Source organism: Kribbella italica (genome assembly GCF_014205135.1).
GTDB lineage: Bacteria > Actinomycetota > Actinomycetes > Propionibacteriales > Kribbellaceae > Kribbella > Kribbella italica.
Genome location: NZ_JACHMY010000001.1, coordinates 167,761 through 277,682, shown reverse-complemented (window position 1 = coordinate 277,682; position 109,922 = coordinate 167,761). Strand labels below are relative to the sequence as shown.

110 protein-coding genes and 2 tRNA genes (1 of these 112 running past the window's edge) are annotated in these 109,922 nt (G+C 69.3%); 36 read left to right on the top strand and 76 right to left on the bottom strand.

The features are described from left to right. Nucleotides 1–975: 975 nt before the first annotated feature. Genes rodA through mreB form a run of 5 tightly spaced genes read right to left on the bottom strand, consistent with a single transcriptional unit; the run spans nt 976 to nt 6,684 of the window. Nucleotides 976–2,142, bottom strand: coding sequence for a rod shape-determining protein RodA (gene rodA / locus HDA39_RS01535; RefSeq protein WP_184793446.1), 1,167 nt, complete (start codon nt 2,140–2,142; stop codon nt 976–978). Beyond that, nucleotides 2,139–4,193, bottom strand: a complete 2,055-nt coding sequence (gene mrdA / locus HDA39_RS01530) for a penicillin-binding protein 2 (protein ID WP_184793445.1) — start codon at nt 4,191–4,193, stop codon at nt 2,139–2,141. Before mrdA ends, rodA begins: the two co-directional genes overlap by 4 nt. Then, nucleotides 4,190–4,723, bottom strand: a complete 534-nt coding sequence (mreD, locus tag HDA39_RS01525) for a rod shape-determining protein MreD (RefSeq protein ID WP_184793444.1) — start codon at nt 4,721–4,723, stop codon at nt 4,190–4,192. Before mreD ends, mrdA begins: the two co-directional genes overlap by 4 nt. A 1-nt stretch (nt 4,724) precedes the next feature. Further along, nucleotides 4,725–5,645: a rod shape-determining protein MreC gene (mreC, locus tag HDA39_RS01520; protein ID WP_184793443.1), complete on the bottom strand. Its 921-nt coding sequence runs from the start codon at nt 5,643–5,645 to the stop codon at nt 4,725–4,727. Nucleotides 5,646–5,655: 10 nt separating this feature from the next. Next, nucleotides 5,656–6,684: a rod shape-determining protein gene (mreB, locus tag HDA39_RS01515; RefSeq protein ID WP_273481446.1), complete on the bottom strand. Its 1,029-nt coding sequence runs from the start codon at nt 6,682–6,684 to the stop codon at nt 5,656–5,658. A gap of 443 nt (nt 6,685–7,127) precedes the next feature. On the opposite strand from mreB, the gene HDA39_RS01510 reads away from it, so the two are divergent. From HDA39_RS01510 to HDA39_RS01500, 3 genes are all read left to right on the top strand, one after another. Beyond that, nucleotides 7,128–9,836, top strand: a complete 2,709-nt coding sequence (locus tag HDA39_RS01510) for an AfsR/SARP family transcriptional regulator (RefSeq protein ID WP_184793442.1) — start codon at nt 7,128–7,130, stop codon at nt 9,834–9,836. A 99-nt stretch (nt 9,837–9,935) separates the two neighbouring features. After that, nucleotides 9,936–11,351, top strand: coding sequence for an MBOAT family O-acyltransferase (locus HDA39_RS01505; protein WP_184793441.1), 1,416 nt, complete (start codon nt 9,936–9,938; stop codon nt 11,349–11,351). Nucleotides 11,352–11,364: 13 nt separating this feature from the next. Then, nucleotides 11,365–12,453: an alginate O-acetyltransferase AlgX-related protein gene (locus HDA39_RS01500; RefSeq protein ID WP_184793440.1), complete on the top strand. Its 1,089-nt coding sequence runs from the start codon at nt 11,365–11,367 to the stop codon at nt 12,451–12,453. A gap of 94 nt (nt 12,454–12,547) precedes the next feature. On the opposite strand, the gene ndk is transcribed toward HDA39_RS01500, so the two are convergent. Genes ndk through HDA39_RS01485 form a run of 3 tightly spaced genes read right to left on the bottom strand, consistent with a single transcriptional unit; the run spans nt 12,548 to nt 14,700 of the window. After that, nucleotides 12,548–12,958, bottom strand: a complete 411-nt coding sequence (gene ndk / locus HDA39_RS01495; protein WP_184793439.1) for a nucleoside-diphosphate kinase — start codon at nt 12,956–12,958, stop codon at nt 12,548–12,550. A 51-nt stretch (nt 12,959–13,009) separates the two neighbouring features. Next, nucleotides 13,010–13,345, bottom strand: a complete 336-nt coding sequence (locus tag HDA39_RS01490) for a DUF4233 domain-containing protein (protein ID WP_184793438.1) — start codon at nt 13,343–13,345, stop codon at nt 13,010–13,012. Continuing rightward, the gene (locus tag HDA39_RS01485; protein ID WP_184793437.1) at nt 13,342–14,700 is read right to left on the bottom strand and encodes a bifunctional folylpolyglutamate synthase/dihydrofolate synthase; all 1,359 of its coding nucleotides are present in this window, start codon (nt 14,698–14,700) and stop codon (nt 13,342–13,344) included. Before HDA39_RS01485 ends, HDA39_RS01490 begins: the two co-directional genes overlap by 4 nt. A 70-nt stretch (nt 14,701–14,770) precedes the next feature. Here HDA39_RS01485 and valS point away from each other — a divergent pair, with 70 nt between their 5' ends. Next, the gene (gene valS, locus HDA39_RS01480; RefSeq protein WP_184793436.1) at nt 14,771–17,314 is read left to right on the top strand and encodes a valine--tRNA ligase; all 2,544 of its coding nucleotides are present in this window, start codon (nt 14,771–14,773) and stop codon (nt 17,312–17,314) included. 87 nt (nt 17,315–17,401) lie between these two features. Here valS and HDA39_RS01475 read toward each other — a convergent pair whose 3' ends face one another. Next, on the bottom strand, nt 17,402–17,965 hold the full coding sequence (locus HDA39_RS01475) for a hypothetical protein (RefSeq protein ID WP_184793435.1): 564 nt from the start codon (nt 17,963–17,965) through the stop codon (nt 17,402–17,404). Between the two features lie 770 nt (nt 17,966–18,735). Between HDA39_RS01475 and HDA39_RS01470 the strand changes: the two genes are divergently transcribed. After that, nucleotides 18,736–19,488: a hypothetical protein gene (locus tag HDA39_RS01470; protein ID WP_184793434.1), complete on the top strand. Its 753-nt coding sequence runs from the start codon at nt 18,736–18,738 to the stop codon at nt 19,486–19,488. A gap of 524 nt (nt 19,489–20,012) precedes the next feature. Further along, on the top strand, nt 20,013–20,513 hold the full coding sequence (locus HDA39_RS01465) for a hypothetical protein (protein ID WP_337925590.1): 501 nt from the start codon (nt 20,013–20,015) through the stop codon (nt 20,511–20,513). A gap of 61 nt (nt 20,514–20,574) precedes the next feature. Here HDA39_RS01465 and HDA39_RS01460 read toward each other — a convergent pair whose 3' ends face one another. The 5 genes from HDA39_RS01460 to HDA39_RS01440 form a co-directional block, all read right to left on the bottom strand. Beyond that, on the bottom strand, nt 20,575–22,293 hold the full coding sequence (locus HDA39_RS01460) for an alpha/beta fold hydrolase (RefSeq protein ID WP_184793433.1): 1,719 nt from the start codon (nt 22,291–22,293) through the stop codon (nt 20,575–20,577). A gap of 103 nt (nt 22,294–22,396) precedes the next feature. Continuing rightward, complete coding sequence (locus HDA39_RS01455) at nt 22,397–23,947, bottom strand: alpha/beta fold hydrolase (RefSeq protein ID WP_184793432.1); 1,551 nt, start codon at nt 23,945–23,947, stop codon at nt 22,397–22,399. A 138-nt stretch (nt 23,948–24,085) separates the two neighbouring features. Continuing rightward, complete coding sequence (clpX, locus tag HDA39_RS01450; RefSeq protein ID WP_184793431.1) at nt 24,086–25,381, bottom strand: ATP-dependent Clp protease ATP-binding subunit ClpX; 1,296 nt, start codon at nt 25,379–25,381, stop codon at nt 24,086–24,088. 270 nt (nt 25,382–25,651) lie between these two features. Then, on the bottom strand, nt 25,652–26,263 hold the full coding sequence (locus tag HDA39_RS01445) for an ATP-dependent Clp protease proteolytic subunit (RefSeq protein WP_184793430.1): 612 nt from the start codon (nt 26,261–26,263) through the stop codon (nt 25,652–25,654). 28 nt (nt 26,264–26,291) lie between these two features. Next, nucleotides 26,292–26,915: an ATP-dependent Clp protease proteolytic subunit gene (locus tag HDA39_RS01440; protein WP_184793429.1), complete on the bottom strand. Its 624-nt coding sequence runs from the start codon at nt 26,913–26,915 to the stop codon at nt 26,292–26,294. 119 nt (nt 26,916–27,034) lie between these two features. Here HDA39_RS01440 and HDA39_RS01435 point away from each other — a divergent pair, with 119 nt between their 5' ends. Further along, on the top strand, nt 27,035–27,502 hold the full coding sequence (locus HDA39_RS01435) for a GNAT family N-acetyltransferase (RefSeq protein ID WP_184793428.1): 468 nt from the start codon (nt 27,035–27,037) through the stop codon (nt 27,500–27,502). A gap of 87 nt (nt 27,503–27,589) precedes the next feature. Here the strand turns inward: HDA39_RS01435 and tig are convergent, their stop codons facing one another. Both tig and HDA39_RS01425 read right to left on the bottom strand, forming a co-directional pair. Then, a complete protein-coding gene (gene tig, locus HDA39_RS01430) occupies nt 27,590–28,990 on the bottom strand; it encodes a trigger factor (RefSeq protein ID WP_184793427.1) in 1,401 nt (466 codons plus the stop codon). 75 nt (nt 28,991–29,065) lie between these two features. Further along, nucleotides 29,066–29,138: transfer RNA gene (locus HDA39_RS01425), tRNA-Pro, on the bottom strand. A gap of 156 nt (nt 29,139–29,294) precedes the next feature. On the opposite strand from HDA39_RS01425, the gene HDA39_RS01420 reads away from it, so the two are divergent. After that, nucleotides 29,295–29,365: transfer RNA gene (locus HDA39_RS01420), tRNA-Gly, on the top strand. A 94-nt stretch (nt 29,366–29,459) separates the two neighbouring features. Here HDA39_RS01420 and HDA39_RS01415 read toward each other — a convergent pair. Genes HDA39_RS01415 through HDA39_RS01370 form a run of 10 tightly spaced genes read right to left on the bottom strand, consistent with a single transcriptional unit; the run spans nt 29,460 to nt 36,213 of the window. Beyond that, nucleotides 29,460–30,641, bottom strand: coding sequence for a tyrosine-type recombinase/integrase (locus HDA39_RS01415; RefSeq protein ID WP_184793426.1), 1,182 nt, complete (start codon nt 30,639–30,641; stop codon nt 29,460–29,462). Then, nucleotides 30,641–30,838 carry an excisionase family DNA-binding protein gene (locus tag HDA39_RS01410; RefSeq protein WP_202892834.1) on the bottom strand — a complete coding sequence of 66 codons (198 nt, stop codon included), beginning with the start codon at nt 30,836–30,838 and terminating at the stop codon, nt 30,641–30,643. The genes HDA39_RS01415 and HDA39_RS01410 overlap by 1 nt, the downstream gene beginning before the upstream one ends. Next, nucleotides 30,823–32,568: a replication initiator gene (locus HDA39_RS01405; RefSeq protein WP_184793425.1), complete on the bottom strand. Its 1,746-nt coding sequence runs from the start codon at nt 32,566–32,568 to the stop codon at nt 30,823–30,825. Before HDA39_RS01405 ends, HDA39_RS01410 begins: the two co-directional genes overlap by 16 nt. Nucleotides 32,569–32,582: 14 nt before the next feature. Continuing rightward, a complete protein-coding gene (locus HDA39_RS01400; protein WP_184793424.1) occupies nt 32,583–32,780 on the bottom strand; it encodes a hypothetical protein in 198 nt (65 codons plus the stop codon). Then, the gene (locus HDA39_RS01395) at nt 32,780–33,241 is read right to left on the bottom strand and encodes a WhiB family transcriptional regulator (protein ID WP_184793423.1); all 462 of its coding nucleotides are present in this window, start codon (nt 33,239–33,241) and stop codon (nt 32,780–32,782) included. Before HDA39_RS01395 ends, HDA39_RS01400 begins: the two co-directional genes overlap by 1 nt. Beyond that, nucleotides 33,238–34,683: an FtsK/SpoIIIE domain-containing protein gene (locus HDA39_RS01390; RefSeq protein WP_184793422.1), complete on the bottom strand. Its 1,446-nt coding sequence runs from the start codon at nt 34,681–34,683 to the stop codon at nt 33,238–33,240. The genes HDA39_RS01395 and HDA39_RS01390 overlap by 4 nt, the downstream gene beginning before the upstream one ends. Nucleotides 34,684–34,685: 2 nt before the next feature. Then, a complete protein-coding gene (locus HDA39_RS01385) occupies nt 34,686–34,961 on the bottom strand; it encodes a hypothetical protein (protein ID WP_184793421.1) in 276 nt (91 codons plus the stop codon). A 6-nt stretch (nt 34,962–34,967) separates the two neighbouring features. Then, nucleotides 34,968–35,240: a hypothetical protein gene (locus HDA39_RS01380; RefSeq protein ID WP_184793420.1), complete on the bottom strand. Its 273-nt coding sequence runs from the start codon at nt 35,238–35,240 to the stop codon at nt 34,968–34,970. Next, nucleotides 35,240–35,743 (bottom strand): hypothetical protein, encoded by a 504-nt coding sequence (locus HDA39_RS01375; RefSeq protein ID WP_184793419.1) that lies wholly within the window; start codon nt 35,741–35,743, stop codon nt 35,240–35,242. Before HDA39_RS01375 ends, HDA39_RS01380 begins: the two co-directional genes overlap by 1 nt. A 23-nt stretch (nt 35,744–35,766) precedes the next feature. Then, the gene (locus HDA39_RS01370; protein WP_184793418.1) at nt 35,767–36,213 is read right to left on the bottom strand and encodes a plasmid replication, integration and excision activator; all 447 of its coding nucleotides are present in this window, start codon (nt 36,211–36,213) and stop codon (nt 35,767–35,769) included. 130 nt (nt 36,214–36,343) lie between these two features. Here HDA39_RS01370 and HDA39_RS01365 point away from each other — a divergent pair, with 130 nt between their 5' ends. The 3 genes from HDA39_RS01365 (at nt 36,344) to cutA (ending at nt 38,132) form a co-directional block, all read left to right on the top strand. Further along, a complete protein-coding gene (locus HDA39_RS01365) occupies nt 36,344–37,138 on the top strand; it encodes a GntR family transcriptional regulator (RefSeq protein ID WP_184793417.1) in 795 nt (264 codons plus the stop codon). Continuing rightward, nucleotides 37,135–37,707 (top strand): GNAT family N-acetyltransferase, encoded by a 573-nt coding sequence (locus HDA39_RS01360; RefSeq protein WP_238355952.1) that lies wholly within the window; start codon nt 37,135–37,137, stop codon nt 37,705–37,707. The genes HDA39_RS01365 and HDA39_RS01360 overlap by 4 nt, the downstream gene beginning before the upstream one ends. Before the next feature lie 101 nt (nt 37,708–37,808). Continuing rightward, entirely contained in the window at nt 37,809–38,132 is a 324-nt protein-coding gene (gene cutA, locus HDA39_RS01355; RefSeq protein ID WP_184793416.1) for a divalent-cation tolerance protein CutA, read from the top strand. On the opposite strand, the gene HDA39_RS01350 is transcribed toward cutA, so the two are convergent. The 6 genes from HDA39_RS01350 to HDA39_RS01325 all read right to left on the bottom strand — a co-directional run bounded on the left by HDA39_RS01350 (nt 38,129) and on the right by HDA39_RS01325 (nt 43,297). Then, nucleotides 38,129–39,310 (bottom strand): helix-turn-helix transcriptional regulator, encoded by a 1,182-nt coding sequence (locus HDA39_RS01350; protein ID WP_184793415.1) that lies wholly within the window; start codon nt 39,308–39,310, stop codon nt 38,129–38,131. The genes cutA and HDA39_RS01350 overlap by 4 nt on opposite strands. A gap of 917 nt (nt 39,311–40,227) precedes the next feature. After that, nucleotides 40,228–40,617: a VOC family protein gene (locus HDA39_RS01345; RefSeq protein ID WP_184793414.1), complete on the bottom strand. Its 390-nt coding sequence runs from the start codon at nt 40,615–40,617 to the stop codon at nt 40,228–40,230. 346 nt (nt 40,618–40,963) lie between these two features. Beyond that, nucleotides 40,964–41,503 (bottom strand): hypothetical protein, encoded by a 540-nt coding sequence (locus tag HDA39_RS01340; RefSeq protein ID WP_184793413.1) that lies wholly within the window; start codon nt 41,501–41,503, stop codon nt 40,964–40,966. Nucleotides 41,504–41,691: 188 nt separating this feature from the next. Continuing rightward, nucleotides 41,692–42,033, bottom strand: a complete 342-nt coding sequence (locus tag HDA39_RS01335; RefSeq protein WP_184793412.1) for a hypothetical protein — start codon at nt 42,031–42,033, stop codon at nt 41,692–41,694. Nucleotides 42,034–42,209: 176 nt separating this feature from the next. Further along, complete coding sequence (locus HDA39_RS01330) at nt 42,210–42,626, bottom strand: nuclear transport factor 2 family protein (RefSeq protein ID WP_184793411.1); 417 nt, start codon at nt 42,624–42,626, stop codon at nt 42,210–42,212. 143 nt (nt 42,627–42,769) lie between these two features. Beyond that, on the bottom strand, nt 42,770–43,297 hold the full coding sequence (locus HDA39_RS01325) for an NUDIX hydrolase (protein ID WP_184793410.1): 528 nt from the start codon (nt 43,295–43,297) through the stop codon (nt 42,770–42,772). A 346-nt stretch (nt 43,298–43,643) separates the two neighbouring features. On the opposite strand from HDA39_RS01325, the gene HDA39_RS01320 reads away from it, so the two are divergent. The 3 genes from HDA39_RS01320 to HDA39_RS01310 all read left to right on the top strand — a co-directional run bounded on the left by HDA39_RS01320 (nt 43,644) and on the right by HDA39_RS01310 (nt 50,111). Then, nucleotides 43,644–46,238, top strand: a complete 2,595-nt coding sequence (locus HDA39_RS01320) for a hypothetical protein (RefSeq protein WP_184793409.1) — start codon at nt 43,644–43,646, stop codon at nt 46,236–46,238. 319 nt (nt 46,239–46,557) lie between these two features. Beyond that, nucleotides 46,558–48,222, top strand: a complete 1,665-nt coding sequence (locus HDA39_RS01315; RefSeq protein WP_184793408.1) for an ABC transporter ATP-binding protein — start codon at nt 46,558–46,560, stop codon at nt 48,220–48,222. Then, the gene (locus tag HDA39_RS01310) at nt 48,219–50,111 is read left to right on the top strand and encodes an ABC transporter ATP-binding protein (protein ID WP_184793407.1); all 1,893 of its coding nucleotides are present in this window, start codon (nt 48,219–48,221) and stop codon (nt 50,109–50,111) included. Before HDA39_RS01315 ends, HDA39_RS01310 begins: the two co-directional genes overlap by 4 nt. An 89-nt stretch (nt 50,112–50,200) precedes the next feature. Here the strand turns inward: HDA39_RS01310 and HDA39_RS01305 are convergent, their stop codons facing one another. Next, the gene (locus HDA39_RS01305) at nt 50,201–51,130 is read right to left on the bottom strand and encodes a quinone oxidoreductase family protein (protein WP_184793406.1); all 930 of its coding nucleotides are present in this window, start codon (nt 51,128–51,130) and stop codon (nt 50,201–50,203) included. Then, nucleotides 51,127–52,329 carry a Gfo/Idh/MocA family protein gene (locus HDA39_RS42050; RefSeq protein WP_337925589.1) on the bottom strand — a complete coding sequence of 401 codons (1,203 nt, stop codon included), beginning with the start codon at nt 52,327–52,329 and terminating at the stop codon, nt 51,127–51,129. Before HDA39_RS42050 ends, HDA39_RS01305 begins: the two co-directional genes overlap by 4 nt. 51 nt (nt 52,330–52,380) lie before the next feature. On the opposite strand from HDA39_RS42050, the gene HDA39_RS01295 reads away from it, so the two are divergent. Next, the gene (locus tag HDA39_RS01295; RefSeq protein WP_184793405.1) at nt 52,381–53,301 is read left to right on the top strand and encodes a LysR family transcriptional regulator; all 921 of its coding nucleotides are present in this window, start codon (nt 52,381–52,383) and stop codon (nt 53,299–53,301) included. Nucleotides 53,302–53,448: 147 nt separating this feature from the next. Then, nucleotides 53,449–54,624, top strand: a complete 1,176-nt coding sequence (locus HDA39_RS01290; protein ID WP_184793404.1) for an AAA family ATPase — start codon at nt 53,449–53,451, stop codon at nt 54,622–54,624. Here the strand turns inward: HDA39_RS01290 and HDA39_RS01285 are convergent. Beyond that, complete coding sequence (locus HDA39_RS01285; protein ID WP_184793403.1) at nt 54,569–55,459, bottom strand: DMT family protein; 891 nt, start codon at nt 55,457–55,459, stop codon at nt 54,569–54,571. The genes HDA39_RS01290 and HDA39_RS01285 overlap by 56 nt on opposite strands. 3 nt (nt 55,460–55,462) lie before the next feature. After that, nucleotides 55,463–56,191, bottom strand: a complete 729-nt coding sequence (locus tag HDA39_RS01280; RefSeq protein ID WP_184793402.1) for a CDP-alcohol phosphatidyltransferase family protein — start codon at nt 56,189–56,191, stop codon at nt 55,463–55,465. Between the two features lie 115 nt (nt 56,192–56,306). Here HDA39_RS01280 and HDA39_RS01275 point away from each other — a divergent pair, with 115 nt between their 5' ends. Further along, nucleotides 56,307–56,834, top strand: coding sequence for a DUF6609 family protein (locus HDA39_RS01275; RefSeq protein ID WP_184793401.1), 528 nt, complete (start codon nt 56,307–56,309; stop codon nt 56,832–56,834). Here the strand turns inward: HDA39_RS01275 and HDA39_RS01270 are convergent. Both HDA39_RS01270 and HDA39_RS01265 read right to left on the bottom strand, forming a co-directional pair. After that, complete coding sequence (locus HDA39_RS01270) at nt 56,831–57,268, bottom strand: nitroreductase family deazaflavin-dependent oxidoreductase (protein WP_184793400.1); 438 nt, start codon at nt 57,266–57,268, stop codon at nt 56,831–56,833. The two genes, HDA39_RS01275 and HDA39_RS01270, sit on opposite strands and share 4 nt — an antisense overlap. 27 nt (nt 57,269–57,295) lie before the next feature. After that, complete coding sequence (locus HDA39_RS01265; RefSeq protein WP_184793399.1) at nt 57,296–57,481, bottom strand: hypothetical protein; 186 nt, start codon at nt 57,479–57,481, stop codon at nt 57,296–57,298. Between the two features lie 80 nt (nt 57,482–57,561). Between HDA39_RS01265 and HDA39_RS01260 the strand changes: the two genes are divergently transcribed. Further along, nucleotides 57,562–58,005: a MarR family transcriptional regulator gene (locus tag HDA39_RS01260; protein WP_184793398.1), complete on the top strand. Its 444-nt coding sequence runs from the start codon at nt 57,562–57,564 to the stop codon at nt 58,003–58,005. On the opposite strand, the gene HDA39_RS01255 is transcribed toward HDA39_RS01260, so the two are convergent. From HDA39_RS01255 to HDA39_RS01230, 6 genes are all read right to left on the bottom strand, one after another. Continuing rightward, complete coding sequence (locus HDA39_RS01255) at nt 58,002–58,460, bottom strand: hypothetical protein (RefSeq protein ID WP_337925588.1); 459 nt, start codon at nt 58,458–58,460, stop codon at nt 58,002–58,004. The two genes, HDA39_RS01260 and HDA39_RS01255, sit on opposite strands and share 4 nt — an antisense overlap. Nucleotides 58,461–58,471: 11 nt before the next feature. Beyond that, nucleotides 58,472–59,677 carry a PP2C family protein-serine/threonine phosphatase gene (locus tag HDA39_RS01250; protein WP_184793397.1) on the bottom strand — a complete coding sequence of 402 codons (1,206 nt, stop codon included), beginning with the start codon at nt 59,675–59,677 and terminating at the stop codon, nt 58,472–58,474. 48 nt (nt 59,678–59,725) lie between these two features. Then, the gene (locus HDA39_RS01245) at nt 59,726–60,601 is read right to left on the bottom strand and encodes an Fpg/Nei family DNA glycosylase (protein WP_184793396.1); all 876 of its coding nucleotides are present in this window, start codon (nt 60,599–60,601) and stop codon (nt 59,726–59,728) included. 153 nt (nt 60,602–60,754) lie between these two features. Then, nucleotides 60,755–61,231 (bottom strand): ribose-5-phosphate isomerase, encoded by a 477-nt coding sequence (locus HDA39_RS01240; RefSeq protein WP_184793395.1) that lies wholly within the window; start codon nt 61,229–61,231, stop codon nt 60,755–60,757. A gap of 19 nt (nt 61,232–61,250) precedes the next feature. Continuing rightward, nucleotides 61,251–62,045: a serine hydrolase gene (locus HDA39_RS01235; protein WP_337925587.1), complete on the bottom strand. Its 795-nt coding sequence runs from the start codon at nt 62,043–62,045 to the stop codon at nt 61,251–61,253. 95 nt (nt 62,046–62,140) lie between these two features. Beyond that, entirely contained in the window at nt 62,141–62,743 is a 603-nt protein-coding gene (locus tag HDA39_RS01230; RefSeq protein ID WP_184793394.1) for a mycothiol-dependent nitroreductase Rv2466c family protein, read from the bottom strand. 87 nt (nt 62,744–62,830) lie between these two features. Here HDA39_RS01230 and pepN point away from each other — a divergent pair, with 87 nt between their 5' ends. Beyond that, nucleotides 62,831–65,404 (top strand): aminopeptidase N, encoded by a 2,574-nt coding sequence (pepN, locus tag HDA39_RS01225; protein WP_184793393.1) that lies wholly within the window; start codon nt 62,831–62,833, stop codon nt 65,402–65,404. A gap of 82 nt (nt 65,405–65,486) precedes the next feature. Next, nucleotides 65,487–66,017, top strand: a complete 531-nt coding sequence (locus HDA39_RS01220) for a hypothetical protein (protein WP_337925586.1) — start codon at nt 65,487–65,489, stop codon at nt 66,015–66,017. Here the strand turns inward: HDA39_RS01220 and HDA39_RS01215 are convergent. Continuing rightward, complete coding sequence (locus HDA39_RS01215) at nt 66,014–67,153, bottom strand: serine hydrolase domain-containing protein (protein WP_337925585.1); 1,140 nt, start codon at nt 67,151–67,153, stop codon at nt 66,014–66,016. The genes HDA39_RS01220 and HDA39_RS01215 overlap by 4 nt on opposite strands. A gap of 276 nt (nt 67,154–67,429) precedes the next feature. On the opposite strand from HDA39_RS01215, the gene HDA39_RS01210 reads away from it, so the two are divergent. Further along, nucleotides 67,430–68,485, top strand: coding sequence for a hypothetical protein (locus HDA39_RS01210; protein ID WP_184793391.1), 1,056 nt, complete (start codon nt 67,430–67,432; stop codon nt 68,483–68,485). Here HDA39_RS01210 and HDA39_RS01205 read toward each other — a convergent pair. The 6 genes from HDA39_RS01205 to malQ form a co-directional block, all read right to left on the bottom strand. Continuing rightward, on the bottom strand, nt 68,482–69,057 hold the full coding sequence (locus HDA39_RS01205; protein ID WP_337925584.1) for a GNAT family N-acetyltransferase: 576 nt from the start codon (nt 69,055–69,057) through the stop codon (nt 68,482–68,484). The two genes, HDA39_RS01210 and HDA39_RS01205, sit on opposite strands and share 4 nt — an antisense overlap. A gap of 40 nt (nt 69,058–69,097) precedes the next feature. After that, nucleotides 69,098–69,496, bottom strand: a complete 399-nt coding sequence (locus tag HDA39_RS01200; protein WP_337925583.1) for a DUF5130 family protein — start codon at nt 69,494–69,496, stop codon at nt 69,098–69,100. Beyond that, on the bottom strand, nt 69,483–69,764 hold the full coding sequence (gene ctaJ, locus HDA39_RS01195; protein WP_184793388.1) for an aa3-type cytochrome oxidase subunit CtaJ: 282 nt from the start codon (nt 69,762–69,764) through the stop codon (nt 69,483–69,485). The genes HDA39_RS01200 and ctaJ overlap by 14 nt, the downstream gene beginning before the upstream one ends. Nucleotides 69,765–69,847: 83 nt before the next feature. Beyond that, nucleotides 69,848–70,351, bottom strand: coding sequence for a hypothetical protein (locus HDA39_RS01190; protein ID WP_184793387.1), 504 nt, complete (start codon nt 70,349–70,351; stop codon nt 69,848–69,850). An 80-nt stretch (nt 70,352–70,431) separates the two neighbouring features. Next, entirely contained in the window at nt 70,432–71,025 is a 594-nt protein-coding gene (locus HDA39_RS01185; RefSeq protein ID WP_184793386.1) for a lytic polysaccharide monooxygenase auxiliary activity family 9 protein, read from the bottom strand. Between the two features lie 103 nt (nt 71,026–71,128). After that, nucleotides 71,129–73,243 carry a 4-alpha-glucanotransferase gene (gene malQ / locus HDA39_RS01180; protein ID WP_184793385.1) on the bottom strand — a complete coding sequence of 705 codons (2,115 nt, stop codon included), beginning with the start codon at nt 73,241–73,243 and terminating at the stop codon, nt 71,129–71,131. 160 nt (nt 73,244–73,403) lie between these two features. On the opposite strand from malQ, the gene HDA39_RS01175 reads away from it, so the two are divergent. Beyond that, nucleotides 73,404–74,876, top strand: a complete 1,473-nt coding sequence (locus tag HDA39_RS01175; protein ID WP_184793384.1) for a glycerophosphodiester phosphodiesterase — start codon at nt 73,404–73,406, stop codon at nt 74,874–74,876. On the opposite strand, the gene HDA39_RS01170 is transcribed toward HDA39_RS01175, so the two are convergent. Next, nucleotides 74,863–75,804 carry an FAD-dependent oxidoreductase gene (locus HDA39_RS01170; protein ID WP_184793383.1) on the bottom strand — a complete coding sequence of 314 codons (942 nt, stop codon included), beginning with the start codon at nt 75,802–75,804 and terminating at the stop codon, nt 74,863–74,865. The two genes, HDA39_RS01175 and HDA39_RS01170, sit on opposite strands and share 14 nt — an antisense overlap. Next, the gene (locus tag HDA39_RS01165; RefSeq protein ID WP_184793382.1) at nt 75,801–76,787 is read right to left on the bottom strand and encodes a DUF2157 domain-containing protein; all 987 of its coding nucleotides are present in this window, start codon (nt 76,785–76,787) and stop codon (nt 75,801–75,803) included. The genes HDA39_RS01170 and HDA39_RS01165 overlap by 4 nt, the downstream gene beginning before the upstream one ends. Nucleotides 76,788–76,854: 67 nt before the next feature. Between HDA39_RS01165 and HDA39_RS01160 the strand changes: the two genes are divergently transcribed. Further along, nucleotides 76,855–77,673, top strand: a complete 819-nt coding sequence (locus HDA39_RS01160) for a mechanosensitive ion channel family protein (RefSeq protein ID WP_238355951.1) — start codon at nt 76,855–76,857, stop codon at nt 77,671–77,673. Between the two features lie 62 nt (nt 77,674–77,735). On the opposite strand, the gene HDA39_RS01155 is transcribed toward HDA39_RS01160, so the two are convergent. From HDA39_RS01155 to HDA39_RS01140, 4 genes are read right to left on the bottom strand one after another with little or no spacing between them, the layout of a single operon-like run. Further along, nucleotides 77,736–78,164, bottom strand: a complete 429-nt coding sequence (locus HDA39_RS01155) for an OsmC family protein (RefSeq protein ID WP_184793381.1) — start codon at nt 78,162–78,164, stop codon at nt 77,736–77,738. Between the two features lie 27 nt (nt 78,165–78,191). Further along, nucleotides 78,192–78,611, bottom strand: coding sequence for a globin (locus HDA39_RS01150; RefSeq protein WP_184793380.1), 420 nt, complete (start codon nt 78,609–78,611; stop codon nt 78,192–78,194). A 13-nt stretch (nt 78,612–78,624) separates the two neighbouring features. After that, complete coding sequence (locus tag HDA39_RS01145; protein WP_184793379.1) at nt 78,625–79,041, bottom strand: acyl-CoA thioesterase; 417 nt, start codon at nt 79,039–79,041, stop codon at nt 78,625–78,627. Next, a complete protein-coding gene (locus HDA39_RS01140; RefSeq protein WP_337925582.1) occupies nt 79,038–79,463 on the bottom strand; it encodes an acyl-CoA thioesterase in 426 nt (141 codons plus the stop codon). The genes HDA39_RS01145 and HDA39_RS01140 overlap by 4 nt, the downstream gene beginning before the upstream one ends. Before the next feature lie 89 nt (nt 79,464–79,552). Between HDA39_RS01140 and HDA39_RS01135 the strand changes: the two genes are divergently transcribed. Both HDA39_RS01135 and HDA39_RS01130 read left to right on the top strand, forming a co-directional pair. Next, nucleotides 79,553–80,311, top strand: coding sequence for an SDR family oxidoreductase (locus HDA39_RS01135; protein ID WP_184793378.1), 759 nt, complete (start codon nt 79,553–79,555; stop codon nt 80,309–80,311). 9 nt (nt 80,312–80,320) lie between these two features. After that, the gene (locus HDA39_RS01130; protein WP_184793377.1) at nt 80,321–80,776 is read left to right on the top strand and encodes a MaoC family dehydratase; all 456 of its coding nucleotides are present in this window, start codon (nt 80,321–80,323) and stop codon (nt 80,774–80,776) included. Here the strand turns inward: HDA39_RS01130 and HDA39_RS01125 are convergent, their stop codons facing one another. Together HDA39_RS01125 and HDA39_RS01120 are read right to left on the bottom strand one after the other, a co-directional pair. Then, entirely contained in the window at nt 80,777–81,664 is an 888-nt protein-coding gene (locus HDA39_RS01125; protein ID WP_184793376.1) for a GNAT family N-acetyltransferase, read from the bottom strand. It lies immediately after the preceding gene. Nucleotides 81,665–81,781: 117 nt separating this feature from the next. Next, on the bottom strand, nt 81,782–82,675 hold the full coding sequence (locus tag HDA39_RS01120; RefSeq protein WP_184793375.1) for a GNAT family N-acetyltransferase: 894 nt from the start codon (nt 82,673–82,675) through the stop codon (nt 81,782–81,784). Between the two features lie 106 nt (nt 82,676–82,781). On the opposite strand from HDA39_RS01120, the gene HDA39_RS01115 reads away from it, so the two are divergent. From HDA39_RS01115 to HDA39_RS01095, 5 genes are read left to right on the top strand one after another with little or no spacing between them, the layout of a single operon-like run. Next, nucleotides 82,782–83,681, top strand: coding sequence for an ATP-binding cassette domain-containing protein (locus tag HDA39_RS01115; protein ID WP_184793374.1), 900 nt, complete (start codon nt 82,782–82,784; stop codon nt 83,679–83,681). Then, entirely contained in the window at nt 83,674–84,564 is an 891-nt protein-coding gene (locus tag HDA39_RS01110; protein WP_184793373.1) for an ABC transporter permease, read from the top strand. Before HDA39_RS01115 ends, HDA39_RS01110 begins: the two co-directional genes overlap by 8 nt. After that, a complete protein-coding gene (locus HDA39_RS01105; RefSeq protein WP_184793372.1) occupies nt 84,561–85,475 on the top strand; it encodes an ATP-binding cassette domain-containing protein in 915 nt (304 codons plus the stop codon). Before HDA39_RS01110 ends, HDA39_RS01105 begins: the two co-directional genes overlap by 4 nt. Next, a complete protein-coding gene (locus HDA39_RS01100) occupies nt 85,475–86,194 on the top strand; it encodes an ABC transporter permease (protein WP_184793371.1) in 720 nt (239 codons plus the stop codon). Before HDA39_RS01105 ends, HDA39_RS01100 begins: the two co-directional genes overlap by 1 nt. A 27-nt stretch (nt 86,195–86,221) precedes the next feature. After that, entirely contained in the window at nt 86,222–86,758 is a 537-nt protein-coding gene (locus HDA39_RS01095; RefSeq protein WP_184793370.1) for a hypothetical protein, read from the top strand. Nucleotides 86,759–87,492: 734 nt separating this feature from the next. Here the strand turns inward: HDA39_RS01095 and HDA39_RS01090 are convergent. The 3 genes from HDA39_RS01090 to HDA39_RS01080 form a co-directional block, all read right to left on the bottom strand. After that, nucleotides 87,493–88,248 (bottom strand): SDR family oxidoreductase, encoded by a 756-nt coding sequence (locus tag HDA39_RS01090; protein WP_184793369.1) that lies wholly within the window; start codon nt 88,246–88,248, stop codon nt 87,493–87,495. Nucleotides 88,249–88,593: 345 nt separating this feature from the next. Then, a complete protein-coding gene (locus HDA39_RS01085; RefSeq protein WP_184793368.1) occupies nt 88,594–89,814 on the bottom strand; it encodes an acetyl-CoA C-acetyltransferase in 1,221 nt (406 codons plus the stop codon). A 12-nt stretch (nt 89,815–89,826) separates the two neighbouring features. After that, nucleotides 89,827–90,972, bottom strand: a complete 1,146-nt coding sequence (locus HDA39_RS01080) for an acyl-CoA dehydrogenase family protein (RefSeq protein ID WP_184793367.1) — start codon at nt 90,970–90,972, stop codon at nt 89,827–89,829. 84 nt (nt 90,973–91,056) lie between these two features. Between HDA39_RS01080 and HDA39_RS01075 the strand changes: the two genes are divergently transcribed. After that, nucleotides 91,057–91,656 carry a TetR-type transcription factor C-terminal domain-containing protein gene (locus tag HDA39_RS01075; protein ID WP_184793366.1) on the top strand — a complete coding sequence of 200 codons (600 nt, stop codon included), beginning with the start codon at nt 91,057–91,059 and terminating at the stop codon, nt 91,654–91,656. Between the two features lie 58 nt (nt 91,657–91,714). Here the strand turns inward: HDA39_RS01075 and HDA39_RS01070 are convergent, their stop codons facing one another. Beyond that, on the bottom strand, nt 91,715–92,284 hold the full coding sequence (locus tag HDA39_RS01070; RefSeq protein WP_184793365.1) for a YceI family protein: 570 nt from the start codon (nt 92,282–92,284) through the stop codon (nt 91,715–91,717). A gap of 98 nt (nt 92,285–92,382) precedes the next feature. Between HDA39_RS01070 and HDA39_RS01065 the strand changes: the two genes are divergently transcribed. Further along, complete coding sequence (locus tag HDA39_RS01065) at nt 92,383–92,841, top strand: MarR family winged helix-turn-helix transcriptional regulator (protein WP_184805377.1); 459 nt, start codon at nt 92,383–92,385, stop codon at nt 92,839–92,841. 428 nt (nt 92,842–93,269) lie between these two features. Here HDA39_RS01065 and HDA39_RS01060 read toward each other — a convergent pair whose 3' ends face one another. Both HDA39_RS01060 and HDA39_RS01055 read right to left on the bottom strand, forming a co-directional pair. Beyond that, nucleotides 93,270–93,596, bottom strand: a complete 327-nt coding sequence (locus tag HDA39_RS01060) for a peptidoglycan-binding domain-containing protein (RefSeq protein WP_184793364.1) — start codon at nt 93,594–93,596, stop codon at nt 93,270–93,272. Between the two features lie 248 nt (nt 93,597–93,844). Then, the gene (locus HDA39_RS01055; RefSeq protein ID WP_184805375.1) at nt 93,845–94,240 is read right to left on the bottom strand and encodes a Rid family hydrolase; all 396 of its coding nucleotides are present in this window, start codon (nt 94,238–94,240) and stop codon (nt 93,845–93,847) included. Nucleotides 94,241–94,337: 97 nt separating this feature from the next. Between HDA39_RS01055 and HDA39_RS01050 the strand changes: the two genes are divergently transcribed. Beyond that, nucleotides 94,338–95,306 (top strand): HTH domain-containing protein, encoded by a 969-nt coding sequence (locus HDA39_RS01050; protein WP_184793363.1) that lies wholly within the window; start codon nt 94,338–94,340, stop codon nt 95,304–95,306. On the opposite strand, the gene HDA39_RS01045 is transcribed toward HDA39_RS01050, so the two are convergent. Continuing rightward, nucleotides 95,307–95,594 (bottom strand): helix-turn-helix transcriptional regulator, encoded by a 288-nt coding sequence (locus tag HDA39_RS01045; RefSeq protein ID WP_184793362.1) that lies wholly within the window; start codon nt 95,592–95,594, stop codon nt 95,307–95,309. It lies immediately after the preceding gene. Between the two features lie 65 nt (nt 95,595–95,659). Here HDA39_RS01045 and map point away from each other — a divergent pair, with 65 nt between their 5' ends. Beyond that, nucleotides 95,660–96,430: a type I methionyl aminopeptidase gene (gene map / locus HDA39_RS01040; protein WP_184793361.1), complete on the top strand. Its 771-nt coding sequence runs from the start codon at nt 95,660–95,662 to the stop codon at nt 96,428–96,430. Here the strand turns inward: map and HDA39_RS01035 are convergent. From HDA39_RS01035 to HDA39_RS01025, 3 genes are read right to left on the bottom strand one after another with little or no spacing between them, the layout of a single operon-like run. Continuing rightward, nucleotides 96,427–97,053 carry a dihydrofolate reductase family protein gene (locus HDA39_RS01035; protein ID WP_184793360.1) on the bottom strand — a complete coding sequence of 209 codons (627 nt, stop codon included), beginning with the start codon at nt 97,051–97,053 and terminating at the stop codon, nt 96,427–96,429. The two genes, map and HDA39_RS01035, sit on opposite strands and share 4 nt — an antisense overlap. Continuing rightward, nucleotides 97,050–97,526 carry an SRPBCC domain-containing protein gene (locus HDA39_RS01030; protein ID WP_184793359.1) on the bottom strand — a complete coding sequence of 159 codons (477 nt, stop codon included), beginning with the start codon at nt 97,524–97,526 and terminating at the stop codon, nt 97,050–97,052. The genes HDA39_RS01035 and HDA39_RS01030 overlap by 4 nt, the downstream gene beginning before the upstream one ends. Further along, entirely contained in the window at nt 97,523–97,861 is a 339-nt protein-coding gene (locus HDA39_RS01025; RefSeq protein ID WP_184793358.1) for an ArsR/SmtB family transcription factor, read from the bottom strand. Before HDA39_RS01025 ends, HDA39_RS01030 begins: the two co-directional genes overlap by 4 nt. Before the next feature lie 197 nt (nt 97,862–98,058). Here HDA39_RS01025 and HDA39_RS01020 point away from each other — a divergent pair, with 197 nt between their 5' ends. Continuing rightward, the gene (locus HDA39_RS01020) at nt 98,059–99,060 is read left to right on the top strand and encodes a GlxA family transcriptional regulator (protein ID WP_184793357.1); all 1,002 of its coding nucleotides are present in this window, start codon (nt 98,059–98,061) and stop codon (nt 99,058–99,060) included. Nucleotides 99,061–99,581: 521 nt separating this feature from the next. Here HDA39_RS01020 and ettA read toward each other — a convergent pair. From ettA to HDA39_RS01000, 4 genes are read right to left on the bottom strand one after another with little or no spacing between them, the layout of a single operon-like run. Beyond that, complete coding sequence (gene ettA / locus HDA39_RS01015) at nt 99,582–101,264, bottom strand: energy-dependent translational throttle protein EttA (protein ID WP_184793356.1); 1,683 nt, start codon at nt 101,262–101,264, stop codon at nt 99,582–99,584. 52 nt (nt 101,265–101,316) lie between these two features. After that, the gene (locus tag HDA39_RS01010) at nt 101,317–102,030 is read right to left on the bottom strand and encodes a hypothetical protein (RefSeq protein WP_184793355.1); all 714 of its coding nucleotides are present in this window, start codon (nt 102,028–102,030) and stop codon (nt 101,317–101,319) included. A gap of 32 nt (nt 102,031–102,062) precedes the next feature. Next, a complete protein-coding gene (locus tag HDA39_RS01005) occupies nt 102,063–102,836 on the bottom strand; it encodes a DinB family protein (protein ID WP_184793354.1) in 774 nt (257 codons plus the stop codon). A gap of 40 nt (nt 102,837–102,876) precedes the next feature. Further along, nucleotides 102,877–103,320: a single-stranded DNA-binding protein gene (locus HDA39_RS01000; RefSeq protein WP_184793353.1), complete on the bottom strand. Its 444-nt coding sequence runs from the start codon at nt 103,318–103,320 to the stop codon at nt 102,877–102,879. A 172-nt stretch (nt 103,321–103,492) separates the two neighbouring features. Between HDA39_RS01000 and HDA39_RS00995 the strand changes: the two genes are divergently transcribed. Further along, nucleotides 103,493–104,113, top strand: coding sequence for an SRPBCC family protein (locus tag HDA39_RS00995; protein WP_184793352.1), 621 nt, complete (start codon nt 103,493–103,495; stop codon nt 104,111–104,113). A gap of 73 nt (nt 104,114–104,186) precedes the next feature. Here the strand turns inward: HDA39_RS00995 and HDA39_RS00990 are convergent, their stop codons facing one another. The 3 genes from HDA39_RS00990 to HDA39_RS00980 all read right to left on the bottom strand — a co-directional run. Then, complete coding sequence (locus tag HDA39_RS00990) at nt 104,187–105,866, bottom strand: GTPase (protein WP_184793351.1); 1,680 nt, start codon at nt 105,864–105,866, stop codon at nt 104,187–104,189. Then, nucleotides 105,863–108,658, bottom strand: a complete 2,796-nt coding sequence (locus HDA39_RS00985) for an AAA family ATPase (RefSeq protein WP_184793350.1) — start codon at nt 108,656–108,658, stop codon at nt 105,863–105,865. Before HDA39_RS00985 ends, HDA39_RS00990 begins: the two co-directional genes overlap by 4 nt. A 174-nt stretch (nt 108,659–108,832) precedes the next feature. Then, nucleotides 108,833–109,922: the 3' portion of a PrsW family intramembrane metalloprotease gene (locus HDA39_RS00980; protein ID WP_184793349.1), read on the bottom strand. 602 nt of this gene lie beyond the right edge of the window; the window shows 1,090 of its 1,692 coding nt (coding positions 603–1,692); its start codon lies off the right edge, out of view — the gene reads right to left on this strand; its stop codon occupies nt 108,833–108,835.

Here is a 109,922-nt window from a genome sequence, read left to right as displayed (position 1 = left end):
GCCCGCGATCCGCTCCGGGTCGAGTTCGTTCTCCGTCGATGGCCACCAGTACACCCCCGGCCCACCCGACCGGGCACGCATGAGCGGACGTCCAGCCGCACCGGGGCGAACCTCCAGCACTCACCAACCACCGTCGCCGCCGAAGATGCTGCCGATTTCACGCTCAGCCCGAAGACCCGATGCCCCGCAAATGCCGCTTGATGAGTGGTCGAAGTACGCCGTCACGGGACTTCAGCACGTACCGGTCTGCAGACCAACCAGAGCTGACGCCACGGCAGGGCCAAACCTGAAGCTCAGCCGACCTGGGACGCAGGCCGAGGCCTCGGTGTCGGGGGCTGCCACTGCCCGGCGCCTAGCCCCAGACCTGTGGCCACGGCCCCCAGCCGAGCTGCCATCCCCGGACGACTGGGGACGGCGTCCTCCGGTAGGACATCGCCACGCCGTACACCCCGGGCCGCGTGGCGACGAACTTCCCCCAACCACTCACCCTTCACCAACGTCGCCGACCCCACCACTCGGCACAGACCGACGTGCACCACTGACCAACCACCGTCGATCCAACGAAAGCCTGATTGGTTCACGCTCAGTTCGAAGCCCCGACGAGCAAGATCTGACGCTTGATCAGTGGCAGACGTCGATGCCCGCCACGAGATCGGCTGGGGTTGTGGGTCGACCTAGCAGCTAGAAGCCAAGGACTGACCGGCCGAGGACTGGGGTCGTCCGGCGGCCGACCGGCGCAGGAGTTGGCCGCGGGAGCTGAGGACGCTGGAATGCCGGCGGGCAGTGAGGACGCTGGAATGCCGGCGGGCAGATCGCCGGTGGCTGAGGCCGCTGCGCGGAACGCGTGGAGGTGAGCGGCCGCGAGCTAGATGCCTAGACCGGTGTGTTGGAAGGCTGGCGGCCGACAGTTGGCCATCCTGCAAGTTGCTTCGCACGCCCCGTTCCCGGCACACCGTCGTCCGGGGGCCGGGTGGGTTAGATCTCGTGGGTGCGGAGGTGGATGTTCTGGAGGAGGCCTATGGCTAGGAGGCCGGCGAACATCGAACTGCCGCCGTAGGAGACGAACGGCAGGGGCAGGCCGGTGACGGGCATGATGCCCAGGGTCATGCCGATGTTTTCGAAGGCCTGGAAGGCGAACCAGCAGACGATGCCGGTGGCTACCAGGCGGTCGAAGGCGTCGCGGGCGTTGATGGCGATGCGGAGGCCTCGCCAGAGGATGAGGGCGAAGAGGGCGATGATGGCGCCGGCGCCGATCAGGCCGAGTTCTTCGCCAGCGACGGTGAAGACGAAGTCGGTGTGTTGTTCGGGGACGAAGGCGTTCTGGGTCTGGGAGCCGTGGAAGAGGCCTTGGCCGAAGACGCCGCCGTTGCCGATCGCGATGCGGGCCTGGTTGACGTTGTAGCCGATGCCTTGGGGGTCCTGGGACGGGTCCGCGAAGGCGGTGAAGCGGGCCAGCTGGTATTCCTTGAGGACGTTGAACTGGATGGCCAGGGTCGCGATCAGGACCGCGGCGGTGACGAGGCCCAGCATCCAGCGCTTGGGGACGCCGGAGACGGCGATGATGCCGAAAACGATCGAGCCGAGCACCATCACCGTGCCGAGGTCGGGCTGGAGCATCACCAGGAGGACGGGGATCGCGGCGACCGCGATGGCCTGGGCGATGTCGATGGTGCGGGCGTTCTCGCGGTGGTTGGTCTCGCCCTTCTCGGCGATCAGCAGCGCCATGCCGACGATGACCGCGAGCTTGGCGAACTCGCTGGGCTGGACCGACATCCAGGGCAGTTCGATCCACGAGCGCGAGCCGTTGATCACCGCACCGACGCCGGGCACGAGCACGAGGATCAGGCCGAGCAGCGACGCGGCGTACAGCAGAGGCGCGAGGATGCGGAGGCGGCGGTGGTCGGTGACCGCGGCGCCGACCGCGAGGACGGCGCCGATCGCGAAGTTCAGCGCGTGCCGGAACAGGTACGCCTGCGGGTGTCCGTCGGTCAACGACGTCCGCTGGTACGTCGCCGACCAGACGAGCAGCCCACCGAGAAAGGCGAGCGCGAGTACGCCGAGCACCAGCACCCAGTCGGCCTGCCAGAGCGCGGACCGCCGGTCCACGCGCGACCGGACCGGTCGCATCGTCAGCAGGCTCATGGCGTCTTCTTCATCGCAGGCGGCGCGGCCGGCTTGATGTTGTAGAGCGTCTCGTAGACGTGCCGGACCGCCGTACCGGAGGCGCCGGAGCCCGTACCGGCCTGGCTGATCATCATCACCACGGCGTACCGGTCCGTGTACGACGCGAGCCACGACGTCGTCTGCTTGCCGTAGACCTCGGCCGTACCAGTCTTGGCGCGGACCGGGATCTGGTCGAGCGGGAACCCGTTGAACTTCCAGGCCGCCGTCCCGGACCGCACGGTCTCCTTCAGCGACTTGTCGATGTACCGCAGGTCGGCGGCCGGCACCGGCAGCCGGGCGGCGATCGTGCTCGGGACGGCCTTGGCCTTGCCGTTCGGGCCGATCACCTTCTGCGCGACCCGCGGCTCCCAGAGGATGCCGCCGTTCGACAGCGCCGAGTAGACGGTCGCGAGCTGGATCGGGGTCAGCGTGGTGTCGCCCTGCCCGATCGCGAAGTTGACCGCGTCACCGGCGCGGTAGCGGTACCCGTCGGCGCAGAACTCGCGGGAGAACTGCTTGAGGAACGACGACGTCCCGGCGGGAGGTGAGTCCGCGAGCTTGCAGTAGTAGTCCTTCTGCGCGTCGTAGTACGACTTCTTCCACTTGCGGTCCGCGATCCGGCCGGACGCCTCACCAGGCAGGTCGATCCCGGTCGCCTTGCCGAGGCCGAACTTCTTCGCCATCTCGACCAGCGGGTCGAGCGCGTTGAGGTCGCCGGAGTTGCCGCCCTCCTTGAGCCACAGGGCATAGGCGATCCGGTAGAAGAAGGTGTCGCAGGACAGCGCGAGCGCCTGGTCGAACCCGATCATCCCGTACGACGCGGACTCGTAGTTCTTGAACCGGCGGTTGCCCACCTCGAAGAACGACGAGCAGTCCAGCCGGGTCTTCTGGCTGTACCCCGCGCCCAGCGCGGCCGCGGTCGTGATCGGCTTGAACGTCGACCCCGGCGCGAGCTGACCCTGCAGCGCCCGCGACAGCAGCGGCGTCCCGGACTGCGGCGAGTACAGCGCGTCGAGCTCGCGCTGCGAGATCCCGCCGACCCAGACGCCCGGGTCGTACGACGGATAGCTGGCCATCCCGACGATGTGACCGGTCTTGGTGTCCATCACCACGGCGGCGCCCGAGTCGGCGACGTAGTTCCGCTTGGTGATCTTGTCGTACTGCTTGCGCGCGGTCATGATCGCGCCGCGCAACTCCTTCTCGACCGAGGCCTGGACGCGAGCGTCGATGCTCGTCACCAGCGTCGAGCCGGGCACGGGCGCGGTCTGCTTCACCGTGCCGGTCGTGTACCCGACGGCGTCGACGCTGACCGTCTTCAGCCCGGGTGCCCCACGCAGCATGGCGTCGTACGTGCGCTCGACGCCGGCGCGGCCGACCAGGTCGGACCGGTGCGGCACCGGGTCCTGCCCGGCGGCGTCGATCTTGTCGAGCTCCTCGGTGGTGATCGGCGACAGGTACCCGAGGATGTGCGCCGCGTTCACCCCGTACGGCGAGGGGTAGGCGCGCAGCGCGGCCGTCTCGGCCGCGACGCCCGGGAAGTCCTCGCGGCGTTCCATCACCTCGATCGCGACCTGCTCGCTGACGTCCTTGGCCACCGGGATCGGCTGGTACGGCGAACCGTTCCAGCAGGCGGGCGGCTTCGAGGCCCCGGGCTCGCCGCAGAGTTTGATCCGGGCGGTCAGGTCGGCCTGCTTCTGGCCGAGCACCTTCGCGAGCCGGCCGAGCACGCTCTCCTGCTGCTTCTCGGTCAGCTTCGCCAGCACCGACCGGTCGACCGAGATCACCAGCGAGACCCGGTTGCCGACCAGGGTCCGGCCGGCGGCGTCGACGATCGTGCCGCGCGGCGCCGGGGTGAGCACGTCGCGGGTGCGGTTGTTGTCGGCGGCGTTCGCGTAGCTGTCGCCGACCATGACCTGCAGGTACCACAGGCGGCCGAACAGCGTGCAGAACAAGGAGAACACCAGGACGCCGATCACGAACAGGCGCATCCGGGCCTTGAGCGGCGCCGGGTTGAAGCTGTCGAAACTCATGGCATGACCCGTCGGCGTTCGCGGGCCGGCAGCACGCGGCGCATCACCCACAACACGATGGGGATCACCACGATCGCGCCGACCACGTCGTACCCCGCGGCGATACCGAGGCGGACGCCGAACTCGCTCCAGTCGACGGCCGGGTCGTGCAGCAGCGAGCCGGTCGCGGAGTACAGCAGCAGGGACAGCGCGGCGCCGAGCACGACCGTCCCGGCGACGCCGATCGGGCCGACGGGGCCGGCCGAGGTCTCGCGGCGGATCAGGCCGGCGACGTACCCACTGACGGCGAGGGCGAGCGCCCAGCGGCCGGCGGTGTGGTCGGCGGGCGGGACGACGTCGAGCATCAGGCCGCCGGCGAATCCGGTGATCGCTCCCCACTCGGGCCCGCGGGCCAGCGCGAGACCGACCACGACGATCATCACCAGGTCGCAGGTGACGCCGGCGACGGCGATGTGCGGCAGCAACGAGGTCTGCACGGTGACGGCGATCATCAGGAACAGCGCGGCGACCGCGATCCGGAGCGGAATCATGTCAGCGCCCCTGCTCGGGCGTCATCGTGCCGCGCGGCGGCCGGGCCGGCGGACCGGTGACCACGCCGACGGTGTCGATCCGGGTCGGGTCGACGAACGGCTTCACGGTCGCGGTCGATCCGAGGGTGCCCTGGTTCGGCGTGACCGTGGTGACGGTGCCGATCGGGACGCCCGGCACGTACGGCGCGTTGCCCTTCGAACCCCAGGTGACGATCCGGTCGCCGACCTTCGGCCGGGCCCGCAGGTCGACCAGCTTGTAGTCCATCGTGCCGGACGTCTCGCCCCGGCCGGACAGGAAGCCCAGCGCGAGCGTCGAGTTCAGCCGGCCGCCGACGGTCGAGTTCCGGTCGCCGATGAGCAGCACCGTGGCGGTCGCGTCGGTCGCCCGCACGACGCGGCCCACCAGCCCGTCCCCGTTCAGTACTGTCATGTCCGGCCGCACTCCGTCCGCCGTTCCGGCATCGATGGTCACTGTGTGGTTGAAGCTCTGCGCACTGCCGATCCCGATCACCCTGGCCGGCGTCACCGTGAACTTCGGGGCCACCTTCAGCAGGCGGTCCAGCTCGGCGGCGCGGTTGCGGGTGTAGTCGGTGGTGCGCAGCTCCTCGGTGAGTTTCTCGTTCTCCGCTTGGAGTTTCTCGTTCTCTGCTTTCAAGGTATCCACTTCGGCGAACCGGTCGCGGAGGTTGTCCACAGGCTGCCGGGCCGACGTCGCGCCGGACTCCAGCGGACCGAAGACCGCCGCGGCGGCGTGCCGCAGCGGATCGACCGGCGAACCGGCCGAGCGGCGCGCGTCGAGCACGATCAGGGTCAGCGAGGCCAGGATCACCAGCACCAGCACGGTCCGGCGACGGCGGATCTCGCGGGGCAGTCCGGCGGCGCGGACCAGGCCTCTCGCGGGGGTGCCGAGGTCTTTGAGCATGGGTCCAGGATCAGCGGCGGTTGTCGGTGACGAGGATGCGGTTCAGGGTCTCGATGTTGTCCACGCACTTGCCGGCGCCGAGCACGACGGCGTCCAGCGGGTTCTCCGCGACGTGGATCGGGATGCCGGTCTCGTGCCGCAGCCGCTCGTCCATGCCCTTGAGCAGCGCACCGCCGCCGGTCAGCACGATGCCGCGGTCGACGATGTCGCCGGCCAGCTCGGGCGGGGTCTTGTCCAGGGTCGCCTTGACCGCGTCGACGATCGCGGTGATCGGCTCCTCGATCGCCTGCCGGATGCTGGCCGAGGAGACCTTCACCGTGCGCGGCAGGCCGGAGACCATGTCCCGGCCGCGGATCTCGGAGTCCGGGCCGTCGGCTGTCGGGAAAGCCGAGCCGATGGTCATCTTGATCTGCTCGGAGGTGGCCTCGCCGAGCATCAGCGAGTACTCCTTCTTGCAGTAGTTCACGACCGCCTTGTCGATGGCGTCGCCGGCCACCCGGATCGACTGCGACGTGACGATGCCGCCGAACGAGATGACCGCGACCTCCGTCGTGCCACCGCCGATGTCGACCACCATGTTGCCGGTGGCGTCGCGGACCTCGAGGTTCGAGCCGAGCGCGGCGGCCATCGGCTCCTCGATGATGTACACCTTGCGAGCGCCGGCCATGTACCCGGCGTCGCGGACGGCGCGCTGCTCGACCGCGGTGATCCCGGACGGCACGCAGACCACGATCCGCGGCTTGGCGAAGTACCGGCGGCGGTGGACCCGCTGGATGAAGTAGCGCAGCATCTGCTCGGCGGCGTCGAAGTCGGCGATCACGCCGTCCTTGAGCGGCCGGATCGCGGTGATGTTGCCCGGCGTCCGGCCGATCATCTTCTTCGCCTCGTGCCCGAACGCGACCGCCTCGCGGGGTTCGTCGGTCCGGGTGGCGACCACGGACGGCTCGTTCAGCACGACGCCACGGCCCCGCACGTACACCAGGGTGTTCGCCGTACCGAGGTCGACCGCCATGTCCCGGCCGAGCATGCTGTTCGCCATGCAGGCCCCCTCCCGCCGATCAGGTCCCGGGTTCTCAGGCTAAGCGCGGACCAAGCGCCACCCAGGGACCGACACGACTCCGTCCGTCCACCACGCATCGTATCCGTACTCTCACTCCCGGCCAGCACGCGGGGCGCACCTGTGGACAACGGCGCACACCCCGCCGGTACGCCGGTCCTGGTACCCGCCGTACGGCGGCCCGAAGCCCCGTCGTACGCCGGGCCCGGGTGGTGCCGCCGGCAACGACCGGCGGCACCACGCGCCCCCAGATCTCGCCCCTCCCCTGACGGGCGAGCGCTCCTCCCTACAGGCGCGGCGAGGGGCTCCCGACGGCGGCCGCGCGGGCCGGAGCCGAAGACTCCTCGCCCGGCGAGCATGCCGGGTGGCGCATTCATGACGCTTTCTCCGCGCTTTCATGGCCGTGCTGGGGTCACAATGGCGCCATGGAATTCCGGCTGCTCGGACCGGTGGAGGTCCTCGACGACTCCGGCCGGCGGATCGAGCTGGCCGCGAACCGCCTCCGCGTGCTCCTGGCGACTCTGCTCCTGCAGCCCAACCGGGTGGTCGCCGGGCAGGAGCTGATGGACACCCTGTGGGAGGAGGACCTGCCCGCCCGGCCGCGCGCGGCTCTCCAGACCTACATGTCCCGCCTGCGGACCCTGCTGGGCCGTCCGCTCATCCGGACCGAGGCAGCGGGCTACGTGATCACCGTCGACCCGGCCGAGATCGACCTGACCCGCTTCCGCGACCTGGTCGAGGCCAGTACGACGACCGCCGACCCCGACAAGCGGATGCGTCTGCTGACCGAGTCGCTGGAGCTGTGGCGCGGTGAGCCGCTCGCGGGCCTGGCAGCGGGAGCGCTGATCCGTGACGCCGTCCCGGCCCTCACGGAGGAGCGCCTGCACGCGACGGAGCTTCTCCTGGCCGCCCGACTTGAGCAAGGGGACCCGGTCAGCGCGGAGCTGCGCAGCCTGACCCGCCGCTACCCGCTGCGCGAGTCCCTGTGGGCCCTGCTCATGCAGAGCCAGATCGGGGCGGGCCAGCCGGCAGATGCCCTCGCCACCTATAGCGAGGCCTCAAGACACCTGGCCGACGAGCTGGGACTCGACCCCGGTCCAGCGCTGCGCCGCCTCCACCAGGCGGTTCTCGCGACAGACGCCCGAGCAACCGCAGCCCGCACAGCCCACCAGACAGTCCCGCACCAGCTGCCGGCCGTCGGGCGCACCTTCATCGGCCGCGAGCAGGAGCTGGAGGAGCTGGACCGGGTCCTGCTTGGCCCCACCGGCTCAATAGCCGTCATCTCGGGCACCGCCGGGGTCGGCAAGACCGCCCTGGCCGTTCAGTGGGCCGAGCGCGCCGACTTCCCGGACGGCCAGCTCTACGTGAACCTGCGCGGCTTCGACCCCTCCGGCGAGCTCGTCGACCCCGCTGACGCCATCCGCTGCTTCCTCGACGCCCTGCAGTCCATGCCCGGTCGCATCCCTGCCGGCGAGGCCGCGCAGTCCGCTCTCTACCGGACCCTCCTCAAGGACCGCCGGCTGCTGATAGTGCTCGACAACGCCCGCAGCGCCGCGCAGGTCCGCCCGCTGCTTCCAGGTGGCAACACCTGCCGAGTCGTAGTGACCAGCCGCGACGCTCTCCCTGGTCTGCTCGCCACGGAAGGCGCTGCCCCGGTCAACCTCGACCTGATGAGCTGGGACCAGGCGGCTGCCCTCCTGGAAGGCGCTGTCGGCAGCGACCGCCTGAAGGCCGAGCCGGACGCCGTACAGGAGCTGATCGAGCTGGCGGCCCGACTCCCGCTCGCCCTGTCGCTCGTCGCGGCCCACGCTGCTGCCCACCCGACCTGGTCGCTCGGAGCGGTCGCCACCGACCTTCGGCGTACCAGGCAGGGACTGGACGCCTTCGCAGGCGAGGACGAGGCCACCGATCTCCGCGCCGTCTTCTCCTGGTCGTACCAGCTCGTCAAGGTGACCTCAGCGCAGGTGTTCAAGCTGTACGGCGCACATCGCGGCCCAGACCTCTCCGTCGACGCCGCAGCCGCACTAGCCGGTACGACGCCCGACCGCGTCGCCCCTGCCCTGGACGAGCTGGAGCGAGCCCACCTGCTCACCCAGCACTCCCCCGGGCGCTACTCCGCCCACGACCTGCTCCGCACCTACGCGACCGAGCTCGCCGCCGAAGAGCAGGCCCCGCTGCGCCGCCTGCTCGACTACTACCTCCGTACGGCGGACGCCGGCGACCAGTGGCTCCGCCCCCACCGCGACCCCGACGAACTGCCGGAGCCCGCCGGTACGCCGTACGCGCTGAGCTTCGGCGGCTACCAGGAGGCGTTCGACTGGTTCGAGCAGGAGTCCCCGAACCTGGTTGCCGTGGTCGAGCACGCCGTACGCCGTGGCTACGACGGCCACGCGACCCACCTGGCTCGGACCATGACCGGCTATCTGGAGCGCCGCGGCCTCTGGAGTACCTGGGTCGACGTGATGGGTACGGCGGTCTACGCCTGCGAGCGGTCCGGCGACGCATCTGCCCAGGTGATGGCCAGGCGCTACCACGCACACGCCCTGGCCCGGCAGCAGCGACTCCCCGAAGCCCAGTCCGAGGCCGAGCGCGCACTGGAGCTGGCCAAGGGCGATCCGGTCGCCCAGGCCTGGTGCGAGCGCATGCTGGCCTTCGTACTGGCCCAGCAGGACCGCCTGAAGGAGTCGTACGAGCACGACCTCGTCGCGTCCGACCTGTTCAAGGCAGCCGGCCACCGGACCGGCCAGGCCCTCGCGCTGAACTCACTGGGACTCCTGCACGCCAACACCTTCGGCGAGTACGAGCTGGCACTGCAGTACTGCCTCCAGGCCCAGCGGCTCTACCAGCAGGTCGACCACAAGCTCGGCGAAGCCGCCACCTGGGACCACCTCGGCTACACGTACCGCTGCCAGTCGGCGTACGGCGAAGCCATCGCCTGCTACCGCAAGGCTCTGTCGCTCTACCGCGAGCTGAACGACCTGTACTACCAGGCCCTCATGCTGCAGAACCTCGGCGACGTCCACCAGGAGCTCGGCGACCAGTCCGCCGCCCGCAGCTCGTGGCAGTCCGCCCTGACCCTGCTGACCGACCTGGACCACCCGACCGCGGAGGACCTGCAGGCCCGGCTCGGCTAGCAACATTTCCTGCCCCTCAAGCATCTCTTCACTCAGAGGCATCTTGGGACGGCTCCTGCCCGTACCTACTGATGCCAACACTCCTGGGGGGAGATCAGCTTGTCCTTCGCCGCGCCACTCTTCCTGTGGTACTTCCTGCCCGCGGTGCTGCTCGCGAGCTGGATCCTGCCGCACCGGGCCCGCAACGGCGTGCTCGCGGTCTTCTCGCTCGGCTTCTACGCGGTCGGCGGGAAGGAGTTCGTGCTGCTCCTGCTCGCGCTGATCGCGGTCAACTACGCCGCGGGGTTGGCGATCGGGGCCCTACCGCTGCGGCGCCGCAAGGCCGTGGTCGTCGCGACGGTCGCCGCCGACCTCGCCGTCCTGGCGGTGTGGAAGTACGCCGGCTTCGGCTCGACCGCGGTGCACTCGATCGCGCAGGGGCTCGGCCTCGGCGACACCCGGATCGTCAGCTTGGCGCTGCCGATCGGGATCAGCTTCTTCACCTTCCACCACCTCTCGTACGTCGTCGACGTCTACCGCGGCGTCCGGCTGCCGATGCGCAACCCGCTGACCTTCGTCACCTACATCGCGATGTTCCCGCAGCTCGTGGCCGGGCCGATCGTGCGCTACCACGAGATCGCCGACCAGCTCCGGGACGCGCAGCGCGATCGGCTCGCGGACTTCGCCGAGGGGTTCCCGCGGTTCGCCTGGGGCCTGTTCAAGAAAGTGGTGATCGCGGACTCGCTGGCCCCGCTGGCCGATGCGGCCTTCGCCACCAGCGATCCGTCGGCCGCGACGGCGTGGATCGGCGCGCTCGCGTACACCGGCCAGATCTACTTCGACTTCTCCGGCTACTCCGACATGGCGATCGGGCTCGGGATGATGTTCGGCCTGCGGCTGCCGGAGAACTTCGCCCGGCCGTACTCCGCGATCTCCGTCACCGACTTCTGGCGGCGCTGGCACCAGTCCCTGTCGCGCTGGTTCCGCGACTACCTGTACGTGCCGCTCGGCGGCAACCGCGGCGGGACGTTCCGCACGTACCGCAATCTCAGCATCGTCTTCCTGGTCACGGGGCTGTGGCACGGCGCGGCCTGGACGTTCGTGGTCTGGGGTGCGTTCCACGGGCTGCTGCTGATCATCGAGCGCGCCACCGGGCTCGGCCGATCCAACCGCTGGGCCGCGCCGCGACGCGCGATCACCTTCCTGCTGGTCGTTTTCGGCTGGGTCCTGTTCCGGGCCGAGTCGTTGCCGGCCGCCGGAAAGATGCTGCAGGCAATGGTCACCCCCACGAGTTGGACGCTCGCACCGGACGTCGCCGTCCTCCTGTCCGGGCACCGGATCGCGTTGCTCGTCCTGGTGCTCGCGACGGTGTTGCTCCCGGCAACGTGGGTGACCGGCCGGGTGATCGACGGGCTGCAGGAGGCGCCGGCCTGGGCCCGCCGGTCGCTCAAGGCCGTCGCGCTGGTGCTCACGCCGTACGCCGGGATCGTGGCGGTGGCCGGGACGTTCAGCCCGTTCTTGTACTTCCAGTTCTGACAGGGGGATGTGGGTGAAGCGAGGTCAGGTGGTCGCGGGGGTCGTCGCGTTCGTGTTCGTGTTCGGACCGGCCTTCGGGTACGTCGTCGGGTTCCGGCAGCCGCCGGTGGACAACCGCGCGATCGCGCCGGCACCGGCGGCCTCGGCCGGGTGGGACGCGCTGGACGCGGTCGGGCCGTGGGCGTCGGACCGGCTGGCGGGGCGGTCGACCGCCGTACGGGGGAAGTCGTGGTTCGACTTCCACGTACTGCGCGAGCTGCCGGCGTCGGGGAAGGTCGTTCGGGGGCCTAACGGTTATCTCTTCCTCGGCGAGGACTTCACCAAGGCGTGCCAGCAGACGCCGGGTTTCCGGCAGGGACTCGACGGGCTCGCGGCGCTGGCCGAGGTGATCGAGCGGTCCGGACGGAAGGTCGTTTTCACCGCGGGGCCGAACAAGTCGTCGGTGGTCCAGCCGCCGTCCGTCGTACCGGAGGGGCAGTGTGCGCTGGACGGGATCGCCTCACAGAACGCGACCCTCGATGCGTACGAACACCCGGCCTGGCTGGGACTGCGAGAGAAGCTGACGAAGTCGCAGACCTACTGGAGGACCGACTCGCACTGGTCGGGCCCCGGTGCGGCGGTGTTCGCGCAGGAGCTGGCGAAGAAGCTGAACGTCACCGTGCCGGTGCGGACCACGCCGGACCGGGTGACCAAGACAGCCGACCTGAACGTGCTGCTCGGACTGACCGGGACGGAGACACCCCCGTCGCTACAGGTCTCGACCGGTACGACGGTCACGCCGCAGCAGGGCTACGACGCGTTCGACCCGACGAAGGTCCTGTACGGCGTCGAGCGGTGGAAGACGACACCGGCGACCGGGCTGGTCGCCGGGAAGTCGGTGATCATCGGCGACTCGTTCAGCTACTTCGCGCTGGGCAACCTGCGCCCGCTGTTCGCCGACGGGACGTTCCTGTGGACCGGGCACGTCAGCGAGGCCGAACTGATCGCGGCGATCAAGGGCGCCGACACGGTGGTGCTGCAGATCGTGCAGCGGTCGATCACGCCGGGGCACGCGTTCGCGACGAAGGCCTTCCGGGACAAGGTAGCGGCGGCGCTGCGCTGAAGACTCCGGCCCGGTGCGGACCCCGAGGGCGGTCGCACCGGGCCGGGCTGGACAGCAAGTGCCGCCAGTACGTCGTACGGCGTACTGGGCTAGCTCAGGGCAGGTCGGGGAACCAGAGCTTGATCTCGCGCTCGGCCGACTCCGGGGAGTCCGAGCCGTGCACCAGGTTCTCGCGGTTGGACAGCGAGTGGTCGCCGCGGATCGTGCCCGGGTTGGCCTTGCGGCCGTCGGTGGCGCCGTTCAGCGCGCGGACGACCTCGATCGCCTCGTCGCCCTCGAGCACCAGGGCGACCAGCGGGCCGCTGGTGACGAACGTGCGCAGCGGCGGGTAGAAGTCCCGCTCGACGTGCTCGGCGTAGTGCTGGTCGGCGGTCTCGCCGTCGATCGTGCGCAGCTCCATCGCGACGATCGACAGCCCCTTGGCCTCGAAGCGGCCGAGGATCTCCCCGACCAGGCCGCGGCGTACGGTGTCGGGCTTCAGCAGGACAAGGGTGCGCTGCGACATGTCACTCTTCTCTTTCTCGAAGGCTTCTCTGAAAGTCTCGGGTCGCCGAGCCTAACCGGCGGCCCGGGCCTGCGCGGCCTTGGCCTCGTCGATCCGGCGGCCGAGCACGATCGCCATCACCCAGAACGCCGCGAAGGCCAGGCCGAGCACGAACATCACCGGTACGACGAAACCGAGGCCGACCGCGCCGACCTGGACCACCCAGCCGAGCACGTAGCCGACCCGGTTGCGCAGCAGGCCGGTCGCGACGATCGCCAGCACGGCCAGCCCCAGGCACAGCGGCAGCGCCGTACTGGCGTCGACGTCGGCGACCGAGATCATCACGATCGTGGCCAGCGCGAGCACGATCGACTCGAACCCGAGCACGATCGACGCCATCGACCTCATCGGGTCGCTTCCTTCGGCGTCCGGACCAGCAGCTTGCGGGCCTCACCGGCGGTGATCACCGAGCCGGTGATCAGGACACCGCCGCTGCCGAAGGCGATCGCGTTCTGCTCGGCCAGCCGCAGCGCCTCGTCGATCGCGTCGAGCAGGCGCGGCCTCACGACGACCCGGTCCTCACCGAACACCTCGGCGGCGATCTCCCCGAGCTCCTCGGCCGGCATCGACCGGTCGAAGGAGTTCCGGGTCACGACGATCGTCTCCATGATCGGCTCGTAGGCCTCCAGTACGCCGTACACGTCCTTGTCCTTCATCACGCCGATCACGCCGATCAGCGGGTTGAACGCGAACGCCTCGGACACCGTCGCCGCGGTCGCCTCGGCACCGTGCGGGTTGTGCGCGGCGTCGACGATGACGGTCGGACCGGTCCGGACGACCTCCATCCGGCCGGGCGAGGTGGTCTCGGCGAAACCGGCCTGGACCAGCTCGGTGGTGACGCGGCCCTCGGTCTGCTCGGTCGCGCCCAGCAGCGCCTCGACGGCGGCCAGCGCGGTCGCGGCGTTGTGCGCCTGGTACTCGCCGTGCAGCGGGAGGAAGATCTCCTCGTACTCCGCCGCGAGGCCCTTGATCGAGATCAGCTGCCCGCCGACCGCGACCGTCCGGCTGGTGACGCCGAACTCCAGCCCCTCGCGCGCGACCTGCGCACCGACCTGGTTGGCGCGGCGCTGCAGGACCTCCAGCACGTCGAGGCTCTGCTGCGCGATCACCGCCGTACCGCCCGGCTTGATGATCCCGGACTTCTCGCCGGCGATCGTGACCGGGTCCGTGCCGAGGATGTGCGCGTGGTCGACCGCGATCGGCGTGATCACCGAGACGACGCCGTCGGCGACGTTGGTCGCGTCCCACGTGCCGCCCAGGCCGACCTCGACGATCGCGACGTCGACCGGGGCGTCGGCGAAGACCGCGAACCCCATCGCCGTGATCACCTCGAAGAACGACAGCGGGTGCTCCTGCTCGGCGTCGACCACGTCCAGGTACGGCGCGAGCTCGGTGTAGGCCTCGACGAACTGCTGCTCGCTGATCGGTTCGCCGTTCAGCGTGATCCGCTCGCGGACCGACTCCAGGTGCGGGCTGGTGAACCGGCCGGTCCGCAGCCCCGCCTCGCGCAGCAGCGAGTCGATCATCCGCGCGGTGGAGGTCTTGCCGTTGGTCCCGGTCAGGTGCACGACCGGATAGGTCTTCTGCGGGTCGCCGAGCAGCTCGGTGAGCCGCTGGACGCGCTCCAGCGTGGGATCCATCTTGGTCTCCGGCCAACGGGCCTGGAGTTTCGCCGACACTTCGGCGTACGTGAGGTCGCTCATCAGGAGCCCAGTCTAGGGCGCTGTGGATATCCGGTCGGAGCATCCCTTGACAACCACTACGATTGTGCGCATGACCGAGATCTCCCGCGTTCCCGACAAGCCCACCCTCGAAGGCCTCGAGGAGAAGTGGGCCGCTGTATGGCGCGACCAGGAGACCTACGCGTTCGACCGGACGGCCGAGCGGGCCGACGTCTACTCCATCGACACGCCCCCGCCGACCGTCTCCGGCAAGCTGCACGTCGGTCACATCTTCAGCTACACCCACACCGACCTGATCGCGCGCTTCCAGCGGATGCGCGGCAAGAAGGTCTTCTACCCGATCGGCTGGGACGACAACGGCCTACCGACCGAGCGCCGCGTCCAGAACTACTACGGCGTCCGCTGCGACCCGACCCTGCCGTACGACGCGTCGTTCGTGCCGCCGGACAAGCCGGACCCGAAGAAGCAGATCCCGGTCAGCCGGCAGAACTTCGTCGAGCTGTGCGGCGAGCTGACGCACATCGACGAGCAGGCGTTCGAGGCGATGTGGCGCCAGGTCGGCCTGAGCGTCGACTGGTCGTACCTCTACACCACGATCTCCGACGACTCCCGCCGGACCTCGCAGCGAGCCTTCCTGCGCAACTACGCGCGCGGCGAGGCGTACCTGTCCGAGGCGCCGACGCTGTGGGACGTCACCTTCCAGACCGCGGTCGCGCAGGCCGAGCTGGAGGCGCGGCCGTATCCGGGTGCCTACCACCGCATTTCGTTCCACGGTGCCGACGGCCCGGTCTACATCGAGACCACGCGACCGGAGCTGCTGCCGGCGTGTGTCGCGCTGATCGCTCACCCGGACGACGACCGCTACAAGGACCTGTTCGGTACGACGGTCCGCTCGCCGCTGTTCGATGTCGAGATCCCGGTCCTGGCGCACCCGGACGCCGAGATGGACAAGGGCGCCGGGATCGCGATGTGCTGCACGTTCGGCGACCAGACCGACATCACGTGGTGGCGTGAGCTGCAGCTTCCGGTCCGCACGGTCATCGGCCGGGACGGGCGCATCCTGCGCGAGACCCCGGAGTGGCTGACCGGCTCCGCGGCGTACGAGGAGCTGGCCGGCAAGACCACCTTCAGTGCGCGGGAGCTGATCGTCCAGAAGCTGCGCGACAGCGGCGATCTGGACGGCGAGCCGAAGAAGACCGAGCGGATGGCGAACTTCTTCGAGAAGGGCGACAAGCCGCTCGAGATCGTCTCCACCCGCCAGTGGTACATCGCGAACGGCGGCCGCAGCGAGGACCTGCGGCAGGAGTTCGTCGACCTCGGCAAGGAAGAGGAGTGGGTGCCCGAGCACATGCGGCACCGCTACCAGAACTGGGTCGAGGGCCTGAACGGCGACTGGCTGATCTCCCGCCAGCGCTTCTTCGGCGTCCCGTTCCCGGTCTGGTACCCGATCGCCCACGACGGCGAGCCGGACTACGACCACCCGCTGCTGCCGCGCGAGGAAGACCTGCCGATCGACCCGACCTCGCAGGTCCCGTCCGGGTACGACGAGTCCCAGCGCGGCAAGCCGGGCGGTTTCCAGGCCGACCCCGACGTGATGGACACCTGGGCGACGTCCTCGCTGACCCCGCAGATCGTCTGCGGCTGGGAGCGCGACGCGGACCTGTTCGCGCGCACCTTCCCGATGGACCTGAACACGCACGCCCACGACATCATCCGGACCTGGCTGTTCTCCCGGGTGGTCCGCGCGCAGTTCGAGAACGGCACGCTGCCGTGGAAGCGCTCGATGATCTCCGGTTTCGTCGTCGACCCGGACCGCAAGAAGTTCAGCAAGTCCAAGGGCAACGCGGCGTTGCCCGACGACATCCTGAACAAGTTCGGCTCCGACGCGGTCCGCTGGCGGGCCGCGATGGCCCGGCCGGGCCTGGACTCGCCGTTCGACGAGTCGCAGATGAAGGTCGGCCGGCGGCTGGCGATCAAGGTCCTGAACGCGTCGAAGTTCGTGCTCGGCTTCGGGGCGACGTCCGCGGACGCCGCTGCCGTCACCGAGCCGGTCGACCTGGCGATGCTGCACAAGCTGCGCCAGACCGTCGCGGAGGCGACCGCCGCCTTCGACCGGTACGACTACACCGGCGCGCTCGAGGTCACCGAGCGCTTCTTCTGGACGTTCTGCGACGACTACGTCGAGCTCGTCAAGGAGCGCGCGTACGGCGGCCAGGGCGACGCCCCGGCGGCCTCCGCCAAGGCCGCCCTCGCGGTCGCCCTGTCGGTCCAGCTGCGCCTGCTCGCGCCGTACCTCCCGTTCGCGACCGAAGAGGTCTGGTCGTGGTGGCAGGAGGGCTCGATCCACCGGTCGACCTGGCCGGTCGCCGACGTCGACATCGCGGTCGCCGACCAGGACCCGGCCGTCCTGGACGCGGTCGCCGAGGTCCTGGCCGGGATCCGCGGCGCCAAGTCGACGGCCCAGGTCTCGATGAAGACCGAGGTCAGCAAGGCCGAGGTCACCGGCCCCGCCGCCCGCCTCACCCTCGCCGAACGCGCCGAGAACGACCTGCGCGCCGCCGGCCGGATCACCGGCGAGATCCTCTGGAGCCCCGAGGACACCGCCGAGTCCGTCACGGTCGTCGCGACCCTCTGAGAGATTCCGGTACGCCGCTGACGCCCGCCTCCGCACCCGGAGGCGGGCGTCACGGCTTTCACCCCAACGACTACGCTGCGAAGCCAGTCACCCAGATGTGGAACCATCGGCCCGACCCCAGGCCAGTCCGAAGGAGCAACCCGTGAGCGACGAGAACCAGCCCCCCACCCCGGCTGCCTCCGGCCCTGCGGACCAGCCCCCGAAGAAGCCTGGACGCCGTACGGCGAAGAAGAGCACTCCCCGGGCAGCGAAGAAGGCCGCGCCGGAGTCACCGGAGCTACCGTTCGACGGGCCGGCGGGGTCCGCGGCGGCGGATGCGTCGGCGGCGGGGTCTACGTCGAAGGCGGCCGCGGCGTCGAAGTCCTCTGCGCGGTCCCCCCGCAAGACCACCTCAGGTCGAGGTACAGCCTCCTCCAAGCCGTCCACCACAGGCCCGGATACTCCGGGGGCCACCCCGGCCGCGACCACGCCAGCAGCCTCGTCGCCGTCCGGCTCTCCGGCGTCCCCGGCCTCCGGCTCTCCGCCCTCCGCGTCGCCGTCCTCCGGCTCTCCGGCGGCTGCCTCCGCCGCGGCTTCGTCATCTCCCGCCGCAGACTCATCGCCGAAGTCCTCGCCTGAGACGTCCTCGGCGTCTCCCACCACCGCATCCACGGAGCCCACCGCACCCGCCACGGAGTCCGCCGCGACGCAGCCCACGGCCACAGCGCCCTCTACACCGGCCAGCCCGGCCAGTAAATCTGCTGGCCCGAGGGCCGGACAGACGCCGATGCCGGCGCAGACCCCCATGCCCGCTCAAACACCGATGCCTGCTCAGACTCCTCTCCGCCCGCAGCCCGCGGACCAGCCCGCAAGCTCGGCCAAGGACACCTCCTCGGCCAGCGGCTCCACATCCGCCGCCACGGGCACGCAGTCGGCGGCAGGCTCGACTACCGCGGCATCCAGCAAGCCCTCCACCAGCCCCTCCGGAAGTCCTACTGCTGGTGCAGGCAGAACCCCCAGCAGCCCGGCTGCTGCAGGCGCGACCCCTGGCAGCACGACTGCCGATGCAGGCGCGAGTTCGCGCACGCCTGCCACAGACTCCGGCGCACCCACCGCGTCCCCTTCCGCAAGCGCACCGGGCACAACGCTCGCCGGTGGCCCCGCGGCGGCACCACCCGCAAGCACCTCCGACACGGGACCTATCAGGCGTCCACCGGTGGCAACACCTGCGTCAGCCAACCCTGCAAAGCCGTCGACCGCATCTGCTACTGACACGCCGCCCGCTCCTGCACCGTCGACGTCTGGTGCAGCTGCCACGGATGCGCCGACACCCACCCCGACCAGCTCGCCGGGCGTCAGGCCCGCCGACGAACCGCGAGCAACTGGTTCGACCGGCACGACACCTGCTGACGAGGAGAGGCCAGCCGGTACTGGTGCCACCGGTGGACCCACGGCAACTGGTTCTGCTGGTACGACGCTTGCTGGTGGGCCTGGAGCAACACCTCCGACTGCTGGAGCGGCGACGCCCGAGGCGACTGCGGCAAGGCCTGCAACTGGCGCAGGCACCGCCGCGGGTGCTGGGTCAACCGCTGGCGCAGACGCCGCTGCTGGGTCAACTGCTGGCGCAGGCACCGCCGCAGGCGCTGGGGCAACAGCTGGTGCAGGCACCGCCGCGGGTGCTGGATCAGCTGCTGGCGCAGACGCCGCCGCGCGTACCGGGTCAACCGCTGGCGCAGGCACCGCTGCTGGGTCAACTGCTGGCGCAGGCACCGCCGCAGGCGCTGGGTCAACAGCTGGTGCAGGCACCGCCGCGGGTGCTGGATCAGCTGCTGGCGCAGACGCCGCCGCGCGTACCGGGTCAACCTCTGGCGCAGGCACCGCCGCAGGCGCTGGAACAGCTGCTGGCGCAGACGCCCCCGCGCGTACCGGGTCAACCTCTGGCGCAGGCACCGCCGCAGGCGCTGGAACAGCTGCTGGCGCAGACGCCGCCGCAGGCGCTGGGGCAACAGCTGGCGCAGACGCCGCCGTGGCCAGTGCAGCGGCCGCGGCGGGCACAGGCAGCGCGGCGGGCGTCGGTCAGGGGAACTCGGCAGGTGTCGGCACAGGCAGCTCGGCGGGTGTTGCTGGACCAGGCAGCACAGCCAACGCCGGTAGAGCTGCCGCAGCGGGTGCCGCTGGCACGGGCAGCGCGGTAGGTGCCGCTGCCACCGGCAGCGCCGCAGGTGCAGCTGGCACGGGCAGCGCCGCCGGTACCGCGGGCACGGGCACGGGCAGCGCGAAGGCTGCCGATGGTGGGGCTGCGGCGAAGGCTGTGGGCCGGGATTCTGCAGGGTCGGCGGGCGCGGCGACGGCCGATGCGGCTGGAGCGAAGGCTGACGGTCGGCCTGCGGCAAAGGCTGCGGGCGGGCCTGCTGCGGGAACGACGACCGGAACAGCGGGCGCGGGAACGACCGCCGGAACAGCGGGCGCGGGAACGAACACCGGGACGTCGGGCGCTGCGACGACCGCGTCGGCCGGAGCGGCCGGAGCGGCCGGAGCGACCGGAGCGACCGGAGCGACCGGAGCGACCGGAGCGACCGGAGCGACCGGGGCAGCCGGAGCGAAGGCTCCCGCTAGCCCACGCGGAAAGGCTCTCGACAGCGGCCCCGACCCCCGCCCCGGTGGTGGGAAGACTTCCCCGGGTGGCGCACCCAAGCGGTCCTGGCGGCGGAATCCTTGGGTGACTGTCGGCGGTGTGCTGGTGGTTCTGCTGGTGCTGGCCCTGTTCGGGTACATCGGTGGGCTCGGTCCGATGAATCGGCTCAACACGGCGCGCGGGATCACCCCGCCGACCGCGCTCGCGGGGCTTGATCGGATCACCGATCCCGAGCTCCGTGATCAGTTGAAGCTGGATCAGACGCGAGAAGCGCTCAGCCGGATCAACGACGGGAAGCAGGCGACCGTCGAGGCGTACGGCGATCTGAACGGCGAGCGGATGTACGTCGTGATCGCGTTGCGCGGGAAGGTGGACATCGACAAGACGATCAGTGACTCCGGTGCGAAGCCGGATCAGGTGAAGCAGGTCGGGGCGTCGACCTGCGTCGCGTCGACCGACACGCTGCCGACGCAGTGCTACCGCGGGTCGAACACGTTGACCGTGATCGTGCAGGCCGCGAACGACGGGGTGAGCGTTGACGACGTCGGCCCGGTGTCCGACGAGGCCTTCACCGCCATGAAGTAAGGAGAAAGCCGCCGATCCCCCGCGCAAGACCAGGGGACCGGCGGCCGAGTTCACCGAGAGGTCAGAAGCCGAACGCCGCAAGCTCCAGCGCAGGCTCGGCGGCCGCCGCGCGCGACTTCGCGAGCGGGGTGAACGGCTTGTGGTCCTGGGTGCAGGTCGAGTTGTCGGCCGGCGCCTTCAGCCTCACCAGGTAGTCGGTGATCTTCTGATCGACGCACGCGCTGATCCCGATCGTCGCGTGGCCGTAGCCCTCGACCGTGACCATCCGCGCGTCCGGGTACAGGTCGGCGTACGGGCGGGTGGCCTGGTACGGCGTCGCCGGGTCGTGGCGGGTGCCGAAGACCAGGACCGGCGACTTGACCGAGTTGTCCCACGGGCCGAGGAACGCGTCGGTGTCGCGGACCGGCATGAACTCGCACGCCAGGCCGACCCAGGCGCGCAGCGCGCCGAAGTGCGGGGCGCGACGGTTCGCGTCCGCGGCGAACTGCGAGTACGCGAGCGGCCGGCCCGACTGGTGCGCCTCGATGCACGGCTGGAGCGCGGAGCCGAGACCGCTGTACTCCTCCTGCCGGCGATTCCACTCGCCAAGTACCTTCCCAGCAACAGAAGCTGCCGCGGCCGAGCGACCAGCAGGCGCGGGCGCAGCAAGCTCAGCGAGCGTCGCCGCCAGATCCGTCCAGGCCAGCGGCGAGTACAGGTTCTGGAAGATCAGGAACAAGGCGGTCTGGTAGCTCACCGTCATCGTCGTACCGTCCGGCAGCGGAACCTCCGCCGGGTCCGTCTTCAGCCGCTGCAGCAGCTTCTCCGCAACCGTTGCCGGATCACCCAATGCCGCCAGCGCACACCGCTCGGCGCCCGCCTTCTTGCACTCGGCAAGGAACTGCTGATAGGTGTCCGCCGATCCCTCACCCTGCCGAAGCCGTACGCCGACCGGCCGCCGGTCGCCGTCCGAACCGGAGTACCAAGAAGGTGACAGCGTCCCGTCGAGCACCAGCGCACGCACGTTGCCCGGGAAGAGCTTGGCGTACGTCGCGCCGAGGTACGTCCCGTACGAGTACCCGACGTAGCTCAGCTTCTCGTCGCCGACCGCGCGCCGCAGCAGATCCATGTCGCGGGCAACGTTCGCGGTCGAGAAGTGGGTCAGCCGGTCCGGCGACGTGGTCATGCAGCCGACGGCCGCGCGCAGCATCACCCGCGTGTAGGCCTTGGTCTGGGCAGCTCCCACAGGGAACGGCTCGATGCCGGTGAACGCCGCGTTCTCCTCGGCGGCGGTCGGGAAACAGGTGACCGGGTCGGACTGGCCGACGCCACGCGGGTCGAAGCCGAGGATGTCGAACTTCGCCCGGACCTCCGGCGTGTACGCGATCTCGGCGGCCTGCTGCACGAAGCCGACGCCGGGTCCGCCAGGCCCACCCGGGTTGGTGAACAGCGTCCCGATCCGCTGGCCCGACGCGGGCAGCCGGGTCAGCGCGATCGTGGTCGTCGCACCGCGCGGCCGGTCGTAGTCGGTCGGCACCTCGACCGACGCGCACTGGAACTTCGCCAGCGCGGGATCGCTCCCGCAGCTCTTCCACGCGATCTTCGGTACGGCGACGCGCGCGGACTTCGCCGCCTCACGCCGTACGAGCGCCTCGTCAGCCGCCGACGAGGTGGTAGCAGCGGTCGGAGCAGCACCAGCCGCAGAGGTGGCAGGCGCCGCGACCGCAGGCGCGAATGCGGCCGGCACGGCTACGGCAGCGGCGACGGCCAGGGTCAGAGTGGTCCTCGTGGTTCTTCGCACGGTTCTCCCTCACTCGTGGACGGGCGCGAGCGGCACCCATCCCTGACGCTAGGCAACGAAGCCGTCCGCTCGCGTCCACCCAAAGGCTGAGACCTCCATCCGCCTAGCGGAGGTCGAACGGCCGGCGATTCTGCGCACAGGTCGCGCCGTCGGCCGGCCGCTGCAGGTTCACCAGGTACTGCGTGATCGCGGCGTCGGCACACGCATTCTTGCCGATCGTGGTGTGCCCCCAGCCGTTGATCGTCAGCAGGTGCGCGTCGCGGTAGAGATCGGCGTACGGGCGCGTGCCGGCGTACGGCGTCGCCGGGTCGTGCCGGGTCCCGATCACCAGCACGGGCGCGTCGGTCTTCAGCTTCGTCCACGGACCGCGGACGGCGTCGGTGTCGCGGATCGGAAGGAACTCGCAGGGCTGCCCGACCCACGCGCGCAGCCGGCCGAAGTGCGGGGACTTCTTGTCGGCCGCGTCCGCGATCGCCTCGTACGCGAACGGCCGCCCGGTCTGCTGCGCCTCGACACACGGCTGCAGGCTGCCGCCGATCGAGCTGTAGTGCTCCTTGCCCGCAAGGAGTTTCGTGGTCGTCGCGGAGGCTCTGGCACTTCGCCGGCCGCTCAGCTCAGCCAACGTCTCCGCCAACCCGGGCCAGCCGGCCGGCTCGTAGAGCTCGGTGAAGATGATGCTGACCATCGTCGCGTAGGTGATCGTCACCTTCGTCCCGTCCGGCATCGTCAGCTCTCCCGGCTTCGTCTTCAGCCGCTCGAGCACCCGCTCGGCCACGATCCCCGGGTCGCCGAGCTTCGCCAGCGCGCACTGCGCCGCCCCGGCTTTCCGGCACTCGGCCTTGAACTGCGCGAAGACCTCCGCGGCTCCCTTGCCCTGCCCGAGCCGAACCCCGAGCGGGGCGTCGTTCGCCGCCGAACCGTAGTACGACGACGGCTTCCACGCCCCGTCGATCGCCAGCGTGCGGATGGTGTCCGGGAACAGTTTCGCGTAGGTCACCCCGAGGATCGAGCCGTACGAGTAGCCGATGTAATTCAGCTTCTCGTCTCCGACCGCCTGCCGCAGCAGATCCAGGTCGCGCGCAACGTTCGCCGTCGAGTAATGCGCGAGCCGCTCCGGCGAGGTCTTCGTGCAGCTGCGCCCGATCGTGGCGTTGAGCGCCGTCAGTTGCCGGACCTCGGCGCGGTTCATCGGGAACGCGATCAGGTTCGCCGTCGCGGCGTTCTCCGCGGCCGCCGTCGGGAAACACGTCACCGGATCGGACTGCCCGACCCCACGCGGGTCGAAGCCGATGATGTCGAACTTGGCCCGGACCTCCGCCGTGTACGTCGTGAGCGCGTTCTGCTGAACGAAGGGAATACCGGGCCCACCAGGTCCACCCGGGTTCGTGAACAGCGACCCGATCCGCTCGCCGGACGCGGGCAGCCGGGTCAGCGCGATCGTCGTCGTCGCGCCCCGCGGCCGGTCGTAGTCCGTCGGCACCTCGACCGACGCGCACTGGAACTTGGCCAGCGCGGGATCAGTCCCACAACTCCCCCATGCGATCACCGGTACGCCGGGCCCGCGCTCCGCCGTACGGGCCGCGGCGGCGCCGGCAGGGACAGCGAGTCCGGCGACACCAAGGACAACACCCAGTCTTCGAACCAGCGGACGCACGGTGGTCTCCTTCGCTCAGGCAACAGATCTCCCGCCCACGCTAGGAACCGCGCGCCTCACAAAACGTCCCCCAACGGAAGGAAGCCGGCCCTCCGCCTCTCAGCGGATGGCCGGCTTCCTCGCCGGAGTACGGGAATCTCAGGCGGTCTTCTCGCGCCGCTCGCGCTTGCGCTCGATCTGGTCGCGCGGGATGAGCGTCGGGTTGACGTTCTCCAGGACGACCTCGCCGGTGACGACGACCTTGGCGACGTCCTCGCGGCTCGGCACCTCGTACATCACGTTGAGCAGGACTTCTTCCATGATCGCGCGCAGACCGCGGGCACCGGTGCCGCGCAGCAGAGCCTGGTCGGCGATCGCCTCGACCGCGTCCTCGCTGAACTCCAGCTCGACGTTGTCGATCTCGAACAGCCGCCGGTACTGCTTGACCAGCGCGTTCTTCGGCTCGGACAGGATCTTGATCAGCGCGTCGCGGTCCAGCGGCGACACGGTGGTGATCACCGGGAGCCGGCCGATGAACTCGGGGATCAGGCCGAACTTCAGCAGGTCCTCGGGCATCACGTCGGCGTAACCACCGGCCTCGCGCGGTGCCTCGACCTCGTTGCTCATGCTGAAACCGAGGGTCTTCTTGCCGACCCGCGCCTCGACCATGTGCTCCAGGCCGGCGAACGCCCCACCCACGATGAACAGCACGTTGGTGGTGTCGATCTGGATGAACTCCTGGTGCGGGTGCTTGCGTCCGCCCTGCGGCGGCACACTCGCGGTGGTGCCTTCCAGGATCTTCAGCAGCGCCTGCTGGACGCCCTCACCGGAGACGTCACGCGTGATCGACGGGTTCTCGCTCTTGCGGGCGATCTTGTCGACCTCGTCGATGTAGATGATCCCGGTCTCGGCCTTCTTGACGTCGTAGTCGGCCGCCTGGATCAGCTTCAGCAGGATGTTCTCGACGTCCTCGCCGACGTACCCGGCCTCGGTCAGCGCCGTGGCGTCCGCGATCGCGAACGGGACGTTCAGCATCCGGGCGAGCGTCTGCGCGAGATAGGTCTTGCCGCAGCCGGTCGGGCCGATCAGGAGGATGTTGGACTTCGCCAGCTCCACCGCCTCGTCCTTGGCGTGCCGGCCGGCGCTCGAGGAGCCTTGACCGTCACGGACCCGCTTGTAGTGGTTGTACACCGCTACCGCGAGCGCCTTCTTCGCCACGTCCTGTCCGACGACGTACGCGTTGAGGAAGTCGTAGATCTCCCGGGGCTTGGGCAGCTCCGTCAGACCGACCTCGGAGCCCTCGTTCAGCTCCTCCTCGATGATCTCGTTGCAGAGATCGATGCATTCGTCGCAGATGTAGACGCCGGGACCGGCGATGAGCTTCTTGACCTGCTTCTGGCTCTTCCCGCAGAACGAGCACTTGAGCAGGTCGCCGCCGTCACCTATGCGTGCCACCGGGACAGATCCCTTCTCTCACTAGCTGAGGCCGGCCGAGCGACCCTGGACACCTTGGCCGTCTCGGACCTTGATCCGACGGTACCCCGCTCCGGGCCCTTACGCCGCTCTGTCCACAGCGTCGCGAGTACGCCTGTGGCGAACGGGAGGCCCTTGACGGGAGGTCCGGCGGATCCTAGGGTCCCTCCGGCCGTCGCCCGGGCGGGGAACCCGGAGGCCCGCCGCGGTCCCGGTGCGGTGCACCGAGGCCGGCAGCGGGCCAGGGCCGGGTCAGGCGCCGACCGGCACCGGGGCCTTGCGCGACTCCAGGACGGAGTCGATCAGGCCGTACTCCACCGCCTGCGCGGCGGTGAGGAACTTGTCCCGCTCGATGTCGCGGGACACCTCCTCGATGTCCTTGCCGCTGGCGTCGGCGAGCATCTTCTCCAGCAGCGAGCGCAGGCGCAGGATCTCGTTCGCCTGGATCTCGATGTCGCTGGACTGCCCGTAGGTGCCCTCGGTGGCCGGCTGGTGAATGATGATCCGGCTGTTCGGCAGCGCCATCCGCTTGCCCGGCGTACCGGCGGCCAGCAGCACGGCCGCGGCGGAGGCCGCCTGACCGAGGCAGACCGTCTGGACGTCGGACTTGATGTAGCGGATCGTGTCGTAGATCGCGGTCAGCGCCGTGAACGAGCCGCCCGGGGAGTTGATGTAGATGCTGATGTCGCGGTCGGCGTCCATCGACTCCAGGCACAGCAGCTGCGCCATCACGGCGTTCGCGATCTCGTCGGTGATCGGCGTGCCGAGGAAGATCGTGCGCTCCTCGAACAGCTTGGTGTAGGGATCGACCCGGCGCATGCCGTACGACGTGCGCTCCTCCCACTGCGGGATGAAGTAGTTCATGCGGTGTCCTTAGGAACGAAGTGGGAGATCAGGAGTTCGGGCTGTCGCTGGTGAGCTGGGCGGCACTGGCCACGACGTGGTCGATGAAGCCGTACTCCTTGGCCTGGTCCGCGGTGAACCAGCGGTCCCGGTCGGCGTCGGTCTCGACCTGCTCCAGCGGCTGGCCGGTGTGCTCGGCGATCAGCTTGAACAGCTGGGCCTTGATGTGCAGCGACTGCTGCGCCTGGATCTTGATGTCGGACGCCGTTCCGCCCATACCGCCGGAGGGCTGGTGCATCATGATCCGCGCGTGCGGCAGGGCGAAGCGCTTGTCCTTCGCACCGGCGCAGAGCAGGAACTGGCCCATCGAGGCGGCCAGGCCCATCCCGACGGTGGCGACGTCGTTGGAGATCCACTGCATGGTGTCGTAGATCGCCATGCCGGAGTCCACCGAACCACCGGGGGAGTTGATGTACAGCCAGATGTCCTTGTGGGGGTCCTCGGCGTTGAGGAGCAGCATCTGAGCGCAGATCGCGTTCGCGTTGTCGTCGCGAACCTCGGACCCCAGGAAGATGATCCGGTTGCTCAGCAGGCGCTGGTAGATGTGGTCGTCGAGTCCGCCGGATCCGTTGCCGCCCGCGGCGGTGGGGCTGGCTGCAAATGTCTCGTTCACGAAGCCGACATTACTGGGCGACGGCGACAGAGCTAAGGGCGGTGGGCAGGTGTTCGCTCACGGCGCACCGTGTCCGCCCTGAGCGAATGGTGCCGCTGGGGCTGGGAGAGCATGGGGGGATGTTGCTGCGGCCGATGCTGGAGTCCGACCTCGACGAGCTCCTGGTGGTCCAGGAGGAGGGTGCGGTGCTCGGGCTGGGGGCGGTCTTTCCGCAGGAGTCCTATCCCTTTCCCCGCGACTCGATCAGGGAGCGGTGGGCGCTGGAGATCGGGGATCCCGTGATCCGCGCCTGGGTGGCGCTCGACGGGGGTCGGCTGGCCGGGTTCGCGGCGACTCGGTACGACCAACTGCTGCACTTCGGGACCGCGGTGCCGAGCTGGGGCTCCGGGCTGGCGTCGGAGCTGCACGACGCGGTGATCGACGGGCTGCGGGCGGACTGGCCTGCGGCGCGGCTGCACGTGTTCGAGGGGAATCAGCGGGCTCGGCGGTTCTACGCCAAGCACGGGTGGGTGGCGACGGGGAGTAGCACCCGGTCGGCGTTCCCGCCGCGGCCGGTGCTGCTGGACTACCGGCTCGAGTTCGCTTAGGCGGTACGGCGTACGGGCGCAGTTCGGCGTACCGGATGTGAGAACGCCCCGGATCCGTAGGGATCCGGGGCGTTCTCAGCGGCGTACTCAGGCCTTGGCAGGCTCCTCGGCCGGGGTCTCCTCGGCGGCGGCCTCGGTGACGTCGACGGCGTCCGGGTCGGCGTACGAGCCGTCCGGGAGCAGGGTCTTCAGCTCGACCTCGTTGCCGGAGGCGTCGGTGACCTTGGCGTTCTCGACCAGGTAGGCCAGCGCCTTGCCGCGGACGACCTCGGACACCAGGCTCGGGACCAGGTTGTTCTCGACGGCGTGCTGGGCGAACTGGTCCGGGCTGACGCCGGAACGCTGCGCGTGCCGGACGATGTGCTCGGTCAGCTCCTGGTCGTTGACGCTCAGCTCCTGCTGCTCGGCGACCAGGTCCAGCACGAACTGCGCCTTGATGGCGTCCTCGGACCGCTTCTTCAGGTCCTCGTCGAACTCTTCCTCGGTCTGCTCCTCGCCCTCGAGGAACTGCGCGAAGTCCATCCCGGAGTAGCCGAGCTGCTGGTCCAGGTTCTCCCGGCGGGCGGCGACCTCGTCGGTCAGCAGACCGTCCGGCACCGGCACCTCGACCAGGGTCAGGATCTTCTCGAGCACGGCGTCGCGGGCGTCGCCGGCCTGCTCGAGGCGCTTGCCCTTCTCCAGACGGGTCCGGACGTCGGCCTTCAGCTCGTCGGCGGTGTCGAACTCCGACGCGGTCTGCGCGAAGTCGTCGTCGAACGCCGGCAGCTCCTGCTCCTTGACCGCGGTGACGGTCACGGAGACGTCGACGTCCTCGCCCTTGAGCGCGCCGCCGACCAGCTGGGTGACGAAGGTCTTGGACTCACCGGCGGTCAGGCCGAGCACCGCGTCGTCCAGGCCGTCGAGCAGCTGACCGCTGCCGACCTGGTACGACAGGCCGGTGGCCTGCGCCTCCTCGATCTTCTCGCCGTCCTTGGTGGCCGACAGGTCGAGGGTGATGTAGTCGTTGTCGCCGACCGCGCGCTCGACCGGGTTCAGCGAACCGAACCGCTGCCGCAGCGACTCGATCTGCTCGTCGATCTCCTCGTCGGAGATCGCGATGTCCTCGACGGAGGCCTCGAGACCGGTCAGCTCCGGCAGCTCGATCTCCGGACGGACCTCGACCTCGGCGGAGAACTGCAGGCTCTCCTTGTCGTTGAACTCGGTCACGTCGACCTCGGGCCGGCCGATCGCCTTGACCTGGTTGTCCTGGACGGCCTGCGAGTACAGCTTCGGCAGCGCGTCGTTGATCGCCTCTTCGAGCACCGGGCCGCGGCCGACGCGCTGGTCGATCACCTGCGGCGGGATCTTGCCCTTGCGGAAGCCCGGGACGACGATCTGGCTGCCAATGCTCCTGTACGCCGCGTCGAGGCTCGGCTTGAGCTCCTCGAACGGCACCTCGACGATGAGCTTGACCTTGGTCGGGCTCAAGGACTCGACGGTGCTCTTCACGGTGGCGGTTCTCCTTGGTCGATGACGTTCGCGGCACGCCCGGACAGGCCGCACCACAGGTACTGCAGGGGTTTGTCGGGGCGACAGGACTCGAACCTGCGGTCTCCTGCTCCCAAAGCAGGCGCGCTAGCCACTACGCTACGCCCCGCAGTGACCGAACGAGTCTAGTGGACGCGGAGGCATGCTCGCGCCCCCACCCCTCTTGTGGAGCGTACCGGGGTCGATCAACCCGCTCCCGGGAACCCGTTTTGAGCCCGGCCCTCGGATGTGAAATCATGACGCCGTACCCGGGAAACCGGTGCACGCGGGTGTAGCTCAATGGTAGAGCCCCAGTCTTCCAAACTGACTACGCGAGTTCGATTCTCGTCACCCGCTCAGAACGCGAGAGGCCCCTAGCCACAAGGATTCTGAGGCTAGGGGCCTTTCATCTTGTCTAGCCCGGTTCGGGCGGCGAGCGATTAGCCAGCGATTAGGCCGTGGGGACCAGCACCCCCGCCGCCCCGTCATCGTCGTCCGGCTTGCCCTCGGAGATGGCTTTGATTTCGCCTTCAACTAGCTCGTTGAGCTTGTCCGCGATCTCCCGCGCGCGCTGATCTGTCGCGTGCTGGTAGATCAGCGCTGCACGCATCGTCGACTGCCCCATCCTCTGCATCAGCTCCTTGGTCGACGCGCCACTCCGCGCAGCCAGGTGGTTGCCGGTGTGACGCAGGTCATGAAAGCTGAATCCGGCGGGCAGGCCGGCATCCTTCACTCGCTGAGTCCATCGGACGGTTGACCTCCAGCTCCCGCGCTTCGGAGTCCCACCCCGCTCCCCCACGAACACGAGCGCGTCCGCCTGGCTGCCGACGTAGTCATCGAGATGCGCGGCGAGCGGCTGCACGAGAATCGCCGGGATGGTGACGTGACGCTCACTGGCTTCCGACTTCGGCGGCACCAAGACGAGCTTTCCGCCTTTCAGCTCGGCGAAGGCCCGCGCGACGTGAATGGTGCCTGCGTCGAGATCGAGATCTTGCCGGCGAAGCGCGATCAGCTCGCCCCACCGCAGGCCGGTCAATCCAGCCGTCAGGATGAAGGCGAACCATCGGCCGTCGAGGATCGTCGCCAGCGCCCACACCTGTTGAACGGTCGCAACTGCCCGCTCGCGTCGACGTGCTTTGTCGGCACCCTTGATGCGGCACGGATTTTGCCGAATCAGCTCGTCGTCGACGGCTGTCGACAGGATTGCCCGCACCAGCCGGTACGCCTTGGCCGCCGCATCCTCAGAGCGACCCGAGTCCAGCAGGTCCGACCTCCAAGTACGGATGACGTTCGGCTTGATCTGGGCGACCTCACGGCGACCCAAGCCAGGTTTCACGCTGACGCGGTAGATGCGTTCGTACTCCTCCCTTGTGCGCGGTCCAAGCTTGTGCTCCTTGATCCATCGAGTCGCGTAATCGTCGAACAGCTCGCGCCCAAGGTCAGGGTCCATCCAGTCGCCTCGAATGAGTTCGGCGCGCTTCACCGTCAACCACACGTCCGCCGAGGTCTCGTCCGGGAAGGTGTGGTCAGCGAATCGGCGGATGCCATCCGGACCGAGGTAACTGGCCTGGACCCGACCGGAGTTGAGAACCCGAATGGCACCGAACTTGCGCTTTCCAGGTTTGTTGGCCATCAGGCAGCCCTCCCCCGCGCGATCGGCTGCACCGTGTTCGCCTTGACGTATTCGGCGATTGCCGATTCAGGAATCCTGACGTTGCGGCCGACCCGGACGAACCGGATACGACGCTGTGCGATGAGCCGTCGCGCCATGCGTTCTGAGCCGGCCCCGAGGTACGGCGCGGCTTGAGCGACTGTCAGCAGCCGATCCATGATTGATGTCCTCCCGTGTCATGCCGCCACGTCGGCGGGGCGATGGTCAGTTGCCGAATTGGTGTGTCTGGTGGTGGTGTGCCGTCGCGTGCGCGTTGTTTGGCTTGCTCGTAGTCGGTGCGCCAGCGGATGCGTTTGGTGATGGCGTAGGCCATGACTTCTTTGTGGGTGGGCACGTCTTCGTCGCCGGGGCGGATCGGTGTCCAGATGAACCGTGGTTGTTCGTCGTCGCTGGTGTTCTGGGTGACCGACAGCGCGCCTTGGTCTTCCATCTCGACCCCGGCAGCGGCGAGGGTTTGGCGGACGACTTCGGCGCGGTCGGCGCGGTGGTCGGTCAGGGTCTTGCCGGTCCATTGGCGGGAGACCAGGACGCGCCGGCCACCGATGCCGAGGTGTTGCCGGTCATGAGCCTTCGAGTCACATGCGCCCGGGATAACGTTGCCGTCGGCATCTTTCGGGGTGATGCCGTACAGGAGCCAGTTCGCGCACGTGGGTGAGCAGGGCAGGACCTTGACGTGTTGGTGAAGGCGGATCATGTGGTCGAGCTGGGCCGGGTGGAGGTCGTCGGGATCGTCACCGAAGGTCTCCGAGATCGCCTTGCCGAGGTACTTGGTCAGGTAGCCGATCGCGCGGCCGACCTTGGAGTGCTTGCCGGTGTCGTCATCGGCCACGATGCCCTTGTAGTCGAGCTGGGCACCGAACCGGACCACGTGTGCGGGCCGTGCTTCCTCGTCAACGGCCAGGTCATCCAGGGCCGCATCCCAGGTCGGCAGCAGGACGCCCGTAGCTGGGTCGAGAAAGCGTTCGGCCAGCTCGTCCCACACCGGCAGGTCCTGGCCCGTCTCCGGCCCGTACAGCGGGGTTTCGTGGGCGGGCCACCACACCTGGTGGTAGGTAGCGTTGAGGACCTGCCGGACGGTGTCACGCGGGATAGTGCCCCGGACCGCCATGTGCAGGTGCGGCGCGAGTCGCTTCTGCGGTTCGACCACCGCGAAGTACTGGGCCTTGTAGCCGGCGCAGCGGCGCAGATTCTGAATGAACCGGTCGACGCCCTTCGCAAAGTGGAGAGCGTCCAGGGCGGCGCGACGGTAGTCGTAGGTGTCGGGGTCGAGCGGTGTCGACAGCAGCGGTGAGTCCTGGCCGTGGTGGACTCCGCAGCCGCACGGGACCAGGCCCTTGCCGGGCACCCGGTACGGGAGTCGGTGGGTGGGGCCGTAGGAGTCGCAGGTCAGGGTGAGGAACATCGACGGCCGGTAGGTCTTGCCGTTCGGGGCGTGGAACGAGGTGCCTACGGTGCGTTTGTCCATCGGCAGCCGGGGAAGGTCCGGGGCGTCTTGACGGCGGCGGGTCGAGCGGACACGGCGAGCGGTCTCGTCGCCCGGCGATTCTTCCTCGTCGCTGTCCTCGGTGTCGTCGGTGTCGTCGGTCAGGTCGTCCTCGAGGTCGGCGTCCAGCTCCGGGGCCTCGACTTCGGTGTCGCGGTGCCAGCCTTCGCGGCATTGCTGCATTCGCAGTCGCCGGTTCGCCTCAGCGCACGGCGGGCACTTGCTGGCCAGGGTCGCACCGCAGGAGACCCCGACGACGCGTTCGGTGCCGGTCTCGGTGTCGAGGACCCGGTTGAGGATCGGCCGGACGCAGACGCCGTTGGTGATGGCGAGGTCGCGGACGACGTCGAGGGGGAAGCGGTCCAGGGTGATCTTCGGGGACTTCAGTGCCGTGGTGCCGGTCATTCTGGACCACCTCCTTACCGGTGTTGATCCGGCCCGGACGGGTCGGTCGGGTTGCTGTTGGGGATGCTGGCGGTGAGGTAGCAGCGGACGCCCTCGGCTCCGCGGTTGGTGTAGAGGCGTCCGGTCCCATCGAGCTGGAACACCACGGCAAGGACCTTCACCATGACCTCGATCTCCTCGGGGTCGCCGGACAGCCGCATCTGAACCGTCATCACGCCGCGTCCTGCCAGTGCCGGCGCATCAGGGTCTTGGGCTCGCCGGGGGTCCAGTCGGTCCGGCAGACTGCCGGTAGGGCTGACTGGGATCGGGTCATCCAGTACACCGACAGCGGCGCGAGCTTGGCCGTGATCGTTGCCCGTTCAGCTTCGGTGGTCGCGCCCCAGACGCCTTCCTCGTCGTGCAGGAGCGCGGTAGCCAGGCAGGACCGCCGGACGGGGCAGGTGTTGCAGGTCTGATCGGCAGCGGCGACCTGTTCGGCCGAGTTTTCGCTGTGGAAGCCGGGAGCGGCGGTGTCGCGGCAGGCGGCCCGGTCGCGCCAGTCTCGCCGGATCCAGCCGTTGACGAAGACCCGCATCGGCAGCGGCAGGATCGGGGTGATGGGAAGTTCCATCTGACCGGCGACCTGCGGCCGGACCTGGGCCTTGCGACTGGTGGGGATGCTGGTGAGCGTCATGCCGCTTCGCCTTCCTCGACCAGGTCGCCGGTGACGGTGTTGGGGTTGATCAACGGGACAGTGACGGCGTCGGCGTGGATCGCCGTGTGGGTTCCGAAGGTGGTGGCCATGTGGCGGATCTGGTCGTCGTCGACGTAGGACGCGCGGACCCGGACGGGTTCTTTCCTGCCTTCCTGGAGGACGTACGCCACGCCGGGCATCGACTCGGGGATCCGGTCGCATTCCGCGCCCCGGTCCCGGGCACCCTCACCGAGCGACATCTCCACCTGGGCTTCGTTGTCGAGCCGCATGGCGATCTTGGTCGGGAACAGCTCGCGCCAGGTGACGACGTCTTTGGTGACCAGCAGCGAGGTGGCGAACACCGAGTAGCCCGGGGCGCGGCCCTTGCCCAGCAGCCGACCGAGCGCCACATCGATCCGTGCGCTGATCCGCCGGCCTTCCGTGCCGGGCAGCAGGACCGTGAGCTGCATCAGCTCATCGATCACGATCAACACGAACGGGGTCTCCCGGCTCGCGGTGAACGTGCGCGCCTTGCCCCGGAGCAGCTTGGTCCGGTCGTCCAGGTAGTCCGCGTCGGCTTCGAGCAGCTCGGCCATCGCGTCGTAGTCGTCGCACTCGTACCGCTCGAACAGTTCCTTGCCCCACTCCAGTTCCATCCCGCCCTTGGGATCGATGCCGTGCACAACGACCAGCCCGGCATGGATGTACGGGGCCAGCGCCCACAGCAGCGCCCACAAGATCGATGACTTGCCCGCGCCGGTCACGCCACACACGAAGATGTGCCGGCCGACGACCTTGACCCGCCATGGCGTGCCGTCCTCGCAGTAGCCGAGGATCAGGTTGTCCAGGTCCTGCACCCGCAGCCGTGTCGGGTGCGGGAACAGCGCGACCGTCTTGCGCAGCGGGTCGGCGGTGTAGAAGTCCACCCACACCCGGCCCGGTTCGGTCTCGCGCACCGACACCCGCCGTGCCTTGGCAGCGTGGCGAAGGTCCTCGATCGCCTCGACCACCTGATCCGCCCGGACCCCGAGCGGCAGATCCAGCAACAGCGAGTCGATACACCCGGTCGAGCGGACCTTGAGAATGCGCGGCCGCAGAATCCAGCCGGTCATCTCATCAGTCACCGACAGACCGAGCCGACCCATCCAGAACCACCAGCGCGGCGCGTACCGAAACCAGCGCCGGGACCAGCCCTTCACCCGATACCCCACCACGTTCCGCAGCGAGGCCGGCGACTTCAGACCCCACGCCACCAGCACCACTGCCAGCGCGCCGGCCACGACCAGCGGCAGCATCCAGCCCTCACGCTGCCCGAACACCACCAACGCCGGAACACCCAGCAACGGACCCATCACGCCCGGATGCCGCAGCAGCGACGCCGCCATCCGCCCGCCGGGGAAGTCCCCCGTTGCCTTCTTACCGAACTTGACCTTGCTACCCATGACTACCGTCCTCCCCGCTCGTGTTTGTTGAACCGACGCTCAATCACCAGCAGTGCCGCCGACGCCTGGTCCAGCGCGGTCATCGCACCCGTAGCGCCGGCGTTCGCGTCCGGGTCAGGTACCGCCGCGAGGACCTTCGTCGTCTTCTGCAACTGCGACCGGGCGTCGTCCAGGTCGTTCATCAGCCGCCGGAGCTTGTGCATCGCGTCCAGGTCGTTCGTCACGTCCAGCGCGCGGGCCCACTGATCCAGCACCCGCCGCCTACCAGCAATCGCCATCGCCCGTCATCCCCTCTCGTGCACCGCGAAACCACGCAGCGCCTCATCGACCACGAACACCGCCAGATCCAGCCGCCCCAGCGCCGTAGCCAGCGACCGGCGGACATCCTCGTTAGGGGCCTTCGACAACGACCGTGCCGCCGCCCGAACCCGGTCCTGCCCGTCCAGCAACCGGCCAAGGAGCTTGTGCAGCTCGCCCGATGCGTCAGCGTCGTTGGCCACTCCCAGCGCGTTGGCCCAGGCGTCCAGGTCCCGCCGGGTCGCGAACAATGTCGCCATCAGGCCAAGCCTTCAGCGCGGAGCAGCCGGTTGCTCGACCATGAGTCGTCCGCGTCGTCGTCGCTGTCGCTGTAGTCCTCGTCTGTCCAGTAGTCGTCATCGGCATCGAGCGGGTTGTCCTCGACCGTCGGATCGTCGTGACGCTCCCACGCCGTACCTGCCGGAACCTCGACCATCGCAGGCCGCACCGGCTCTTCCACCAGCTTGTCCAGGCACACAGCATGGTCGTGGTCGCTCCACTCCAGCGAACCGAACAAGTCCACGTACAGGCACGGCTCCCCCGAAGGCAACAGACCCAGCGCCCCGGCCAGGTCCCGCCGAGCCCGCTCGATCAGCTCGCCGTACGCCGTCAGAACGTCCAGGTCGTGGAAGAACAGGAACGTCCCACCCCGGTAATCCCCGGCCGTCACCACAACCCACGCCCGCCCCGAGCCAGCCTCAGCGCCGTACAGCGTGTGCTCCATGCCCGTGCCCCGGTCGACGTGCGCATTCACCGTCGTCATCGGCACCACCCCGGCGGCCACGATCACGCCGCCTTCTCAGCCGCAGCCGAACCCGGCATGTTCTTCGGAGCCTTGACCCCGCTCGCCCGGAACGACCAGCCCTGACGCGCCCGGCAACGATGCCCCCGACCCTGCTCCGGCGCAGCGCACTGCCGGGTGTCCACCCACGGCGCAGCCGACAGGTTCTCCAGCTCGATCGGCGTGAACGGCAGACCCGGCAACGGCGGCGGAAGCACCGGCTGCACTGCGGCCAGCAGCTTGATCGTGATCGACCGGTCAGCCTTCTTGACGTCCGGGTCCGCGTCCATCACCTCGACCTTCCACACCAACTGGTCAGTCTCCTTGTCCCGCGCCTGCACTGGCCGATCCTTAGTCGACCGATCGAAGTCCAGCTCCGGCTCAACCGGCCCCACAGCGAACAACCCGAACGGGAAGGCCATCCCGAACGTCACGATCACTCGTCTCGGCATACCCATGAGTGGCTCCTCAGCTACTCTTAGATTCGTACCAACCTTTGGTACATCCCCAACCATAGGCACCCATTCGCGTGAGGTCAAGAGGAATGGCACCATTTGTTGGGACAACTCGGAAGGAAGCCCCATGGCGCAGTCGGACCCCCTCTACCAGCGCATCGCGAGCGAGCTACGCGAACAGATCCGCACCGGCACGATCAAGGCCGGCGACCGGCTCCCGACCGAGGTCGAACTGCGAGACCAGTACGACGTGTCCCGCAACACCGTCCGGCTCGCCCTCGCGATGCTCCAGAACGAAGGCATGATCAGCAGCGTTCAGGGCAAGGGCACGATCGTGCGCGAACAGATCATGCTCACCTACCACGCTGCGTGGGCCGAGAGTCGCGACCGGAACGCCAGCGATCAGACCGACGCCTTCTACGCCGAGATGAAGGCCCAGGGGCGCACAGGCGAGTACCGCGACTTCGAGATGCGGATCAAGTCCGCCAGCCCCCATCTCGCCGCCCGCCTCGGCGTCGAAGAAGGCGATTCGCTCGTCTCGCGTGCCATCAGCCGCTACGCCGATGGAGAGCCGTTCAGCCTCCAGGACAGCTACTACCCCATGGACATCGCGCAGGCTTGCGGCCTTCTCACACCGCACGACGTACCCGGCGGCGTGATTCGAGCAATGGCGAAGAAGGGCCACGAGGAGATCGGCTACGTCGACGAGCTCACGACCCGAATGCCGACACCTGACGAGGCGCGAAAACTTGGGGGGTTGGGCTCCGGTACTCCGGTGCTGGTCTACGTCCGGACGACGTACAGCGACGCCCGACCGCTCCGGCTCACCCTGACGATCTTTGCCGGCGACCGGAACCGCGTGGTCTACGAGATCGGTGACCTTCAGGCGTACGTGCCGGCCGAGAATGGGGCCTCGAAATGATGGTTGAGCAGGCCACGATTGGCGACCTCCCCGTCATCGTCGCCATGCGGCAGGAGGCGAGCGACTGGCTGGCCAAGAAGGGGATCAACCAATGGGCCGTTGCGTGGCCCAACCCGGAGGCCCAGGCCGAGCGCATCCTGTCGAGCATTCGGGCGGGCGAGACGTGGATGATCCGGACCGACGACGGCGATACAGCCGCGACCGTTGCTCTGGACTCGTTTTCCGATCCGCAGCTCTGGACCGAGAGTGAGCAGGCCGAACCAGCTCTTTACCTACACCGCCTGATCGTCCGCCGGAAGTTCGCCGGCCTGGGTGACGACATCGTCGAATGGGCTTGCCGACGTGCGGGGCAGCTCGGCAACCACTGGGTGCGAATCGACGTCTGGACAGACAACGTCGGCCTTCACCGGTACTACGAGCAGCGAGGCTTCAAGCACGTCCGAACGCTAGAACTGGACTACCCGTCCGGAGCCTTGTTCCAGCGCGCGGCGACGGATTGGCGTGAGCAGGCCGACGCCGACAAGCTCGCCGAACAGCCGCAGAACCTCCCGACCTCCTCGCCCAACTGACTGGCGCACCGACTAACCAGATCTCACCGCAGCCTCTCGTCCAGCTCCACCAGGACGGGAGGGCGCGGCGCGCCGTCGGGGCTCACACCTAGACTCAGCCCATGGCTGCCTACCTTCAGGTCTCGACCGCGACGCCCACCCGAGAGGACGCTGTTCGGCTGGCCGCGTCATCTGTCGAAGCTGGACTTGCCGCCGGTGCTCAGGTTGTGGGTCCGGTCATCTCCGTCTTCTGGCATGCGGGTGAGTACGGCGAGGGCGAGGAGTGGCAGGTCCTCCTCAAGACCACAGAAGCCCGCTACCCCGAGCTGGAAGCTCATTTGCTGAGCGTGCATCCCTGGGAGAGCCCAGAGCTTGGGGCCGTTCCGATCGTCGCGGGCTCGGCCCGGTACCTCGAGTGGCTCGACAAGTCCACCAGCAAGGCCTAGCTGCGGGCGCGGTCTAGGACTGCCGCGACCTCACGACCGCCGTACCGGGACAGCTGTTGAAGTACGCCACGTAGGCGGCCACCTGGTCGAACCGAGCCGACGCCGGCTGCGAGATCAAGGGCGTGCTCCGTCACCGCTGCGGCTCGCTCGGGCTCGTCGGCGTCTAGGTGAGCTTGGGCGAGCCAGGTCAAGTACAGCGCCTTGTCCCGCGAGTGGGTGTCGTCGTACCGGTTCAGGGCGTCTTCCAGCACACTGACCGCCCGAGAGCGGCGAAGCTCAGCCAAGCAACGGCCCGTCATGATGTCGATCTCAAGCGGGTCAACCCAGAACACGAAGTCCGGTTCCGGAGCACTCGACGTTTCGTTGACGGCGGCAACGGCTGCATCCAGCGCGCGTTGAGATTCCGAGGGGTGGCCGGCCACGGCGTGTGCCCACGCAAGACGTTCGTGCAGCAGCGCCCGAACGCGGGGCGTCGTACGAGTACCGGCGACGCGCGTTGACTCGGCCGCTGTCGCGCTGTCCGCCTTCTCGTAGGCGATGAAGGCGAGTGAGTTTCCTTCCAATCCCGGATCACCGGACTCTCGTCCGGCGTACAGCGCACGGCGGTAGTGCCGGCGTGAGTCCGTGAACCTCCCAGCGTCGAAGGCCGCCCACCCCGCCATCTGCGCTTGCTCAGCCAGCACACCCGTCAGGGCGCGGGCAGTATCGCCGCTGTAGCTCGCGGTCTTGATCAGCCGTTCCGTAGCAGCCATCTCGGACGTGTAGACGGTGTACGTGTCCATGCCACCGAGGTGATCGTCCAGGCGTCGCAGGCGGGCGGTGCGCGCTTGGAGCTGCCGCACGTGTGACGTGCCAATCAGGCTGCCTACGCGGGCGCGAGTCAGTGGTGCCAATGCGAGAGCAGTGGCCAGACCTGCGAACGCGCGGCGGTTCACGTCAGCATCGTCTCCTTCAACCTCCGGGCGGAGCAGGTCTTCGAGCTGTTCTTCGGAGACCTGAAGGGTGTCTGCGAGACGCGGTCGAATCCACGGCTGTGGGGCCGTCCTGCCCGCTTCCCACCGGACCACCGTAGACCGTTCGATGTCCAACTTCGTGGCGAGGTCACCCTGACTCAGGCCAACGGCCTTGCGGCGGTCAGCCAAGAGCTCGCGGCGTAGATGCGCCACCCGATGCCCCATTTCTGCCTCACTCTGCCCCGGTCGCATCCGGTTACCTGAGGTGTACGGCGAGTCAAGCCGACAGTACGAAGGTACCAGCGGGGAGGCGACGGCAGATGACAGAAGCACAGGCTCCGCGACACGGCGTGGATTGGTTCGGCCGGTGACGACCACCGCCACCGCCGGCCGAGGGATCTTGTCCTCGCCGCCGGAAGGACGAAACGAGTGCAACCTGTCCGAACCGATGGGCGCTGACGACATCATCCACACCGCTCACGACCAGCACATCTGCCGGAGGGTGACCCATCCGCCCAGCGGGAAAGGGGCCGGCGATCTCCACCGATGCTGGGCCTGCACCCGCACCTGGACAACCCCCTAGACCGGCGGGGCGTGCGTGCCGATGATGCGCCTCCACGCCCGTCCCGCCCTCCAATCCCGGAGCCAGTCCCCTTGCACGCGCAGGCGACCGGGTAGAGATCGGCTCCCGGCTGAACCCTGATCGATCGGGAGCCGATCTAGCACTCACCCCTCGTCGCTACCCCTGGCGCGAGGGGTGAGCCACGTACGGAGCACGACGACGCCCGGCCGCTCTCTGCCGATTTGACCTCTTATGGATCAAGGGCGCGCCTTCGGCGCGCCCGCCCGGGCACGGCCCCGGGGCGGCGGGCCCATGCGACCTGCCGGCCGAACCCCGCCGCCCCGGACCCGACCCGGCCAGAACCGAAACCACCCGATGCACGAGGAAGCGGCCAGAACCCTTGCATAGGCGTCTGACCGCTGGTTAGCCCCGTCCCCCTGGCCGCTCGATTGTCCGGCCATCACGACCCACGTCAAGAGCGCTTCGCGTCCCTACGGGATCGAGCAAGCTCGACACTTGACCCGCGCCGCGCTGACCTGGGTTTGCAGCTATCAGGGGGACGGGGCAGGTGTGGTGGTCATCAGCTCGGTACAGGTACCCAGCACAGACAGAAGGGGTGGCCAGCCGGATCGGCATAGACCTGGACACCGCGAGCGGCCGTGCGGTCCTCGGCAGCTCTTAGCAGTCGAGCGCCCAGCAGGATCACGCGCTCATGTGCAGCATCGTGGGCCTCGACACCCTCGAAGTACAGGTCCAGGTGAATCTGCTGCTCAGGAGTCCCATCGGGCCAATCCGGGGGGACATGGTTAGGGGCTAGCTGGACACCAAGCGCCCACCCGCCGTCGACCCAGACCGCGCGCCAAGCGTCGCCCCAGTTCTCGACCTTGCCCTCCAGGAACGCGGCCCAGAATGCACTCTCCGCATCGATGTCCGCAGCGTCGAAGACGATCATCCGATGTTTGATCTCCATGACCGGCCAGTGTGGCAGCAGACCAGGTCGCGAGCGATTATCGAGCGATTAGGAGGGGTCAGCCGGGGGCAGATGGGGTCACTTGGCGGGCAGCAATTCAGGCTCCGGGCCAGCACGTGAGCGTGCTTTCGACCGGTCTTCCAAACTGACTACGCGAGTTCGATTCTCGTCACCCGCTCCGAACGTGAGAGGCCCCGGCCACAGAGATTCTGAGGCTAGGGGCCTTTCATCTTGTCCAGCCCGGTTCGGGCGACGAGCGATCAAGCCTTGTGACCCGACCCGTGATCGTCCACACCAAGGTCTGAGCGAGGGCGCGAGGGCCGGAATACCCGCAGGCTGCTGCGGATCAGTCATCCAACGGATGCAGATCCACCGGCGTGAGGACCCAGTGGAAGGCGTACTTCGGGCTGGCCGTTGGGTCGACCCGGCTGGGTGCGAAGTATTCGCCGATGAGGCTGAGCAGACGTTCGTTGAACTCGACGACGCGCGTGTACGGTACTCGGCCCGCGTGCTCACCCAACGCCTGGACGACCACCGGCCCGAACATGCCGGCAGCGGCGTCGGCGTACGCCTGAACATAGTCGAAGACCGCTTGGCCAGGAATGATCGTGCAGTCATCGCCGACCTGTGCGGCCGGATTTTCAAGAAGCTCAGCACCTGCAGCCGTTCGGCACCAAAGACCTGAGTCCTCGGCAACCCGACCCGTGTCACTGAGCTTGACCAGGTACCAGAGGACCCGCGCGTCGGTCACGCCGAGGTCTTCGGAGAGATCATTCAACGAACGTGGCGTGTCCACCAGTTGCAGGATGGCGCGAGGAAGCGCCGACGACTCCCACGCGGCGTTGGAGCCTGGCAGGACCTCAGACGGTCGACCTTCGTTTGTCATCCTGAGAAGCTAGCCCGCCCCCAGCTTGGGGCAACCGGGCATCCTCACGTGTCACCGCGGTGGCAACTTTGAAGCTCGGGGCAGCGAGTGATTGGCGGCCGAGGCGAGTGGAGTCACTCAACGGCAACCGGTTCACGCTCACGCTAGGCGGCCTGCGGGGTGGCGACCGGTCGCTCGCCGTACGCCGGTCAGGCGGGTTCGATGGTGAGGGTGGAGGGGTGTGGGAGTTCGGCCGGGTCGGTTTCGGATCCGCTGAGCCATTCGATGCCGCCGAGGAGCTCCTGGTCGGCGGACTCGAAGGTGTAGAGGAACAGTCCGTCGTACGAGTCGGTGACGGCGGCGTTCACCCGGACCGTCATCCCGAGGCCGCCGCCGGCGGTGAAGTCGACGGACGGGCAACCGCAGCCGCACTCGCCGACGACGAGGACCTCGGCGGCCTGGCGGCGGAGGTCGGCAGCGCCGGGGAGGTCGGCTGACAGGAGCGCTGCCAGTACTTCGCGCTCACGGGGTGTCAGCGGCCTCGGGTCCATGGAGCCATCGTGGCACCCGAGGGGTTTGGGCGGTCGGGGTTCGTGCTGGGGGCGATCGGGCTTTGCCCGGGGGGCGGTCGGAGTTCGCTGGGGCGATCGGGCTTGACCCGGGGCCGCTCGGGTTCGCGCTGGGGCGATTGGACTTGGTGCGGGCGCGACCGGCTCCGCGGCAGGGCTCAGGGTGTGCAGGCTTCGGCGATCGAGAGGCTGTTCTCGTACAGGTGGTGGCGGGTGATGCGGCCGTTCTCGACCGAGAGACGGAGGGCAAAGGGACCGGCGAACGACTTGCCCGTCGCGCGGACGGTCCCTGAGACGTGCCCTGTGATGACGGCGTCGGCGCCGTCGACGAGGAAGACGTCGACGGACGCGCGGTTGTCCTCGGGCACGGTGTGCTCGGTCAGTTCGGTGAACTGAGCGGCACAGTCGGCCGCGGTGGAGCGGGGCCTGATCCACGGGACGGCGGGGTTCTCAGCGAGCAGCCAGTCGACCTTCTCGGCGAAGAGCGCAACGAGCCCCTCGGTGTCACCGGCGAGCCTCAGCTCGAGGAACTTCTGGACGGTGGCGCGGGTGGCTTCGTCGATCGATTTCGTCATGGCATGCAATCTGCCCGACCACGCGCGGCGCGTCGATTACTTCACAGGTAACGCCAAGCACGCCGATGGCTCGTGGACCGGCCAGAGGCAGCCGGTGCGTGTGACCTCGGAGAAGAGGGCCACTGCTTGGGCTGCGCACAGGCTCATGCCGGACCTTGTACGGCGTCCAGCAGTGGGAGCCAGCGGCGGTTGGGGCAGTGGGCGCGGGCTTCGACGGGGGTCAGCCAGGCGGCTGATGAGCATTCGGAGTCGGGGGCGGGAACGGTTGGGCGGCCGGGTTCTGCGAGGTGGGTGGTGAAGTAGGCGAGGTAGCCGGTCGGGTGCGGGTAACGGAAGCCGTCGGGCTTGGGGCCTTCCAGCTGGATGCGGTTCCAGCCGAGGACGGTGAGGGCGGACTCCTCGAGCGGCCAGCCGGTTTCCTCGCGGAGTTCACGGACGGCGGCTTCGGGTGGGGTTTCGCCGGGTTCGACGTGACCGCCGGGGAGGTCCCACCCGCCACGAGCCGGCAGATCGGCGTACCGGAGAAGCAGGCGCGACGAGCTGTCGAAGAGCAGGACGAACGCCGTACTGATCAGCTCGTACGCCGGCAGCTCACGCGACGCGAAGAGGTCACTGCGATGAGGCAGACCCAGGTCAGGCAGCGTCCCGGACGACAGAAGCTTGTCGGGCATCGTGGGGTCCGCCTTTGATCAGGTGGTGATAGTACCGGCGAGGCGGAGGTCCTCCGTCGACACCGGCCTAGACCTCGAGGTTGCGGGCGACGAGGTCATCCAGGCGCCAGATCACGTACCGCTCACCACGGCATCCTTCCGTTGTCAGCAGAAAGCGATTAACGTGCCGAACTTCGTGAGGGGGCCTGGAGTGAGAAAGCATCGACTGGTCGCGGCTGGGGTCGCGATGATTCTTTTGCCGCTGGGTGCAGGGCAGGTGATGGCCGCGGAGCCACCGCCACATCTCGGCGAGGGCCAGGCCGTCGGCAACCGCGCGTTGAGCGACCCGCCGTACAGGCTCCGTGCGGTGACAAGTCAGTACTACGTGACGTCGTACGCGCAGCCCAACGATCTCGCTCCGGAACCGTGGGAGATCCAGAGCACGGCCAACGGCGCGACCGCGCGGACGGTCGACAGGTCACCGGAGCAACCGGATCAGGCGCCCGTGCTGCTGGGCAAGTACGCCGTCCAGGTGGGCTCCGGCGTGGTCACCTTCCGGGATCTCGTGACCGACGCGAGCAGCCAGGTCAGCGTGCCCGCTGATGCCGTGTACGAGGGGATCTATCCGGGCGGCCTGTTGCTCCGCCGTGGATCGACGATCTCGCTCAGAGCCCTGAACAACACGGAGAAGACGGTCACCGATGCCGCCGGTGATCCCACCATTCTGGACAGCAACGACTCGTCGCTCCTGCTCGGGATGTCCGGCCGGATCGCGATCGTCGACCTCGCGACAGGTGGGGCGACCGCAGTCACTACGCTCGCCGCCAATCCAGCCTGGGCAGCGCTGACCCCGAACCGCGTGATCTGGCAGACCGGCGCCACCGAGACGACCCGCTCACTCGCCTGGAAGCAACGCACCACAGCGACCACCGGCACGATCCAGGTCCCGTACGGCGAACCGATCCTCCCGCTCGGCGACGACATCGCGGTTCGCCTGGGCAACGAACTCATCAAGGTCAGCGGGACCAGCACCGTCACCAGACCGTTCGTCACCGGCGTCCACGACGCGGCTGACCTCACCACCGGCCGGTTGCTGGTCAGTGCCCAGAGCAAGATCGCGTCGGTCGGTACCGATGGCGTCCTCCAGACCGTCAAAGCGACACCGGCCTTCAACGCGCAGGTCCAGTACGTCGGTCTGTCGGGCGCCCGTCTGGTCACCTCGGACCAGCAGCCCGCCCACACCCTGTACGAGACGAGCACCAACGGCACGTCCTGGACGGCGACCGGCGGCAGCAACACCGGCAAGCCCTTCCAGCTCGAAGGAACGACCCTGCTGTCCTTCGATGCCACGACGGCCCGGGTCGGCGACCTGACCTTCCCCGCCGACGACGACGTCGTACTCGGCAAGGGCGGCAAGCTCGTCGCGCACAACGGCGAGATCTACGACGTCGCCACCAAGGCCAAGCGCCTCGATCTCGCGGCGCCGTTCGCCCTCGCGGGCAGCACGGCCTGGAAGGTCACCGAGCCGGGCGTCCTGCAAGGCCAGGACCTCGCCGCCGGCGCGTCCAAGACCATCACCGTCGCCAGCGGCTGCACGATCGGCCCGAACGCCGTCAACGGCCGCTGGGCCTTGCTCACCGGCTGTGCCGGCGGCAACCAGGTCATCGACGTCACCGGTCCGGAGCCGCCGCGCAACCTCACGGTCCCGGCGGACGCCCAGCTCGGCAACGGCTTCGTCGCCCAGCTCGCCACCGGCGAGGACATGAACGGTGTCGCCACCAAGGAACTCCTCGTCACCGACCTGAACGACGCCGCCCTCGGCCAGCGCCGCTACGGCCCGGTCCTCGGACGGTTGCAGCAGGCAACGTTCCGCGCCGACGGCAGCGGGCTGCCCAAGATCGCGTACGCCGACCCGGCCGCCCGGCCGCGGGTGATCACGCTGAGCTGGCTCGAGCCCGACCCGCAGCAGCGCACCGACCAGACTCCCCCGGTCCTGACGACGGCCAGCGCCGGCGACCGGATCCGCGACTTCACCACGTCGACCTTCCGCTGGGCGTTCACCGACCCCGCCGACGACCCGCACGAACCGGCGACCGGCGTCGAGAGCTACGACGTCCGGATCCAGCAGCGCCCGAACCCGACCTCGCCGTACGGCGCCTGGCGGGAGATCGCCGGCTGGCAAGGCATCAAGCTCACCGCGGTCAGCCTGACCGCGAACCCGGGTATCGACACCTGCTGGCAGGTCCGCTCCCGGGACAAGGCCCTCAACCTGAGCGCCTGGAGCGCGTCGTACTGCAGCGAGACCGACGGCACCGCCCCGACACACGTGAGCAGCCGGCCCGGCGATCGGGTGATCCTCACGCCGGCGCAGACGTACAGGTATTCCTTCACCGACAACCTCGATCCCGTCGCGTACGACGTCGCCTACCGCGGTGCCGCACCCGGTCAGCCGCTAGGCGCCTGGGTCTACCCGGCGGCCTGGACGACCCTGCAGAGCACCTCGGTCGCCTGGGGTGCGAACGCCGGCTCCGATCGCTGCTTCCAGGTCCGGGCCCGGGACGTCATCGGGAACAAGTCGGGCTGGTCGCCGCAGACCTGCTCGGTGTATCCACAGGACGACCGGGCGCTGACCTCGGCCGGCTCGGTCACCCGTGGCAGCAGCGCGCTGGCGTTCCTCGGCACCACGTCGACTCTGAACGCCAAGGGCGCGGCGTTGACCAAGACCGGCGAATCGAGTGTCCGAATCGCCCTGGTCACGCTCAACGGACCCGGCCAGGGCTCGGTCGACGTCTTCCACGCGGGGGTCAAGGTCGCCTCGGTCTCGCTCGCCGCGACCACCCAGGGCCGGAAGGTGACCTACCTGCCGGTGACGGCGTACCGGACCGGCGAAGTACGGGTCGTCTCGACCTCGACCGCCCCGGCGGCCGTCGACGGGATCGCATTTCTCCGGTCCAATCCATAACGAACCGTAATGGCTGTGAGCCCCGTCACCGCGCGGCGGCGGGGCCCGGTCATTGCAGGTAGCAGCAGTTCCATCACCAGGGAATGGAATTCTGAGGACAAGCGCTGACCCCTGAGAGATACTGAAAATCGCGCCGTTTTCCGGTCGCAGACCCCACTCACTGCCAAGCATGTTGGGAAGTGCGCCCCTCCAGATGCCCTCAGAGCACCCTGCCCAAGCGCCGTCGATCGCAGCCCCTACCACCCGAGCCCCCGCCCGCAGCCGAAACCTGTGGCGGTTACGGCCCTACCTCCGACCCCACCGGCACCGCCTGGCGATCATGTTCTCCACGGCCGTTCTCGGTGTCGGCGTCAGCCTCAGCGTTCCCCTCGTCACCCGGGCCATCATCGACGGCCCGGTCACCCGCCGCGAGCTCGACCTGCTGTTCCCGCTCGCCTTCCTCGCCCTTGGGCTCAGCATCAGCGAGGTCCTGCTGGTCTGGGCACGCCGCTGGGCCCAGTCCCGGGCCGTCAGCGACCTCGAGGCGACCCTGCGGCACGACCTGTACGTCCGGTTGCAGACGCTGCCGATGGAGTTCCACAACCGCTGGCAGAGCGGCCAGCTGCTGTCCCGGGTGACCGTCGACCTGTCGACGATCCGCCGGTTCATGGGCTTCGGCCTGCTGTTCCTGGTGATCAACATCCTGCAGCTGATCGTCGTCACCATCCTGCTGCTGCGGCTGTACTGGCCGCTCGGCGTCGTGGTCGTCGTCGCCGCCGTACCGATCATCGTGGTGTCGCTGAAGTTCGAGAAGAAGTACCTGGCGATCTCCCGCCGGGTGCAGGACCAGCAGGGCGACCTGGCCACCAGCATCGAGGAGTCCGCGCTCGGCTTCCGGGTGATCAAGGCCTTCGGCCGGCGCGAGCACGTCAAGGCGCAGTTCGACAACGGCGCGGTCAAGCTCTACGGCACCTCGGTGGAGAAGGTTCGCCTAGCCTCGCGGTTCTGGACGTTCCTGGAGGTGATCCCGAACCTGACCCTCGTGATCGTGCTGCTGCTCGGCGCGCTCGCGGTCGGCCGGGACGCGATCACGCTGGGCACGCTGGTCGCGTTCATCACGCTGATGCTGTCGCTGATCTGGCCGGTCGAGTCACTCGGGACCATCCTGGCGATGGCCCAGGAGGCGATGACGTCGGCGGACCGGATCAGCGAGATCCTCGACACCAGGTCGACGATCGAGTCCGGGCCGGAGCAGCTCGAGAACCCGCAGGGCCACCTGCGGTTCGAGAACGTCAGCTTCCGGTTCTCGCCGGACTCCGACGACGTCCTGCACGACATCAACCTCGACCTCACCCCCGGGACGACGCTGGCCCTGGTCGGCGCCACCGGGTCGGGCAAGACCACGCTCACCTCGCTGGTCCCCCGGCTGTACGACGTGACCGGCGGCCGGATCACCATCGACGGCCACGACGTCAGGGATCTCGACCTGAAGTCCCTGCGCAGCGCGGTCGCGTCGGCGTTCGACGACCCGACGCTGTTCTCGATGTCGGTCCGGGAGAACATCACGCTGGGTCGCCCGGACGCCACGGACGCGGACGTCCAGCAGGCCCTGGAGATCGCCCAGGCGACCTTCGCCAACGACCTGCCCTGGGGACTCGACACCCGGGTCGGGGAGCAGGGCATGTCGCTGTCCGGTGGCCAGCGGCAACGACTGGCACTGGCCCGCGCGGTGCTCGCCAAGCCCGCCGTACTGGTGCTCGACGACACGCTGTCCGCGCTGGACGTGCACACCGAGGCCCTGGTCGAGGAGGCGCTGCGCAACGTGCTCTCCGCGACCACCGGGATCGTGGTGGCGCACCGGGCGTCGACGGTGATGCTCGCCGACCAGGTCGCGCTGCTGGAGGACGGCACGATCACCCACGTCGGCACCCACCACGAACTGTTGGCGACAGTTCCGGCCTACCGGCAGCTGCTCGCGGCGGAGGAAGAGGAGGTGCACGCATGAGTACGACAACGCAGACACCTCAGCCTCAGCCCGATCCCGAGGAGGACCGGAGCCCGGAGCAGATCATCGACCGGGAGGCGTCCTGGCGCGGGTACGCCGAGCAGGGGGACGACGAGCTGTCCCGGGCCACGACCGTGCGGCTCAAGGAGCAGTCCCGCAAGCTGCTCGGCGAGCTGCTCCGGCCGTACAAGAAGCTGATCTGGATCCTGGTCGCGATCGTCGTGGTGGAGAACGCCGCGCGGCTCGCCGTGCCGTACCTGGTCCACCTCGGCATCGACAAGGGCATCCCGCCGATCCTGGCGGGCGAGGGCAACCAGACCCTGCTCACGGTCGTCTTCGCCGTACTGGCGTCGGCGCTGATCCAGGCGTTCGCCCGGCAGGTGTTCCTGATGCGGTCCGGCCGGCTCGGCCAGACCATCCTGCTCGGGCTGCGCCGGCGGGTGTTCGACCACTTCCAGCGGCTCAGCCCGTCGTTCCACGACCGGTACACCTCGGGCCGGGTGATCTCGCGGCTGACCTCCGACGTGGACGTCATCGACGAGATGCTCGAGACCGGGTTCGACGGTCTGGTGACGGCACTGCTGACCCTGGTCGGTACGGCGATCCTGCTGCTCACGCTGGACGTCAAGCTCGGCCTGCTCGCGCTGCTGTCGTTCCCGGTGCTGTTCTTCCTGACCGCCTGGTTCCGGCGCCGGTCGCAGCTGGTCTACCGGCGCAGCCGGGAAGCGGTCGCGCTGGTCATCGTGCACTTCGTCGAGTCGATGACCGGGATCCGCGCGGTCCAGGCGTTCCGCCGCGAACCGCGCAACGAGGAGATCTTCCACGGGGTGAACGACCGCTACCGGGAGGCGAACCTGGAGTCGTTCCGGATCAACGCGATCTTCATGCCGTCGATCAAGGGCGTCGGCAACATCACCATCGTCGCGATCCTCGCGTACGGCGGCTGGCAGGCCTACCACGGGCACGTCACCGTCGGTGTCCTGACCGCGTTCCTGCTCTACCTGCGGCAGTTCTTCGAGCCGCTGCAGGACATCTCGCAGTTCTACAACACGTTCCTGTCCGCGAGCGCGGCGCTGGAGAAGCTGTCCGGCGTACTCAACGAGACTCCCGACGTGCCCGAGCCGAAGGAGCCGGTCAAGCCGGGCCGGAAGGCGCGGGGACACCTGGAGCTGCGGGACGTGAAGTTCTCGTACGTCGACGGCGTGGCGGTGCTGCCCGGACTCGACCTCGACGTCCCGGCCGGGCAGACCCTTGCCCTGGTCGGTACGACGGGAGCGGGCAAGACGACGATCGCCAAGCTGGTCGCCCGGTTCTACGACCCGACCGGTGGTCAGGTGCTGCTGGACGGGACCGACCTGCGCCGGCTCACCGAGGACGACCTGCGCGAGCGGGTGGTGATGGTGACGCAGGAGAACTTCCTGTTCACCGGCACGGTCGCCGACAACATCCGGTTCGGCAAGCCGGACGCGACGATGGACGAGATCGTCGAGGCCGCCAAGGTGATCGGCGCGCACGACTTCATCGCGCGGCTGCCGAACGGGTACGAGACCGCGGTGGAGAAGCGGGGTTCCCGGTTGTCGGCGGGTCAGCGTCAGCTGGTCGCCTTCGCCCGGGCCTTCCTCGCCGACCCGGCGGTGCTGATCCTGGACGAGGCGACCTCCAGCCTCGACATCCCCAGCGAGCGGCTGATCCAGCGCGCGCTGCGCACGATCCTCGCCGACCGGACCGCGATCGTGATCGCCCACCGGCTGTCCACGGTGGAAACCGCGGACCGGGTGCTCGTGCTCGAGCACGGCCGCATCATCGAGGACGGCACGCCGGACTCGCTGATCACCCACGGCGGGCACTACGCAGGGCTGCACCAAGCCTGGGAGGACTCCCTGGCCTGATCCAAAGCGTGGCCCCACGGGTGCCGCGCGAGGTTGTTGCGCAGGGCCCCTTCCGTTCGCGGGAGGGGCCCTGTTCGTCCGGCGAGTCCTCAGGGCACGAGGAGGAGCTTGCCGGTCGTACGGCGTCCCTCCAGGTCGGCCTGTGCCTGGGCAACGTCTCCGAGTGGGTAGACCGCACCGAGCTGCGGTGTCACCTGCCCGTGGCCGATCCAGGCGAACAGATCAGCCGCCCGCCTCTGCAGCTCGTCACCGGCCACGTAGTCGCGCAGGGTCGGCCGGATCACTGTCAGGGAACCGTGCCGCAATCTCATCAGATCGAAGGCCGGCACCGGTCCGCTCGATTGCCCGTACAGCACCAGCGTCCCGCGCCGCTCGAGAGCCGCCAGCGAGTCCTCGAACGTGCTGGCGCCGACGCTGTCGTAGATCACCGACGCCGCCGTGCCCTTGAGCTCCTCGTAGGAGATGACGCGGTCGGCGCCGGCTGTGCGGGAGAGTTCTGCTTTCTCCGGGGTCGATACGGCGGTGATCACGCAGGCGCCCTGCAGCTTGGCGATCTGGGTCAGGAGGAGGCCCACTCCGCCAGCGCCGGCGAGGATCACCACGGTGTCGCCGGGACCGACCTGGTACGCGTCGGTGGCAAGGTAGTGCGCGGTGAGCCCTTGAGTCGGGAGGGCGGCGGCGAGGTGGTCCGAGATGCCGTCCGGTACGGCGATCAGCCGGTCGGCGGGGATCGCGAGTTCCTCGGCGTACGAGCCGGTGATGCCTTGCCAGCAGACGCGTTCGCCTGGCAACCGATCGACGCCCTGGCCGACCTCGATGATCGTGCCGCTGCCTTCGTCGCCGGGGACGTACGGGAGGGAGCGCGGGTAGGCGCCGGTGCGCTCCTGGATGTCGAGGTAGTTGACGCCGATCGCCTTGACCGCGACTCGGACCTGACCTTCCCGCAGTGTCGGCGCAGGCTTGTCGACCACCTGCAGAACCTCGGGGCCGCCGTACTGGCTGACCTCGACGGCTCTCATGCGGTGTGCCAGGCCTCGACCGCCCGCTGCACGCGGTACGCCGTCGCGAAGTCGGCCAGGTTGGCCGGGTGATTCCCGCGGACCGCTTCGGCGAAGAGCGACAAGCGCGTCTCCTCGCCTCCTTGCTCGCCAGGCAGCTCTACCGACTCCCAGTCCTTGCCCTCAGCAACAAACAGGTGTTGCCAGTCGCGCAGCAGGTAGGACCGCTGCGAACCGCGAACGATCCACTCGTACGTCGTCGGCCCGGCCACCACGCCGCTCACCTGCACCGGCACGTCAGCCGCCCGGTACAACCCGAACGCCGCGACCTCGCTCCCCGGACCGCGATGCTCGAGGTGAAGGTCCACCGGCACCAACGGCCCGATCAGCCGATCGGTCAGGTACGCGAAGTGCGAGAACACCTCCCGGACGAACCCACCCTGAGGCCGCTCCCCCAACCACCCAGCCGACGCCTGAAACGCCCGAGGCCAGACCGGAAACGCCAACCGGATCTCTACAGCCCGAACCTCCCCGACCCCGAGACCGACGGCCGGGGCCTCGCCCTCACCGGTCCCGACACCAATCGCCCGGGCCTCGCCCTCCCCGACCCCGAGACCAACCGCTCGGGCCTCGCCCTCCCCGACCCCGAGACCAACCGCTCGGGCCTCGCCCTCCCCGACCCCGAGACCAACCGCCCGGGCCTCGCCCTCCCCGACCCCGAGACCAACCGCCGGAGCCTCGCCCTCACCGGTCCCGGCGCCCGCGGCGAGGCGACCGGGAAGCGATCGCTCGAGACCGGAGCGCAGCACCTCCTCCAGGTACAGCGTGGCGCGGCGGTCGGACAGGGCGAAGTTGACCGCGGCTGCGCGGCCTGAGGTTGTGGCTGCGGCGAGCATGCGCCGGCCGTCGGCCAGGCTGATGGACAGGGGCTTCTCGCAGAAGACCGCGTGGCCGGCGGTGAAGGCGGCTTCGGTCAGGTCCGCGTGGGTGGCGGGTGGGGTGGCGATGTAGACGGCGTCGACGTCTGCTGCGATCACCTCGGTGGGGGTGGTGGTGAAACGGATCGACGGGTGGTGCTCGGCGTACTGGCTGACGGTGGATGGGTTGAGGTCGGCGGCGGCGACCACGTCGTACTCGGGGTGGGTGGAGGCGATCTGCAGGACTCGGGCGCCCATCGCGCCGAGGCCGATGATGCCGAGGCGTACTGGTGGAGTGGTCACGGGATCGAGTCTGCCGGGCGTTCGACCTTTCAGTCCATCTACTCTTGGCGAATGAAACCGTTAAGGGCGGACTTCATCGACGATCTGCGGCGGTTGCGGGTGCTGCGGGAGTTCCGCGAGCGTGGGACGGTGACGGCGACCGCCGACGCGCTGCATCTGACGCCGTCCGCGGTGTCGCAGCAGCTCGCTGGGCTCGCGCAGGACGTCGGGTTCGCGGTCACGCGGCGGGACGGGCGGCGGATCGTGCTCACGGATCGTGGGGTTGCTTTGCTCAACCATGCCGATGCCGTGTTCGCTCGGCTCGAGCAGGCTCGGCACGACCTGGAGACCTGGGACGAGACGCTGCGCGGGGAGCTCACGATCGGGGCGTTCTCGACGGCTTGTGCTGGGCTGTTGCCTGCTGTGCTGACTTCCCTGCGCGCCGACTGTCCGGATCTTCAGGTGTCGTTGCGTCAGCTCGATCCGCCGGATCTCTTCGATCTGCTGGACGCGGGGCGCGTCGATCTTGCGTTGGCTGTCAGCTTCGACGGCTCGCCCGCGACGCGCGATCCGCGCTATCACCGGGTGGATCTCGGGCCGGACATCCTCGACGTCGCCCTGCCCGCCGACCACCCGCTGGCCGGCGAATCGTCCATCGATCTCCGGGCTCTCGATGACGATCTCTGGATCACCGGTACGCCGGACGGTTGCTGCGCCGCGATCACCTCGACCGCGTGCGCCGCCGCCGGCTTCACTCCCCGCGTCACCCACCGGGTCGACGACTGGCACGCCGTCACCCAGCTCGTCGCCCGCTCCCACGCCGTCGCCCTCATCTCTCGCCTGGCCCAGCACGACCTCCCACCCACCCTCGTCGTCCGGCCCACCCGGCCGCCTCACCCCCAACGCCACCTCTTCGCCGCCGTCCGCGAAGGCGCCCAGAAGTCGCCGCTGCTGCAGACCGTCCTCACCCACCTCACCCAGGCGGTCAGCTGACCTGCGCACTGCAGCAGACCTCGAGAGCAAGTGGCTCGCTGAGATCCCATGGACGCGAGTGCCACACCGGCGTGCCTCTTCGACGACGGGGTCGTCCTCCCGCCGTACGGACAGCGGGTTGTCGGTGGGAGTTTGTAGCGTGGCGGCATGCTCACGACGTTGGCGGTGGAGAGTTATCGGTCCTTGCGGCGGGTGGTGGTGCCGTTGGGGCGGGTGAATGTGGTGACGGGGGCCAACGGGAGTGGGAAGTCCAGCCTCTATCGGGCGCTCAGGTTGCTGGCGGATGCTTCGCGGAACGGCGCGGTGGCGGCGCTCGCCAGAGAAGGCGGGCTGCAGAGCACGCTCTGGGCCGGGCCCGACGTCCTGGGCAAGGCCGTACGGCGAGGCGAGTACCCCGTGCAGGGGACGGTCGGGACCGGGCCGGTGAGTTTGCGGATGGGGTTCGCGTCGGAGGACTACGGGTACGCCGTGGACTTCGGGATGCCGACCATGGGTGGGCCGTTCGGGCAGGATCCGGAGATCAAGCGGGAGGCCTTGTGGGCGGGGCCGTTCTTCCGGCCGGCGTCGTTGCTGGTGGACCGCCGCAACAGCGCCGTACGGATCCGGGACGAGGACGGCGGGTGGATCGACGGTGGATACCAGCTGCAGTCGTTCGACAGCATGCTCAGCGAGTACGCCGATCCGCACCGGGCGCCGGAGTTGATGGCGGTCCGGGAGAGGATCCGGAGCTGGCGGTTCTACGACCACCTGCGCACCGACGCCGACGCGCCCGCGCGGCGGTCGCGGATCGGGACGCGGACGCCGGTGCTCGATGCCGAGGGCGCCGACCTGGCGGCGGCGCTGGAGACGATCAACCAGATCGGTGCGCGGGACGCGCTCAACCAAGCCATCGACCAGGCGTTCCCCGGAAGCAGCGTGGCGATCGGCAACAGGTCGGGCCGGTTCGAGATCGTCTTCCGGCAGCACGGACTCCTGAGGCCGCTGGCCGCCGCCGAGTTGTCCGACGGCACCCTGCGCTACCTGCTCTGGGTCGCCGCGCTGCTCACTCCGCGGCCGCCCGAGCTGCTCGTCCTCAACGAGCCCGAGACGAGCTTGCACCCCGATCTCCTGCCCGCGTTGGCGAATCTCGTCAACACGGCGGCCAAGGAGACCCAGGTGATCCTGGTGACGCACTCCCGCCCGTTCCTGGCCGCGCTACAAGCCGGCGCCGACGAGACCGGCCAGGACCTGCGCACGATCGAGCTCGTGAAGGACTTCGGCCAGACCGCTATCGCGGGTCAGGGCCTGCTGGACGAGCCTCCGTGGAAGTGGCCGACTCGCTAGTGTCCTTCACCGACTCGAAGCGGACGAGGATCAGCGCTCCGATCGCTGTCAGCACGAAGCCGCCGATCGCGGCAAGGCCCCAACCGGACCGTACGGCGTCGTCCAGCACGAAGACTCCGACCGCCGCCGGCGCGATCGTCTGCAACGCAATCATCGGCGTCGTCGCCAGCGTCACCGACCCGCGCTGCAACGCCAGTGAGTACAGGACGAACGCGAGCCCACCACTCACCGGCAGCGTGTACGTCGTGGGGCTGCCCAGCAACGCGCCCAGCGATCCGTCGTCGAGCATCCGCGCCGAGATGGCAACCCCGGCGTACCCGAGCCCGGCGAGCAGTCCGAGGACGGCGGTCGCGCTGGCGTGCTGCGACCGCGACACCACCGCACCGATCACCGCGATCGCGACCAGCCCGACGATCAGCCCGATCGTCAGCCCGTGATGCCGTGCGGCCTCGCCCGCGTCACCGGACGACACCGCGAGCGCGCCGAGGCCGACGCAGACCGCGACCACCGCGGACCACTCGATCGCCGACAGCTGGTCCGCCATCAACCGGGTCGCCAGCAACGCCGTGACGACGAGACTCGCCGCGATCCCTGCCTGCGCGAGGTAGAGCGGCAGCAACCGCAGCGCCACGAAATGCAGCCCGAACCCGACCAGGTTCAGCACCAATGCCGCCAGGAAGGCCGGCTGCTTGAGCAGGGCGATCACGAACCCCGCCAGCCGTCGCGGATCCAGCTCGGACCCGGTCGGCACCTTGCGGGAGCCGACCGCCTGCAGGATCGCGGCGACGCCGAACAGCACGGCCGCCCCGAGCGCGGCTCCCAGACCGAGCAGCACTACTCAGGCTGCCTTCCGCCGCGGCGCCCAGAAGGTCAGGTACAGGCTGAGCCCGCCGTAGTAGACCAGGTACGCCATCGACAGCGCGACGACGGCCGGGTTCGGGTCGGGCATCTGCGCCAGCAGTACGGCGTACGAACCGAGCCAGATCGCGGTGGTCAGCAGGTTCATCGACCGGAACACCTTGGTCCGCGAGGGGTAGACGTACTTCACCGGGACGAAGACCAGGATCGAGCAGGTCACCAGGATCACGCCGGTCGCGAACGGGCTCAGCCCGAGGATCACCACATAGAAGGCGACCACGTTCCAGTAGCTGGGGAAGCCGAGGAAGAAGTGGTCGTCGGTCTTCGCGTCGACCCGGCAGAACTGGTAACTGGACGCAAGCAACGGCAGCGCCGCGAGCACCGCGCCCCACGAGCCGGACGGCAGGTACCCGCCGGTCCACAGCAGGACGATCGGGGCGAAGGCATAGGTCAGGTAGTCGACGATGTTGTCCAGCATCGCGCCGTCGAACCACGGGATCGTCTCCTTGACCCGCAGCCGGCGGGCCAGCATGCCGTCGGTGCCGTCGATCACCAGCGCGGCCAGCATCAGCCACAGCGCCCGAACGGCGTCGCCGTCGATGGCCGCGATCACGATCAGCAGCGCGAGCACGGTGCCGCTCGCGGTGTAGGCGTGCAGCGCCAGGCCGGCCAGCCGCAGCCGCGTCGATCCGACGAAAGGTTCGCGCACCGCGTCGTGTGTGGTCAGCAGAACTCCCAGAACTCGGTCGACGCCACGCGCCGGACATTCTCCTTCAGCGTCTCACAGGCGGGGAGCTAGACCCGTCACCGCATACCCTTCGGCGGTGGATCTGATCACGGACTTTACCGGGATGGCCAAGACGTTCCCCTTGATGAGGGGCGGCGGGGCGCTGCTCGTGCTGGTCGGGCTCGGCCTGGTGGTCGGTGGCGTCGGCGGCCGGCGCTGGTTCCTGCCGGGCCTGATCACCGGGGCCGCGCTCGCCGTCCTGGTGATGATGGTCGGTGGGATCACCAAGACGATCTTCGAGGGTCTCGGCTACCCGGCGATCTACCAGTACGTCGCGTTCGGCATCGGCATCGTCGCCGAGGTCGGCCTGGTCAACCTGGTGGTCGCCAAGGTGCCGGACCGGACCTCGCGCGAGTTCTGGCTGTGGATCCTGCTGGTGGTCGGCGTGCACTTCCTGATCCTGGCGTTCTCGCACGGACCGATCTGCGGACTGCTCGGCCTGCTCTGCATCCTGAACGCCGGACTCGGACTGCTCGTCCCGGGAATCCCCTACCGCGCCCTCTGGATCACCGACGGCGTCCTGAAGATCGCCGCCGGGTCCAGCATGGTGTTGCTGAGCTATTAGCTCTTCGGCTCGAGCAGGAACTGCGGGATCTTGCGGGTGGTCTTCTTCTGGTACTCCGCGTAGTCCGGGTACGCCGCGACCGAACGCGGCCACCACTCGTCGTACTCGGCGCCGTCGATCTCGCGGGCGACGTACTCCTTGGTCTCGGTGCCGTCCTGGACCGTCACGTTCGGATCGGCCTTGAGGTTGTAGTACCAGACCGGGTTCTTCGGGGCGCCGCCGAGCGAGGCGACCGCGACGTACACGCCGTCGTGCTCGACCCGCATCACCGGGACCTTGCGGATCTTGCCGGACTTGTTGCCGATCATGGTCATGAGCACGACGCCCATGCCGTTGAACCCGGCGGCCTCGGTGGACCCGGTGGCGTCGATCTTCTCGACCGCCTCGCGAACCCAGTCGCTCGTGCTGGGGGCGTATTCACTCTGGGATGACATGTCACCCACCGTACCCCCGCAAGGTGACTACTTGCTCACCGACCGCTGTTCGCGCGCCTGCCGGGCCGCGGCCACCTTGGCCGCGCGTTGGCGCTCCATCAGGCGGCGCGGGTCCTGCGCGTCCGGCAGGGTCGCCGGGCCGGCCACGTGCAGCAACAGCCAGGTCAGCCGCCACCGGATCCGGTAGAACACGCTGAGCCCCTCGTTCTTCATCCCACGCTCCAAACGCTTGGTGTGGCAATACTTTGTGTACCAAGTGTTAGTGTAGACCAGACCGCACGAAGGAGAAACCCGTGTCGCAGACCGAAGAGGCCGACCTGCTGCAGCTGGACCGTCAGGTCTGCTTCGCGCTCGCCGTGGCGTCCCGCAGCGTGATCGCGCTGTACCGCCCGCTGCTCGACCCGATGGGTCTCACCCACCCGCAGTACCTGGTGATGCTGGCGCTCTGGGAGGAGTCGCCGCTCTCGGTGAAGCAGCTCAGCAACCTGCTCCAGCTCGACCCCGGCACGCTGTCGCCGCTGCTCAAGCGGCTTGAGGCCGCCGGCTACCTGACCCGCGGCCGCGACCCGCGCGACGAGCGTTCACTGGCCGTCGAGCTGACCCCGGCCGGCCGCGCGCTGCGCGAGGAAGCCCTGAAGATCCCGCCGGCGATCATCGACCGGCTCGGCATGACGCTGAAGGAACTCGAGTCACTGCACAGCAATCTGACCCGAGTGATCAAGGCAGCGACCCCCTAAGGACCGACGCACTCCTGCAGCTGCGCCGCGGTCAGGATCTTGCCCTCGATCCAGCGCCGGCGCAGGAAGTGGGCTTTCAGCAACCGGTGCATCCCGTCCAGTACGACGAGCCGCCCGCGGTACGCGACCAGGTGGATCGGGAAGTCCAGGTCGGCGTCCATCACCCGCTGGTAGTGGTCGCGGTAGTTCATCGGCGTCTCGGCGACCTGGTGCGGCGTGACCTTGAAGCGTTCGCCGTTGAGCTGCCACAGCGGCAGGTCGAAGATCCAGACCAGGTCGGCGACCTCGACCGGCTCGGTCCGCAGCTCCAGCGCCCACAGCTTGCCGAGTTTCCAGCGCGCCGGCGGGAAGACCTCCCGCACGGACTCCGGCATCGTCGCGACCAGTTCCTCGAACGACACGTCCGGCGCGCTCATGCCGTCCAGCGTCTCGTCAATCGTCCCATCGGTCGTCACGGTGGAGCACGCTACAGGGCCGGGGTCTCAGATCGCCCGGTGCGAAGCGTCGCCGTACGACGACGTGTCGCGGGCTGGTTGCGACCGGCCCCCGGACAGCTGTCGGCGGCGACCTCGGACGGGTGCGTCCGCCGGTGGATCACGACGATCGCGGAGTCGTCGCCCGGTCCGCCGATCTCGACCACCAGCTCCTCGGCGGCGCCCTCGAAGCCGTGCGCGACCAGGCGTTCGGCGTGGCCGGCCAGGCGATCCGTCCCGAGGCCGATGTCGCGGCGCGGGGTCTCGACCATCCCGTCGCTGTAGAGCAGGAGCGCGTCGCCGAGTTTGAGCTGACCCTTGTTCACCGCGAACTCCGGCGTCTCGACCAGCCCGAGCAACGGCCCGTCGGCGTCCCGCGTCGTCCAGCGCCCGGACCACGAGTCGAACTGGATCGCCGGTGGGTGCCCCGCCGTACGGACCTCGAACTCGCCGGTGCCCAGGTCGATCGCCACGTGCACGACGGTCGCGAAGTCGTCGTCCCACTCCTGCCGCCGGGCGTAGTGGTTCGCGGCCGGGAGGAACTCCTCGACCGGTACGACGCCGAGCAGGCCGCCGAAGGCGCCGGACAGCAGCAGTGCCCGCGTCCCGGCATCGATTCCCTTGCCGGAGACATCGACGAGCGCGATCTCGAGCTGGTCCTCGCCGCGCATCGCCGCGACGACGAAGTCACCCGAGAACGACTGGCCGCCGGCCGACCGGATCGACGCGTCGGCCAGCCACCCCGACGGCAGCCGCGGCAGCACGCCCTGGGCGGTCAGCATGCCCCGCAGCTCGATCAGCATCGACTCGCCCCGACTGCCCTGGACGCCCAGCCGGCTACGCACCTTCGCACCGGTCAGCACGATCCAGCCGACCACGCCGAGCGTCACCACGAGACCGACCTTCGGCAGTCCGGCCGCACGCTCGGACATCACGAACGAACCGAGCACCAGCGCGACGAACGTCAGCACCACCAGGGGTTTGAAGCGCAGCAGCAATCCCCCCAGCAGCAGAGGAATAGTCAGCGCCGCGGTGGGTATCAATGACGGCAGGAACAGCGACAGCGCGCTGATCGCGACCGTGACGCCGAGCAGCATGAGGAGCGTCAGCGGATGCGACTTGCGGGCACGACGAACCAGCGTCCGGGCAGCCCGCAGGCCGGCCCGTCGCAGGCGTGCGAAACCGCCGCGGCCGCTCATGGTGAGATGAAGATAACGGCACCGGCCGGTCCGCGCATCAGATCGTCACTACTTCTTCACCATCGACTTCTTCGGCGCCTTCTTCGGCGCCTTCACCGGTGCTCGCCGGGTCAGGCCGGTGCGCTGACACTTGGGGCACCAGAAGAGGTTGCGTCCGGCCAGGAGCTCGGTCCGGATCACCGAGTCGCAGACGTGGCAGTGCTGCCCCTGACGCCGGTACACGTAGACCTCGCCGCCGTGGTCGTCCCGGCGCGGATCGCGGCCCATCGCCTCCGGCGTGTGGTCGTCGGAGACGGTGTCGATCCGGCCCGTCTCCACGCCGTACTTCATCAGCGCGAGCAGGTCGGTCCACATGCCCTGCCACTCGCGCTTCTTCACCAGGTGACCCGGCGTCATCGGGTGCAGCTTGGCGCGGAACAGTACCTCGGCGCGGTAGACGTTGCCGACGCCGCTCAGCACTTCCTGGTCCATCAGCAGCTGGCCGATCGGCAGCTTGCTGCGCTGGATCCGCTTCCAGGCCAGGTCGGGATCGGGGTCGTCGCGCAACGGGTCGGGGCCGAGCCGCCCGATCAGCGCCTCGCGTTCGCCGTCGGTCATCACCTCGCAGACCGTCGCGCCGCGCAGGTCGGCGTACGCCGCGTCGTTCTGCAAGCGCAACCGGACCTGGCCGACCGGTTCCGGGATCGGCGCCGTCCCGAAGTCGACCTTGCCGATCAGCCCGAGGTGGATGTGCAGCCAGCCGCCGCCGTCGAACTCGGCCAGGAAGTGCTTGCCGTGGGCTTCGGTGTGCCGCAGCACCCGCCCGTCGAGCAGGGCGGCTCCGTCGACGAACCGGCCCTGCGGGCTGGACGCGCGGACGACCCGGCCACCGAACGCGTCCCAGACGTCGTTCGCCAGCCGGTGCAGGGTGTGACCTTCGGGCATGATTCCTCGTATGGGGACGACGTCAGCAGGTGGTGCGGGCAAGGGCCGGAGCGCTCCGACTCCGACCGTGATCGGGATCGGCCGGTCGATGCGGGCGCGGGACGTGTCCCGGCCGCGCGACGACCGGCCTCACCGGGAACAACCGCGGGAGACTCAGGAGGATTCCGGCAGCGGCGGCAGTTCGCCGGTCTCCTCGTAACCGGCCAGCATCTCGATCCGGCGCGTGTGCCGCGCCTCGCCGGAGTAGTCGGTGGCCAGGAACGTGTCGACGAAACCGGTCGACTCCTCGGTGCTGTGCATCCGGGCGCCGACGCTGATCACGTTCGCGTTGTTGTGCTCGCGGCCGAGCTTGGCGGTCTCGGTGCTCCAGGCCAGCGCGGCCCGGACTCCCTTCACCTTGTTCGCGGCGATCTGCTCGCCGTTGCCGGAGCCACCGATCACGATGCCCAGGCTGCTGTCGTCCTGGACCACCGCCTCGGCCGTCCGCAGGCAGAACGGCGGATAGTCGTCCACCGCGTCGTACACGGCCGGGCCGTGGTCGACGACGTCGTGCCCGGCAGCCGTCAGGTGCTGCACCAGGTGGTTCTTCAGTTCGAATCCGGCGTGGTCAGAGCCGATGTGCACTCGCATGGCCATGAGTCTCGCAGCTCTACCCGGCGTCCGGGACGCCGGGCTTCGCCGGGCCCGGGATGTCCAGGGCCCGGACCAGCTCGGTGACGTCGGCATAGGCCTGCTCGTACGGCGTACCGACCGGGTGCAGCGTGTAGACGGCAACGATCGCCCGGTCCCCCGGTCCGACCGTGCCGGTCGTGTGCAGCGCTTCGCTGGTCAGATCGATGCCGGCGTCGGTCTCGCGGGAGCGGCCCGACCCGAGGAAACCGGACCAGCCCTGCTTGATGCTGAAGTCCCCGCTGAACGCCGACGCGATCCCGAAGTACTGGTCGAACCCGTCGGTCCCGTACCGGGTCGGCTGGTGCAGCTGGCCCATCACGAACTCCCGGACCGGTGCCGGAGCCTGGTCCAGCAGGTACTGGTAGATCCGGACGGTGTCGGCGGCCGTGATCGCGACGTACCCCCAGAAGCCCGGGTGCGTGGCCGGCGGCCGCGTCGTGTGGGTCAGGCCGAGCCGCTGCACCATCCGGTCGACGATCGCACCGCCGCCGAGCTCGTCCCAGTAGTAGCTGGCCGCGTCGTCGTCGCTGCTGCGCAGCATCACCTCGAGCCGGGCCCGGTCCTCGGCAGGGATCTCGTACGCCGTCCCGCGGTCCCACAGGAAGTCGAGCACCACCAGCAGCTTGACCACCGACGCGGACCGGAACGGCAGGTCCGGATTCAGCTGCTCGGTGACCTGTCCGGTGTCGCGGTCGAGCACGGTGACACCGGCCGTCAGCATCACCGAACTCGTCGTCAGAACCGCGGACAGGTCAGCACGCAGAGGAGGCACAGGGGAACCCACTAACCATCGACGTCAGATGCTTGGTGGGTAACCTTCGCGCGCAGAAGTCGAACGTTCAACCCTTGTACGAGAGACCGAAAGTCTCAGTCGAAGGACGGGCTCCGGTCGCGCGTCCGCTTGAGCTCGAAGAAGCCGTCGGTGCCCGCGACCAAGCGGACGCCGTCCCACAACTTGCCGGCCGCCTCGCCCTTCGGAGCGGGGGTGACGACCGGGCCGAAGAAGGCGACGCCCTCGACGGCGATGACCGGCGTACCGACCTCCATGCCGACCAGTTCCATCCCGGCGTTGTGGGACTTGCGCAGCGCGTCGTCGTACTTGTCGGTGTCCGCGGCCTCCAGCAGCGTGGCCGGCAGGCCGACCTCGGCCAGCGCCTCGGCGAGCACGTCGCCGTCGGAGCCGGTGGTCCCGCGGCCCTGGACGTGGATCCGCTCGCCGAGCGCGGTGTACAGCGGCAGGAGCACCTCGTTGCCGTGCGCCTGCTCGGCGGCGATCAGGACCCGGACGATGCCGAGCCGGCGGTGCCAGCCGGCGTCGTGCTCCTGGCGGTCCTCGTTCAGGACGGACAGGCTCATCACGTGCCAGGTCGTCTTCACGTCGCGGACCTGCTCGACCTCGAGCATCCAGCGAGACGTCATCCAGGCCCACGGGCAGGCCGGGTCGAACCAGAATTCAGCGGGGGCAGTCATAGCTAAACAATACAAAGATCAACAAAAAGAACGAGGTCTGGGGGAAACCCTCACCACGACATGCAGTCAGGTGCATAGGATGCCGATATGCCTGGAACCAACCTGACGCGCGACGAAGCGCGGACCCGTGCCGGACTGCTTCGTGACGTGAGCTACGCGATCGAGCTCGACCTGAGCACGGCCGCGAGCGGCGCACCGACCTTCGCGTCGACCACCACGCTCACCTTCGGCGCCGAGAGCGGCGCGAGCACGTTCGCCGACCTGATCGCGGGAGGCGTTCGCGAGATCACCCTGAACGGCCGCAGCCTCGACCCGGACAGCGTGTACGACGGCGCCCGGATCCAGCTGGACGGGCTGCAGGACCGCAACGAGCTGCGCGTGGTCGCCGACTGCATCTACTCGCGCACCGGTGAAGGGCTGCACCGCTCGGTCGACCCGGCCGACAAGGAGACCTACCTCTACACCCAGTTCGAGGTCCCGGACGCGCGCCGGGTCTTCGCCACCTTCGAGCAGCCGAACCTCAAGGCCCCTTTCACCTTCACCGTCTCCGCCCCGGCCCGCTGGGTCGTCATCTCCAACGCGGCCACCCCCGAGCCCACGCCGTACACCGGTGAGAACGGCGAGGAGCTGGCCCGCTGGGAGTTCGCGCCGACGGTGCCGATGTCGACGTACATCACCGCCGTCGTCGCCGGTCCGTACCACGTCGTCACCGACGCCTATGAAGGCCCGAACGGAACGTACCCGCTGTCTCTGCTGTGCCGGCCGTCGCTGGCCGACCACCTCGACACCGAGGACCTGTTCGAGGTGACCAAGCAGGGCTTCGAGCTGTTCGAGCGCGCGTTCGGTACGCCGTACCCGTTCGGCAAGTACGACCAGGCGTTCGTGCCGGAGTACAACATGGGCGCGATGGAGAACGCGGGCTGCGTGACGATCCGCGACGAGTACATCTACCGCAGCCGGACCACCCACGCCGAGCTCGAGAGCCGCGCGAACACCGTGCTGCACGAGCTCGCGCACATGTGGTTCGGCGACCTGGTCACGATGACCTGGTGGGACGACCTGTGGCTCAACGAGTCGTTCGCCGAGTGGGCCAGCCACTGGGCCCAGGCGACCGCGACCACCAAGTACGCCGACGCCTGGACGACGTTCTGCAACGCCCGCAAGACCTGGGCGTACCGGCAGGACCAGCTGCCCTCGACGCATCCGATCGCCGCGGACATGGTCGACTTCCACGCGGTCGAGGTGAACTTCGACGGCATCACCTACGCCAAGGGCGCCTCGACGCTGCGCCAGCTGGTCGCGTTCGTCGGTGAGGACACCTTCGTCGCGGCGCTCAAGGAGTACTTCGCCGACCACGCCTTCGGCAACACCGAGCTGGCCGACCTGCTGAAGCCGCTGGAGAAGGCGTCCGGGCGCGACCTCGACGACTGGACCGAGCGCTGGCTGCGGACCGCCGGGGTGAACACGCTGCGCGCGGACTTCGCGGTCGACGGCAACGGCGCGTTCACGTCGTTCGCGATCGAGCAGACCGCCGCCGCGGACTTCCCGGTCCTGCGGCCGCACCGGCTCGCGGTCGGGCTCTACCGGCGGACCGACGCCGGTCTGGTCCGCACCGAGCGGTTCGAGGTCGACATCGACGGTCCGCGGACCGAGCTGGCCGAGCTGGTCGGCGCGACGCAGCCGGACCTCGTGCTGCTGAACGACGACGACCTGACCTACGCCAAGATCCGGCTCGACGAGCGCTCCCGGGCGACCCTGGTCGAGTCGATCGACCAGCTGTCCGAGTCGCTGCCGCGGGCGCTGGCCTGGGGTGCGACCTGGGACATGACGCGCGACGCCGAGATGCCGGCCTCGCAGTACGTCGGGATCGTGCTCAAGGGGATCCGCGCCGAGACGGACCTGACCGGCGTACGGTCGCTGCTCGGGCAGGCGACCACGGCGATCAACAACTACGCCGTACCGGAGAACCGGGCGGCCCTGCGGGCGCAGTACGAGGAGGCGCTGGCCGAGCTGCTGGCCGACGCGGCCGCCGGCAGCGACCACCAGCTCGCGTTTGCCCGGGCCTACATCGGCGGAGTCTTCTCCGGCGCCGGTGCGGACCGGCTGGCCGGCTGGCTCGACGGCACCGACCTGCCGGACGGACTGGTCGTCGACACCGACCTGCGCTGGACTCTGATCATCGCGCTGGCCCGGCTCGGCCGGATCGACGGCGACGCGATCGACGACGAGCTGACCCGCGACAGCACCATCACCGGGCAGGAGCGGGCCGCGCAGGCCCGGGCCGCCCGGCCGACCGCCGAGGCCAAGGAAGCGGCCTGGCAGATCGCGGTGGAGTCCGAGGACACCCCGAACGAGACGCAGTTCCGGACCATCCTGGGCTTCCAGCAGCCGGGCCAGGAGGAGCTGCTGCGGCCGTACGTCGGCAAGTACTTGTCGGCGGCCAAGGACGTCTACACGCGGCTCGGCTCCTCGATGGGCGAGAACGTTCTGGTCTACCTCTCGCCGCGCAACCTGGCGGAGTCCTCGACGCTGGACGCGCTGACCGGCTGGCTGGACACGGAGGCCGAGTCGCTCGACGCACCGACCCTGCGCTACGTCGGCGAGGCCCGGGCCGACCTGGTCCGCGCCCTCGCGGCCCAGCGCCGCGACGCCGAGGGCTGAGTCCTCAGTTATCACGACGACCCCGCCGACCTGTTTGGTCGGCGGGGTCGATCGTTTCCACCGCATGCAGCAGACTGTCTCGGTGGCTTCCCCTGATCCCGCCCTTGCTGGTGCAGCTGCAGTTGCTCTCACCGGACTGGCCGAGGCGTACCGCCCTCGCCCGGTCACTCCCCTGATGCCCTGGCGCTATCCGCACCGCCTGGTCAAGCCGTACGTCGTGACGTCTCGCGGCCGCTCCTGGGACGACGAGATGGTCGCCACCGCCCGCGCCACCGCGACCCGGCAGCTCGAGTTCGACGACGCGATGGGCGGCCTGGGCCTCGGTGTCGTCGTCCTGCACCTGTTCGACGAAGGCATCTCGCTGGTCGTGCAGACCTGGTCCAAGGACTTCCGGTCCCGCCTCAGCCTCTTCAGCGGTCTCGCCGTCGACGATCTCCGCCCCGCTCCGACCGGAGTGGCACCGACCGTGTGGGAGCTCGAGGTGCTCACCCACGAGCGCTCGTCGTACGTGCACCACATCCTCAACGCCGAGGTCGACATCGAGGCCTGGCTCGACGACGCCCTCGACACCCGCCCGGCGCCGAAGCTCGACGGCATCCCGTCGGGCACCTAGCTCGAGCAGATCGCCCGGTCCAGCAGCGTCCGGGCCGCGTTGTCCTGCGCGAACACGACGTCGATCGAGTCGTACAGCTGCGTCGACATCGACACCACGGCGCTGCGCCGCCCGTCACCGGTGACGGCAAGCCGGGTCCGGTAGCCGATCTGGTCCCCGCTCGGGATCCACACCGTGCCACCGCACGCCAGGTCGCGCGAGAAGATCCCGAGCCCGTAGCGCGCGCCCGGCCAGAGCTCGGCCGCGCTCCCCCCGACCGCGATGGTCCGGGTCATCTCCCGCAGCTGCGCCGGTCGCAGCAGCCGCCCGCCGAACAACGCCCGCTGGAACGTGTCCAGGTCCGCGATCGTCGAGATGTACCCACCAGAGGCGTCCGCGTCGACCAGCTCGGTCGTGTCGATGTACGGCTCCCCCGCGGCGAACCTGGTGTACCCGTGGGCGTGCGGGTCGGCGATCCGCGCGGCCGACCCCGGCCAGTACGTGTGCCGCAGCCCCAGCGGCCGTACGATCCGCCGCTCGACCTCGTCGTACCAGCGCCGCCCGGTGACCGCCTTGATCACCAGCCCGACCAGGTTGTAGCCGGTGTTGGAGTACTGCCAGCCCGTCCCGGGCGCGAAGTCCGGCGCATGGCTCAGCCCTGCTTGGACCAACTCCTCCTCGGTCCGTACGTCGTACCGCCGCTCGTAGTACTGCTCGGCTGTGTCGATGCCAGGGAAGTTGCCGTCGTAAATGCCGGCGGTGTGCTGCAGCAGCTGCCGCACAGTGATCAGCCGGCCGTCGTTGCCGTGGCCGCGAACGTAGCCCGGCAGCCACCTCTCCACCGTGTCGTCCAGCCCCATCCGCCCTTCGCCGACCAGTTGCAGCACCACCGTCGCGACGAGGGTCTTGTTGGTGCTGCCGATCCGGAAGTACCCGTCGGCCCGCGGCCGGGCCGGCCTGTCCAGCGTCGCGACCCCGCTGACAGCCGTCCGGGAGTGCCCGGACGGCGAGGTGGCGCGGGCCAGGACGCCGGTGACGCCGACGGCGGTGATGCGGTCTGCGTCACGCTGCAGGTCGTTCGGCCGGGTCGCGACGGCTGGTGTCACCTGCACTACGGAAAGTGTCAGTACCACGGTCAGGAACTTCTTCAGCAGCACGGTATTTCCTTCGATTTCGGTGAATGTGTTTCCAGCAGCCTGGTGATCGAAGGAATTCAGCGCCATCGCCTGAAAACCCGGACAGTGGTAGCGCGTGCGCTACCGGTGACGCTCAAACGATTGTTTGTCGGCAGACTGTCGCGGACCGGTTCCGGACCGCGATCACCTGTCAGGAAAGGAGATTTCTGGCACCTGAGGAGTACTCACTTACCGGCGGGTTCAGGCTTAAGCTGAACCGGAAAATCCGACGGAAAGGACTTGGGGAGGACCTTTGCCGTGACATCCCTGGACCACCGGAATCCGCCCACCGACCTCTGGTCGGGTCCGGCTGCCGATCTGGCCGCTGCCGCGGGTGCGTCGTTCGCGCCCGCAGAAGCTGCCGAACCCGCCCAACCTGAACCAGTTCAGCACCCGCCGACCGACCGGATCGCTCCGGCGCCGTTCGACGAACTGATCGACACCGAGCCGTCGCGGCACGTCGCCGCGGCGCACGCGACGTCGTACGGGGTGGAGCACCTTCCGGACGACTACGCGTACTACCCGCCGGCCGACGGCACCCACAGCGCCCCCGGCCGGGCGAACCGGGACACCCGGGTCGGCCCCGCCGCCGACCGTCGTACGGCGGCTGCCGCTGCTCGCGAGCACGCACCCGCCACCGCGACCGGCTCGTCCGGGAACCGCGGCGACAACGGCAAGGGCCGTCGCGGCAACGGCGGCAAGGGCGGGCGGCCGAAGCGCTCGCACGCCGCCATCGGTGCGGCCGTCGTCGCCGGTACGGCGATCGTCGGCGTGGTCGCGTTCATCCTCAGCAACGGCAGCTCACCGGAGCCCCAGGCGGGCGGCAGCACCGACTCCGGCCGGGACGCCGCCGCCGTCGCGCCCACGAAGCCGTCGAACCCGCCGGCCCCGGCCGCACCCGGTACGGCGAAGGCGGACCGCAAGCCCGCCGTGGCCAAGCCTTCGACGGTGAAGACGACCGCCGCCAGCAAGACGCCGGACACCGGCGCGGAGTCGCCGAAGTTCCGCAAGGGCCAGTGGATCGCCGTGCTCGACACCTACCCGACCGACGCGGGCATGGCCTCCGACCAGGCCGCCAAGGGACTCGCCGCCCAGCTGATCGCCGCCGGCGTCCCGGCGCGGGCCATGCTGGCCGACGGCCAGTACCCCGGCCTCGTGGATGGCGGGCAGCCGACCACGGCCACCTGGATCGTCTACCTCGGCCCGGCGTCGTCGTCGCTCAACGCGATGAACGCGTGCATCTCGCCGAAGGTCCAGAAGGTGTACCAGAACAACGCGTGCCCGACGTACGAGCCCGCGACAGCGCTCGACTAACTCTGCAGGCCCGGGTCGGTCGCGAGCCGGGCGTGCAGGTGCGAGTCGTGCCGCTTGCCGGAGGGCTCGACGTAGTAGTCGCGCATCACGCCCTCCAACTGGAAGCCGGCGGCCGTGGCGACGCGGCAGGAGCCCTCGTTGACCAGGGCGTGGTCCAGGGAGATCCGGTGCAGCCCTAGGCCGCCGGCGAATCCCCACTGACTCACCGCGTCCAGCGCCCGTGCACCCACCCGACGGCCGCGAGCCGCGGGCGTCACCCAGTACGCCGCCAGCGCCTGGTCGGGAATCCGGTGCACGTCCCGCAGCGTCACCGCGCCGAGCAACTCTCCACTCGTGAGGTCGTCGATGGCGAACACCGCGTTGCCGAGCGTCCACGCGCGCACCCGCGGCTCCAGCCACGCCTTGGCGCGCTGGGCCGCCGGGAGCGCGATGACGGCGTTGCCGGCCGTCCAGCGCAGGATGCCCGGGTCCGCCAAGGCGACGGCGACCGCCGGCTCGTCGGACAGCCTGAGCGGTCGCAGCAGCAGGTCGCCGGCCTGGATCTCGGTCGGCTCGAGACGCGTCGGACTCACCACATCTTTCTACCGGAGGAGGGCCTCGGCGGCAGGTGAATTACTGCTGGTGCGGCTCGTTGGCGTGCAGCATCGGCGCCTGGTGCGCGTGGTCGCCGAGCTGCTGTACGCCGGTCACCAGGCCACCGGTCAGGTCGCCGGTGGCGAACGACGTCTGCATGGTCAGCGCGGCCAGTCCGGCCGAGTGGTCCGACAGCTGCCGCTTGGCGGTGGCACCGGTGACGATCTCCAGCCGGCGGCCGGCCGGGTCGACGTACACCAGCACGGTGCGGTCGGGGTCGGGCAGCTCGTTCAGCAGCTCGAGGGCGAACGGCCGGGTCTCGGAGTCGGCGCCGCCGACGTACACCGAGAAGTGCAGGCCGGACGCCGCCTCGGCGTGCCGGACCGCGCGCTCGAGGTCGAGCAGCTGGTCGTGGGTGAAAGCGTCACCAGCTGGCACTTGCGCCTCCGGTCGAACGGGCGACGCCACTCGCGGCGGTCGCGGTCGGGGTGCTGCCGGCGGGGAGCTGGGGCAGGTTGGCCGGGTCCGGCTTGGTCGCCACCGGGCCGTTGATCCACACCGGCGGGGCCCACCAGGACAGTCCCGGGCGGTACCGCGGACCCTGCGCGATCGAGGACGCGAAGACCAGCAGCGCGATCACCGCGATGACCAGCGCCGGGATGCCGACGAACACCAGCAGGGTGTGGCCGGAGAGCTGAGTTGTCACGGCTCGAAGCCTAGGCCATCACGATCGTCAGGCGGTGACCGGCTCCGGCTGCACGCAATACAGCCGGAGCCGGGTTCAGGGGGTCAGCAGCCGCCGCAGTTGTGGTAGGTGATGTCCCAGTGGTTGCCCTCGTTGGCGTACACGTTGCCGGCGCCGGACTGCCACTGCGGAGCGCCGTCGCCACGGTTGGCGATCCGGGTGAAGGTGCCCTTGACGTAGCCGTCGACGCAGCCGCTGACGGCGACGTCGACCTTGTACCCGTTGTAGTGGCTGTAGGTGCCGCCGGCATGACCGACCTCGGTGCCGCCGGTGACCCGGACCGCGCAGCCGCTGGCCTGCTTGAGGGTGATCGTGCCCTGCACGGTCGCCAGGTTGATCTGGTCGAACGACGTACAGGTCGGATTCGTGCGGCTCGAGCAGCCGCCGCTGGACGACCAGGTGACGCCGGCGGCGCTGAACCGGCTGGTGGCCTGGCTGTGGGTGAGCTTGGTGACGGCGGCGGCCTGCTGGACGGCGACGACACCGGGCGTCAGCCCGGCGACGAGGGCGACCGCGGTCACCAGCACACGGCGTACGGAGGTTTTCATGGGGACACTCCTTGAAACAGCGGGGCGGTCAGTTTCAAGGAGTGCCTTGCCCAGGAAAGTTAGTTACCAAACGCCGTCCGTCAGAACGTGACGTCGGAGCACTGGTAGAACGCGTTCGTGGTGTCGGCGATGGTCCAGACGGCGAGGATCATGTGCCGGCCGGACCGGTTCGGCAGCTGCCCGGAGTGCGAGACCTGGAAGCCCGGCCGGGCGCCGTTGAACGGGACGGTCAGGAAGGGCGTCAGCTCCAGCGCCGACCGGGTCAGCGGGGCGTTCTGGTCCCAGCCCTGCTTGGTCACGTAGTACTTGAAGTCGGTCGTCGCGTGGGCCGCGGTCAGCGTCCAGTTGAACGTGTAGAGCGAACCGGAGTTGAGCTGGGTCGCCGGCCAGGCTCCACCCCGCTGGTCGTTCAGCTGGTCGAAGGCGCCGATGCCGGCCGAGCAGAGCTTGCCGTCGGCGGGACCGCCGCCCGGGAAGCCCTTGGGTCCTTCGGTGCTCTGCGGCTCCCACTGGATGTTGCCGCAGTTCTGGGCCGCGCCGCTCGCGCAGTGCTTGGCCCGGCTGGTCGGGGACGTGGTGTAGCCGTGGCCGTACGCCGTGGGCGCGGCGATCAGGCCGGTCAGTGCCAGCGCACCGATCGCGATCCCGGCGAGGGTTCTTCTGCGTGCTCGCATGCGAGGACTTCCTTTCCGTCAAGGGGGGCGGTACGGAAAGGACAATAGATAGCAACCTTTCAATTCTATTGTCAACAGCTCGTGAGCGTCACCTGACAGATAGTTATCTCAGGACGCCGACCAGGCGGCGCAGGCGCGTGTTGTTGGGCAGGTCCTCGATCAGCACCGGCATCCCGTCCGGCCCGCCCAGCGGGATCCGCCAGTTCGGGTACTCGTCGGTGGTGCCCGGCTGGTTCTGGGTCCTGCGCTCGCCGACCGCGTCGGCCAGGGCGACGCCGATCAGCTTGGCCGGCGTGTGCGCGACGTACCGGTGCAGCGCCTCGACGATCCGCTCGACCTCTCCCTCGTGGCCGGACAACAGGTGCCGCTCGCGGAGTGCCGCGAGCCAGGCGTCGCGGTCGGCCTCGTCAACAGCGAGCTCCTCGGCCACCGGGCGAGTCAGCAGGCCCAGCCGGTCTCGCAGCTCGACGTGGTCACCGGCGAGGTAGCCGGCCGTCGGCGGCAGGTCGTGCGTCGTCACGGTGGCCAGGCACAGCTCGCGCCACCGCTCCGGGGCCAGCGGCTTGCCGTCGGCGTCCCGCTCGAACCAGAGCACCGACGTACCGAGTACGCCGCGCTCGGTGAGGTAGTCGCGGACCCACGGCTCGACCGTGCCGAGGTCCTCCCCCACGACGATGACACCAGCGCGGGCGGCCTCCAGGACGAGGATGCCGATCAGCGCTTCGTGGTCGTAGCGCACGTAGGTGCCCTGCGTCGGGCTCTCCTCCGAGGTCACCCACCAGAGCCGGAACATGCCGAGGATGTGGTCGATCCGCAGCCCGCCGGCGTGCCGCAGCTGGGCCCGGACGAGCTCACGCCAGGCGGCGTACCCGGTCTCGGCCAGTGCGTCCGGGCGCCAGGGCGGCTGCGACCAGTCCTGCCCCTGCTGGTTGAACGCGTCCGGCGGCGCACCGACGTGGATGCCTGCCGCGAGCACCCGCTGCAGCGCCCAGGCGTCGGCACCGTCCGGGTGCACCCCGACGGCAAGGTCGTGGACGACACCCAGCTGCATGCCCGCGTTCTTGGCCCGGGCCTGGGTCCGGGCCAGCTGCTCGTCGAGCTGCCACTGCAACCAGCAGTGGAACTCCACCGCGTCCGGATTGTCGTTGCGGAAGGCAACAACTGCCGGGCCGGCCGGGTCGCGCAGCTCCTCGGGCCACTTGCTCCACTCCGGTCCGTGCACGTCGGCGATCGCGGCCCAGGTGGCGAAGTCGATCAGGCCGTGGCCCTCGCGGTCGCAGTACGCGCCGTACTCGGCGATCCGGCCGATCGACGGACGGACGCCGAACAGCAGCTGCAGCGCCTCCCGCTTGGCGGCCCAGACGGTGTCCCGGTCGAGCCAGTCGACGTCCTCGTTCAGCGCGCGGCTCTGGAGCCCCAGCGTGCGCACGCGATCGCGCTCGGCCGGCGCGAGGTCGCCGTACTCGTCGATGTCCTCGATCCGCAGGTAGATCGGGTTCGCGAACCGGCGCGAGGCCGGCAGGTACGGCGAAGGCTCCATCCGGCCGGCGGTCTCGGCGGCGTGCAGCGGGTTGATCAGGACGAACCCGGCCCCCAGGTCACCGGCCGACCAGGCCGCGAGGTCGGCCAGGTCGTGCAGGTCACCGATCCCCCACGACCGGCGCGAGCGCACCGAGTAGAGCTGCAGCACCCAGCCCCACGTACGGTCCAGCTGCTGCGGCTCGAGGCGCGGCGGCGTGACGATCACCGTGCCGGTGAAGACCTCCGGGCTGCTGCCGATGCGCGCGCAGAGCCGGTGGTAGCCGAGCGGAAGGTCTCCCGGCAGCTGGAACGTCGCCTCACCGATCTGTACGCCGTCCACCCACTCCGGCTCGACCCACTTCTCCTGCTGCGGGATGTCGCGACGCTGGCCGCCGTCCTCCAGGTCGACCCACACCTCGACCGTCGTACCGTGCGGCACGTGCAGGGGGAACCAGGGAGTCCAGCCCTCGCGCATCACCACAGTGGCGGGCAGTACTCGACGCCAGCGGGTCAGCTGGTACTCGTCGAGAGCCTCGGCGGCCTTGGCCGGCGTCGACGCGTCCACCCCGAGTGCGGCGAGCACAGCCGACACCACCTCGGTGGAGACCTGCACATGTCTGCCCTGCCAGTCCCAGTACTCCGTCGCAACGCCGTGGGCTACCGCTAGCTCGACAAGGGCTGGGGTGGGAGCAGTCACGCGTGCGAGTCTGCCGTATGACCGGCCCCTGAGCAGAACGCAGCGCGCCGCAGAAGATGGTCAAGCTCGTGGATCGACCTGTGCCACCAGACGCCGGATGCCTTTACGCTGCCGGTGGTAGAGCGACAGGCGGGGGCCTGTGTCGCCGGAGGGACAGGCTATGGAGATCACACGGCGTACGGCGCTGGGCTGGATCGGCGCACTGACAGTAGGTGCGGCGGCTACCGGCTGTCGTGGAGCCGACGCGGCGGACGGGACGGCGGAACCGGCGGGCAACGTCAACCTGACCGACTGGGTCGCCGACCGCGGCAACAAGTACCTGATCGCGCACCGCGGCATCGGCGACCTGTTCCCCGAGCACAGCATCGAGTCGTACCAGGCGGCGTTCGACGCAGGCGCCCAGGCGCTGGAGATCAGCGTCGGCATGACGTCCGACAACGTGCTGGTCTGCCTGCACGACCAGAGTCTGGACCGGACCACCAATCTGGCCGGCCTGCTCAGCCGCATCAGTTACGCCGACCTGCAGAAGGGCTGGATCGACGTGGCCCGGCTGGGCCCGTACTGGCAGAGCACGAAGGCCCGGGTGCCGCTGTTCGAGGAGGTGCTCAAGCGGTTCGGTGGCCGGGTGATCCTCTGCGTGGAGGCCAAGGACGGCCGGGCGCACGCGCCGATGATGTCGATGATCGCCAAGCACCGGCTCGAGACGTCGGTGATGCTGAAGACGTACTTCAAGAGCAAGCGGATCACCGAGGCCAAGCGCCAGGGCCTCGGGGTGTTCGCGTACTACACGACCCCGGCCGAGATGACCATCGAGTCGGTGCAGACCGTCGCCAGCCTGCTGTCGCCGCGCAGCGACGCGATCGTCGTACCGAACTCCGGCCCGGGCGGCTACCTGGCCGCTGAACTGGTGGACAACGCCGTGGCGACCGGCATGCCGATCTGGCCCTACCCGCTGCACCGCCGGTCCGACCTGACCCACTACACCGCGCTGGGCATGGCTGGAGCGGTCACCTCGAACATCACCTACCTGCTGGGCAAGTCCGAGATCGGTGTGGCCGACCAGTGGGCCCGCGGCATCGCCGTAGCGGGTGAGCTGACCAGAGACCCGTACGACGACCGCTTCGCGCTGCAGTGGGGGCTGGGCGGGTCGATCCGCCTGGCCGCGAGCAAGGCGCAGCACTTCCTCACGCTCGGCAACCTCGGGCCGATCACCGTACCGACGTACTCGATCGAGTTCGAGGCGTCGTACGACGTGCTGCCGAAGGACCCGGCGGCCAACCTCACGCTGGCGTTCGGGCACAGCGACGACCGGTACTACGAGCACCGGCAGGGCTTGTCCAACGGGTACCACGCGATCATGCAGCGCGACGGCGAGGTCGGCCTCTACCAGCACGAGGCGGGTAAGCCGGCGGGCACACTGCTCGGCTCGGAGGTGACGGCCGAGCCGGTCCGCGGGCGGTGGATGAAGTTCCGGCTGGAGGTGACGCCGACCCGGCTGACCTGGAGCCGGCTGGACCGCCCGGCGCGGATCACCGTGGAGGACAACGCGTTCCGCGGCGGCTACCTGCACCTGGGCCGCGGTTCGCTCGACGGGACGCTGTCGCTGCGCGGCCTGAAGGTCACACGAGGCTGACCGCGTCCTGAGCGCATCCCCAGCCCAGGGTGATGCCGCTGCCGCCGTGGCCGTAGTTGTGCACGACCGGTACGCCGTCGACCAGCTGCTCGTCCCGCTCCAGCCGCACCTCGGGCCGGCCCGGGCGTAGGCCGACCAGCGCCTCGATCACCTCGGCGTCGGCCAGTGCGGGGACCAGGTCGGTGCAGCGCGCGACGATCGAGGCGGTGGTCGCGTCATCGACGGCGGTGTCCCAGCTGCCCTGGTCCAGCGTGCCGCCGAGGATGCAGTCGTCCGTGCGCGGATGGATGTACGCCCGCCCGGCCGGGTGGTGCTCGTCGCGGACGGACAGGGTGAGGCCGGGGTTGCGCACCCGGACGATCTGACCGCGGATCGGGTACGTCGTACTGTCACCGACCAGCTGTCCGGCGGCCAGACCGGCGCAGTTGACGATCACGTCCGGGGACAGGTCGAGCAGGTCGGTGAGCGCGGCGACTCGGCGTACGAGGTGCTGACCGCCGGTGTCGAGGTAGCGCTGGTGCAGGCGTGGCAGGTAGGTCGGCATCTCGACCAGGGGTACGGCGAAGCGCAGTCCGTGGGTGTAGCCGGGTGGGAGCTCGTCCGGCCTTGCCGGTCTGACCTCACCGACTGCGTCGGCCCAGGGCTGAGGGCCGGGCTCTTCGCGGTAGACCACGAGGGACTCCCGCATCACCACGCCCGGCACGCCGCGCTCTGCCTCGTCTGCGAGCACGTCGTACGTCGTACTGCCCCAAGAGGCGACCTTGTCAGCCGGTCCGGCCGAGGTGGGGAACCAGACTGCCGCTGCCAGGTGGGAGGTGGTCGCCTCGGTGGCGTCAGCGCTCACCACGACGACGTCGTCGCCGCGCTCACGCAGCAGGAGCGCAGTGGACAGACCGCTGACGCCTGCACCCAGTACGACGACTCTCACGCGGTCCGCCGCTGGCGACGAGACAGCACGAGTACGGCGACCAGCAGGCCGGCGCTGGCGACGACCAGCCCGATCGCCACGCCGGCCACGTTGTCGGTGAGCTGGTAGAGCGCGGTCGGCCAGATCACCAGCAGGATCGAGCACCCGACCACCGCGTACGACGACGCGTGCACCCGGCCGTACGCGACCAGCAGCGCGGCCGGCCCCGCCGTACCGACGGCCAGCGCCATCACCTCGCCGCGCTCCTGGATCAGCCAGCAGATGGACGAGCTGAACATCGCCGCACCGGCCAGGGACCACGACGTCACCTGGTCGCGGACCAGACCGACCATGGCCAGCACGAAGGCGACCAGGATGAACCCGGTGCCGGCGATGCCCGCGGTGTTGGTGTGCACGCTGTCCGCTGGCGTCAGCACGTCGGAGGTGATCACCAGCACCCCGACGGCGAGGATGCCGAACATCGCCACCAGCAGCGACGAGCCCCGCAACCACCAGACGCCGACCACGACCAGCGCCAGGGCGACAGCGACACCGACGATCCGGCCGGTGTCGCCCTCGATCGCGACGTACGTGGCGAAGCCGGCGACACAGCAGCCGAGTGAGGCCAGTGCGGAGCTCAGCTGCTCGCGGCGGCGGAACAGGGCGAGCACCACCGCGGCGGCGAGCAGGAGGACGGCCGCACTCGTGCCGGTGGTGATGCGGGCCGCGCGACCCATCTCGCCCCAGTTGGCCACGGTGAGAAGGGCCACAGCCCCCAAGAGCAAGGCGCCACCGATGTAGCCGAGCACCTCCATCAGCGCCGAGCTGTGCGGCGGAGTCGGCCGGGGCTGCTTCGGCGCGGGTGTCTCGGCCGTTTTGGTCGCTCCGGACGCTTCGGGCGCACTGTCCGCATCGGCCGCGTCACGGAGGGCGTCCGCCTGGTACTGCCGCAGCACTCCGGCGCTCACCAAGCGCTTGAGCTCGTCATCCAGCCTGCTCGGCATAGACCGTCTTTCCTCCATGACGTTGGTTCGTGAGTTCAGGCGGTGGTCACTACAGTAGGGCGGCGAGATGCCTATTCTGCTCAGCTACCCCGTGTCCCTGCTCAGTCACCCCCTGCTTTCACTGCCTGAACAGTTCCCGACCTTCTTCCGCCGCGGCAACGACGGCAAGCTCGAAGTGACGGATCAGATCGTCATGGTCCCGGCCCGGATCGTCGGCCTGGTGCTGGCGTTCTTCGTGCTGCGCTGGCTGCTGCACAAGGCGATCCGGCGGTTCGCCCGGCGGACCGGGAACGGCGCCGTGGCCGGCGTCCTGGCCAAGTCCAAGCGCGGTCAGGAGTTCGTCGAGAACAACGTCCTGTTCACCGAGCGTCGCGCCCAGCGCGCCGAGACGATCGCGTCGCTGCTGTGCAGCGCGGTGACGATCGTGCTGACCGCCGTCACGGTGGTGATGGTGCTCGCGGAGCTCGGCTTCAACATCCTGCCGGTGGTCGCGTCGGCCTCCATCATCGGCGTCGCGCTCGGCTTCGGCGCCCAGACGCTGGTCAAGGACTTCCTGGCCGGCATCTTCATGATCTTTGAGGACCAGTACGGCGTCGGCGACCTGATCGACATGGAGAAGGCCACCGGCGTGGTCGAGGCGGTCGGCCTCCGCGTCACCCGCCTGCGCGGCGAGGACGGCACGATCTGGTACGTCCGCAACGGCGAGGTCCTGCGGATCGGCAACCTCACCAACCGCGACCCCAACGCCGGCCCGTCGGGCGTCGGCTCCGCCGCGGAAAAAGAAGAGGAGCAACACGTCGTGGACGCTCCCACCGAACAACCCGCCGCGGCCACGACGTCCGACGCCACCGCCCGCCCCACCGGGGGCCACACCCCACCCGACTGACCAGCAGCAGCAACAACGAACGGCGCCGGTCCCCTCAGGGAACCGGCGCCGTTCGTTCGTACTCAGGCCGTGAAGGTGACATCCAGGGTGATCGTGGTGCCGGTCAGGGCCTGGGAGACCGGGCAGTTCTTCTTGGCCTCTTCGGCGAACTCGGCGAACTGCTCGGCGGTCAGGCCGGGGACCTTGCCGTTGACCGAGAGCTTGATGCCGGTGATGCCCTCACCCGGCTGGAAGGTGACGTCGGCGGTGGTGTCGATCGACTCCGGCGCGTTGCCGGCGCCGGCCAGCGCGTGCGACAGCGCCATCGAGAAGCAGGTCGAGTGCGCGGCCGCGATCAGCTCCTCCGGGCTGGTCTTGCCGTTCGCCTCGTTGGCCCGCGACGCCCAGGACACGTCGTACGTGCCGATCCCGGACGACTCGAGGGCGACCTGACCGGCCCCCTCCATCAGCGAGCCTTCCCAGTGGGCCTTGGCAGTGCGAACTGTTGCCATGCTCGTGTGTCTCCTTCGAAGAGGTGCTCAGTGCCCGGACACGTCGATCGCGCCGGGGTACGTCGGTTCGTCGGTGTTCACCATGCTGTGCGCGGCCATCACCATGTACTTCCAGATCTCCTCGTCCCGTTCCGGGGACAGGGCGATCTCGTCCAGGGCCGCGCGCATGTGGCCCAGCCAGCGGTCCCGCGCGCTCGGGGTGACGGCGAACGGGTGGTGCCGCATCCGCAGCCGGGGGTGCCCGCGCTGCTCGGAGTAGGTCCGCGGGCCGCCCCAGTACTGCTCCAGGAACATCCGGAACCGCACCTCGGCCGGGCCGAGGTCCTCCTCCGGGTACATCGGGCGCAGTTCCGGATCGGCCGCGACGCCGCGGTAGAACGCGGCGATCAGCCGGTGGAACGTCTCGGCCCCGCCGACGGCGTCGTAGAAGCTCTGTGGCTCACTCATCGGTGTCAGTGTCTCAAGCCGCCGCAACGTGCTGACCGAGGGCTGCCCGCTCGGCCTCGTCGAGCGGCCGCTTGGCGTGCGTGTCGGCGGTCACCGTGACCAGCACCGAGGTCGCCTTGCAGTAGACGAGCCCCTCGGCGTGGTCCACGATCCGCGACTTCAGCGTGTACGACGACGTACCGACCGCGTCGACCCACACGTCCACGGCGTACGGCGGGTGCCGCAGCAGGATCGGCCGCAGGTAGTCCACGGTCTGGCTGACCAGCACCACCGGCGACCGCCCGAAGAACTCGTCGGCGCCGACCCCGAACACGTCCGCCAGGAACGCGATCCGCGCCTCCTGCAGGTAGTCGAAGTAGCGCACGTTGTTCACGTGGTCGTACGAGTCGATGTCGGACCAGCGCACCAGCACCGGATGGCTGAAGGTCATGCGCCCACCAGCTTGGACAGGGCCTCGCGCTCGACCGGCGTGATCCGGCGCAGCCGGTTGGCGGTGAAGTCGAACGGGACCAGCCGGGTCTTCGCCTCGACGTACGTCGTGCGCTCCGGTGCGACGTCCAGGATCTCGTAGTCGACCGTGAACGACGCCGCCTTGATCTCGGAGATCCACAGCTCGATCCGCACCGGCTCGGGGCGGAAGCGCAGCGGCGCCCGGTACTGCACCTCGTGCCGGGCGACCAGCAACCCGGTCTCCAGGTCGTCGGCGCCGAGCTCCTTCGCGGTCCGGAACAGGAAGTCGACGCGCGCGTCCTGCAGGTAGTCGACGTACCGGCCGTTGTTCACGTGGCCGAGCGCGTCCATGTCGCCCCAGCGCAGCGGGCAGTGGTAGACGTGCCGGTTGTGATGATCCACACCAGGATCATCGCACCCGGACCACGCGCGGTCTGACGCAACGTGGGTAATGTCATCCCGGATATCAACCGAACTCAGGAGTAGGTGCGATGAGCGAGCAGCAGCGGGTGGCGATCGTGACCGGGGCGGCCCGGGGAATCGGCGCCGCGGTGGCGCAGCGGCTCGCCGCCGACGGCAACGCCGTCGCCGTGCTGGACCTGGACGAGGCGGCCTGCGCGGGCACGGTCGACGCGATCACCGCCGCCGGCGGTCAGGCGCTCGCCGTCGGTTGCGACGTCAGCAAGTCCGACCAGGTGACCGCCGCCGTCGAGCGGGTGGTGGCCGAGCTCGGCGCACCGACGATCCTGGTCAGCAACGCCGGCGTACTGCGCGACAACCTGCTGTTCAAGATGTCCGAGGACGACTGGGACACCGTGATGTCGGTGCACCTCAAGGGCAGCTTCCTGATGTCGAAGGCCGTCCAGGCGCACATGGTCGAGGCGGGCTACGGCCGGATGGTGTTCCTGTCGTCGACGTCCGCGCTGGGCAACCGCGGCCAGGCCAACTACGCCTCGGCCAAGGCCGGCCTGCAGGGCCTGGCCAAGACGCTGGCCTTCGAGCTGGGCAAGTTCGGCGTCACCGCGAACGCGATCGCCCCGGGCTTCATCGAGACCGACATGACCGCGGCCACCGCGGCCCGGGTCGGGATCGACTTCGAGGAGTTCAAGAAGGCCACCGCCGCGGCCATCCCGGTCCAGCGCACCGGCAAGCCCGAGGACATCGCCGCCGCCGCGTCGTTCTTCTGCGCCGAGGAGAACGGCTTCGTCTCCGGCCAGGTCCTGTACGTCGCCGGCGGCCCCCGCAACTAGGAGATCACCATGCCCCGCACCTTCACCGGCGTCGACGCAGTGGTCGGCGCCGTCGGCACCCAGCTCGGCGAGACCGAGTGGCTGGAGATCACCCAGGAGCAGGTGAACCAGTTCGCCGCGGCGACCGGCGACCACCAGTGGATCCACGTCGACGTCGAGCGCGCCGCCTCCGGCCCGTACGGCGGGACGATCGCCCACGGCTACCTGACCCTCAGCCTGATCGCCCGCTTCGGCGCGGAGCTCTTCGACGTCGACGGCGTCTCGGCGAAGCTCAACTACGGCGTCAACAAGGTCCGCTTCCCCACCCCGGTCCCAGTCGGCTCCCGCGTCCGCGCCGGCGCCTCGATCTCCGGCGCCCAGGAGACCCCAGCCGGCGTACAGGTCTCCCTCCAGTGGGTCATCGAACTGGAGAACTCAACCAAGCCCGCCTGCGTCGCGGAGACCGTCGTCCTGCTGGTTCCCTAGTCAGAGCGGGCAGATCAGTACGGCGTGGGTGGCGGTGCGGGTGTAGCCGAGCCACTCGTTGACGGCGATCATCGGGCCGTTTCCGTCGTAGTTCGCGGTGTACATGCCGGTGACGCCGGCCGCGGCGGCGCGGTGCAGCGTCGCGCACTTGACCAGCTTGGCGAGGCCCTGGCCGCGGGACTCCGGCAGGGTGGCGGTCATCTGGGACCAGATCTTCTCGTGGTCGCCGTTGCCCAGGGTGAAGCCGACGACGCGGTGGTCGTCGACCAGCGCCATGCTCAGGTCGAGCACCATCGCGGGCGAGTTCCAGATCGAGGCCAGCCAGTGCTCGTACGGCCGGGAGGTGATCTTCGCGTCGCCCGGCTTGGTCTGCTGCGCGATCTCGTCGGCCTCGTACACCAGCCGCGGATCCAGCTCGTTCACCGGCGACAGCCGCAGCCCGTCCGGCATCGGCGGCAGCTCGGGCGCGTCCCCCGGCGCCATGCTCGCGTAGTGCACCCGGCGGGTCTCCCGGTAACCCCACTGCGAGGCCCAGCCGGACGACGCGGGATCCGCGAACACCCGGGCCGTGACGGCGCCGCCTTCCTTCAGCCGCTCGTGCGCCGCCTCCAGCAACGCCGTACCGATGCTACGCCCGCGGTACTCCGGATGGACGATCAACCGCAGCTGCCCGTCCAGCGGGTCCGAGCCAGCGATCAACCCGGTACTCGTCCAGCCGACCACATGGTCACCCTCGACCGCGGCGAACACACCGGCCCCGGGCCCGTCCGTCGGGACGCTCAGCCGCCGCCGCAGACTCGATCCGGTGGTCGCCAGGAACGGCGCGACCAGGTCGTGCAGCGCCAGCGCCGACTCGGCGTCGCCCAACCGGGCAGGCCTGATCTCCATCGGAACTCCTTCCACCGAATACTGGGGAAGATATCGCCTGCGCCGGGCCGATCTGGGCTGGACCGGTGTAAACACGCGGGCAAACTTCGCAGCGTGAGCGAAGCCCCCGGTACCCCGTCACAGCGTGCGTAACAGCCCGGTCTGGGTCTCCACCCGGCGGTAGCCGAGCCAGTTGTTCACGGCAAGCATCGGACCGTTCTCGTCGTCGTTCGAGGTGAACGCCCCGGTGATCCCGGCGGCCGCCGCGCGCCGCAGCGCCACCGACTTCACCAGCTTCGCCAGCCCTCGGCCCCGGTACGCCGGAAGCGTGCCGGTCATCCCCGCCCACGCCCGGTCACCGGCCGTCTCGACCGCTGTGAACGACGCGATCTCGGCACCGGCGACGGCCGCCACGGACAACGCCTTGTCCAGCGCGGGGCTCTCCCAAATCTCCCGCACCCACTCGTCGAAGTCGACCGCGTCGATCGGCGAGTCGCCCGGTTCGTCCCGGCTCGCGACGGTGTCGGCCGTGTACGCCTGCCGGGCCGTCACCTGGTCCAGGCCGACCAATTCGATCCCGTCCGGTGTCGGCGGCTGCTCGGGCAACGGCTGCCGCAGGTCGACGCCGGAGTAGTGCATCTGCCGCGACCCGTCGTACCCGCGGCGCTTGGCGAACTCGACGCCGGACGGCGACGCGAAGACGCGGACGCGGATCGCGCCGACTTCGCCGAGATGTTCGTGCAGCCGCTCGGCCAAGGCACCACCGATGCCCTGCAGCCGGTGGTCGGGATGCACGTGAACGTTGAGCCCGGCCTGGCCTTGCTCGCTGGTCCACGTGTTCATCGAGGCGGATCCCCACGCGACGACCTGCCCGTCGGCGAGACCGACCAGGTGCAACGGTTTCTCGCCCGCGCCCTCGGAGGTGATCAGGTGCGCGATCGTCGCCGGCGCCATCACCGCGAACGGGAACACGTCACGTCGTACGGCGGCCAGCGCCTCGGCGTCGTCGGGTCGAGCGGGCCTGATCTCCATGCGCGCGACGATAACCAGGCGGCCGTCGTACCGGCCACTGGTTTTGGGACGGGACTGCAACGGCCGGCGATTCTGCCAGGAGCCGGTCAACCACTAGGGTTGGCAGGTGCCCGTGATCGCGACCACAGCGCTGACCAAGCGCTACCCGCGCGTGACGGCACTGGACGAGTTGAGCGTCGAGGTGGGGTCCGGCGTGACCGGGCTGGTCGGAGCCAATGGTGCCGGCAAGTCGACCCTGCTGAAGATCCTGCTCGGACTGATCGCCCCGACCGCCGGAAGTGCCATCGTGCTGGGACACGACGTGGTCACCGGCGGCGAGGCGGTCCGGGCCCTCGTCGGCTACATGCCCGAGCACGACTGCCTGCCGCCCGACGTCTCCGCGACCGAGTTCGTCGTGCACCTCGGCCAGATGTCCGGCCTGCCGGCCACCGCGGCCCGCGAGCGCGCCGCCGACGTGCTGCGGCATGTCGGTCTGGACGAGGCCCGCTACCGGCCGATGGGCGGCTACTCGACCGGCATGAAGCAGCGCGTGAAGCTCGCGCAGGCGTTGACCCACGACCCGAAACTCGTGCTCCTGGACGAACCGACCAACGGTCTCGACCCGGCCGGCCGCGACGAGATGCTCGCGCTGGTCCGGCGGATCGGCACCGAGTTCGGCATCCCGGTGCTGATCACCTCGCACCTGCTCGGCGAGCTCGAGTCGGTCTGTGACCACATCGTCGTACTGGACGGCGGCCGGTTGCTGCGCTCGGAGTCGAAGGCCGCGCTGACCGGCGAGACCGGCGTACTGGCGGTCGAGGTGCGTGACCTCAGCGGTCGCGACCGTCTCGGCGCCGCACTGGCTCGCGCGGGCGCGCGGGTTCGCGCCGAAGGGCCGCTGGTGCTGGTGGAGATCAGCGGCGAGGAGACGTACGACCTGGTCCGCGACGCCGTGGCCGACCTCGGGCTGGGACTCGTCCGGGTCGAACCGCACCGGCACCGGCTGGAAGAGGTCTTCAGTGTCTGAGCAGGTCCCGCGGACCGGCGTCATCCACGACATCGGGTACCGGCACTACGACGGCCCGCGGCTCGGCCGGTTCGCGATCAGCCAGGCGTTGCTGGTGGCAAGCGTTCGGCACGCGTACGGGATGGGCCGGTCGGGCAAGTCCAAGGTGATGCCGATCCTGCTGCTCGCGGTGATGGTGGTCCCGGTCGCGATCATCGTCGGGATCGAGGTCTCGCTGCAGCTCGACAGCCCGCCGGTGATTCCGGCGCACTACGTGTTCTACCTGCAGCCAGTGATCGCGCTGTACCTCGCGGCGCAGGCGCCGCAGCTGTTCTCGCGCGACCTGCGGTACGGCTCGATCGTGCTGTACCTGGCGCGGCCTCCCCGTCGTACGGACTATGCGCTGGCCAAACTCGGCGCGCTGGTGATCGCCCTGCTGATCCTGATCGGCATCCCGCTGTTCGTCCTGTACGTCGGCGCGCTGCTCGCGAAGTTCGACTTCACCGACATGACGCGTGAGTTCGCCACCGGGCTCGGTGGTGGGGTGCTGCTCTCGATCATGCTCGCGTCGATCGGCGGGCTGATCGCGGCCGCGACACCGCGCCGAGGGTTCGCCGTCGCCGCGATCATCACCGCGCTCATCGTGTCGTTCACCGCGACGGTCACCACCACCGCGATCCTCGACACCGACCAGGAGATGACCAGTACGGCGGCCCGTTTCGCCAACCTGGGTTCGCCGTTCACGCTGTCGCGGACGCTGAGCACGTTCGTGTTCCGGGACGACTCCGACGGCTGGATGCCGACCACCGCGCAGGGCCTGGTGTTCCTGGCGGTCTACCTGATCGTGGTCGGGCTGTGCGTCTGGGGCCTCAACCGCCGGTACGCGAAGGTGGCCCGCGGGTGAGCGTGATCCAGATCGAGAAGGTCTCCCGCTGGTACGGCAACGTCGTCGCGGTCAACGACGTGACGATGACGATCGGCCCGGGCGTGACCGGCCTGCTCGGCCCGAACGGCGCCGGCAAGTCCACGCTGATCACGATGATGGCCGGCTTCCTGCCGCCGTCGGTCGGCGCGGTCACGCTGGACGGCGTACCGGTCTGGCGGAACGAGAAGGCGTACTCGGCGATCGGGCTGGTGCCGGAGACCGAGGCTGTGTACGACGTACTGACCGGCTCTGCTTTCGTGCAGGCGAACGCTTCGCTGCACGGGCTGGACGCGCCGGGTGCCGCCGCGGCGGCCGCGATCGCCGTCGTCGCGATGGAGGACGCGGCGGAGCGCCGCATCTCGACGTACTCGAAGGGCATGAAGCAGCGGATCAAGATGGCCGCCGCGCTGGTGCACGAGCCGTCGGTGCTGCTGCTCGACGAACCCTTCAACGGCATGGATCCGCGGCAGCGGCTGCATCTGATGGAACTGCTGCGCAAGATGGGCAGCGACGGGCGCACGGTGCTGTTCAGCTCGCACATCCTGGAGGAGGTGCAGCAGGTCGCCACCCACATCGAGGTCGTGGTGTCCGGGCGGCACGCGGCCTCGGGTGACTACCGCGCGATCCGGACGCTGATGACGGACCGGCCGATGCTGTACCGGCTGCGCTCCAGCGACAACCGGCGCCTCGCCTCGGCGCTGATCGCCGACCCGTCGACCGCTGGGGCCGACCTGGACACCGCTGCTGTGCAGATCCGGGTCGTCGACTTCGAACGCTTCAGCCGCTTGGTGCCTTCGCTGGCTCGCGACCTGGGCATCCGGCTGCTGGAGGTCTCCCCGACCGACGAGTCGCTCGAGAGCGTCTTCTCCTACTTGGTCGGGAGGCGCTGATGGTCGTCCGCACGATCGTCCGGCTGACCCTCGCCACCCTCTTCGGCAGCCGCCGCGGGCTCCTGCTCTACATCCTCCCCGCCGTCTTCGTCGGTTTGTGCGTACTGCTCGCCCTGACCGTCGACGACAAGTCCGGCCTGCAGGTCGCACTGCTGCAGCAGTTCGGCCTCGCCGTCATCCTGCCGCTGGTCGCTCTGGTCGCCGGCACCGGCGCGATCGCCTCGGAGATCGACGACGGCTCGATCGTCTACCTGCTCAGCAAGCCGATCAAGCGCTCCACCATCATCCTCACCAAGGCCGCTGTAGCCGTCGGTGTCGTGCTCGTCCTTGGCGCCCTCCCTGTCCTGCTGGCCGGCATCGTCCTCGACCCCGGCGACCTCACCACAGCCGTTGCCTTCAGCATCGGTTCCCTGGTCGCCGGCATCGCGTACGTCGCGATCTTCATCGCCCTGTCCGTCTTCTCCGGCAACGCCGTCACCATCGGCCTGATCTACTCCCTCCTCTGGGAAAGCGTCATGGGCCAGTACGTCGACGGCGCCAAGGTCCTGTCGGTCCAGCAGTGGTCCTTGGCCCTGATCAGCAACCTGACCGACGCCCCCCGAGTGGAGTCCGCGGTCAAACTCCCCATCGCCACCATCCTGTTGCTGGCGGTCGTGATCCTCGGGCTGACCTTGGCCATCACCAAACTCCGCTCCCTGATCCTCTCCACCGCCGAGTAATCAGCCCACGCAAATGCCCTCAGGCTCATGATCACCAACCCGCGCGACCTCCTCGCCGACCTCTTCGTCGCCGACGCCCCCCGCCCCGAGTACGCCGACCGCTTCGCGGTCTTCCACCCCCTCATCGGCAGCTGGGACCTGGACGTCCGCTGGTACGACGAAACCGGCGCCGTCACCCGCCAAACCCAAGGCGAGTGGCACTTCGGCTACGCCCTGGACGGCCGCGCCGTGGCCGACATCTGGATCACCCCGAGCCGCGCCCGCCGACCCATCGACGGCGACGGCGAGTGGGGCCTCTCGATCCGCCTCTACGACCCCGAACTGAACGCCTTCCGTTCCACCTGGATGGGCCCCAAGCACGCCTTCGTGATGACCTTCATCGGCCACTCCGGCGACAACTGGATCACCCTCGAAGCCCGCGAACCCACGGCGTACAAGACCCGCTGGGCCTTCACCAACATCACCGAGTCGACCTTCGACTGGCGCAACGAGGACGAAGCAGCGGACGGCACCATCACCCTCCGCCAAACCTTCGCCGCCACCAGAACGGACCACCAAGCGTGATCCAATGACCCCACACATCCCTGGGGCTCACGTGTCCATCCGCCGACCGCGAACCGTCATCGCTGTCTCGGTTACCGTTGCCGTGCTCGCCGGCGGGGCGACCGTTGCCTGGTCGTCGACGCGCGAGCAGGCAAAGCCGACCTGCTCCCTCGACGTACCGGCCCGAGTGAGCGTTGATCGGCCCTACCTGACCCCGCCCGTACGCCGCGGCGCTGACTGCGCCGCCGCAGGCGTGATCGAGGCCAGTTGGACCGCCTACACACCGAAGGGCGCCGTCGGGTCACGCCTGTTCTTCAACTGGGACTACCCCCGACCAGTGGCACGTTTTCGCTCCCACCGAGCGAGGCACCTGGATCTGGCGTCCGGCGGGAGCGAAGACCGACCTCGAGACCGACGGCCCGCTCGTCCCCCAGAACGCGCCGGTCACCGACCTTCGCCTCGGTTCCACCTCCGGGCTGACCGGCCACCGCGACGGCCGCCGCATCACGCTCACTGGCACGATCCGCCGCTTCAACCCCGCGACCTACACCGCCGATCCCTGGCCCAACGCTCCCGGCGAACTGCAACTGCGCGAACCAGGCGGCCGCATCTGGTCAACCTTCAAGCAGGTCACGACGAACAGCCGCGGCGAAGCGACCGAATCCTTCGACCTGGCGGCCCGCTCCGACTACTCGTCCCCGACACAGCCGACGCCTGGGGATCCACGAGCCGAGCTGTCTCGAAGCTCTAGTCCGCTACTGAACCATCCCGCCGTTCAGCGTCAGCCCGCCGTCGATGGTCAGCGTCTGCCCGGTGATCCACGATGCCTCGTCCGACAGCAGGAACCACACCAGCGACCCGACGTCCTCCGGCCGCCCCAGCCGCTTCAGCGGGTACGTCGCCGCAACGTCATCCTCGCGGCCCTCGTACAGCGCGCCCGCGAACTTCGTCTTCACCACCGCCGGCGCCACCGCGTTGACGCGGATCGCCGGCGCCAGCTCGACAGCGAGCTCCATCGTCACGCGCGACAGCATCGCCTTCGTCGCGCCGTACCAGCCGATGCCGGGCGACGGCGCCAGGCCGGCGACGGACGACAGGTTGACCACCGATCCCCCGTGCTCACCCATCCACGCGTCGCGGCAGGCCTTCACCCACGCGATCGCGGCGAGCACGTTCGTGTCGACCATCTTCGCGGCGACCGCGCTGTCGACGTCGAGCAGCGAACCGTAGATCGGGTTGATCCCCGTGTTGTTGACGAGCAGATCCACCGACCCGTACGTCGACAGCGCGGTCTCGATCACCTGCGTGCGGTGGTCGGGATCGGCCGCCTTGCCGGCGACGGCGAGCGCGTACTCCGAACCGCCGAGCGTCTCGACCGCGGCGTCCAGCGTGTCCTGCGTGCGCCCGGTGATCACCACCCGGGCGCCGTCGGCGACCAGCCGCTGAGCGACCGCTAACCCGATCCCGCGCGACGCACCCGTGACGATCGCCGTCCGGCCCTTCAAACCCATGTCCTCAGTCCCATCACTCGACCACAGATCCCGCCGACCCGGCGTTCGGGTGTCGCCACGCCACCTCGTAGCGTCCGAAGAACCATGCTGCGTCCGAACAACCGAGGCCCATAGCCTCCGACTCTTCGGACGCAAGCAGCTTCTTCGGACGCTACCGGTCCGTTCGGTCGCCGGCCCGCCTTCACCCGGTACGCCGGCCCCGCCTTCGCCCGGTACGCGGGGCCCGCCTTCACCCAGTACGCCGGCCCGGCGCAAGGCCTGAGCCGCGCCGGAACGGGCCGAGCCGCCCGACCCGCCGCAGGCCCGGCCGACCCGGCGCAGCTCCAGCGGCCCGGCGTACCGGCCTCAGCTCAACCGCTCCAGCACGATCGCCATGCCCTGCCCGCCGCCGACGCACATCGTCTCCAGCCCGAACTGCTTGTCCTCGAACTGCAGCCCGTTCACCAGCGTCGTCATGATGCGCGCCCCGGTCGACCCGAACGGGTGCCCGAGCGCGATCGCGCCGCCGTGCACGTTCAGCCGGTCCTCCTCGATCCCCAGCTCGCGCGCCGAGCCGATCACCTGGACAGCGAACGCCTCGTTGATCTCGACCAGGTCGATGTCGGAGATGCTCATCCCGGCCCGCGCCAGCGCCTGCTTCGACGCCTCGACCGGACCGAGGCCCATGATCTCCGGCGACAGCCCGCTGACCCCGGTCGACACGATCCGCGCCAGCGGCGTCAGCCCGAGCTCACGCGCCTTGGTGTCGCTCATGATCACCACGGCCGCGGCGCCGTCGTTCAGCGGGCAGCAGTTCCCCGCGGTCACGGTCCCGTCCGGCCGGAACACCGGCTGCAGCTGGCTGACCTTCTCGAGCGTCGTACCGGCCCGCGGTCCGTCGTCCTTGCTCACGACCGTGCCGTCGGGCAGCGTCACCGGCGTGATCTCACGCTCGAAGAACCCGTTGCCGATCGCCTGCTCGGCCAGGTTCTGCGACCGTACGCCGAACGCGTCCTGGTCGGCGCGGCTGATCCCGCGCAGCGTCGCGACGTTCTCGGCGGTCTGGCCCATCGAGATGTAGATGTCCGGGAGCAGCCCGTCCTCACGCGGGTCGTGCCAGACGTCGTTGGTCTCGGCGTACTTCTCGGTCCGTTGGACGGCGTCGGTGAACACCTCGTTGAACGAGCTCGGGTCACCGACCCCGGCCGACCCGAAGTTCTTGTACCGCGAAACGCACTCGACACCCGCGCTGACGAAGATGTCGCCCTCACCGGACTTGATCGCGTGGTACGCCATCCGCGCGGTCTGGGTCGACGACGCGCAGAACCGGTTGACCGTCGTCGCGGGCGTGTTGTCCCACCCGAGCTGGACGGCGACACGGCGGGCCATGTTGCCGCCGTGCTCGTCGTGCGGCTCGGCGCACCCGAGCATCAGGTCCTCGATCTGGTCGCCGGTCAGCCCGGCCCTCCCGACCGCGGCCTGGATCATCTGCACGGCCAGGTCGTCCGGCCGGATGTCCTTCAGGGACCCCTTGCCGGCCCGGCCGATCGGCGAGCGCGCGGTGGAGACGATAACTGCTTCAGGCATGCCCAGTTCCTTTCAGAGGCCCAGGTCGCGGCCGATGAGTTCCTTCATGATCTCGTTGCTGCCGGCCCAGATCTTGGTCACCCGGGCGTCGCGCCAGGCGCGGGCCACCCGATACTCGTTCATGTAGCCGTAGCCGCCGTGCAGCTGGACGCACGCGTCCAGGATCTCGTTCTGCACCTGCGCGCTCCACCACTTGGCCTTCGCGGCGTCGACGGCGGACAGCCGGTCCTCGTCGTGCGCCACGACCGCGTTGTCGACGTACGCCCTCGTCACCTCGGCCTTGGTGACCAGCTCGGCGATCAGGAACTTGTTGTACTGGAACGAGCCGACCGGCTGACCGAACGCCTTGCGCTCCTTCACGTACTCGATCGTCTCGTCGAGGATCTGTACGGCGTGCGCGATGTTCGAGACCGCTGCCCCGACGCGCTCCTGGGCCAGCCGCTCCATCATGTGGATGAAGCCGCGGTCGATCTCGCCGAGCACGTTCTCGTCCGGGACGAACACGTCCTCGAAGAACAGCTCCGACGTCCCGGACTCGGTCTGCCCGACCTTGTCGAGCTTGCGGCCGCGGGCGAATCCGTCCATGCCCTCCTCGACCGCGAACAGCGTGATGCCCTTGGCGCCCTTGCTCGGGTCGGTCCGCGCGGCGGTGACGGTCAGGTCGGCCATGTCGCCGTTGGTGATGAACGTCTTCGACCCGTTCAGCACCCAGCCGCCGTCGACCTTCTTCGCGCTGGTCTTCAGCCCGGCCAGGTCGGACCCGCCGGACGGCTCGGTCATGCCGATCGCGGCGACCAGCTCGCCGGAGCTGAACTTGGGCAGCCAGCGCTGCTTCTGCTCCTCGGTGCCGAGGTCGACCAGGTACGGCGCGGCGCAGTCGTAGTGGATCCCGAAGCAGCTCGACAGCGACGCCGAGACCTTCGAGACCTCCTCGGCGAACACCGCGTTGAACCGGTAGTCGCCGACGCTCGAACCGCCGTACTCCTCCGGCACGTCGAGCCCGAGGAAGCCCTGCTTACCGGCTTCCAGCCAGACCGCGCGGTCGATCGTCTTCTCCTCGAGGAACTGCTCCATCCGCGGGACCAGCGAGCGGTCGCAGAACTCCTTGGCACTGGCCCGGAACGCGTGGTGGTCCTCGCCGAAGATGATCCGTTGCATCGCTGGGTCCTTCCCCGAGGTCGTCGAGTGTGATCTGTGGCTAAGCGCTTGCTTAGCTTCGCGAATCCGGTGCAGAGTGTCAACGTGTCCGCAGTCACCAGTCCCCTCGTGTGGGAACACGTCCAGCCGCCCGCCGCCCGCCGGCTGCTCACCGGCGCCATCGACGCGTTCGCCGAACGCGGCTTCCAGGCGACCACCACCCGCGACATCGCGTCCCGCGCCGGCATGTCACCGGCCGCGCTCTACGTGCACTACCCGTCGAAGGAACGCCTGCTCTTCGAGATCAGCCTGTACGGCCACCAGGCGGCCCTCGCCGTACTGCGAGAAGCAGGCGATCAGTCTTCTCCAACCGAGCGACTGCGCTCGATGGTCTCCGCCTTCACCGCCTGGCACGCCGAGCACCACACCATCGCGCGCGTCGTCCAGTACGAGCTGGCCGCGCTCACCGCCGAGCACTTCGCCGAGGTCGCCACGATCCGGCGCGCGATCTCGGCCCAGATCGAGCAGGTGCTCGCGGACGGCGTACGGGACGGCTCCTTCACCGTCGACGACCTTCCCGGTACGACGCTCGCCGTGCTGTCGCTGTCGATCGACGTCGCGCGCTGGTACACGCCGCACCGCACCAAGCCCGCGTCGCTCGGCACCCTGTACGCCGACCTCGCGCTGCGGATGGTCCAGGCCTGAACACACCGAAGGCCCCGGACCCTCCTCGACGAGGGTTCGGGGCCTTTCGGCGTACGGACTAGTCCTGCAGCGCGGCCTGGACGTCGAGGTGGATCTCCACCTTGTCGCCGATCAGGAGCTTGCCGCCCTCCAGCGGGACGTTGAAGTCGATCCCCCAGTCCTTGCGGCTGATCGAGGTGGAGCCCTCGAAGCCGATGATCTTCTGACCGAACGCGTTCTGCTCGACGCCGAGGAACTCGACCGCGAACTCGATCGGCCGGGTGACGCCCTTGATCGTCAGCTCGCCGGCCAGGACGAAGTCGTCGCCCTCCGGCTTCAGCGCGGTGCTGGTGAACGTCATCTTCGGGCTGTTCTCCGCGTCGAAGAAGTCGCCGGAGCGCAGGTGCCCGTCGCGCTGCTCGCTGCGGGTGTGCACGGAGGCCAGCTCGACGCTGACGGCCGCGGTCGACTCCTCCAGTGAGTCCTTGACGACGATCTCGCCCGCGAACTCGCGGAAGGTGCCGCGCACCTTGGTCATCAGGTGCCGGACGGTGAAGCCGATCTCGGTGTGCGCCGTGTCGAGGGCGTAGGTGCCGGCCACCAGGCCGGGGATCGTGGTCGTCGCCGTGGTCGTACCGGTGCTGCTCATGAAGGTCCTCTCAGGATGTAGTTCAAGTTTCAACCGTCTCTGATGAGCTGTAACGGTTTAAATCTGAACTACATTCCCGGTACACTGTCCGGGTGACGATGACGACTGGCACCCGGTGGCTGGACTCCGAGCAGCAGGTGGCGTGGCGCGCGTACCTGCTGGGCACTGCGCGCCTGATGGCCAAGCTGGACGACGACCTGCGGCAGTTCGGCCTGGGCATCAACGACTACGAGATCCTGGTCCGCCTCTCCGAGGCCCCTGACCGGCGCCTCCGGATGGCCGACCTGGCCGACCGCCTGCACCAGAGCCGTTCCCGCCTCACCCACACTGTAGGACGCCTCGAGGCAGCCGACCTGGTCCGCCGTACGTCGTGCAAGAGCGACAAGCGCGGCGTCTGGGCCGAACTCACCGAAGCCGGCTTCACCCTCCTCGAACAGGCCGCCCCCTCCCACGTCGAAGGCGTCCGCGAAAACCTGGTCGACCTTGCCACCCCCGAAGACTTCGCCGCCGTAGGCCGAGTCTTCGACGCCGTCTCCGAACACATCGGCCAACGCTGACACTCGGGCCACCCAGTTGAGGTGCGCGGGCTAGCGCCCGCAGTGTGCGCGCTGTCGCGCGCCGAGTGCGCGTGCTGGCGCCCGCTTGAGTGGCGGGCTAGCGCCCGCGCTTCAAGAACGCCACCTGCGAGCCCGCACGCAGCGACGGCACCGATCGGCACCCGCACGGCCGGTTCGGGCCGGATGCCGAGGAGATCCACCACCTGTACTACGCACGCGAGCGCGACGAGCCGCACCGGCTTCTCCGCGCCTGGAACGCCGGCGACCCCTCGACGACTACGACTTCGCCAGCCACCAGCACCGCCACAGCATCCACTGGCTCAAGTAACCGCTGCCCTTGCCACCTCCGGCGACCCGGAGGTGGCAAGGTACATGCTGCTCCAAAGCGTCTACTCGCGCCGCCGCACAGAAGGGCTTCGAGTCGTGGCCTACGGACCGAGCACCCGCAGGCACCTGCCGTCGCTGAACAGCCACTTGACCACCCGCCGGGTGTCCGGCCCGTAGATCCCGTCGGCAGCGATCCCGTTGGCCGCCTGCACGGCCCGGACGGCAGCAGCTGTCTTCGGTCCGTACTTCGAGTCGACAGCAAGCCCGGCCCCGTGGCACCGGTTCAGCGACACTTGGAGTGGCGTGACCTGCGGTCCAGCCGATCCGATGCCCATCTGACACTCGAGGTTGGCGGCCGCCGGCAGTATCGCGTAATTGATCGGCGTCACCACCTTGAGCGTCCGGTAGCAGGTCGGCAGCGCAGCCATCGCTGACTGACTGCTCTGGCTTGCAGGCGCAGGCGCAGGCGCCGCCGCCGCCGAGGTCAACGCTCCCCCGATCACAAGACCACCAGACGCCAACGCCGTTCCCGCCATCCGCAGTGTGACCTTCATCTTCCTGTCCTCCCTGTCGCTGGTTGAGTTCCTCCAGCGCACCACGGAGCACCTTCAGAGCCCTTACGGTCGACTGTCGCGTCCGTCGGCCGATGTCAGCCTCACGAAATCGACGGGCGGCACTACGCCACAGCAGTCCCCTCCAGTTCCACCATCTGCCCCGGGATCGCCAGTCGGGTCACCCCGAGCATGGTCGTACTCGGCGCCACCCCCGCAGCCCCGAGTCGCGACGCCAGTACGCCGTAGTGCTGGAACAGCAGGTCGACGTCCGTCGTGTACACGTTGAGCCGCACCAGATCCCCCAGCGACATCCCCGCCTCCGCGAGCAACGCCTCCAGGTTGCTGAGGCTCAGTGCCAGCTGCCCCGCCATGTCGCCGTCGTGCTCGGGCTTGCCGTCGGCGTTCATCGCGGTCTGCCCGGAGCAGTACAACGTCCGCGTGTGCCCGGAGACGAGTTCCCCCTGGTTGAAGCCCATTCCCACCGACCACGTCACCGGGTTGACCGCCGTTCGCTCCACTGCCACTTCAGCTCCATTCGCCGCATCGGATGTTCGTCGACGAGCCTGCCAACAATTCACGACACCCTTGGTCATGTATTCCGGTACGGTTTCGAGCGTGCGCGCCGACCGGTTGGTATCGCTGGTTCTCCTGCTGCGGCAGCGCGGCCAACTCTCCGCGACCACACTCGCCCGCGAGCTCGAGGTCTCCACGCGCACCGTGCTGCGCGACATCGAAGCGCTCTCCGCCGCCGGCGTACCGGTGTACGCCGAGCGCGGCCGCCATGGCGGCTTCACCCTGCTGCCCGGCTTCCAGACCGAGCTCACCGGGCTCGGTCACGACGAAGCCCTCGCCCTGCTGGTCGCCGGATCACGGCGCGGCGCCCAGGCGTTCGGCCTCGGCTCAGCCCTCGCGTCGGCCATGCTCAAGGTCGTCGACGCCCTCCCCGACAACTACCGCGACACCGCGACCGGCGCGGCCCAGCGCCTCCTGCTCGAGCCCGAGATCGACCTCCTCTCACGCCGCCGCGACACGGAGGAAGTCCCCGACGCAGTCATGGCCGCCGTACGACGTGCTGTGCTGACCGGGCACCGGCTCCGGATCCACTACGCGGCCGCCGAGAAGCCCCCGGAGTGGCGCACAGTCGACCCGATCGGCCTCGTCACGGTCCGCGAACAGGGCTACCTGCTGGCCACGAAATCAGGCGAGGATCGTACGTACCGACTCTCCCGAGTCCTCGACGCCGAGGTGCTCACCGAACCCGCCGAGCGCCCGGACGAGATCGACCTCGACCGCGCCTGGCAGGAACGCAGTACGCGGTTCCGCACCGGCGGCGACCAGGTCGCCGTACTGGCCCGAGTGAACCCGGTACGCCGCAAGGACCTCGTCGGTACGGCGCTCGCCGTACTGTCCGAGACCGAGGAAGACGACGGCCGGCTGCTGATGGAGGCGACGTTCCAGGACGCGCGTCACGCCGTCTGGGCACTGTGGCAACTCGCGACGAACGCGGAAGTCCTGGAACCCCACTGGCTCCGCACAACCCTGCACGACCGCGCCACGGCGATCGTCAAACGCTACGGGCCTTGATCACGAGGCCAACCACTCCCGCGCGTTGCGCCCCGGACTGCCCTCGGGCCGGCTGATCTCCGCCCACACGGCATCGAGCGACAACCCGAGTACGTCGGCGATCGCCGCGATCGTCGGAAAGGCCGGCGTCGCCACCCGCCCGGACTCGATCTTGCGCAGTGTCTCCGGCGAGACCCGCGCGTCGAGCGCGACCTCGAGCATCGAGCGCTCGCCCCGCGCGAGGCGCAGCAGAGCGCCGAGGCGCTGCCCGCGTTCGACCTCCGCGGGGGTGAGCGGCAACCTGACCATGAACCGATTCTAGTCCCGGGATAATATGGCCGGGATAGTTATTGGTAGCACACGAAAGGCGCCGCATGATCGAGATCCTGAGCCCCTCCGAACTACCCCGCGCGCAGGAGACCGGCGCCCTGGTCGCGGACATCCTGCAGACGATGAAGAGCCGCGCCACGGTCGGCACGAACCTGCTCGACATCGACGCGTGGACCAAGGCGATGATCCTCGAGGCCGGCGCGGAGTCCTGCTACGTCGACTACGCGCCGTCGTTCGGGCGCGGGCCGTTCGGCCACTACATCTGCACGGGCGTCAACGACGCCGTACTGCACGGACTGCCGCACGACTACACCCTGGCCGACGGCGACCTGCTCAGCCTCGACCTCGCCGTTCTGAAGGGCGGCGTCGCCGCGGACTCCGCGATCAGCTTCATCGTCGGCGAGTCGAAGCCCGCGGAGAGCGTCGCGCTGATCGACACGACCGAACGCGCCCTGGCCGCGGGCATCGCCGCCGCCGGGCCGGGTGCCCGGATCGGCGACCTCTCGCACGCCATCGGGACGGTCCTCAGCGAAGCCGGGTACGAGATCAACACCGAGTTCGGCGGCCACGGCATCGGTTCGACGATGCACCAGGACCCCCACATCTCGAACACGGGCCGCCCCGGCCGCGGCTACAAACTCCGCCCCGGACTCCTGCTCGCGCTCGAGCCGTGGATCATGGCCGACACCGCCGAGCTCGTCACCGACGACGACGGCTGGACCCTGCGCAGCGCCACCGGCTGCCGCACCGCCCACAGCGAGCACACCATCGCGATCACCGATCACGGCGCCGAGATCCTCACCCTGCCGCGTTAGACGAAGGCGCCGACACCTTCGTACTCGCCCACCTCGGCCGTGCCCGTCGCGTCGTACTCGAGCAGCAGCAGGCCTGTCCCGGTCACCTCGTGCTTGCTCAGTCGAAGACCGACGGGCATGCCGGGGTGATCGAGCAGCCGGCGGCCGGAGCCGACGACCGTCGGAGCAACGGCCAAGCGAAGCGTGTCGACGAGCCCAGCGGCGAGCAGCGCGTTGCCCAGCCGCCCGCTGCCGTGGATCTGCAGCTCTCGCCCCGGCTCGGCCTTGAGCTTCGCGACCGACTCGACCGGGTCACCTTCGAGGATCGTCGTCGGATTCCACGAGGCCTCGGTCAGCGTGCTCGTGGCGACGTACTTCGGCAGCGCGTTCATCCGGACCGTGAACGGGTCGTCCGGGTCCGTGATCTCCGGCCAGTCCCGCGCGAACGCCTCGTACGTCCGCCGCCCGAGCAACAGGCCGTCCGCCAGCCCGAGCCATTCCGACGTACGGCGTACGAAGGTCTCGTCCAGGAACGGAATCAGCCATCCGCCCCGCGTGAACCCGTCACTCGGATCCTCGGTCGGCGACCCGGGTCCTTGGCACACACCGTCCAGCGTGACGAACTCGGTCAGGACGAGCTTCATCTCGCCACCTCGCTCTCGGCAACCTCCGCAAGCTGCGCGGTGACCGACCCCCACCCGTCGGCGAACCCGATTTCCTCGTGCAGCTTGCGCGACGCCGGATCCCCATGCCGAACGACGATCCGGTACGCCGTCCCGTCCGGGTGATCGGCGAACGTGACCTCAGCCGTCATCGCGATCGGCGTCGGGTTCGTCGGGTGCCAGGAACTGTCGATCGTGTTCGTGAACACGATCCGCTCCAGCTCCTCGGCCACCACGAAGCTCGCGTCGAGGTGCGGCACGAACGTCGCGCCGTCGTCGCTCATCCGGGTCACCAGCCCACCACCGGGCCGCACCTCGAGCCGGTCGACACGACACACCGTCGGGGCCGGCACCCACCACCGCGCAAACCGCGACGGCTCGGTCCAGGCACTCCACACCACCGCCCGCGGCGCGCGGATCACCCGTTCCACCACCAGATCGAGCTCGGGATTCATTGGTCCTCCTCCATCAGTTCGCCGACCAGACTCTCCAGCCGATCAGTCCGCTCTTCCCACGTCGCCCGCTGCTCAGCCAGCCAGTCGTCCACCAGCGCGAGCCGTTCCCGGTTCAGCACACACGTCCGGACCCGCCCGACCTTGACCGTCCGGATCAGGCCGTTCGACTCCAGCGTCCGGACGTGCTTCATGAACGACGGCAGCGTCATCGGAAACCCGCCGGCCAGCTCGCCCACGCTCGTCGGCCCGCGGCCGAGGCGCCGGATCACGCTGCGCCGGGTGGGATCGGCGAGTGCGACGAACACCCCGTCGACCGCCTCGTCATACTGTGCCATGAGGCTAAGTATTACTTATGCTTAGCCTCGAAGCAAACTATTTGAGCACCTGGTCGATCAGCCAGCCGGACAGGACCAGCAGCAGGAGGCCGGCGACGGAGACGAGGACCTGGGCGAGGATGAGCACGGAATCATCGTCGCGACGCCCGGTCGCGCTCGACAGTGGCAAGAATGCCCCGCATCGATAGATTGTGGTCATGCATCGCGTCGCCGTCGTGGCCGCCCACCAGGTGAAGAGCCTCGAGCTCGCGATCCCCGGCCAGGTGTTCGGGACGGCGCACTCACGGGACAAGCCGGCTGGGGCGGTGTTCGGCGCTCCGTTGTACGAGGTCGTCATCTGCGGGGAGCGACCCGACCTCGCCGTCGTCGGCCGCAGCGGTGCGGAGCTGTTCCGGCTCACCGCGCCGTACGGCCTGGAAGAGGTGCTGACCGCCGACACGGTGATCGTGCCGGGGACGCGCACGGACTGGGAACCCGCGGTCGAGGTGCTGGACGTCCTGCGCGAGGCCTCCGCCCGCGGCGCGCGGATCGCCTCTGTCTGCTGCGGTGCCTACCTACTGGCCGCGGCGGGACTGCTCGACGGTCGGCGGGCGACGACCCACTGGACCTCGGCCGCGGACTTCGCCCGGCGGTTCCCACGGGTCGAGGTCGATCCCACCGTGCTGTTCGTCGACGGAGGCGACGTACTGACGTCCGCCGGTGCGGCGACAGGCCTCGACCTGTGCATCCACATGGTCCGCAACGACTTCGGTGCGGCGGTGGCGGCTGAGGTCGCCCGCCACATCGTGATCGCACCGCAGCGTGACGGCGGCCAGGCGCAGTTCATCGTCCACCAGGAACCCGCCGCCGACAGCGGTTCGCTCGAGCCGACGATGAGGTGGTTACGCGACCACGTGGACCAGCCGTTGACGCTGCCCGACATCGCCCGGCAGGCAGCGATGAGCCCGCGAACCCTCAACCGCCGTTTCCGCGAACAGACCGGGACGACCCCACTGCAGTGGCTACTCACCCAGCGAGTGCGCCACGCCCAAGAGCTCCTGGAAACCTCGGACCTCCCGGTAGAAGACATCGCCCAGCACTGCGGCTTCGGCACCGCCGTCAACCTCCGCCAGCACTTCACCCGCCGCCTGCAGATGTCCCCCAGGCCTACCGCCGCAGCTTCCAACTCCGCTGATCAAACCAGGCCCCGACCCCGGTGAACGACAAACGACCGGTCACCTCAGGCCAACCGCCACAGCCTCCAGCCCCGCCGGTCACCACCAGCCCCTCCCCCCGGCGCCGCAGGACGACAACGACCGGCCGCCTCAGACCAACCCGCCGCAGCCTCCACCTCCGCTGATCACCACCACCCCCTGGCACCGCAGGACGACAAATGACCAGCCGCCTCAGGCCTCTAGCCCCGCCGATCGCCACCAGCCCACTCCCGGCACCGCAAGACGACCTTCCGTACCGGGGCGCACAGGTGCTCGGTGGTGACCGAACCGGCCGGCACGTCGGCGAGCTCGATCATCGCGGTTGGGCGATGGCCCCGTGCGTTCGGCGACGAGGCCTGGCGTTCGGCGACACCGGCTCGACCAGGCTGACCAGGTCCTCCGGGAGTCCGGTCTCCCCGCATCGCTTCTCGTCAAGCTGCGGGCCGGCCGATGGCGTGTGCTGGACGAAAGAGCCCCCACCTTCCGCCGAGGAAGGTGGGGGCTGTGCCGACCAGGTCGACCGCAGGTCAGTCGCGGGTGAGTTTGCGGTGGGTGACGCGGTGGGGGCGGGCCGCTTCGGCGCCGAGGCGTTCGATCTTGTTGGCCTCGTACGACGCGAAGTTGCCTTCGAACCAGAACCACGCGGACGGGTCCTCGTCGGTGCCTTCCCAGGCGAGGATGTGGGTGGCGACGCGGTCGAGGAACCACCGGTCGTGGGAGATCACCACGGCGCAGCCGGGGAACTCGAGCAGGGCGTCCTCGAGCGACTGCAGGGTCTCGACGTCCAGGTCGTTGGTGGGCTCGTCGAGCAGCAGTAGGTTGCCGCCCATCTTCAGGGTCAGCGCGAGGTTCAGCCGGTTGCGCTCACCGCCGGACAGGACGCCGGTCGGCTTCTGCTGGTCCGGGCCCTTGAACCCGAACGACGCGACGTACGCGCGGCTCGGCATCTCGAAGTTCGCGACCTTGATGTAGTCGAGCTCGTCGGACACCATCTGCCAGACCGTCTTCTTCGGGTCCAGGCCGCCGCGCGACTGGTCGACGTACGAGATCCGCACGGTCTCGCCGAGCTTCAGCGACCCCTTGTCCGGGGTCTCCTCGCCGACGATCATCCGGAACAGCGTCGACTTGCCGACACCGTTCGGACCGACGATGCCGACGATGCCGGCGCGCGGCAGCGAGAAGCTCAGGCCGTCGATCAGCTTGCGGTCGCCGAAGCCCTTCTCCAGCTTGCTGACCTCGAGCACGGTGCTGCCCAGTCGCGGACCGGCCGGGATGTTGATCTCGTCGATGTCGAGCTTCTTGGAGCGCTCGGCCTCGGCGGCCAGTTCCTCGTACCGGGCCAGGCGGGACTTGCTCTTGGTCTGCCGGGCCTTCGCGTTCGACCGGACCCACTCGAGCTCGCGCTCCAGGATCTTCTGCCGCTTCGCGTCCTTCTGGCCTTCGACGACCAGACGGGCCTGCTTGGTCTCCAGGTACTTCGAGTAGTTGCCCTCGTACCCGTAGGTCTTGCCGCGGTCCATCTCCAGGATCCACTCGGCGACGTTGTCCAGGAAGTACCGGTCGTGGGTGATCGCCAGGACGGCGCCCGGGTACTTCTGCAGGTGCTGCTCCAGCCAGAGCACCGACTCGGCGTCCAGGTGGTTGGTGGGCTCGTCGAGCAGCAGCAGGTCGGGCTGCTGCAGCAGGAGCTTGCACAGCGCGACCCGGCGGCGCTCGCCACCGGACAGGTTGTCGACGATCGTCTCGGGCGGCGGGCAGCGTAGCGCGTCCATCGCCTGCTCCAGCTGAGCGTCGACGTCCCACGCATTGCGGTGGTCGAGCTCGGTCTGCAGGTCGCCCATCTCGGCCAGCAACGTGTCGTAGTCGGCGTCGGGCTCACCCAGCTCGGCGCTGATCTCGTTGAACCGGTCGAGCTTCTTCTTGGTGTCGCCGACACCTTCCTCGACGTTCTCCAGGACCGTCTTGCCCTCGGTCAGCGGCGGCTCCTGCAGCAGGATCCCCACCGTGGCGCCCTCGGCCAGCCGCGCCTCACCGTTCGAGGCCTGGTCCAGTCCCGCCATGATCTTGAACAGCGAGGACTTGCCGGTGCCGTTCGGCCCGACCACGCCGATCTTCGCCCCGGTCAGGAAGTTCAGGGTGACGTCGTCGAGCACGACCTTGTCCCCGTGCGCCTTCCGGACACTACGAAGGGTGTAGATGAATTCCGCCATGCTCCAGAGCCTATGCGCTGCCCCCCGCCCAATCCCAACCGGCGCCCACCCGTCAGCCCTTGCCGTCCTCGGGGAGTCCGTTGTCCGGGGAGCCAGAAGGAGAAGCGGAAGGGGCGTGGGGAGAAGCCGACCCCGGGGCGGAGGTCGAGGTGGAGGTCGGCGCGGGCACAGGGTGCGTGCTCGTTGCCGGACCAGCCCGGTCAGGGGCCGAGGCGGGTGCATGAGCAGCGGCATCCCCAGGAGCGGCAGCGTTCACCAGTTCGGCTGCTCGACGGCGGGCCGTCTTCAGCTGCGCAAGCAGAACCACGAAACCAGCCACACCCACGAGCGCGATGATCGCACTGCTGAGCTTGCCCGCCGTGAGGTTGATCACCGCTGACGTCGCGAGCAGCACCGCCCCCACGACGAACAATCGGTCCTGCCTCGATCCTCCCTTCACCCGGTACTCGGCGATCCGCAGCGCGGCAGCACGGATCTCCGGGTCGGCATCGACCCGCCCTCGCTGCGCGGCCCGGTAAGCCTTCGCCTGTTGTCCAGGCGACAACCGATCAGCCCCGACGGCCCTCAGCTCGCGCTGACGCATCGTCAGTCCCAGCACAACCGCCACCGCGACAACCACCCCTCCCAGCGCGCCGATCAGCAGAGCCTCCGGCCACGAGAGCTGCTCCTTGGTCAGCTTGAACCCGATCGAGTACCCGACGAAGACGACCAGCGCCATCGATCCACCGACGATCCACCGAGGCGCGGCCAGCAATCTCCAGAACATACGAACTCCGTACCCACCGTCCACACAGCCCTTCAGCCGGTCGAGGTGAGTACATCCAGGTCCCGTTCGGCATACAGGCGGTGCAGCCACTCCTCCTGTACGACGGCGCGCAGGCAGCGGGTGAGCGGGTAGCTCTCGGATGCGGGATAGCCAGGACCCTCCACGGGGGCTGTCGAAGTCGTGAGCTGGTCGTCGGTGAGCCGGGCGAAGTACTCGCGCACCATCGCCTGGCGCTCGCCCCGGGCCGCGAGGATCTCGTCCAACCCAGGACGAGCATCGCGATCGCGAGGGACCGGCGGCGAGTCGGGCATCTCGTCGTGGGGCAAGCCGAGCGGGTGCCACGGTGCAGGATCACCCAATGCGGCCCGGCCGATCCATGCGTCCGTCGCGAACACGAGATGCCGCAGTGTCTCGACGAACGACCACTCCCCGTCGACCCGCTCGTGCAACCGCTCGGCCGGCAACGCCCGAGCCCGCTCGACCGTCCCGTCCCACAAGCGCTCGAGAGCGGCCCAGGCCTCGCGATAGCCGGCAGCGTCCACCGGGCGCATCTTGGCGCGCTCGGGCTGCAGACGATCGAGCTCCGCCTCCACCAGCGGTACGACGTCGACGCCGTTGATCCGCAGGTTCTCGATCTGCGCGTCGATCTCCACGTCGACCAGTGCGGCGCCGCGGATCGTGACGCCGCTCAGGTCCACGAGCTGGAACCGCGCGCCGGACAGATCGACGTCGTGGAAGCTCGCGCCGGTGAGATGGACGTCCTCGAACCGCGCACCGGTCAAGTTCTCCTTCACGAATTCGGTCACCCGCTCACCCTGCCCCGGTCTGTCCTGACCAGTCCACCTCTCACGCGGCCTCCTCGGCGCTGAAGGGGTTCGCTTCGACCGGGAGATCGTCGAACGGCGAAGACTGTGCCCCGAACCCTTGGGGCAACTGTTTGCGGAAGGACGTCGTACCGCGGGAGAGGTCGTGGCCGACCGCGAAGGCTTCGATCAGCGTGCGGGAGCGGGGTTCGCCGTTCTCGGTCCACTCGCTGGTCTTCAGGCGGCCGTAGACCACGACGGGGTCGCCGCGGTTGATCGACTCGGCGACGTTCTGCGCCAGCGAGCGCCAGCAGTCCACGGTGAACCAGGTCGTCGGGCGGTCCACCCACGTGTTCTGGCCCTTGTCGAAGCTCCGCGGCGTCGACCCGATCCGGAACGACGCCACCGTCGACCCGCCCTCCAGCTTCTTCAGCTCGACCTCACTGCCGACCCAGCCGGTCAGGGTCAGGTACGCGTCATTGCTCATGATTCCTCCGATCGCGGATGTGCTGTCACCAGAGAAGATGCCCGCGATCGACCTTCCCGGGAGGACGACTTCCGGGCCTGGGGACAACTCAAAGCCTTAGCCTTGACTTATATAAGCGAACCCCGTCATTCTGGAGCCCGGCAAGCACTTCACGAGAGGCGGCAGCACACCGATGGACATCCTGGAACACATCACCGCGGTCCAGCGCGAGGTCACCCGGACCGGCGAGACGGCGACGGTGCGGATGCGCCGCACCTACCAGGGAACGCCCGACGAGGTCTGGGACGCACTCACCGACCCCGCGCGGATGGCTCGCTGGTTCTCCCCCGTCACCGGCGAGCTCAAGGTCGGCGGCAGCTTCCAGATCCAGGGCAACGCGGGCGGCGAGATCCTGGAGTGCGAGCCGCCCCAGCGCTACAAGGTCACCTTCGGCGGCCCGACCAGCCTGCTCGAGGTCCGGCTGACGCCCGGCACCGGTGACACCACCGACTTCGAGCTGGAGCACTCGATGGAGGGCCCGCCCGCTCCCGGCGGAGCCGGCGCCCTGTACGTCGGCCCGGGCTGGGACGGCGCCATCGCCGGCCTCGCCCTCTACCTGGACGGCGACCTTCCCGAGGACGCCGACCCGGTGGAGATGGCCAACTCCCCCGAGGTCGTCGAGTACAACGAGGCCTGCATCAAGGCCTGGATCGAGGCGATCCGCGCCTCCGGGACCACCACGGACAAGGACCTCGACGAGGCGATCGCGATCTCGACGGCCCAGTACGTCCCCGAGAACCCGCCGGAGAACTAGGCACCGACACACCGGGACCGTGAACAGGCCAGCACCTGTTCACGGTCCCGGTCTCGTGTTCACGGCGGGCGCGTCAGCGCCGCGCGACCGCCAGCTTGTCGCGGCAGATCGTGTACGCGTCCAGCTCGGTCCGGGCCGGGTCGACAACGTGGCTGTCGGCAACCTTCTCCAGCTCCGACCGCAGCGCCCGTGCCACCAGCCGGGCCCGCCGGTTCGCGCCGTTCGCGGCGAACAGCCGGCACGCCACCGACACCAGCACCCCGATCACGACGCCGCCGATCAGCATCAGCGTCGCGTACGGGATCCCGTTCCACTTCGGTAGCGGCGGGTCCTCCAGCTGCAGGTACCCGACGACGGCCAGAACGGCCAGCCACACCGCGCCACCCAGCGCCACCAGGAACAGCAGCCACTGCAGGAATCGCGCCGCGCCCCACCAGCCCGGCGTCGACGTCGCCCCGAGATCGGTCCGCGCGACAGCCTGGTCCAGCTCGTCGCCCAGCGACTCCTCGCGCTTGCGCACCGAGGTCCGCACCGAGTCCGCCCACGGCCGCGAAAGCCCCTCGGCGGCCTTGTTCGTGATCGTCCGTACGGCGGTGTCCATCCGGGCCCGCTGCACCGGTGTTGCCGCAGGCAACGAAGAGCGGGCGATCGACACCTCGTTGGACGCGGACTTGCGGGCCGCCTTGCCCTGCTGGCGCGCGCCGCCGTCCAGGTGCAGCCGCCGCAACGGGTCGGGCCGGAACCGGCCGAGCCACTTGGTCACCGGCCAGCCCGTCGCCGCGCGAGCGCGCTGCAGGTACGAACGCCGTACGGCGTCGACCACCACCGGTACGCCGGAAGCATCCGACAGCGCGTCGACCAGTTCGGTGATGTCCGACTTGGCGATCTCCGGCGTCTTCGCGGTACCGCACTGGCTGGCCATCCGGTCCGCGACCCGGTCGACGTCGGCCGCCAGTCGCTCCCGCGCCGCACGCTTGTTGCTGACCCGCTTGACCAGCAGGCCGCGCATCTCGGCCAGGCCGTCGCCGCTGACCGCCGACGTACCGACCACGGTCGGATTCTTCAGCCCGTCGGCCTTCAGCAGCCGGTCCAGGTCGGTCAGGCAGCTCTTGCGCTGGTCCTCGGTGAGCTTGTCGATGTGGTTCAGCGCGAACACCATCACCGACGAGTGCGACGCGAACGGCTTGATGTACCGGTTGTGCAGCGCGGCGTCGGCGTACTTCTGCGGATCGACCACCCAGATCAGCAGGTCCACCAGCTCGACCAGCCGGTCCACGATCAGCCGGTGCTCGACCTCGGTCGAGTCGTGGTCGGGCAGGTCCAGCAGGACCAGTCCGTCCAGGTCCTCCGACTGCGCCTCCTCCAGCGAGCTGCGGTGCTGCACCTGGTGGCGCCGCGGGATACCCAGCCAGTTCAGCACCTCGCCGGCCGGCTCCTCACCCCACACACAGGCCAGCGGCATCGAGCTGGTCGGGCGGCGCGTACCGATCGCGGCCAGGTCGAGCCCGGTCAGCGCGTTGAACAGCGACGACTTGCCGGAACCAGTGGCCCCGGCCAGTGCGACCACCGTCAGGTCGCCGGACATCCGCAGCCGCTGCCCGGCCCGGTCGACGATCTGCTCGGCCTCACTGAGCACTACCCGGTCGAGGCGGCCCTTGCCGGCCTCGGCCGCGTCCTCCAGCGCCTCGATCTTGGTCAGGACATCGGAAGAGCCGCGCACCAGGCCCTTGACCGTATCCACAATTCCCGTCACGTGCAGTCCTCCACCGCGCGTGCGGCCTCGGTCAGTTGCCTGGGTGCTTCGGGATCGACCGGATGCTGGTCGAGCACAGCCAGGTAGCGGGCGAATTCCGCATCCATCAACGCATGAACCCTATCGTCAAGGTCCTGCCGGGCCTTCGCCGCCAGGGTCCGCACCGCCTGGTCGCCGAACACCGCCTCCAGCAGCTTCTGCCCGACCACCGCGGTGCCCGCGCCGACGCCGACCTCGGCGCCGGTGATGCCCGCCGTGCTGGCGAAGATGACGACCATCAGCGACAGGCCCAGGCCGTTCACGCCGTACGCCAGAATGCGCGCCGTCGACCGCTTGTCCGCGCCTTCCTTGCGGACCAGGTCGAGCACGAAGCCCTGCCACTCACGCACCGCACGGCCCGCGGACGCCGGGAAGTCCTTCGACATCCGGCCCAGGTCGCGTTCACCGGCGGCGAGCAGCTGCCGTCCGGCGGCGGTCGACTGCCACGACTCCTCGGCCCGCTCGGCCGCGGCTTCCGCGTGCTCGCGCAGCAACGACTCCAGCCCGGACTCGACGGCGTCGTTGAGGTCGCGGGTCGGCGGCGGCTTGCCGACGATCGACGCGCGGACCTTGTCGCGCATGCGTCCGACGTTGGTCTGCAGACCCTTCAGCAGCTCGCCGGTCCCGACGAACTCCTGCCAGCGGGCCAGCACCTCGCCGCGCAGCATCGTGCCGTCCTGGGTCGCCTTCGCGATGTCCTTCACCCCGCGCTCGTACGCCGTCTCGGCGTTGGCGCGCAGCTCGACGAACGTGTCGGCCTGGTCCCGGACCGCCTTCGAGAAGGCCGGCGTCTTCTTCGTCATCGCGGTGACCGCGCCCTGCAGCGTCCGCCGTACGACGGCCGACCGCGCCTCCGCGTCGGCGGCCAGGTCGATCAGCCAGTCCTTGATCGAGGCAACCGTCTCGTTCGGCAGCATGCCGCGGTCGTCGACCACGGTCTCCTTGATGCTGAACAACGGCGAGTCGCCGAGGCCGCGCTCGAGCAGCATCTGGGCGAGGTGACCGGTGATGTCGTCGATGGTGTCGGCCGGGGCGCGATCCAGTACGACGGCGACCGCCGTACTGCGGTCGGACGCGCTCTGCAGGAACTCCCACGGCACCGCGTCGGCGTACCGGGCGGCGGTCGTGACGAACAGCCAGAGATCCGCGGCCGCGAGCAGCTGCGTCGCGAGGTCGCGGTTGGCCTCGACGACGGAGTCGATGTCCGGGGCATCCAGTACGGCGAGGCCGCGCGGAATGGTGTCGGCGGCAACCAAACGGATCTGGCCGGGGTCCTCCATGCCGCCCGGGCTGTCGCCGCTCGAGCGCGCCATGCCGGGGAGGACCCGGTCGCCGGCGAACCACTCGGCGTCGGCGGGGTGATGGATGAGGACCGGGGACCGGGTGGTCGGGCGCAGTACGCCGGGCTCGCTGACGACCTGGCCGATGAGGCTGTTCACCAGCGTCGACTTGCCGGCACCGGTGGATCCGCCGACGACTGCGAGGACGGGTGCTTCGAGCTGCACGAGACGCGGGAGGACGTAGTCGTCCAGCTGGTCGAGCATCGCCTTCCGCTGCTGGCGAGCCTCGTCGGCGCCGACCACATCCAGGGGAAGCTTGCTGTCGGCAAGTGCTCCGCGCAGCTTCATCAACGCGGTGATGAGAGCCATCGCCGCCTGCTGCTCGGCCGCCTTCGCCGCCAGTTCTTCAGCCGAAAGCACAACCTCCGGCTCGGCTTCTTCGTCCGGGGCGGCCTCTTCTTCCGCCTCGACTTCTTCGGCGGACACGGCTTCTTCGTCGGGCGCGATTTCTTCTTCCGGGGCGACTTCGTCCGAAGCCTCATCGGTGTCCGAAGCCTCAGCATCGTCGGCCGGCGACTCCTCTACAGACTCGTCTGCAGCTGGTGCGACCTCCTCGACCGGCTCGTCCGCAGCCTCGGTCTCCAAGTCGGCTTCGTCCGAAGCCTCGTCGGTGTCCTCGGGCTCGGGCTCGGTGGGAGCGGCTTCTTCTGTTGCCGGCTCTTCCTTCTCTGCCTCGGTGGCCGGCTCTTCCGCTGAATCCTTGGCGGCCGCCTTCTCCGGCTTGTCGTCCGGCACCTCGGCGGCGACCGTCTGCGGGTCGACCATCCGCTCGGACTCCGGGACCTCGCCGCCCTTCGGCAGACCGATGATGATCTCGCCGTACTCCAACGGGAAGCCGTCCGGAGACTCCTCCGGCTCGTACGTCACACCTACGGCCGGTCGGTCGTCCTCATCTTCGGACGCCTTCTCGTCGGTGGGCTCGTCCTTCGAGTCGGGCTGGGCCTCGTCGGCCTTGCCCGGCTCGACCGCATCGGCCGGCTTGGGCTCGTCGCCTTCCGCCGACTTGTTCGAAGGAGCCGCAGCAGCATCCTTCGGCGCAGACTCAGCAGCAGCCGTCGGCTCGGCCGACTCCTCCGTCGACTCGTCGGCGGCAGGCTCCGCATCCGCAGCAGCCGGCGCACTCGCTTCGTCGGCGGCAGGCTTCGCATCCGCAGGAGCCGGCGTGGTCGCCTCGTCGGCGGCAGGTTCGGCATCCGCATCAGGCGACGCCACAGCCTCGTCGGCAGCAGGCTTCGCATCCGCGTCAGCCGACGCCACGGTCTCGTCGTCGGAAGGCTTCGGGTCAGCAGTCGACTCCGTGGCCGGCCCAGGCGTCGGCTCGACAGCAGGCGTCGCCTCCGGCTCGACCGCCTCCGTCTTGCGACGGCGGCGGCGCCAGAAGCCCTTGCCCTTGGCACCGGTGTCGGTCGTCATCCGGGCAGGCTCCGCCTGGTCCGGAACCTGCGGCTCATCCGAGCGCTCCGAACCCTCACCAGCTGCTGACCTGATGTCAGCCACGGTGTCCGTCCACGAGCACAGAGTGCCCGGTCGGACAGCGCAGAAGCAAAGTCATCTTCATCCCGTGTGGCGGCGTGGACGGGGGGCAAGTCACTGCGACGGTGGATAGGGACCGTATCCTCCCGGCGGTCCCGGGGTTCCAGTGGGTCCCGGTGGGTAACCGGGCCGGCCCGCTGGGTAGCCGGGTTGCCCCGACGGATACCCCGTCCGACCGTCCGGATAACCACCCGGCTGTTGTCCTCCAGGTACCCCCGGACCACCGCCCTGCTCCGGCCCCCGAGGCGCCTCCTGCGGCTGCTGGTACGGCGGCTGAGCCGCACCCTGCTGCTGGGCCCCACCCTGCTGCTGCGGCCCACCCGGGTACGCCGCCTGCTGCTGCGGCCCACCCGGGTACACCGGCTGCTGAGCCCCACCTTGGTACGCCGGCCCACCCTGTTGCGGCCCACCGCCGTACCCAGGCCCCCCTGGATACCCCTGCTGCGGCACAGGCGGACCGCCGTACGGCGGTGCCCCCGGCCCAGCCGGCGCAATGGCAGGCGTGGCGGTGGCGAACGCGGGCATCGGCGGGAACGGAACAGAAGGTCTCCGCGCCCGCAGCTCGTCCAGCAGCTTCTTCTCGGTGTCCAGCGCGTCCGCGCCGATCACCTGCCGGACGATCTTGTCGCGCAGGTACGCGAGCTCGGTCGCGGTGTGCTGGAAGGCCTTCGCCGCGGCCTCGGCCTGCGGGCCGTACCGCTTCGCGTTCTGGCGCAGGGCCTTGCGGCCGCGCAGCGTCGCGATCAGGGGGACGTCCTGGCCGTTCATCCAGCCGAAGCGCACGTAGTCGTACAGCCTCGACGCGATCATCTGTCCCTCGCGAGAGCGCATCACCAGCGCGAAGACGACCATCGCGATGAACAGCGGCGCCATCAGGAACAGGTACACGGTCAGGAAGCCGCTGCCGCCCGCCCAGCTCGCGCCGCCGTTCCACAGGCCGTGCAGCAGCACGGCGGTCAGGTATCCGACCACCGGCGCGAGGAAGCGGACCGCCGTACTGCGGTGCCGGACCGCGATGCCGATGCCGATCGCCGTACAGGAGGTGAAGAGTGGATGCGCGAACGGTGAGACCACGCAGCGCAGGATGAACAGCCCGATGACGCCCTGGACGCCGGCCGCGCTGCCGCCCTCCTCGGAGAGCTGG

What these genes read in the sequence shown, in the direction of transcription:
- rodA (WP_184793446.1), bottom strand. Translation starts at nt 2,142, where the DNA reads ATGAGCCTGCTGACGATGCGACCGGTCCGGTCGCGCGTGGACCGGCGG.
- mrdA (WP_184793445.1), bottom strand. Translation starts at nt 4,193, where the DNA reads ATGAGTTTCGACAGCTTCAACCCGGCGCCGCTCAAGGCCCGGATGCGC.
- mreD (WP_184793444.1), bottom strand. Translation starts at nt 4,723, where the DNA reads ATGATTCCGCTCCGGATCGCGGTCGCCGCGCTGTTCCTGATGATCGCC.
- mreC (WP_184793443.1), bottom strand. Translation starts at nt 5,645, where the DNA reads ATGCTCAAAGACCTCGGCACCCCCGCGAGAGGCCTGGTCCGCGCCGCC.
- mreB (WP_273481446.1), bottom strand. Translation starts at nt 6,684, where the DNA reads ATGGCGAACAGCATGCTCGGCCGGGACATGGCGGTCGACCTCGGTACG.
- HDA39_RS01510 (WP_184793442.1), top strand. Translation starts at nt 7,128, where the DNA reads ATGGAATTCCGGCTGCTCGGACCGGTGGAGGTCCTCGACGACTCCGGC.
- ndk (WP_184793439.1), bottom strand. Translation starts at nt 12,958, where the DNA reads ATGTCGCAGCGCACCCTTGTCCTGCTGAAGCCCGACACCGTACGCCGC.
- HDA39_RS01490 (WP_184793438.1), bottom strand. Translation starts at nt 13,345, where the DNA reads ATGAGGTCGATGGCGTCGATCGTGCTCGGGTTCGAGTCGATCGTGCTC.
- HDA39_RS01485 (WP_184793437.1), bottom strand. Translation starts at nt 14,700, where the DNA reads ATGAGCGACCTCACGTACGCCGAAGTGTCGGCGAAACTCCAGGCCCGT.
- valS (WP_184793436.1), top strand. Translation starts at nt 14,771, where the DNA reads ATGACCGAGATCTCCCGCGTTCCCGACAAGCCCACCCTCGAAGGCCTC.
- HDA39_RS01445 (WP_184793430.1), bottom strand. Translation starts at nt 26,263, where the DNA reads ATGAACTACTTCATCCCGCAGTGGGAGGAGCGCACGTCGTACGGCATG.
- HDA39_RS01435 (WP_184793428.1), top strand. Translation starts at nt 27,035, where the DNA reads ATGTTGCTGCGGCCGATGCTGGAGTCCGACCTCGACGAGCTCCTGGTG.
- HDA39_RS01415 (WP_184793426.1), bottom strand. Translation starts at nt 30,641, where the DNA reads ATGGCCAACAAACCTGGAAAGCGCAAGTTCGGTGCCATTCGGGTTCTC.
- HDA39_RS01410 (WP_202892834.1), bottom strand. Translation starts at nt 30,838, where the DNA reads ATGGATCGGCTGCTGACAGTCGCTCAAGCCGCGCCGTACCTCGGGGCC.
- HDA39_RS01405 (WP_184793425.1), bottom strand. Translation starts at nt 32,568, where the DNA reads ATGACCGGCACCACGGCACTGAAGTCCCCGAAGATCACCCTGGACCGC.
- HDA39_RS01400 (WP_184793424.1), bottom strand. Translation starts at nt 32,780, where the DNA reads ATGACGGTTCAGATGCGGCTGTCCGGCGACCCCGAGGAGATCGAGGTC.
- HDA39_RS01395 (WP_184793423.1), bottom strand. Translation starts at nt 33,241, where the DNA reads ATGACGCTCACCAGCATCCCCACCAGTCGCAAGGCCCAGGTCCGGCCG.
- HDA39_RS01390 (WP_184793422.1), bottom strand. Translation starts at nt 34,683, where the DNA reads ATGGGTAGCAAGGTCAAGTTCGGTAAGAAGGCAACGGGGGACTTCCCC.
- HDA39_RS01385 (WP_184793421.1), bottom strand. Translation starts at nt 34,961, where the DNA reads ATGGCGATTGCTGGTAGGCGGCGGGTGCTGGATCAGTGGGCCCGCGCG.
- HDA39_RS01380 (WP_184793420.1), bottom strand. Translation starts at nt 35,240, where the DNA reads ATGGCGACATTGTTCGCGACCCGGCGGGACCTGGACGCCTGGGCCAAC.
- HDA39_RS01375 (WP_184793419.1), bottom strand. Translation starts at nt 35,743, where the DNA reads ATGACGACGGTGAATGCGCACGTCGACCGGGGCACGGGCATGGAGCAC.
- HDA39_RS01370 (WP_184793418.1), bottom strand. Translation starts at nt 36,213, where the DNA reads ATGCCGAGACGAGTGATCGTGACGTTCGGGATGGCCTTCCCGTTCGGG.
- HDA39_RS01365 (WP_184793417.1), top strand. Translation starts at nt 36,344, where the DNA reads ATGGCGCAGTCGGACCCCCTCTACCAGCGCATCGCGAGCGAGCTACGC.
- HDA39_RS01360 (WP_238355952.1), top strand. Translation starts at nt 37,135, where the DNA reads ATGATGGTTGAGCAGGCCACGATTGGCGACCTCCCCGTCATCGTCGCC.
- cutA (WP_184793416.1), top strand. Translation starts at nt 37,809, where the DNA reads ATGGCTGCCTACCTTCAGGTCTCGACCGCGACGCCCACCCGAGAGGAC.
- HDA39_RS01350 (WP_184793415.1), bottom strand. Translation starts at nt 39,310, where the DNA reads ATGGGGCATCGGGTGGCGCATCTACGCCGCGAGCTCTTGGCTGACCGC.
- HDA39_RS01345 (WP_184793414.1), bottom strand. Translation starts at nt 40,617, where the DNA reads ATGGAGATCAAACATCGGATGATCGTCTTCGACGCTGCGGACATCGAT.
- HDA39_RS01340 (WP_184793413.1), bottom strand. Translation starts at nt 41,503, where the DNA reads ATGACAAACGAAGGTCGACCGTCTGAGGTCCTGCCAGGCTCCAACGCC.
- HDA39_RS01335 (WP_184793412.1), bottom strand. Translation starts at nt 42,033, where the DNA reads ATGGACCCGAGGCCGCTGACACCCCGTGAGCGCGAAGTACTGGCAGCG.
- HDA39_RS01330 (WP_184793411.1), bottom strand. Translation starts at nt 42,626, where the DNA reads ATGACGAAATCGATCGACGAAGCCACCCGCGCCACCGTCCAGAAGTTC.
- HDA39_RS01325 (WP_184793410.1), bottom strand. Translation starts at nt 43,297, where the DNA reads ATGCCCGACAAGCTTCTGTCGTCCGGGACGCTGCCTGACCTGGGTCTG.
- HDA39_RS01315 (WP_184793408.1), top strand. Translation starts at nt 46,558, where the DNA reads ATGTTCTCCACGGCCGTTCTCGGTGTCGGCGTCAGCCTCAGCGTTCCC.
- HDA39_RS01310 (WP_184793407.1), top strand. Translation starts at nt 48,219, where the DNA reads ATGAGTACGACAACGCAGACACCTCAGCCTCAGCCCGATCCCGAGGAG.
- HDA39_RS01305 (WP_184793406.1), bottom strand. Translation starts at nt 51,130, where the DNA reads ATGAGAGCCGTCGAGGTCAGCCAGTACGGCGGCCCCGAGGTTCTGCAG.
- HDA39_RS01295 (WP_184793405.1), top strand. Translation starts at nt 52,381, where the DNA reads ATGAAACCGTTAAGGGCGGACTTCATCGACGATCTGCGGCGGTTGCGG.
- HDA39_RS01290 (WP_184793404.1), top strand. Translation starts at nt 53,449, where the DNA reads ATGCTCACGACGTTGGCGGTGGAGAGTTATCGGTCCTTGCGGCGGGTG.
- HDA39_RS01270 (WP_184793400.1), bottom strand. Translation starts at nt 57,268, where the DNA reads ATGTCATCCCAGAGTGAATACGCCCCCAGCACGAGCGACTGGGTTCGC.
- HDA39_RS01265 (WP_184793399.1), bottom strand. Translation starts at nt 57,481, where the DNA reads ATGAAGAACGAGGGGCTCAGCGTGTTCTACCGGATCCGGTGGCGGCTG.
- HDA39_RS01250 (WP_184793397.1), bottom strand. Translation starts at nt 59,677, where the DNA reads ATGAGCGGCCGCGGCGGTTTCGCACGCCTGCGACGGGCCGGCCTGCGG.
- HDA39_RS01245 (WP_184793396.1), bottom strand. Translation starts at nt 60,601, where the DNA reads ATGCCCGAAGGTCACACCCTGCACCGGCTGGCGAACGACGTCTGGGAC.
- HDA39_RS01240 (WP_184793395.1), bottom strand. Translation starts at nt 61,231, where the DNA reads ATGCGAGTGCACATCGGCTCTGACCACGCCGGATTCGAACTGAAGAAC.
- HDA39_RS01230 (WP_184793394.1), bottom strand. Translation starts at nt 62,743, where the DNA reads ATGACTGCCCCCGCTGAATTCTGGTTCGACCCGGCCTGCCCGTGGGCC.
- pepN (WP_184793393.1), top strand. Translation starts at nt 62,831, where the DNA reads ATGCCTGGAACCAACCTGACGCGCGACGAAGCGCGGACCCGTGCCGGA.
- HDA39_RS01190 (WP_184793387.1), bottom strand. Translation starts at nt 70,351, where the DNA reads ATGAAAACCTCCGTACGCCGTGTGCTGGTGACCGCGGTCGCCCTCGTC.
- HDA39_RS01185 (WP_184793386.1), bottom strand. Translation starts at nt 71,025, where the DNA reads ATGCGAGCACGCAGAAGAACCCTCGCCGGGATCGCGATCGGTGCGCTG.
- HDA39_RS01175 (WP_184793384.1), top strand. Translation starts at nt 73,404, where the DNA reads ATGGAGATCACACGGCGTACGGCGCTGGGCTGGATCGGCGCACTGACA.
- HDA39_RS01165 (WP_184793382.1), bottom strand. Translation starts at nt 76,787, where the DNA reads ATGCCGAGCAGGCTGGATGACGAGCTCAAGCGCTTGGTGAGCGCCGGA.
- HDA39_RS01160 (WP_238355951.1), top strand. Translation starts at nt 76,855, where the DNA reads ATGCCTATTCTGCTCAGCTACCCCGTGTCCCTGCTCAGTCACCCCCTG.
- HDA39_RS01155 (WP_184793381.1), bottom strand. Translation starts at nt 78,164, where the DNA reads ATGGCAACAGTTCGCACTGCCAAGGCCCACTGGGAAGGCTCGCTGATG.
- HDA39_RS01150 (WP_184793380.1), bottom strand. Translation starts at nt 78,611, where the DNA reads ATGAGTGAGCCACAGAGCTTCTACGACGCCGTCGGCGGGGCCGAGACG.
- HDA39_RS01145 (WP_184793379.1), bottom strand. Translation starts at nt 79,041, where the DNA reads ATGACCTTCAGCCATCCGGTGCTGGTGCGCTGGTCCGACATCGACTCG.
- HDA39_RS01135 (WP_184793378.1), top strand. Translation starts at nt 79,553, where the DNA reads ATGAGCGAGCAGCAGCGGGTGGCGATCGTGACCGGGGCGGCCCGGGGA.
- HDA39_RS01130 (WP_184793377.1), top strand. Translation starts at nt 80,321, where the DNA reads ATGCCCCGCACCTTCACCGGCGTCGACGCAGTGGTCGGCGCCGTCGGC.
- HDA39_RS01125 (WP_184793376.1), bottom strand. Translation starts at nt 81,664, where the DNA reads ATGGAGATCAGGCCTGCCCGGTTGGGCGACGCCGAGTCGGCGCTGGCG.
- HDA39_RS01120 (WP_184793375.1), bottom strand. Translation starts at nt 82,675, where the DNA reads ATGGAGATCAGGCCCGCTCGACCCGACGACGCCGAGGCGCTGGCCGCC.
- HDA39_RS01100 (WP_184793371.1), top strand. Translation starts at nt 85,475, where the DNA reads ATGGTCGTCCGCACGATCGTCCGGCTGACCCTCGCCACCCTCTTCGGC.
- HDA39_RS01095 (WP_184793370.1), top strand. Translation starts at nt 86,222, where the DNA reads ATGATCACCAACCCGCGCGACCTCCTCGCCGACCTCTTCGTCGCCGAC.
- HDA39_RS01090 (WP_184793369.1), bottom strand. Translation starts at nt 88,248, where the DNA reads ATGGGTTTGAAGGGCCGGACGGCGATCGTCACGGGTGCGTCGCGCGGG.
- HDA39_RS01085 (WP_184793368.1), bottom strand. Translation starts at nt 89,814, where the DNA reads ATGCCTGAAGCAGTTATCGTCTCCACCGCGCGCTCGCCGATCGGCCGG.
- HDA39_RS01080 (WP_184793367.1), bottom strand. Translation starts at nt 90,972, where the DNA reads ATGCAACGGATCATCTTCGGCGAGGACCACCACGCGTTCCGGGCCAGT.
- HDA39_RS01070 (WP_184793365.1), bottom strand. Translation starts at nt 92,284, where the DNA reads ATGAGCAGCACCGGTACGACCACGGCGACGACCACGATCCCCGGCCTG.
- HDA39_RS01065 (WP_184805377.1), top strand. Translation starts at nt 92,383, where the DNA reads ATGACGACTGGCACCCGGTGGCTGGACTCCGAGCAGCAGGTGGCGTGG.
- HDA39_RS01060 (WP_184793364.1), bottom strand. Translation starts at nt 93,596, where the DNA reads ATGGCTGCGCTGCCGACCTGCTACCGGACGCTCAAGGTGGTGACGCCG.
- HDA39_RS01045 (WP_184793362.1), bottom strand. Translation starts at nt 95,594, where the DNA reads ATGGTCAGGTTGCCGCTCACCCCCGCGGAGGTCGAACGCGGGCAGCGC.
- map (WP_184793361.1), top strand. Translation starts at nt 95,660, where the DNA reads ATGATCGAGATCCTGAGCCCCTCCGAACTACCCCGCGCGCAGGAGACC.
- HDA39_RS01035 (WP_184793360.1), bottom strand. Translation starts at nt 97,053, where the DNA reads ATGAAGCTCGTCCTGACCGAGTTCGTCACGCTGGACGGTGTGTGCCAA.
- HDA39_RS01030 (WP_184793359.1), bottom strand. Translation starts at nt 97,526, where the DNA reads ATGAATCCCGAGCTCGATCTGGTGGTGGAACGGGTGATCCGCGCGCCG.
- HDA39_RS01025 (WP_184793358.1), bottom strand. Translation starts at nt 97,861, where the DNA reads ATGGCACAGTATGACGAGGCGGTCGACGGGGTGTTCGTCGCACTCGCC.
- HDA39_RS01020 (WP_184793357.1), top strand. Translation starts at nt 98,059, where the DNA reads ATGCATCGCGTCGCCGTCGTGGCCGCCCACCAGGTGAAGAGCCTCGAG.
- ettA (WP_184793356.1), bottom strand. Translation starts at nt 101,264, where the DNA reads ATGGCGGAATTCATCTACACCCTTCGTAGTGTCCGGAAGGCGCACGGG.
- HDA39_RS01010 (WP_184793355.1), bottom strand. Translation starts at nt 102,030, where the DNA reads ATGTTCTGGAGATTGCTGGCCGCGCCTCGGTGGATCGTCGGTGGATCG.
- HDA39_RS01000 (WP_184793353.1), bottom strand. Translation starts at nt 103,320, where the DNA reads ATGAGCAATGACGCGTACCTGACCCTGACCGGCTGGGTCGGCAGTGAG.
- HDA39_RS00995 (WP_184793352.1), top strand. Translation starts at nt 103,493, where the DNA reads ATGGACATCCTGGAACACATCACCGCGGTCCAGCGCGAGGTCACCCGG.
- HDA39_RS00985 (WP_184793350.1), bottom strand. Translation starts at nt 108,658, where the DNA reads ATGACGACCGACACCGGTGCCAAGGGCAAGGGCTTCTGGCGCCGCCGC.